The sequence below is a fragment of the Mesorhizobium sp. M1423 genome (assembly GCF_040317575.1).
Taxonomy (GTDB): domain Bacteria; phylum Pseudomonadota; class Alphaproteobacteria; order Rhizobiales; family Rhizobiaceae; genus Mesorhizobium.
On the sequence record NZ_JAMYKU010000019.1, the window covers coordinates 56,710 to 153,216 of the forward strand.

The window sequence follows — 96,507 nt, forward strand, 5'->3', positions numbered from 1 at the left end:
ACGGTAGCGGTCGCTACGAAGCGCGCAGCACTTTGTCATCGGTACATTCCCTCCCATGCCTGAAATGAGCAGTGCAGCCATGTCGCCTCCTCCGCAGTCACCGTGGCGAAAGCAATCCTTCCGCTGCCACACGGACCTAATGTCGCCTGGCACTAGCTTGCTTCAGCAAACCACTTAGCGCAATTCTCAGGAGCTACCGTGCCCGCACCGCAGGCGAGGTCCGGGGAGGCTTGCTCACTCAGTTTGCCATTCTGGAAAGTCGCGTTCTTGCCAACGCGCATATTCGAGATATTCTCTCGCAATCGCCTCTACAAGATCTTGTTGGAGCTCTTTGCGAAGGCACGGCATTTCGCTGATTGCCAAGCTGTGCTCTCTCGCAAAACGAATGGCGCAACGATATCCGTCAACGTCTTCCAAAGTGGGACGGACTGCATCTTCCTTCCACTGATCCGCAAGTTCCTGCAGCAACGAAGGTTGTCCTTCTCTTGTGACAAACATGTCTGTGACCCGACGCTTGGCTCTCTCCAGAAAGGCGTCCGAGTTGCCGAGCCGCAACCGCCTTACATGCCACCGAAAAGCGCCATCCCAATGCTGACTTCGCGCCATTAAATTGAGAAGGGAGATCGAACCGCCTTCGAGGATGAGCCCCGGCTGGGAACTACGCTCATCCACTTGCATTATCAGCTTACGATGGGCGGTCTCGGCGTCGATTATGCCCGCGGTTAGCGGGCGCGAATCCAAGTAGATCCGCTGGGTAGATTGCAGTTCGGAATCCGAGGGACGCCCGCTGCCGGTGGCGATTTGAGGACAGCATTGTACACGATCCAGCGCAATGACCGGCCATCCGGTCTCTCGTGCAATTTGGATTGCCGCGTCTGTTTTGCCGCTGCAGGTCGGCCCGTAAATCAAATAGATTAGCATGTGTATGCCGCTTAGTTTATCGGAACTAACCGCCCCCCAAGCACAAGATACTCGGTAGGCTTTCACCGGACTTGTCGCAAACATTTTGACAAGCGGCGATTATGCCCTGAAACGACGCCATTTTCGAACTTTGTGAAGTCCGAAAGGGCGCAAGCAGCCCGTTCTGGTCGTTCAGTCCAGTCACCAACGCCTCTGTTTGACGTTTGACGACGGTCCACTTTGCACATCTCATGCCGACTGTGACGCAACGCGGCACCGCAGGATGGTGACCTCGTTGTCTCCGGCAAAAGATCCTTGCGCGTCTTGGGTTAATCGAGGCGGCGGCGCACGGGCGCCTTATTGTCTCGGAACATGGCCAGGAAGGCGGCTGATCAACAAAAGTGGAAGACGGTGTCCCGACGACCTCACCGATTTGTGAGGCGACCGAGGATCTGCCCGACATCGTCGATCTCGTCCTCGAGGTGGGCCGTGTGCCGGCCGCGCCGCCAAAGCCTCCTCCCCTGCCGGTCCGGCTGGAAGCCTCGTCGAAACGGCACAGGAGTACACCAAAGCCGCCAGCGCGCAAACACACAGACCGCCGGCGGAAGGATTTGGCGCTTTTTGCGTGGCGTCCGCTCCGATTCCCCGGAAGGGCAGCTGGCTGCTGTTTTCTGGGCACTCGCTGCGCATCGCCGCTGCGCAACGCCGAACTGGACATCGAGCGGCTACGCGATGAACCGCATGGTCTGCCATTGTGAGGCTCTTGCTCGACACTAATGGCCTCTCCGAGGTGACGAGGCCGACCCCTGACGCGCGCGTGCTGGAATGGATGACGGGCTCGATGAAGACCGCTCATTTATCAGGTTGTGTCGATCGCCGAGATCCGGCGCGGCGCTGCCCTCATAGACAAAGGTCGGAAACGTGACGCACTGGCCGGATGGCTCGCCCGGGACCTGCCGCAGCGCTTCGAGCCGAGAGTCCTGCCCGTGGACGAACTGGTTGCCCTGGCCTGGGGCGACCTGACGGGCCTCGCGAAGCGGCGTGGCCGCGGTCTGTCATCGATGGACGGGCTGATTGCAGCCACCGCGATTTCCTGACCCATCACATGGCGGGGATATTCATGCGCTGACGGCGAAACACCCAGATGCCCCGCACCTACCACGATCAATATGGAAACGCCTCGGTGGCAGCCACGAGGTCGATGTCATTGAAGATGAGATGAAATAGGCGGATCAGCTCTGCTTTTCGCATCCTTGACGCGCGCTTCATGACAGGCCTCTGCCAAGGGCGTCGAGTTTAGCTTCCGGTTGGATGCTTGCCCTCACCTGTGGCTATGCTTACGGCCATCCCGATCGAGAAAAGCATCGAACGCGGCAGCGACAGCGCGAATTACAAAGCGATGCTCCCGCCGTACGCGGACAAAACCGTTTTCGAAGTCCACTATCCCGTCCTCGGCCAGCATCGCCAAGCGTTCAGCTGAATCGAGAAGACGGATCGGATCAGATCCGTGGGCGGCACAGATTGCCTGCACATCGGCCTCGAGATCGCACATTAGTCGCTCGATAATTGCGGCTCGCACGCGGTCGTCGTCGGTGAGGCGATAGCCCTTTGACGTCGCCAGACGGCCAGCTGCGATGTGCTGGATGTAGGAATCCCGTGTAACTTCGTTTTGGACGTACCCCTCGCCGACGCGGCCGATAGCCGACGCGCCGAAACCGATCAGGGTTCTGCAGGTGGTGGCCGAGTAGCCCAGCGAGTTACGCCGCAGGCGACCCGTTTTCTGTGCCAGCGCGAGCTCGTCGTCCGGCAAGGCGAAATGGTCGAGCCCGATCTCGCGGTAGCCGGCGGCAATCAGCGTCGCGGCCACGGCCGCATACTGTTCGGCGCGGGCAGCGCTGCCCGGAAGAACTGCCTCCTCGATGAGGCGCTGATTCTTTACAAGCGACGGGATGTGCGCATAGCCGAACACCGCAAGCCGGTCGGGGCGCATTGCGACCGCCGCCCTCGCGGTCTCGACGCAGGACTGCACCGTTTGATGCGGGAGACCGAAGATGAGGTCGAAGTTGATGCGGCTTACTCCATGCCGGCGCAGCATTTCCACGGCAGCCGACGTCTGCGCCTCACTCTGAACCCGGTTGATTGCTTTTTGAACAATGGGATCGAAGCTCTGCACGCCGAGACTCACACGGTTCACGCCGGCTGCTCCTAAGGCCTCGGCCATCTCGGCCGTGAACGTGCGCGGATCAATCTCGACGGCAACCGTAGCTGTTTTCGTGAGAGCGAAGCGGCGTCGCAGGAACTCCATCAGAGCCAGGAACTCGGCTGGTCCTATGAGAGACGGCGTTCCGCCGCCGAAATGCATGTCGCTCACGGGCAGCGTCTGCGGCGCTCGCTCCGAGACCAAACGGATCTCGTCACGCAGGGCGGCCAGATAGTTGAGGATCGGCGCATCATGGCGGGTGATGGTGGTGGGGAAGCCACAATACCAGCAAGCTGATCGGCAGAACGGAACGTGGAAATAGAGCGACACCGGATCGTCAGCCGGCAGGTTCCTGAGCCATTCCTCATAAGCCTCGGCGCCGACCGCCCCAGAGAACTCCGACACAGTCGGATAGATAGTGTACCAAGGCAGGCCGGCCTCGCGATATTTTGTGGTCTGCAACAGTTACCGTCCCATGCTGATAACCACCAACCTTACCGCTGCGCTCGCCTGTGTCTTTGCGCTATGTCAGTCCGTTCCGCTTTGGTCTCGAAACTTGTATTTCTCAGCAATAGCGGCCGTTCAGTCTTGGCTGGACGGTCAGCGACTGGCCATGGCTGTTCCCGCCGCGACCCTCACGCGCACCGTTTGGTTCCACCATCCCTTCCCTTCAGCCTGCGCCTGGTCGAGTAGATTCTGCTGAGCGCGGCTGCCGCATCCAACGAGATAACACGGCGTTGGGACCAGACTTTGCTCGCCAGCTAGCGCAGCCCCATAGTGATCTCTGGCATCTCGATGAGCTCGTTGTGTGAATTGCTGGCAAGAAGCATTAGCTGTGGCGCGCCGTCTATCAGGACGAGAGGCTGCTCGACGCGACCGTCAGGTCGGCCGCAATGCCAAGGCCGGCGCGCCTACTGACTCCGTGGTGGAGGCAAGGCTGCGCGTTCAGCGCGTGATTACCGATCATCGCGCTCGCCAAAATGACGGCGTCGTACCGAGCGGTGCCGCCGCATGATGTCTCAACGTCGGGGCTCACAGCAAACAAAGCTGTCGCCATTGAACGAAACTGTCGCGAAGCGAACAGACGAACCGTAGCCGAAACGTTTGCCGTCGTGCTTGGGTTGATCCGCAAGGCAAAAAGGAAGGAAGAGCGAACCAAGGTCCGCCGGCACACTTGAGCTTCAAGCCGCGCCTGCGTCGTCAGGATGGCACGTCATTTGCAGTAGAAGCCTTTGTGACGGCCGCCCACAACTAGCGGAGATGACGGGGATGATTTGTACAGAAATGTTGGATGGCGTCGTTTCGGCGATTATTATATTTGTAATAACAATCGCATATTTGTAACAATAACACCCAATCATATTCTCAATTTCTGATGAATATCTGGCGTGACGAGCGCACCAAAACTGCTCAAATTCAACTCAATGCGCATCGTTATCGACTGTTTCCTTAGCAAGAGTTCATCACTGACGTCCATTCCTTTTACTCTTTGAACGGAGATCAACAATGAACATTAGGAGCCTCCTCCTCGGCTCAACTGCGGCACTGATTGCCGTTTCCGACGCTCGCGCCGTGACCGCCGTTGCCGAGCCTGACCCGACTGAGTACGTTAAAGTCTGCGACGTCTACGGCTCGGGCTACGTCTACATTTCAGGCACTGAGACCTGCGTGCGCATCGGCGGCTATGTCCGTTACGACGTCGGCTTGGGCCATGTCGGATTGGTTGATCACGCCAGAACCTCGGATGTGAGGACTGGTGAGCATCAGGGCACATGGCAAAACAACACGCGCTTCACATTGAAAACTTGGACCGGCCAGGAGACCGAACTCGGCACGTTGAAGACCTACACCGAAACCCGCATGAACTTCGGCAACCGCCACACTTCGGTTTCGGACAGTTCTCGGTCCTATGCCTTCAACGGAGACAGCACCTTGACTTTTGCCTGGATTCAGCTTGGTGGCCTCCGAGTTGGTAAGGACTGGTCGGCCTTCGACATGTTTATTGGCGGCGCGGGTGACGTACTCAACCAGACGCCGGTTCCGTACGGCGCTTTCGATACCAATGTGGTTCAGTACTACTTCGACGCCGGGAACGGCTTTTCGGCCGTGGTTTCGCTCGAAGAAGGCTCGGGCGTGGTCGGCACAATCGACAGCTACGCACCGCACGTAGTCGGCGGCTTGAAATACACACATGGCTGGGGCGCGATCACCGGCGTTGCCGCTTATGATAGCAACTACGAATCGGTGGCCGCCAAGGTCCGTGTCGACATCAATGTCACCAACGAACTGTTGCTGTTCGGAATGCTCGGCTACGGTTCCAACGGCAAGCTCAACGACGACTCCACGAACGCCATCGACGCTCATGGTCGCGGCTTCTATAAGAGTTGGGGCGGGAACTGGGCTTTCTGGGCTGGCGCCACTTACAAGCTCAACGAGACAACTTCGTTCAACCTTCAGCTCTCCGGTGATCAGCTCAAGAACCATAGTGTCGCTGCAAACGTCGCCTATGCGTTTCTTCCAGATTTCACAGTTACGGCGGAACTCGACTATGGCCGCTACGGCAACTTCGCCGTCGGCAAGGTGGACGCTTCCAACGTGAACTGGACCCACGCCAACAAGAAGAGCAGTGTCGGCGGAATCCTGCGTTTCGAACGCTCATTCTAACGGATGAAAGGGAGCTGAGGCAGGCATCGCATGTACTTGTCGTCGGCGGATCGGACTCCAGTGGGGGTGCCGGAATCGCGCGCGATATCGAGACGCTCTCCTCCATGGGCGTGCGCAGCTGCCTTGCCGTCACTGCGGTGACGGTGCAAACACACGACAGCGTCACGGACATCCTTCATCTGCAACCCGGTCTGGTGGCCGATCAGATGCGTGCAGCGATCTCGCGGGCGTCGCGGCGTAGTGAGCGCGGGCGCGGCCGTGATGATCGTGGCGGGAGGGAGAGGTAAGGAGCGTCTTTCCTTTGAGAATTCGCGTTTACGGGTACCCACGATGCACAACGGGCGAGTTTTTCAAAGAGGCGCGTCCTCCTTCGAAGCGCTTCGGAGGGCCAGGCTCCAGGCTCGCCCCGAGCCCCTGCGTAGCCTGCGGGGGAGCTGGGTCTCGGCCCATCCGGGTAACGATCCTTCGCGCGGCTATGGAAACGATCGCATTTGCCGATTATCGCATAAAAAACTTGTTATCGCACGGCTTAAAAAACTTGCAACTCCACAGCATCATTGACTTGTCGCCTATCAGCACTATATACTTGTAATCGCACAGCTCTAAAAAAGTTGCAAAGGCACGGCCATGGCCAAGCCCCATGAAAAGCTCGCTGTATCACTGGCCGTCCTCAAAGAGCTGCAGGAGGGTGGGCGGCGCATATTCAAATCAGATGAGCTGACCCGCGTCCACCGGGAGCGGCTGCTGCAGAACGGGTTCCTGCGCGATGTTATCAAAGGCTGGCTCATGTCGACCGGCCCGCAGGCACGGCAGCAAGACACCACCCCTTGGTACGCGAGCTTCTGGGAGTTCTGCTCCCTTTACTGCAATGACCGGTTCGGCAAGGACTGGTTCCTCTCACCGGAGCAGTCGCTGCTTCTGCACGCGGAAGCGCCCACTATTCCGCCTCAGGTGGTGGTGAACGCCCCCAAAGGCACGAATAACAAAATCGACCTGCTGTTCGGCACTTCGCTCTATGACCTCAAGGTCAAGGAGATGCCGGCCGAACTGACAGAGAAAAACGGCCAGCGCGTGTTCACTGTCGAGGCCGCCCTTACCCGGGTGCCGGAAGCGTTCTTCCAGCGCGCCCCTATCGAGATGCAGATCGCCATGGCGTCGGTGCGCGACGTATCAACCGTTCTGGCCCTGCTGCTTGATGGCGGCCATTCCGCCGTGGCGGGACGGCTTGCGGGGGCCTTCCGTCGCGTAGGACGCGACTCCTTTGCCGATGAAATCGTGGCCGCCTTCAAAGCCGCCGGCTATGACGTGCGCGAATCCGATCCGTTCGCGGGACAAATTGGAGTGACAACTATTGCGGCGGGCGTACCGCCGTTGGTCGCCCGCCTGCGCGCGATCTGGCAATCGCAGCGCGAAGCCATCATCGAGATATTCCCGAAGGCACCCGGACTGCCGTCCGACAAAGACGCCTATATGAAGTTCGTCGAGGATATCTACGAAAGCGACGCCTACCATTCGCTGTCGATAGAAGGGTACAGCGTCACCCCGGAACTCATCGACCGGGTGCGCGAGGGGAGCTGGAATCCGGAGATTGATGAAGAGGACCGCAAGAACCGAGATGCGCTTGCCGCGCGTGGCTACTACCTCGCATTCCAGAAGGTCAAAGACTCTGTTGCCGCGATCATCAACGGCAAGCCAGCCGGCGCGTTGACGCGGGACACTCACCGGGAGTGGTACCGGGAGCTGTTCGCGCCGTCAGTGACCGCCGGCATCCTCAAAGCCGGCGCGCTTGCGGGAAATCGCAATCACCCTGTGTACCTGCGCGGCTCGCAGCACGTGCCGCCGCGTACCGAAGCGGTGGCCGATGGTATGAATGAGCTGTTCGATCTGCTGGAGGCGGAGAAGGAGGCCTCCGTGCGTGCCGTGCTGGGGCATTGGCTTGTGGGCTATGTGCACCCCTATCCGGACGGCAACGGACGAATGGCGCGGTTCCTCATGAACGCGATGCTGGCTTCAGGCGGTTACCCCTGGACAGTCGTCAGAGTCGATGACCGGAAGGCCTACCTCGCAGGGCTGGAGGAGGCGAGCGGCAATATGAATGTGAAAACGTTCGCCGCCTTTCTCGCCGAACGGGTGAAGTGGTCTATGGAGAAGGCGGCGTGAGGTCGGTGGTGTGCCATGTTTAACTTGCTTGTCTCGGGCCACGGCGAGTGGTGGGAAACGCCGCCGTTCACGACAACCATTGACCGGTTCAAGGAATCTAGCGGCGCCGAGGCCGAGGCTATCGACCTCGCGCCCTGAAACATTGCGCCGGCTGGAGGAAATCCCGGCGCTTTTGATGTACGAAGTCGGGGCGGGAGGCCCGCACGCGCGCGTGGTCCGGCACAGCCGCATACGCAATGTCGTTCGGCGCGGACACGAACTGGCCTTCACCTTCGAGCCCGATCCGAAACATGCCTTTCTGGACCGGTCAGCGGTGTTGAGAATTGCGGACCGGCTGGGCATTCAACAGTTCGAACAGCACCGTACGCACTGGGCGATCAAGGATGGTGACATTCCGGCCGAGCTGATTGCCACCAGCACCGCTGAACGGGCGCAGCGCACCGTTGCTGTGGTTGCGGCAGAATATGTAGAAGCGCGCCGCGAGGGACGAAGGAGAGAAGCTGCCGAACTGGCCGAAGAACTGGAGGATTTTCCTCCCTCGCTGGAGAAAGCACTGTCGCTCGTGCCGGCGCGTATCCTTCAGCAGCCGACACCCGAATTATACCCGATCCTTGGGATAGAGCCCCGCACGCCCGAAGGCCGCAACGCCGTCGTGGCCGTCGTCGCAAGGGATCACAATGGGGAGGACTTGCCTGCCGACTGGTCTTATTCGCTGGCGTGGTTCCTGGACCTTTACGGCAGCGCGACGGAAGCGGGGCGCCTTGACGGCGCGCTGGCCGAATGCGCAACGCATATGATCGCGCTCGGCACTGGCGAGGGAGAAGCTGCCGCCCCGGTGGCGTCAGACCTTAAAGAGCGCGAACCTCAGCGCGCGGCCCTGTACAAGGCAACCGCAGGGCTGCTGCGGGCGTATGCTAATATCGCGGATGAAATGGATGCCGCAGGCTACAACAACGCCCACGTTGCCCGCATCAAGAAACAGGTCGAGCATTACCTGAATGCGCGGGACACTGTGCGTCTGGCCAGCAACGAAAGCCTCGATCTGAAGGCCTACGAGGCTGATATGCGGCACTTGATCGACACATATTTCAAAGCCGATGAGCCCCGCAAAATCTCACCATTCGACGGCATGAGCCTCCTTGAGCTCAGCTCGTTTGGGAGGACCTGCTGGACGATAGGGTCACCATTCCCCGCAAAATCAAGCAGTCCAGCGAGCGTAAAATCCAGGATCAAGCTGACCGCACATGGAATCTTCTCACTACGCTTTACTACACGGGAACAGGCCGTATCCCTTGGCGCCGGAAGAAGATCGGATTGAAAGGGAACCTCCTTTGTCATCTTTGCATCACGGTCAGTCTGCTCGAGATTGACCGCTGCAAACCGGGAGCACGAGCGGGCTGGGCAAACGTTGCAACAGATCCTTCAAGGAAATTCATAGACTCTTAGCAACTCCGGTTCGCTGTGAATGGTAGGCTTATTGCAACGTCTGAGGTCAGTGGGGTCCAAACCGTGGCGCCGCTTATTCTCCGACCCGCCGAACTGCGTGCAATTTCGGCTAAAGGCAATGGCAAGAAGAGCGCCCATCTTGTTTGTTCGACACAGTCATATCGGCTCAAAACCGTATCTTCACGGCCACCGAGATTGTCCGGTCGATGGACAATCAACCATATAATTGGGTTCGAAAGCCGCAACATCTGTGGAGAACGCGAAATGACAAATTCAGTAGGACGAGTGCCCAGGCTTTCCAAGTGGCTTGGTCCTGACCAATGCTGACACTGGTCAGTCGCCTACGGACGGCAGCGCATTTAGATCGCCTTCGAATCCTAGGTCTTTGCGCGCACGCGGACCTAACTGTCTGCCAGCTAGCGGAGATTCTGGGTCTGCGTCGTGAGCACGTTGTACGACACGTCCGGCTGCTGGCCAGAGCCGACTTTCTTTACTGCAACGAACAACGCCCGTGGTCCTCGTACCATCTCAAAGCAGCAGGTAAGGACGGCGGGCTGGTTCAGTTGTTGGTTGATCTCCTGCCGCACGGCGATGGCTATCACAAACGAGACCTTCAACGGCTCGAAGCGACACAAGACGCGCCGTCGAAGGGGATCGCATGCTTGACCGTGAAATAGATCCAATTGGAGCGCGAAACCACCATGGACAACTCCGCCGACGGCGCCATCGCGCCGCGCGACACTTGCGGACGGTCTCGCTTGGCGACCTCTGGCCCACGCGCTTCTGGACCGAGGTTATGACCTGGTCACCGGGGGCACTGACAATCACATGCTGATCCTTGATCTTCGCGATCGACCACTATCAGGCAAGGCCTATGCCGACCGGTTAGCGAAGGCAGGCATCATTACGAACTTTAAATGGTGCCTGGCGACCCGCGGGATCCGGCGGTCACAAGCGGAATTCGCTTGGGTCGCCAGCAGTGACGTCCATGGGCATGCGCGATGTGGAAATGGTGCAAATTGCTGGCTTCATTGACTGCGTCCTCCGGCGGCCTGATGACGAAGATCTCCATGCCTGCGTGCGAAGAGACGTTGCCGATTTGTGCGCTGCGTTCGAGGTCCCGGGCATCACCAACAGGTAAGGTGGGCTAAGCAAAATGCCCCATACAACTCCAACACCCGAAACGAGGCATTTCATGGCTAGGCAGTTCGTGTTCTCTTCCGAATCGGTTGGCGCGGGACACCCGGATAAGTTGGCCGACAACATCTCGGATGCCATCCTCGATGCCATCCTCCGCACCGATCCCAAGGCACGCGTCGCCTGTGAAGCGTTGGTAAAATCAGGGATAGTCGTTCTGGCTGGCGAGATTACCAGCGATGCGCGGGTGGATTATAGCCAAGTTGCGCGCGATACGATTCTCGATATTGGATACGACGATGAGGCGGTCGGCTTTGACGGCCGGCGTTGCTCCGTCGTTCATGCACTCACCGAGCAATCGCCCGACATTAGCCAGGGCGTTGACGAGGGACGAGGGCAGGACCTCCAGCAGGGAGCGGGAGATCAGGGCCTCATGTTCGGCTACGCATGCCGCGAAACCGATACCTTGATGCCTTTGCCGATCCAGCTCGCTCATCGCTTGACGAAACGACAGGCAGATGTCCGGAAAGCACGACAGCTTGGCTGGTTGCGTCCTGACATGAAATCCCAAGTCTCAGTGCGCTATGAGGGGTTGCGCCCCGTCTCCCTGGATACCATCGTCGTATCGACCCAACATGACGAGCAGGTCTCGCAAGAGACGGTCCGCGAGGGCGTCATTGAGGAAATCATAAAGCCTGTCCTGCCGACCCACCTGGAGACGGAAGGCATCAGAATTCTGGTCAACCCGACGGGGAGGTTCGTAGTCGGCGGGCCGCGCGGCGACTGCGGTCTCACTGGACGCAAGATCATCGTCGATTCGTATGGTGGGATGGGTCGTCACGGCGGCGGCGCTTTTTCGGGCAAGGACCCGTCCAAGGTTGACCGCTCAGCTGCCTATGCGGCCCGGTATGTCGCAAAGAATATCGTCGCTAGCGGACTAGCGGACGTCTGCGAGGTGCAGCTTGCTTACGCAATCGGCGTGGCCAGTCCGGTTTCTGTCATGGTCAACACGTTCGGGACAGCGAGGGTTGAGGAAAGAAGGATCGAGCGCCTCATTCTGGAGTTGTTTGATCTCAGACCGAAGGGCATTATCAAGATGCTTGATCTCTTACGCCCTATATACCGCAAGACCGCGACCTATGGCCATTTCGGCCGTGAAGAGCCTGACTTCACCTGGGAGAAGACAGACAGGGCCGACGAATTGCGTCGCGAGGCAGGACTTGCCGCCCCGTGAGGGGCTGGCGCCGAACGGATTGGCAAGCGGAAAGCCCATTCCCACTGGCCAGACCCGCCCGCGGCCGGCATGCCAGAAAGCCGGTGGGCTTTTGGCGGAGACATGAATTGATGCCGGACTATGACGTGCTTTGTATCGGGAATGCCATCGTCGACATCATCGCCCAGTGCGACGAGGCGTTCCTGGAGACGAACGGCATCATCAAGGGCGCGATGAATTTGATCGACACGAGGCGCGCCGAACTGCTCTACAGCCGCATGGGCCCGGCCATCGAAGCCTCGGGCGGCAGCGCCGGCAACACGGCGGCGGGCGTCGCCTCCTTCGGCGGCCGCGCCGCCTTCTTCGGCAAGGTCTCGAACGACGCGCTCGGCGAAATCTACGCGCACGACATCCATGCCCAGGGCGTCGCCTTCGACACCAGGCCGCTCAGCGGCGAGCCACCGACGGCGCGCTCGATGATCTTCGTCACGCCGGACGGCGAGCGCTCGATGAACACCTATCTCGGCGCCTGCGTCGAACTCGGCCCGGAGGACGTCGAGGCCGACAAGGCGTCGGGCGCGGCCGTCACTTATTTCGAGGGCTATCTGTGGGACCCGCCGCGCGCCAAGGAGGCGATCCGGCAGACGGCGAAGCTCGCCCATGCCGCCGGGCGCGAAGTGTCGATGACATTGTCGGACTCGTTCTGCGTCGACCGCTACCGCGACGAGTTCCTCGATCTCATGCGCTCCGGCACCGTCGACATCATCTTTGCCAACAGCCACGAGATCAAGTCGCTCTACCAGACCGCTTCATTCGACGAAGCGCTGGCGCGGATCCGCAAGGACTGCAAGATCGCCGCCGTCACCCGCTCGGAAAAGGGCTCGGTCATCGTGCGCGGCGACGAGACCGTGACCATCAATGCGACCAGGATCCGCGAGCTGGTCGACACCACCGGCGCCGGCGACCTCTACGCCGCCGGCTTCCTCTACGGCTACACGCAAGGCCGCAGCCTCAAGGATTGCGGCGATCTCGGCTCGCTGGCAGCCGGGCTGGTCATCCAGCAGATCGGCCCAAGGCCACGCCAGAATTTGCGCAGAGAGGCGGAGCAGGCGGGATTGCTGTAGGTGGCGAGCCAAGAACCAGCTGCCCACCCTCCTTAATCCAGCCCGAGCCTTTTCTTCAGTTCCGCATTCTCCTTGCGGAGACGATCGGCAAGCAGGCTCTTTAGCCGCTTGTTTTCTTCCTCGAGCGCGACGAGATCCTTCAGCCCGTCACTGTCCGCCGCCGGCGCCGCCGCCTTCTTCCAAAGATAATATGTCTGTTCCGAGATGCCGGCTTGCTTCACCGCGCTCTTGAGAGTAGCGCCGCCGCCGATCGAGGTCTCGATCTGCGCCAGCTTCTGGGCACGATCCTTCGCGGAGTAGCTCTTTCGGCCTGTTCGCGCTGACGGCGGTGCTTCAGTGGTCGCGGATATCGGCTTGGCGCCCTCCTTGCGGGCAGGCGCGCTCGCCTCAGCTTCTGGCTTCCTCGACCGCCGCGCTCTCGTCTTCGGTTTTGGCGTTTCCGCTTTGTCTGCCGGTTCGCTATGAACTACTGCTGACTCGGTTTCCAGGGGATTGGCCATGAAATGCTCCACTCGAGGTTTGTGCAAAGGTTCAGCATCAAGGGCCACTACAGTAGAGTCAACAAGCTGACGATTTAACGGCTCGACTTCGTTTGTTGTTTCGGCCATCGCCGCGGCGATGTCGAAATTGCCCCAGATGGAACGTGCGGATTTTTCATAATTGCGCTTTTGTTTGACTTCCACGGTGAATGGTCGCGTCTGCCGCCTCATAGTTCCTTCCTGAATAGGAGAATGAAGTCGCCGCTCGAATTTTTGGCGCTTCCTGCTTAGCGCGGAGCATTATCGTATAGCCGCTCAACGGGCAAGTGATGCCGGTCTTCGATGGCTGACCCATCTGGGGAGATTTGAGCGGCTTCGCGCGTCCTGCGCATGCCTGTAAGGCCGCCAAGTTTTCTGGGTTAGCAGGCGCGCACTGTGGCAGCTTGGCTTGTACGGCGAGGCCATGGTTGAGTGAGGCGAAACAAATCCAGCCCCGCGGTCAATCCCGAGGCTTCCCACAATGGCGAAGAGAACATCTTCACTCGTTCCTTTTGAGCACAAGACCTTCCGTTCGCTATGGTCGGCTGCACTCATTTCGAACCTTGGCACCCTAGTGGAAGGTGCGGCGGCAGCTTGGCTGATGACGAGCATCGCAGCAGTAATTTTTGATCGCCCATTCGTGCTGTGTACCAGCCCTGTGTCTTGCGCAAGTGGTCACGAACGGCTGCCGGAGCCTCGAAGACGCCCTAAAAACACATGTTGCGATTTTTGAACACGCTTGACGTGTTAGATTAATTCATCCACAATGCGTGTGTTGAACACGCGAGGTGAGTTATGAACATGAAAGAGCTTAGGGTTCGACTGGGCATGACTCAAAAAGATTTGGCAGAGCAGATGGCAACGACGCAACAGACTGTGGCCCGTTGGGAAACAGGCAAAACGCAGTTGAACGTCGAGCAGATCAAGGACCTTTGTCTCACGTTGAAATGCACGGTCGAGGAGCTGCTGGGCTGGAAGATTGATGTCGAGGAGTGGCGCACGAGCCCGTTTGCAATTGCCGATGCCGAAACGCGATACGGCACGCTCAGAATCAAGACGACTCTTGGCAGCCGCCAATATCCTATCGATGAAAAGGCGCGTGAATCGATTTTACGTCAGTTGAAGGAACTTCATAATCTGCGTAGAAATAACACAAGCAGGCCATGGCTGTATTGTTGGAGCCTTGACAACAAAATACTCTTGATAAATCCGCAATATGTCCGCACCATTGAGCTTATCGGTGACGATGTAGAGGAGATGCCAGAGTATTATCATCCAGAAATCTATCGGGCTTTGGATGACTGGGATAAGGGTGAGGTTTCAGGAAAGCTGAAGAAAGAATGCGATGCCATCATCGCAGAGATGGGTGATCAGGAAGCCGTGCGCATGGCCTCCTATGTTCGCGTCACATATGACGACGGAGAAGATGAGTGGAACTTCTTGGATGAGGAAACCGCTACGACTTTCTTCGGATTGGAAGCTGCGACCTTTGACGTTCCCCAGTGTAGTTTCGCCGAAGTGGAGGAAGAAGGTTACTACCGAGCGCGATACGCCAACCTTGATCGCGTCGCGGTGATGGAGGTTCCAAGCGACCGTTATCACAGATTGACCGCGCCCGAGGAAGCTTAGAACCATCCACGAAGGGCGCATGTTACATCTCGACCTTGCGTGGTGCGTTTTCAGTACGAGATGACGTTAAGCGTAGGTAGTGGCAGGTAAGAGTGCTCGACCAGAAGCTCAACTGCCTCCTCAATATCGCTGCCGATGTGCCGCAGGACACGTCCACGGGAGCGTGGATAGGCGTGAAGTTCCTGCACTCCACGGTCCGCTCTCCCATCGCCGGTGTGTGCCCGACGCCATCTTGTGGACGAGGTTGGCCGCCTGCACCCGGTTGTATTCCGGCTTGCGGTCCGCCTGGGCGGTCCGCCGCGATGGCTATCTCCATGTCAATCGGCGCCGAACTTTGACTGCCCGCTGCTTTTGATGAATTTGGCGAGGTCCCGCGCATAATCACTCTTGGTCTTCTCCTTGAGGCCCTGTGTCGCGAACTTGTGGTCCAGCAGGGCAAACAGGTCCAAGTCCCCTTCCGCCTGTGGCGCTGGCTTGCCCTCACCGCCCTCGGTTTCCCAATTGGGGACCGCTTCTGCGCGCTGCACCGTGGCGATTGTCCGCCCAAGACGCATCACAAGATCGAACGCCAAACCGTGCGCGTGCACGACGATTTGCCGCTCAGGCCTCATTTGGACAGGACTTGAGCTGGCCCGGTGGTTTGAGCCGGGTTACCTTGAGCCGGTGGGCTGCGAACAAGCAGTTCGAGACATTGGCCTCGATCACTTCGCAACACGCCGCTGCGCCTGGCCTCGGTGTGCTCCCCCCGAAATCGTTGTGTCATATCACCGAGGGCATCACGGCCAACAGCTTCCACATGGGCAACAGCCTCGCCATTGAGCCGAATATGGTCGCGAGCAGATCACCAACGAAGCGGTCGGAACCTCGGAGCCGAAGTTCGACGCCGAGGTGGTTCGCATGATGCGCTAAGCAGCACCACGGCGCTTGCCGGTATGTTTGCTGCCGGCAGCCGACGAACTCCTATCCTCCTGGACAAGGGCGCCGTGCGTCATTGCTTTGATTTACCGGCCGCTCAAGGCTTCCACAGTTTTCGCTTTCGAGGCGACCTTTGGAACATGCCAACGGAAATTTAACATAACGACATAAACATTTCTTTATGCGGCGTTGACAAAGAAGCGAACTGCTGTAATTGTCTCCCGCGTCGTGGTTCTCCGTACGGCGCTGCCGCAGCGGAGCTAAGAGGGAAGCCGGTGCGATGCCGGCGCTGCCCCCGCAACTGTTAGCGGCGAGCCAACCCCACTCATGTCACTGAGGCGAATAGCCTTGGGAAGACGGGTAGAGGCTATGACCCCGCGAGCCAGGAGACCTGCCACGGCGAATTACGTCCACGGGCGGGGTGTCTCGGTGGCCGCTGCAGCCTGGCGTTCGTGCCGGCCTGCTAGCGCCTTCCTTGTCACCGACGCCCCAACCATCGGGGTCTGGCATGAGTGTCTCTCAGCAAATTCCTGTAGCAACGCTCGGCGTGCCCCGCTTCGGTCGTCGGCGAGAACTGAAATTCGCGCTTGAAAGCTACTGGTCCGGAAAATCGTCCGCTGCCGACCTTCTCACGACCGCGAAGGCGCTCCGTGCCGCTAGCTGGGAGGAGCAGCACGATCGCGGCGTGTCGAAAATCCCGTCGAACGACTTCTCGCTCTACGACCATGTGCTCGACACCGCAGCCATGGTCGGCGCCGTTCCATCCCGTTACGGCTGGAATAGCGGCGAGGTTCCACTTGACATCTACTTCGCAATGGCGCGGGGCAACCAGGGTCAGACGGAGGATTGTCGACACGCTGGTCACCAGCAGGCGGCTCATCGGTCTGATGTAACCGCGATGGAAATGACCAAGTGGTTTGACACCAACTATCACTACATTGTGCCGGAACTCAACGATGATCAGACGTTCGCCCTCTCGTCGACGAAACCGGTCGATTACTTCATCGAGGCTAAAGCTCTCGGCGTTCACACACGCCCAGTCATCCTTGGACCGATCACCTTCCTCAAGCTGGCGAAATCGCCTGCCGAAGGATTCGATCCCATCGCGCTCCTGCCGCGGCTGCTGCCCGTCTACGAGCAACTCCTGCAGAGGCTGAAGCTGTCTGGAGCCGACTGGGTGCAGATCGATGAGCCAGCGCTTGTCCTCGATCTGAACCCGAATGAACGAGCTGCGTTCGAATTCGCCTATGGCCAGCTGTCAAAAGCCGCGCCCGAGCTGAAGATCATGCTGGCTACCTATTTCGGGCCGCTGGGAGACAATCTCGAAACCGCGGTTTCTCTGCCCCTGGCCGGGCTGCATATTGATCTCGTGCGCGCTCCCGAGCAGCTGGAAACGGTGGGTCGGCTCGCACCGAAGGATCTGGTGCTCTCGCTTGGCTTGATCGATGGCCGCAACGTCTGGCGTGCGAACCTGCCCGCCATTCTCGACCGCATCAAACCGATCGTCGCCGGCTGGCCCTTGGACCGCGTCGAGATCGCGCCTTCTTGCTCGATGCTGCATGTGCCGATCGACCTCCGCATGGAGACGGAACTCGACGCGGACATCAGGTCGTGGCTCGCCTTCGCGGCCCAGAAGACCGACGAGTTGGTGTTGCTTGCCCGGGCCCTGTCCCAAGGCAGGGATGCGGTGGCAGGCGCGTTGAAAGCGTCTGCCGAGGCTGCCGCCACTCGCGTGACATCCACGAAGATCCATGACCCGCTGGTTGAGGGGCGGATCGCCAGCATTGACGACAGCATGAAGCGACGAGAGAGCGCTTTTGCCGAGCGCTCCAGAGTCCAGGCCGGCACGCTCGGGCTGCCGCCGTTCCCGACGACGACCATCGGGTCCTTCCCGCAGACGCCGCAGGTACGCAGGGCGCGGGCCGCTCATGCGAAGGACCAGCTGAGCTATGTCGACTACGAGACCTTCCTGAAGAAGGAGATCGAGGCTGCAATTCGCTGGCAGGAAGAGATCGGGCTGGACGTGCTGGTGCACGGTGAGTTCGAACGAAACGACATGGTACAGCATTTCGGCGAGCAGCTGTCCGGCTTCGCCTTCACCCAGCATGCCTGGGTGCAGAGCTATGGGTCGCGTTACGTGCGCCCCCCCATCATCTTCGGCGACGTATCGAGGCCCAATCCGATGACGCTGCGCTGGTGGCAGTTCGCCCAGTCGCTTACGGAAAACCCTGTGAAGGGAATGCTCACAGGCCCAGTGACCATTCTCAACTGGTCATTTGTTCGCGACGACGTACCCCGCTCCGAAGCATGCCGCCAGATCGCGCTCGCCATCCGCGACGAAGTGACGGATCTCGAATGGTCCGGCGCAAGGATGATCCAGATCGATGAGGCCGCGTTTCGCGAAGGATTGCCACTGCGCCAGTCTGATTGGAACGACTATCTCGACTGGGCTGTCGAATGCTTCCGGATCGCTTCAACGGGTGTAAAGGACGCGACTCAAATCCATACCCACATGTGCTATTCGGAGTTCAACGAGATCATCGACGCGATCGCTGAAATGGATGCGGATGTCATTTCGATTGAGACGTCGCGCTCGAAAATGGAACTGCTGGACGCCTTCACGAGCTCCAAATATCCGAATGAAATCGGGCCCGGAGTCTACGACATTCACTCACCACGGGTCCCGGAAGTCGGCGAGATTTCGGATCTCGTCATGCTTGCCCGCGAGCGACTGTCCGATGCCCAACTGTGGGTAAACCCGGACTGTGGCCTCAAAACCCGCAAGTGGGAGGAGGTCCGCCCTGCCCTCATGAACATGGTTGCTGCAGCACGCGCGCTCCGGGAGAAAGTGTAGGCCGGAAGGTTTCCTGGTTGCTCACCATGTGGTGAGTTAGCGGCTGCCGCATGTGGGCCGTGAATGTGCCAAAACGCGATCACATCCTTTGAAATAAGTCACTCGAGCGAGAAAGTGCACTTTCCTTCGGCACGTGTACTAATCGCGCAGGAATAAAGGGAACCGTTTTCTCCCTGTGACGTGTCGAGTTCGAAGGGGATGTGATTGGCGTCGAGACCGCTCCGGCCATGGGTTATCAGCATGCCAAGTGCGCTGTTCTCGATCAGTTCGTAAAGGACTTCTCGGCTCGGTTCATCGAAATGCGCGGGTACATACATGACAGGTTCCTTCACTGGCCGCCGGGTTCGCTGTTCACCGGTTGACATCCGATGGCAAGCGTTCCAACGCGGCGGCGATCTGGCGCTTCGCTGCTGAGGGCAGAGGCAGGATGGGACGCGGGGGGTCGGCACGGCAAATGTCGAGCAATTCGGCAAGTGCATAGACGACGCGAAGGCTCGAGAACTCCTTGAAGAGGCTCCAGAGCGGCGCAAGCGCGGCATCGATCCGTCGCGCTTCGGCCGCATCGCCCTGCTGCGCCGCTGTGACGATCTTTGTGCAGACCTCGGGCAGGATGCCCGCGAGGACGCTGTACCATGTGTCAGCGCCAGCGATCATGGCCTCTGCAGCGTTCCAGTCGCCGCTGTAGCCGATCGAGAACCCTTCCGGCACAGTGCGCCTCTGGTCGGCCAGATGGCTCTTGATCGCATCGCCCTTTTCTGTCGGATTCTTGATAGCGACGATCCCCCGCACCTTTGCCAGGCGGCTGACGAGTGCTGGGGTGAAACGGAAATGCGTCGTTCCTGGATTGTCGTAGATGACGATCGGAAGGCCACTTTCGCGCGCCACCGTGGAGAAATGTTCGAACACCTCGTCATCAGTGAGCGGGGTGTAAGAGGCGGCGGCAAGCAACCCCGCGGCAGCCCCAAGGGCCTTACCGTCCTGCGCGAGCCTCACTGCTTCGTCGGTGCGCAGCGCGCCCACACCCACCACGACCGGCATTTGTCCCCCGGTTTCGTCCAAGGTCTCGGCGAGCGCCCGTCGCCGTTCCTCGCGCGTCAGATACATGTATGTGCCGGTGCTGCCGAGAAGACCGATGGAATCGACCTGAGCGGCGCAAAGCCTGGCAATCAGCTTGCGCAGAGCAACGGTATCGACGCGGCCGTCCCGATCGGTCGGCGTGATGGGAAACGCGGAAAGGCCGCTCAGGAATGCCATGGCAAGGCTCCGGGTTTGTACGCGAGCGCAGGACTGGCCGGACCACAGGTCATCACAGGGCGTCCAGAGCCCGCCGCAGGTCGGCGATTAGGTCATCGGCGTCTTCAAGACCCACCGAGAGACGCATGAGGTCCTCGCCGACTCCATCGGCCAGATGCGCATCCTTGCGGATCGGCTGACGAGCACGGGTCAGGCTTGCCGGATGATAGATGAGGCTGTCGGCATCGCCGAGGCTGACAGCCCGGGTGATCAGGTTGAGCCGGTCCATCATCCGCCGCGCGCCCTCGAACCCAGCGTGGAGGCCAAAGGCCAACATGCCCGATCCTTGGGACATCTGCTTTCGCGCCGTCACCTGATCAGGGTGCGAGTCGAGGAAGGGATAACTCACCCATGCCACCGCCGGGTGCGCCTCGAGCGCCTGAGCCACCGCAAGGGCCGTGGCGCTGTGGCGTTCCATGCGCAGCGTGAGCGTCTTCAGACCGCGCAGGATCAGGAAGGCTGACATGGGCGAGAGCGCTGCGCCGGTGATGTAGCGCAGGCCCGTTTCGTGCAGCGTGCGGAGCGTTGGCGCGTCGCCCAGAAGCGCGCCCCCAAGGGCATCGCCGTGCCCATTGATGTACTTGGTCAGCGAGTGGAGCACGAGGTCTGCCCCATGTTCGAGCGGCCGCTGGAGCGCGGGGGAAGCGAAGGTGCTGTCGACTGCAACCTTTACACCGCGCGCGTGGGCGCGCTCGGCAATGGCAGCGATGTCGAGGATGCGGCTCAGCGGATTCACCGGCGTCTCGAAGAAAACAAGCCGGGTCCGCTCGGTGATCGCGGCATCGAGATTTTGGGGATCGGACAGGTCGACCGCGACGACCTTGATGCCGAAGCGGGGGACCGCCTGTTCGACCATGGCAAGCGTGTTCGCATAAAGTGTCTTGTGGACGATGAGTTCATCGCCTTGGGACAGGAGCGACAAGATCAGTGTGCCGAAAGCCGCCATCCCCGAGGCAACGACCAAACCTGCCTCGGCTCCTTCCAGATTGGCGAGCCGTTGCTCGAGGATCTCCGTCGTGGGATTGTATTCGCGCGCATAGAGCCTTCCGCCAAGGGCGGCGGCGGCCTCGTTCGCTGCCACGCTTTCGAATCCATAGGTCGAGGTCAAGAAGACTGGCGGCTGAACGGCATTGGAAAAGCCGGCGGGATCGTAGCCATGATGGATCGCCCGAGTGGCGAATCCGGGACCGGTGTCGTGGAGCGACCGCGTGAGAGCATCGGTTTCCGATTGATAGCAACGGGTCATTCGGCCTCTAGATCTTTCTTGGGTTTCCGAAAGATTGACGGCAAACTGGCCAATGTGAAATATCCAGTTAGCAATGAATGAAATGGTCCAGTCTTCAAGTGCCGGCTCTGCAGGTCGCTCGCACGCGATGGGTGCACGCCAGATCTACGAGGCTCTTCGCGAGCAAATCCTCGGCGGCGTCTATGAAACCGGTAGTCAGCTGCCGTCCTCCCGCGGCCTGGCAAATGGCCTTGGGGTTTCGCGAACGACGGTGACGGTCGCCTATGACCAACTGACCGCGGAAGGTTTCATCGAAGTCCGTCAAGGCGCACGACCTCGCGTTGCATCCTCGCTGATCGGTCCTGAGACGAGCCGCACTGTCGCGAAACGAGTCGGCCCGGTTCATCTGTCCGCCTATGGCGAACGACTGCGCGTTACGCCGCCCTGGCCGGATTATCTGCCGACTGGACTGAAGGTCGATTTCCGCTATGGCGACCTGGCGCCGTCAGACTTCCCCGCATTGGTCTGGAAACGTGCGATGAACGAGGCGATGGGGCAGCGCCCGTTGCGTCTTGCCTATGACGATCCTCGCGGCTGGCGTGGGCTGCGCCAGGCGCTCCAGGGCTATCTCTGGCGCGCCCGAACTCTGAGTTGCGACCTCGAGCAGATCATCATCGTCAACGGTTCGCAGCAGGGCCTAGATCTATGCGCTCGCCTGCTTCTCGATCCCGCCGACCGCTTCGTCATCGAGGACCCGTGCTATAGGATGGCGCGTCAGGTCTTTGCCAGTACGGTGCCTCGCCCGTCCCCGTCACCGTCGACGAGGACGGGATGAAGACGGAGTTGCTGGCGGGGATCGGGGCACGACTGGCCTATGTCACGCCATCGCATCAGTTTCCGCTGGGCGGCGTCATGCCGATCGCGCGCCGCCATCAGCTTCTGGAATGGGCGCGGCACAACAACGCCTATGTGATCGAGGACGACTACGACAGCGAATATCGCTACGACATCAATCCGGTCCCTCCGCTGCACAGTCTTGAGGACCACGGGGCTGTCATCTACCTCGGCACGATCTCCAAAACGCTCTCGCCGATGCTGCGTATCGGCTACCTCGTCGTCCCGACGGAATTGCAGGAGGTCTTCGCAACCGCCAAACAATTCGCGGACCGGCATTCGCCGGTGGCTGAACAGGAGGCTCTGGCTTGTTTGATCGAAAGTGGCGGCTACGAAAGCCATGTGCGGCGCGTGCGCAGGCTGAACGGCGAGCGTCGGGAGACGTTGTTGGGCGCCTTGCGGCACAGCTTCGGCGATCGCATCGCTGTCAAGGGAGCAGAGGCCGGACTGCACGTCGCCGTCTGGTTCAACGACCTGCCACGATCGCAGGAAACGGCACTGGTCGAAGCCGCCCGACGTGCGGGTTTGGGGCTACACCTGATCTCGCCCCTTTACGAGCGGCAGTCGGACGAAGGCCACATCGATCGCGTGGGGCTTGTCATGGGCTATGCCGCTTTGAGCATTCGGCAGATCGAGAAGGGCGTTGAGGTCCTGCGAGCGGTTGTCAAGCAGGTGCAAGACGCGTTGCCGGGACACGGTGGCTAAAACGGCGGGGACGTGGCGTGCTGGCGAGGATACCGACCCCTTGGGTTGAACCGCATTTCGTTGCAAAGCCAACTGGACTGGGAAAACGCCATACCATGCTGTTGATCAGGCCAGTTTGGCGGTAGATTTTCGTGCGAGACGAATTTCCGAAAGCGATGCATGACCCGGCAAGGAAAGCTGCTTCACATCCATATCGCGCCCGCTGCCTCCTATGAAATGGAGGATCTGGAGGAGGCGTAGCTTGTTGCCGGCCGAGGTGGGCTCGAGCACCCGCAAGACATAATCGACGATCTCTATCACTTGTCCACCGCCGAATGATGGAATTATCCAGCGCATGGTGCGGCATGCACCATGGCGACGCCAGAAGATCTGGACGCTCGACAAGCACCTTTCTTGAAACATTTCCCGAACCACCCGCAGCGCAAAGCCTCCCCATGAGAAAAGAGCATCCCATGTCTTTCACGCCATTGATTGCCCCGAGATCAAGGCCCGCTACCGGGATTTTCATCTGATCAGCATTGTGGTGCGGAACGCTGGAATCGACGTGCCGGATGCACAGGCGTTGAACGACACGATTGCGGCGGCGGAACAGGCGGCGCTTCGCGATGACGCCCAAAGGGACGCGCGTCTTGCGGCGTGGGCCGTTGCCTATGAGGCTTTCGGCACAAAGGCCAATCGAACGCCGTGCTCGGCCGCCGCGCTTCTCAAGCGGGTGCGGAAAGATGGCTCTCTCCCGCGGATTTCCCCACTGATTGATGCCTACAATGCCGTCAGCGTGTTGTATGGCGTTCCGATTGGCGGGGAAGATCTCGATCTCTACCAGGGGTCCCGAGACTTTTAATTGCGAAGGGAGCGGAGCCATTCGACACGATCGAGCAAGGTGAAATGGTAACCGAGCATCCCGAACCGGGCGAAGTCATCTGGTGCGATGATTCCGGTGTCACGTGCCGCCGCTGGAACTGGCGGCAGGGGCGGCGCACCATGGGTCACGGTCGATACCCGCGCCATGTGGCTCGTGCTGGAAGCCCTCGGCCCAATGTCAGCTATACAGATGACGGGCACCGGAGAGCATTTGATGGAACTTATCCAAGCGTTGTGCCCGGGTGCGCGAATCGAAATCGCGCGGATCGACGAGTCCACTACATCTCGTGTCCCTTAGGGCATGGTCCACCTTTCGGAGAAACACCCCACTCAGCCCTGTCCGGATCTGGCGCTCCTTGCTCGCTCCGCTGGCCTACACAGTTGATCGCGAACGACCCAGAACGGCTCTCGAAAACGAGCGTCGAACGAAATCAGATCACTGCTTGTTCTCCCTTAGCGTTGTTTGGCGTACTTTTATCGCGATGCCTCCAGTGGGGATGGTCCAAATTGCGCAAGCTCGGTCGAGTGATCGCGGAGAAGCTTAATGTCGACTAAATCGAAATTCATGGAGCGGTACGGACAACGGGTGCGAACCCGGGACGTCGTCCCGGTGTCGTCAGGCTCTCCCGTCCGACTGAGCCTCAGTTTTCTTCACGGCGCGAATACTCCTGAGGCCGCCCGGATTCTCGTTAAGAGACAGCTGCCGCTCAGGACGGCCCACGCGATACTCACGGAGATGGTCGATCACGGCAAGGCGTTCGTGACGGTTCCTTGCGTCGACGATCTATTGGCACTGAAGAATGAACTGTCGTCCGCAGGCGTGATCGCGAAGGTTCATGCGCCGCGGCCGATAAGTGTTCGCGAAGTCCGGGATCGCACGAAGCTCTCTCAGGAGGCATTCTCCGTGAGGTATGGCCTCGATCTGGCAACGCTTCGAAACTGGGAGCAAGGTCGCTCGAAACCGGATGCAGCGGCGAATACTCTCCTTTGGACCATCGCCCGGAATCCGGAAGCAGTCGAAGAATCGCTGGACATGGAGGACGGAGTGGCTGCCCCTTCGCCCTAAGGGTGCCGATCACTTCGGCGCGCGGCAATTCGGCCGCCAGCGCGATGACCGGCCGCCGCGCGGTATCGACAGCGCGCGAGCCTCATGCGTCAGACGCCTTCCTTGGCATGTCGCACGCCAGATCCCAAACATGATTCCATCGCAACGAGCTGGTGACGGAAGCAGTGCCTGCACTTTGGAAACGAGCCATTTGCGTTCTCATGGACGTCGCGACTCGTCTCGTCCAGTAAAAGTCGCACTCATTGTCAATTGCGATGTTCCGCAGTCAGCTGGCCGTTTATTTTCCTAAGATCTGCGTTATAGGCCGGGGTGTTGTCGCCGTTTCGGCGGGTAAGATGGGATAGGCGACCTCGGGTGCCTTTCCGGTCAGCGAGTTGAGGAAGGCAACAAGCAGGTCGACTTCTTCGTCCGCCAGTACCACGCCAAGCTGGGTGGTTCCCATGATGGCAACGGCCTGTTTCAGATCCCAAACCTTGCCCGAATGAAAGTATGGCGCGGTGAGTGCAACGTTGCGCAGCGGCGCCACGCGGAAAACATAGGAATCGTCGGCTGCATTGGTGACCGCAAATCGGCCCTTGTCTTTTTCCGGCAGGACCTCGGCGCTGGGCTGTTCCACGAGGCCGAATGGGTAATAGGCTTGCCCACCAACGTTGATACCGCCATGGCAGGACGAGCAGCCTTTGTCCATGAAAAGCGCCAGGCCCTGTTTCTGTTCGGAAGTCATGGCGGCGTCATCGCCATTCAGGAAACTGTCGAAGGGGGCCGGCGTGACCAGTGTCGCCTCGAAGGCTTCGATTGCCTTGGCGAGGTTGTCGAAGGTGACCCGATCGGCTTCAGCCGGAAAAGCTGCATCGAACCACTCGACATATTGCGGCATGGACTTGAGCGTGGTGATGACTTGGCCCGGTGTATTGGCCATTTCGATCCCGGCTTGGACCGGTCCCTTCGCCTGAGCCTTCAGGTCTTCGGCACGACCATCCCAGAACTGGGCGATGTTGAAGACAGCGTTCAGTACAGTCGGCGCGTTGCGCTGTCCCTTCTGCCAACCATGGCCGATCGAGGTTTCGTGATTGTCGTCGCCGCCGGTGGCCAGGTTGTGGCACGAGTTGCACGACAAGACGCCTGACGCAGAGACGCGTGGATCGAAGAACAGTGCCTTGCCGAGAGCGATCTTTTCCGGGGTGATCGGGTTGTTGGCGACTGCCGGCGTGGTGGGTGGCAAAGCCTTGAAAGTGGCCATTGCCGTTTCTCTGAGGTCTGCGGGGATCGAATCCGCAGCAAAGGCGGTGGCCGTCAGCAAGGGGACAGCCATCGTACTGAATAGGATTTTCATAAATGATCTCGCTGCGTCGTGCACGCAGCCACTCTGGGATATGCGGCTCATGAACGCCCTGCGCTAGATCAGTTGCGGGAGAGGACCGGGGGTCTGACACCTGTTTTCGCGGCAGAGCTTGGACCGTCCCGGAATTGAACGCTCTTCTCGATTGGATTTCAGGGAGCCGGAGGATCGCTGCTCGGCAAGCGGCGGCGCCGGAGCCGTGCTCCGGTTCTCTCTGCGCCTTCTACCATGAAGAAATCGGGTCCGCCGCTGTCTCAGATTTCGGTTCGGGTTATCTGTTCCGCTGCAGGTCCGGCTCGATTTCCGGCGTGCCTTCGCCAGATCGACGTTGGCCCAAATCGATCCGGGATCGCGTCTTGTAGCACGCTTTGCGGGACAATCTTACTTTCGACGTGGAGGGCCGTTTGGGCTGAGCGAAATTAACGAATTTCAAAGGGCGCCCAAGTAGCTGTTTTGATTGGCTTGTGAGGCCTATAGCCTCGATCGAGCGAATATTGGCAGACGACGGAGCACAATTTTGGCCTCGTTTATCAGCTTCATGGGACAACTGCTTTGCGATAATTACAGGGCAATTTACCGTCATGAATTTGAGAGAACCAAGTCCCACGCAGTGATTTTCACACCGGAAGCGTTGCAGTCCTGTCGCGAGAAGCTGATTTACAATAACAACAAGATGATACATCGTCATAGCGCGCAAGGCTATAGTACGCTCGAGATGCCGGCGAAATCTCGATACAATAACCCCATCGGCGTACCCGCTCCAGCCTCACACCGACTGACGACGCCTATACTTGCGCTTTTCCACTGTCCGACATGCAGGCAGCGAGCCATTGCATCGCGGAGGTTGCATCTTCCAATATGACGACCTGTTTCGCAAAGCGGAAAACAGTCTTGCGCGCTGCGCTCGCAGGTTTTCGTCCGTTGTATGCATCAAAGCACGCCCTGAGGGCGGCTTGGTAGATCCGGTCTCTGCGATCTTCTGGCCATTCGTTGAGAAAATCGATAGCATCCGCAGGACTGGCAATCTCTTGCACGATGTGCGCTGCACGCCTTACGAAAAGTGGGCTGCTGAAAGTCCCCTGAGCTCATGCGTTCCTCCCGACCTGCTGAACCGCTTGTTTGCGTAAGGCGCCTCCTCTACACCCGCCCACCATTGCGGAATGTGTTGTCACAGCGATAGCGGTTCAATAGCAAAGCAGCGGCGTGAGGTCCTCGGTTTACCAGCGGTCCAATCCCTAACATCCTGCTGCGAGAGCGGCTCACCGGATGAATCTACATCGTTTCGACCATTGCGAATCCACGCTTGATAGTTCCTCCACGCGCCACCAGGAAGCGGCCACTGCTCTGCCACCGATTTCACAGCCAAAGAGAGGATGGCGAACAGAAACAGCCTGCTTCGTTTCGAGATTACTGGTCGTTTTGGCACAAAGCTTACGGCCGAGACGCGCCTGAAAATGCGCAAGCACCGCGGCAGGTCGCCAACAACGGAACGCATCAACGGTCATGACGGCGCGATACCGCGCTATAGATCTCGCTGCTGGACGAGCATCGCAATAATCCTGTCGAGACCTTGGTTGCTTTCAGCGGCGACCGCCACTATGAAGCGACGCTTCGCCGACTGTGTTTCACGCCGCCTGGAGAGTTTCATGACAGAAGAAGCCGAAAAAAACATCGACACCCTCATCGAGCTCACGGCCGATGTCGTCTCAGCCTATGTCTCCAACAATCCGATCCCGGTGGGGGATCTCCCTGCCCTCATCGGCCAAGTGCACGCGGCTCTGAAAGGGACGGCCGGAGGTGTCTCTGCAGAAAAGCCGGTTGCCCTTACGCCTGCAGTCCCGATCAGGAAGTCGGTCACACCGGACTACATCATCTCCCTTGAGGACGGGAAGAAATTCAAATCGCTAAAGCGCCATCTGTCGACCCACTATGGGCTGACGCCGGATGGATATCGGGCCAAATGGGGCCTGCCGGCGGATTATCCCATGGTCGCGCCGAACTACGCCGCCGCACGCTCGTCATTGGCCAAGACGATGGGGCTCGGCCGCAAACCGAAAGCGCCGGAAGCGCCGGAGCCGGCGTCGACGAAGCGAACCCGCAAGAAGGTCGCGGCTTGATTTCGGCAATCGAGATTCGTTCTGGAGCGTTGCAGCCATCGGCTTAATCTGCGCGTCATATAAAAAGGCGGGGCCAACCCCGCCTTCCTTTCAAACAACTTTGTTTCATGAGGAATTCGCGACGCCTGCAGCAATCTGCTGCCCTCAGTTTTTGCTCGCTCCTATCGAGCGGCCGTGAGGACCTCCGGACCTACGCGCCCACTCTTGCCAAGACGCAGGAGAAAATTTCAACCAGCTTTGCTGAGGCTGCCAGCGGAGGACTTGCCGGTGCGGCGATCCTGCTCGATCTCATAGTTGATCTTCTGGCCGTCAGCGAGGGTCGAGAGGCCCGCGCGTTCGACAGCGGAAATGTGGACGAAAACATCCGGACCGCCATTGTCGGGCTGGATAAATCCAAACCCCTTGGTGCTGTTGAACCACTTTACCGTTCCAGTAGGCATATACGTATTTCCTCCTTAACAATTGCAACCTGGGCAGGCCATTAGGCCTGCCCCGACTCATAGCCGAGACTTGGGCACAGCAAAAAGCGAAAAATTGTTAAGTCCCGATCAGCTGGCGCACTCCATTTTGGCCGTAGTCGCCAGCAAGCAGTGTCCTACACTACCGCTCGAGCATGGCCGGAAGCGCCCGATCCTTCCAACGCTCCTCAGCGCCACGTCTATGGCTGGTGCTTGGAGGCAGGGGACGTAAGGCCGACCGCTGCTCGTGCCGCCAGGTCAAAGGGCCGGGTAGTTCACGGAGCTACCTTCGTGCATAACGGCTTGGCAAGCGCTTGAAGGAGTTTCGAATTGGGTTGTTTCAAGAGGGTCGAGGGGTTAATCGATGCGACCAACATCTCCATTCTCACCGTCAGTGCAGCGGCCATTCGAAGCGCATCCTATACCCTCCCCGGCAGCGCGCCCAATCGTCTTCCGAACGAAGAAGATATTCTCAGCCGCGCGCGCGTCGCGTTCGGCCCTGTCCGATGTCCGACAATGTCGGATGCGCAACATGGCAGAGCCCGATTTGTCCACTGCCTCGAACGGTTTTCTGATCTGGCACGGTGCATGCTTGGTCATCGGCAAGGCGTCGCGGACCAAGGAGAATCCGTCCCATGATCACCTCACCAAGAAATACCGCCGCAGGTCTCCTGGCTCCATCCAAAGATGAGGCTCGAGTAAGGCCTGGCACCATGAAGAGCTTATTCATCTGCCTCGGCGCTGCCCGCCGATCCTCCCACGGGGAGAGACGGGGACGCAGCGCCTTCATCAAAATGAGGAACAAATCACTTTGCCTTGAACCTTGCCTTTCGACCAGCCCCCACAACCGCAGCCATCGATCGTCCCCCTGGCTGCGCAGGGCGTTCATTGCCACCGCGCTGGCCCTGGTGACGACCGCTCCGGCTCTGGCCGCCACCGCCGGCGGCAAGGTGACGGATTTCCTGCTCGACAACGGCATGGAAGTGGTCGTCATCCCCGATCACCGCGCGCCGATCGTCACTCATATGGTCTGGTACAAGATCGGCAGCGCCGACGAGCCACCCGGCAAATCAGGCCTTGCCCATTTCCTCAAGCATCTGATGTTCAAGGCGACGACCAACCACGCCGCCGGCGAGTTCGACCGAGCCGTCTCAGCCATCGGCGGCTACAATAACGCCTTCACCGCCTATGACTACACCACCTTCCTCGAGACGGTGGCGCCCTCGGCGTTGGGTGAGATGATGGGCTTCGAGGCCGATCGCATGTTCAACCTCATCCTCAACGACGATGATATCAAGACCGAGCGCGACGTGATCCTGGAGGAGCGCCGTTGGCGCAGAGAGACGAACCCCCATGCTCTGCTGGACGAGGAGGTCAACGCGACGTTGCGGCAGAACCAGCCCTACCGCATTCCGGTCATCGGCTGGATGCAGGAGATGGAGAAGCTGAACGGCACCGACGCATTCACCATCTACAACAAATACTACCGACCGAACAACGCCGTGCTGGTGGTGGCCGGCGACGTAGAGCCTGAGGCGGTGAAGGCGCTGGCCGAGAAGACCTATGGCAAGGTTGTGCGCGGGCCGGACCTGCCCCCGCGCAACCGCCCGGTCGAGCCGGAGCAGAACACCAGGCGCACAGTGACGCTGACCGATGCGCGCGTTTCGGTGCCGAGCTTTTCCACTCAATGGGTGGTGCCGTCCTATCATACGGCAGAGCCCGGCGAGGCCGAGGCGCTCGACCTGCTGGCCGAGATCCTCGGCGGCGGTAACCGCAGCCGGCTATATCAGGAGCTTGTCGTCAAGCAAGGCACAGCCTCGGCGGCCGGCGCCTCCTTCCAGGGCACCATGCTAGACGACACCAATTTCACTATCTCCGGCTCGCCGCGCGGCGATGCAAAGCTCGTCGATCTCGAAGCGGCGGCCGTTGCCGAAGTCGCCCGGATCGCCAAGGATGGCGTCACCAGCGACGAGCTGGACAAGGCCAAAGACCGCTATATCCGCTCGGTGATTTTTGCGCATGACGAGCTGGACCACATCGCCAACATTTATGGCAAGACGCTCACCACCGGTGGCAATGTGAAGGACGTGCTCGAGAGGCCGGACCGCGTCCGCAAGGTCACCATCGACGAGGTCAAGGCCGTCGCCGCGCGTTATCTGGTGCTCGACCATTCGACCACAGGCTATCTTTTGCCGCAGCAACAGGCGGGGAATTGATCATGAGCTCCATCCCCATGCAAATGCGCCGGCCGGTCTTCCCTCGGCGCGCCTTCGCCACCCTGTTCCTCTCCATCCTCTTTCTCATCTTGCGGGCGCTCGCCCGCTAAACGGGATCTGTTTAAAGCCGCGAGGATCGGTTTTCGCGGGCCTTGCCAGGCATTTGCCGGTTCAGGCGTCATTATTGGGGTGCGCTCCTCCTCAGGCCAGCCTCTCTTCGAGTCGATAGAGTCGCCGATTCGTGGTCCGCAGATTGTAGGCGCAGGCCACCAGCATCCACTCCGCGCGGCTGGCGAAGCCGATGTCCGTTGTTCAATCGTTCGACTAGTAGAACCGCGAGGCATCTTCTAGCGTATTCAGGTATTCTCCTTTTCCAGTTGGGTACCGTGGTCTACCAGCTGTCTGGCCGAGGCCCTATAAGGAACCCGGACCTCGCGGAGTACACACCGCACCTGCTATATATACCTGCTGCGTTGAGGAGGAATCCGGTATTGCCCCTGTGCCTGCCGATGATCCGTCACCTGAGATCCCCTGACCTGTTTGGACCCATTGATCGCCTGCCGGCACTTGGCACGCGGACTAGCGAGCGGACATTCGAGGTCCTCAACCCGTCGACTGGCGAAGTGCTGGCAGAACTACCCGACATGGGTGTCGCGCCGAGGAGGCCAATCGCGTCTATGGCGAGACGATCTCCGCACCATCGATGGACCGCCGAATGCTGGTAATCAAGCAGCCCATCGGAGTTGTTGGCACGATAACGCCATGGAATTTCCCGGCCTCGATGGTGGCGCGCAAAATCTCGCCAGCCTTGGCGGCGGGCTGCACGATCGTCCTCAAGCCCGCTGAACAGACGCCGCTCGTGGCGGGAGCAATGTTCGCCCTCGCCCATCAGGCTGGCTTTCCCGAGGGCGTCGTCAACCTGATCTATGCGTCCGAAGGTGACGCGGTCGGCCGCGAACTTTGTACCAATCCCAAGGTCCGCAAGATCAGCTTCACCGGGTCGACTGAGATCGGGCGCCTTCTCATGCGCCAGTGCTCGGACCAGATCAAAAAAGTCAGCCTTGAGCTCGGCGGCAATGCACCTTTCATCGTCTTCGATGATGCCGATATCGATGCCGCGGTTGACGGTGCGATCCAGGCGAAGTTCCGCAATGCCGGCCAGACCTGCGTTTCGGCGAACCGCCTTTACGTCCAGTCGGGCGTTCACGACGAGTTCGTCGAGAAATTCGTGCAACGGGCTCGCCAACTTCAAGTTGGTGACGGTTTCGCTCCCGGAGTGGACTTCGGACCGCTCATCGACAAGCGCGCTTTGGCCAAGATCGAATCCCATATTGCCGATGCCGTCGCCAAAGGCGGCGCAATTTGATGCGGGGGCAAACGCATCGGCACGAATGGCACGTTTTTCCAACCGACAGTCCTGACCGGTGTCTCCAGCGAGATGACCGTCGCGCAAGAAGAGACATTCGGGCCGCTGGCCCCGATTATTCGCTTCAAAGATGCGGATCAGGTCGTGCGTGAGGCCAACGACACGATCTACGGCCTCGCGGCCTACTTTTATGCCTCCAACCTGAAGCGTGTCTGGCGTGTGGCCGAGGCCTTGGAATATGGAATGGTCGGGGTAAATACCGGCCGGATGTCTTCAGAAGCGGCGCCGTTCGGTGGGATAAAACAGTCCGGCATCGGGCGGGAGGGATCCCGCCATGGCCTCGAGGACTACCTCGAAATGAAATATCTCTGCATGGGCGGCATCTGAATTTTCGGCTTGCAGGGTTCACAGACCGGGTAACCTAGCGAGCGATCTCCACATATGTGAATTGTAGGATCGCTCCTCGATTGGGAACTGAGGGGCGGCTCCGTACCCGAGCAAACACGCAATCCTGAAGGAGGATCCTGGCTGGACTTATCTCTCGACGAGACAAGCGTCTGCATTGTCGGCGAAGACGGCGTGCATGTGACGGAGGATACGCTTGCGAGGGATTTGGCGGCCCTCGCCGAGTATCTTCAGGCGACGGGCTGTCGTTGCGCGGGTATGGTTGGAAGCTTGTGCACCATCGCGATCGTGAACGCTGGTTGTGCGCAATATCCGGTTTCTGGGGCAGAATTTTGAACCTGCTACCTTCCGATTGTCAGTAGCTCAGTTGTTCTTCGGCCGACTGCCGCGCCAGTACAGGCTCGGACAGAATCGAAGATACCATCAGGCAGGCATTCGCATTCGACATTTCCGGTGATCGGCGCACGATCCAGGGCGCGCCAGGTTGACCAAGCGCCTCGAACCGCATGACAGTCTTGACCGGCTGGAGGACGGAAATCCCGCGATGCCGAAGAGGTTGGTCAGCGCAGTCGAGCCCACACGGCATTTGCGGCACGAAACAGCAAGGGCTGGGAAGCGATCGGCCGAGCGGTCCTCGAAGGCGCGGGCCAGGGTGTCGACGATGCGTTGGTTCAGGTCCGCCAATCTGGTCTCTACCGTCTGATAGCGGCTTCGGTCGCCAGTGACAGCGAGTAAAGATATTTGGCATCATCGGCTTTGATTGCCGCGCAGATCTGGTCGAGATTGGGATAGCTCACTGGTGCACCTTTGGGCTCATAGTGCTTCCTCCTCATCGAGATGAGGATTGCCGGATTTGGCGTAGAACACCAACACGGGTCCGAGATCAAAGCGCGTCCCGGGCGCAAGGCGCTGGACGGACCGGGGCCATGTTTCGTCTGAGACGCCATCGATGCCTCGCGCCAGCGTTCTGGCGAATCGGGGCATCAGCGGAGCGAGTGTCGGTGCCAGGATCGCAGCGGCCGTCGTCTGAAGGGCTAGCGAAGTCCGATTGCGGGCGGGATAGAAACGTCGCGCCGCCGCATAGTCTTGCGCCCGACGGTAGATCACGCAATCGCGCACGAAATCGCAGACCTGAGCGGCCGCGCGCCGGAGCGAGAAGCCTTCGTCCGAATAGGCGCGTTCCATCGCCGCGCGATAGATCTCTATCCGAGCAAAGAAGGCGCGGTCGGCCGGGCTCCAGTCGCCTGCATCGGGTACATGGCCGCCAAAATCCTGCTGGATTTCCTGGTTCAACGCATCAAGCCAGTTCAGCCAAATCCCTTGGAACACCTCGTTCTCGGTGCGGCGCAGCGCGGCCAGCGTGAAATCCGTCCGCTCACCTTCCGGGCGTGTCAGGCCCAAATGGAGGCGCACGACGTCGACTGTCTTTGGGCTCAGAACCTCCTTGCCCCAGACCGCATGGCGGCAGCTGGTTGAGAACTTCTTGCCGTCGAGCAGGTAGAACTCGTTGACGTGATAGTGGATGCGTGGCGTCCAGTGGGAGAAGACCTCGGCGTAAAGAGCGGGGTAGAGTAGCGCGTGGTAGAAGGAATTGTCGAAGCCGAAGAAATGGACAATCTGCCAGTCGTTGCCGGGCATCTCCGCCTTCCAGTCGCGACCCAGCAAGCGGCCGAGCGCCTGGATGTTGTAAAGAAAACCGAAGGCCATTTCCGGCCAGACCCAGATCACTTGCCCCGGGAACCCTTCGGCCGGCAGGCCCCAGTCCGAGGGGTGGGTAATGGGCACTGAAAAGTTGCCGCGTCGGCGTAGGCGCGCGAAGAGATCCAAGATCCGTAGCGGGACGCCCGACGCCCTTAGATGCCGGTCGATATTGTCGTAGCATCGGTCCAAGGCAAGTTCCGGGCGGCGGACGGAGCCGACCAGCGGCGCCTCGGCAGACTGCCGTGACCGGGCTGCACCCAAGTCGTGGCAAAGGTTTGGGGCGCCGCATTCCTCGCAGATGTTGCCACCAGCGGAGCCGCCGCAATCGGGGCAGAGGCCGCTAACATCCGGCTCGTAAAGATAGTGGCCTGTCACAGCATCGAAAAGCGCAGGGCTCTGGCGCAGATCTACCGCCGTACTGCTCAGAAGACTGCGGAAACACGCGGCTTGAAACTCGCCGTAACCGTCATCGCCCATTGTGGGTTGGAAGCTGTGGACGTCACAATCGAGAAGTGCAAGCGCGGCGCGAATCTCGTCGGCGTAGTAGCGCGCCACGTTTGCAGGCGTCGATTGATCGGCATCGGCGCGTATAGTGACATAGCTCTGGTAATCGTCGCTTCCTGTCAGGTGGTAGGCCTCTACCCCTTTCATGCGCAGGAAACGAGTATAGACGTCGGCGCCGAAATAGGGGCCAGAAAGATGCCCCAGATGCAGATCGCCATTTGGCGTTGGCGGCGTGGAGAAGACGAAGATCGGCCCGCGTGGAGCCGTGATCTTTGCAGCGGCATCAAGGGCGGCCTCGCCGTCTCGCCAGTAGACATCGACGAAGTCTAGGTCTTCGTTTCCGTCGTTGCGCAGCACATGCGCTTCAAAAGGGTGGAACAGAACGACATCGCCCGCCTCGACCGAGATTTCCCCACGGTCGGTAGTGACCTTGCCCGCGCCAGACAGGACCACGAAGGCCTCGATTTCGTCGTGCCGATGGGGCTCGGATGTAGCGCCCGGTGCCAGCCTACCGAACGAAAAACCCGTCCCGACGCTTCCCGTTCCGAGCGTGGCCATGTCGATACCGAACGCCCGCGACAGCTCCGTTCGAGAAAACGTGTATTTGCGCATGACAACGAACCTGAGCTGTTGAAGCAGTGGGATCTTCGGCTGCCAACGCAACAGCCTCTTGTGCAAGTTGCGCAGAGAAGCGGCAGCCCAACCCGTTGGCGGCCCCGGCCAGGATAATGCGACTCTGGGCCGCCAGGCGGGCGACGAGGGGGGCGCCAGTCGGGCTGTAGGCGTCATAGAAGACCGGCCTGCGACCACCTCCACAATCCACGTGCCGAAGCGTCGTAACGGGCTGCGGTCGATGCTCCGCGAGCCCGCAAATCAGAACGCCATACTCTCCGCGCATTTTTGAGCGGTCGATCAGTTTCGTGTGCATGCCTCCGCCTGGCTGCGTGAGCTCAATAGCGATAGAAAATTCCATTTGGGGGCTTGAGTTTGTCGAGATCGGCCACTTTGCCCTCGGGCGGGTTAAGGGCGCGCTTAAGCACGTTATATTCAGCGCGGGTCGGTCCACCGGTTGAAGCACGCTGGAACACCAAGTAGAGTGTCCGCCGCGAACGATTGCTTTTGTTCGGTCGTGAGTAGTGCGGTGCGTAATCGTCGAAGATGAAGATGTCGCCAGCCTTCCATGCTATGGGTTCCCAGGAGAACATTTCGGCGACTTGAGGATCGATCACCCCACCGGCATCCATGGGAAACACCCCCTTCTTGTGGTTGCCGGGGCTGAAGAAAAGCCCGCCGTTTTCCGGGTCGGAGTCGTCGATGCCTATGGCAACCACCGCATGGACCATCCGGCCGGGGAGTTTGTGTGGAATGTGATAAATGTCCTGATGCGGGAGATAGCCGCCGCTGTCGGGGTAGTGAAAAATCAGCAACTCCTTGAGCCTGCGCGAATCTTCACCAAGCAAATCCTCGACCGCTGACTTTATGCGCTGATCTTCTAAGAGCAAACAACGCAATGGATCATGGAAGTCGAGAAAATTCTCGATCTTGGAGATGATCTTTCGATTGTCCGTCGTCTTCTCGAACCACATGAGCCATTTATCATCGCTGACATCCCAGCGTGACATATCTTCGACAAAAGTAGAGATATCTTCCTGAGCCGCTGGAGCGAAGAACCTTTCGAGCCTGACGTATCCGTCTTTCTGCCACTTTTCTCTTTGTGCATCAGTCAACATGCGAAAAGCCTCCTGTTGGAAAGACTGGTTGGTCGGACATCCCAATTAGGGCAGTCGGGCGCTGGTCAAGTTGCGGGTCCACGGAGACGGACTCACGTCATGTGGGACGGCGATGCTAAGTGCGTTCCGCTCCGGCGGATATTGTCCGCAGAAGCTCGGCGCGAGACTGCCTATGTCAGGCTCAGCCGGGTCCAGGGGTTCCGTAAGCTGGGCCGGATCAATCGCTTCACCCGGTCCAGCTACGACACGCATCGCTAAAGGCCGGCACCATCCGCTGACCGCCGACCCAACCATGGCCATCAAGACCACGGCGCTCTTTCGAGTGAGCGACCTGGTATGGTCTTGACAACCGTAGGGGAAATGCACGCCCCCAGAATAATGCGATGCGCCGCTTGGTCCAAGGGCTTGTTCGGTCACGATGATTTCGGAGAAGCCGGAGAAGCCTCCGGCCTTCGCCGCAGCGGAGGCGGACATCATTCCTAGGATGCCACCGCCGATGACCAAAAGTCTACGAGTCATATCCCGCTGCCCATTTCTTCGGCCACGGGGTCGGGCCAGCTCTCGATCGAGGTATGGCTGATGAAGCCAGGATGCTCGGGCTTCGCGCATGGCGCGCGCCCAAGAAGGCTATCGAGGATGCGGCGCGCGCGCCAGGCTAGCAGGCTTAGGTTCGGATCGGCCAGGCCGCGCTGACCGAGGCTCGCGTTTTGTACGAAGATGCGTCTGTCATGCGGTCCGTCCCAGCTCACCGAAAAATCCTCGCGAATAGCTAATTCATTGTCGATCTGCTCCAGCCGGTGCGCGATGGGTTCCAAGAAGTCTGGCACCGCGTTCTCGTAACCGGTGGCCAGGATGACGATGTCAGCCGTGACTTCTTCGACCTCGACCATGCCGTGCTGCAGGGTCAGCCTGTTACCCGCGCCGGCGTTGATGCAGTGCGAGACGGTGCAGCCCGGCCGCAGTGTGATGTCGGATCGGTTTGGCTCGAAAAATGCGTGGCGGTACAGCGCCTGATAGATCGCGCGCAACGTGCTTTCCGAAATGCCGTCCGAGGCAAGCACGAAACGCCGCAGGAGCAGCTTACGCTGCGACTCGCTCATCGCCGCGAAACGATCCGAAAAGCAGGGCATGAACAACTCGTTTGTGAACGGGCTGTTGTCCAGAGGCAGATAGTTTTCGCGCTGCGAGACCCAAGTGATCGAGGCAGGCCGCCGTTCTTTCGGCAGGCCGATAAGATGCAACATCACCTCGGCTCCCGACTGGCCTCCGCCGACCACGCAGACATGCTTTCTCCGCACCTCAGGGTGGATGTGCAGTAAAACAGATGAGTGGAACAGGTTGCGTCCAATCCAGCCCTGAAACTGAGGCGGAATTTGCGCCTGCTTGCCAATGCCGACCACGACGTTTCTGGCGCCGAGAACCGCGTTATCGGTCCGCACCCGAAACTCGCCGTCAAAGCGGATTTCGTGCACGGTCTCGCCGCCACGGACAAGTGGGTTCCTGTGGAAGGCCCAGTTCAGGTACTGCTCAAACTCAGCTCTGAACACAGCCTCGAACTGTGCGTTCAGGAAGTGGTACAGACGCCCGTTCTCGTACAGGTAGTTTACGAAAGTGTAGGCTGATCGCGGATTCACCAGCGTGACCAGATCCTTGAAGTGGCTGACCTGGAGCTCTGAGGAATCGAATGCGATACCTGGATGCCAGCGGAAGTCGACCTGCCGATCCAGGAACAGTGCCCCTTGCCCAACTTGCTCGTGTATCTGACACGCAAGGCTCAAATTGGACGGCCCAGCACCCACTCCAACGCAAGATAACTCCACTTGCTTTCCTCCTATAGAATCTTCCCACTAGGCGGCTTGTTCGCGGCTTGTTCGCGGCTAGTTTCGGCCATAGCCATTGGGCCCCTCGCGGACGTTTTCGAGCCCCGGTCCCGACCGGGATTTGCGAGAATTTGTCCAGCGCGTTCGGGTATTCGAATGTAGACCCGAGCATTCCAGCGCGGTGACAATCGACGGGTCATGCCGGCGACGTGGGGCAACGACGTATGTCCTTTCCGCCCGTCTGGATGCCCGCGTCGCCGTCACGCGAGGAGCTTTCCAGGCCCATTAAGGTGTTTGAAGCCGGCGCAATCGCCCGCCTCGACCATGACGCGCCGGCCTTTCGGCGGCTTGATGGCAGGCGAGAGCGCGGTTTTCACTGCGGCGACGGCATTTTCGGTGCGCATGATCATGGACGACGTCTCGCTGATGCGTTCGCAGAGTCCCATGCATGGGCCGTGCCAGAGAAGGAAATTTTATTAAACAATGGGTTGGCGGATTTACGATCCTGTCGGAAATCCGACATTGAGGGGGAACGCCTCACGGCGACGCCCGATTTGCACGTCCCTGTCGTCTTCCGAATAGCTAGTCGGGCACCTTCTGCACCAGAATACTTCTCTCATGGAGACCAGCACGAAGTCTTCATGGCCCGACAGTGCAGAACCTGGTGTCTCTGCCGGACAGATCGCGATATGCCTTCTCCCATCGAGGTCGACAGTTGCAAGAGCTGCCAGATCCTTCGCCCTATCGTGCCGTTGCGCTGGCTCGATCCCGACATCCTCGGAGGTTGTCAAACGGCTTCCAAAACTGACCCCCGATTGGAGTGCGCCCCTCGGGCCGGACAGGATGAACAAGCAGAATTGACTTGGAAGCCGGGCTTTCGAAGGATGGAAGCCCATGGTGACTTATCGCACGCACAGCATCGAGTTCAAACGTCAGGTAGCACAGGAGTTCCTGTCCGGCGAGACGCTGCATGGTCTCGCCAAGCGGCACGAACTGCCGCGTAACCTGATCCGCATCTGGGTTCAGAAATACGAGGCCGGCTCCTTCGACGAAGACGTGGCGGCGGCCGACACGATGCAGACCTATGAGGCGCGGATCGCAGCGCTGGAGCGGCTGGTAGGCCGGCAAGCCTTGGAAATTGAGTTTCTAAAGGGGGCTCTGAAAAGCGCACCACGTCCGAGAAGCGGGACTACATCCGTGATCACCGGCCCGGCGATGTCTCCATCGCTGAAGGATGCCGGCTGATGGGGATCGCGCGATCAACCTACTACGATCAGCCCGAAACCGCCGTGGATGACACAGCGCTCGTCGAGACGATGGGTGAGATCTCCGACAGCTTCGAAGCTTACGGCTATCGCCGCATGCAGGCGGCGCTGCGGCAGCGCGGCATCGTCGTCAACCACAAGAAGGTCAGACGGTTGATGCGCGAGCACGATCTGCAGCCCAGGATCAGGCGGCGCTTCATCGCCACTACGGACAGCGATCACGAGTTGCCGATCTTCCCGAACTTGGCGAAGAACGTGACACCCGACGGCCCGAACCAGCTCTGGGTGAGCGACATAACATACGTGACGATTGCGGTGGGCTTCGTCTACGTCGCGGTCATTTTGGATGCCTGGTCACGCAAGGTCGTTGGTTACGCCATCGGTCGGTCGATCGACGCGCGCTTGACCGTTGCAGCATTGAAGGCGGCAATCGAACGACGAAAACCCCCGCCGGGCTGCGTCCATCACTCGGACCGAGGCTCGCAATATGCCGCACTCCTCTACCGCAACGTTCTCGCCGAGCACGATCTTATTGGATCGATGGGCCGGCGCGGCAATCCCTACGATAATGCGAAAGCGGAAAGCTTCATGAAGACGATGAAGGTCGAAGCCGTCTATCCGATGGCCTACGAAAACCTTCGCCGACGTCGCTGAGGACCTTCCCCGCTTCATTGATGAGGTTTACAACACCCGCCGATTGCACTCAGCGCTCGGCTATCTCAGCCCGCAACAGTTCGAGGACCAACACGCCCGGCAGATGGTCAAAACTGCGGCTAGATCTGGGACCTTCACCAACTGGATTATCGAATCTCTGTAAAGATAGCCGGAAGACAATTGCGTTATGACCACTCTGCCGGTTCAAAAAGCACGTGCGCCATTCGGTCCCTGCGACTCAATCCAGGCGGAGGGATGAGGCCGCAAAGCAGTCTTTTGCGCGCCGACCGGTGGCCCACGATGAGCCATCGTAAACGCAGTTATTCGATGATCACCGCCGCGGAGTCCTCAGGCTGTGCCGCGCCCGACACCGGCGACGTATTGGTCGTCGATCGCCCCGTCGCCGATGTCGGTCCGAAGCTCGGCCAGTTTCGGGGTGAGCTTCACTGCCTATTCCGCAGTGCCCACCGAGCTCGCACAGGAGGTTCTATCAGGCGGTCACGTCTGCACTCGTTGTCGGGTCTTCGACAAAGTCAGACATGAGACACACCGCAATTAGAGCCATGTCATTGTTGTGAAACGATTTTATCGTTTGGCACGACACGTGCAAGGCTATCCGCAAACGCGCTGCGGCAAGGACTGAGGAGAAATCATGCCATGATCAAGCTCGCCGAACATGCGGTCGCAGCCGCGAAAACTGGGCCTTTCCGAGCCGACAGGACGTTGCGGCTGTTTTCCAGTCGACATCATTCTTCACGTTATCCGGACATGACCGTATTCGATTTCCGCCAAACGCTGAATGCCCCGGACGATGATCCCTATCTTTGGCTCGAAGATGTAGAAGGAGAACCGACACTTGCCTGGGCCGCCAGCCAGTCGGCCAGGACCCTGGGGCACCTCGGTGGAACACAGTTCGATCGCGAGCACGACGCCCTGACAGCGATCTTCGACCGTCCTGACAAGGTTCCCCTGATCACGCGCCGCGGTCAGTACCTCTACAATTTCTGGCAGGATGCCGGAATTCCGCGCGCACTGTGGCGCCGGGACCACTCTTGCCGCTATCCGCCGATCCTGCTCTCCACCACGAAGCGGGCGTGCGTTCACCCGGGCCACGCGCGTAAGACGGCCGCAAAGCTGCAGGCCTTTGGTTAGCCCGCCTACTTCTAAGTGAGTACAGGTCGGTGATTGCGAGCACGGCGCAAATGATGTGTGCGCGGTGCCCGCAAACTGCGCATGAGCGCCGCGGCAATCCCAAGCAATTCGAGCAAGACTTTTCGTAGTTCAGTCCACATTTCTGAAGAGCAAGGAGAGAGTATCATGGCGAGAAACCAAATGCGCGCGGCGCGGGGAGTAACAGCGGCCGTTGTCCTCATCGTGATGGGACAGCAGGCCGTCGCGGCGGACCTTGCGCAAGCGGCGAGCGTCCCGCAGGCAGGAGCCTCCGTCACGGAAGCGCCAAGCCCTTGGCAGATCCGGCTGCGTGCGTTGGGGGTCATTACTGAGGATTCGGGTTACGTCAATGCGGTGCCCGGCTCTGGTCTTTCCTATTCGGACACGGTGACGCCGGAACTCGATATCTCCTATTTCTTCACGGACAACATCGCCGCCGAGCTTATACTCGGCACCACCTATGCGAACATCGAGGGGCAAGGAACGATCCGCGGGCTGGGCAATATCGGCAAGGTTTGGCTGCTGCCGCCTACGCTCACATTGCAGTATCATTTTACCGATCTCGGCGCTTTCAAGCCCTATGTCGGCGCCGGCGTGAACTACACGATATTCTATAACCAGGATGCCGGCAGCGCCGATGCTCTCAAGGTTAAGAACACGTTCGGCACCGCGCTGCAGGTCGGGTTCGACTACATGGTGGATCAGCACTGGGGCGTCAACTTCGACGTGAAGAAGCTTTTCCTCAAGCCAGACTTCGACGTCACGGTGGACGGCGCGAAGCTGACGGGAAAGGCGGAGCTCGATCCCTGGTTGATAGGCGCAGGTGTCACCTACCGCTTCTAACAACGAAAGGTGAAGGCGGCTGCTGATAGCTGATCGGAAATGAAGGGCGCCTCGTGCGCCCTTTCCACGCTGCACGGGCGAGTCGACCCGGATCATTAGAGGGGTGGGGCCTTGTGACCCCCAGGCGGGGCTGGGCGGGAGGTGTCCGAATCGGAGGAACGTTCTGATCAACTTTATGCGATTACCATCCAACGCACAGCAGCCGATTGTCGGGAATACTTGAAGAAGCCGTTGTTAAGAGTGGGCGTCCCCGCCTGCGCCCGACCAGGTACTTGCCAGTAGCAGCCGACAGGCTGCCCCGCGCCGGGGGCGCGAAGCCGAACGGCGCAAGATCGCTGAAGCCTGCCGAAGAAGACCGGGGGTTCACGAGCAGCCGGCGCGCGCTGGGAGGCGCGTGGGCCCGTAGCAATTAAGGAAGTCGGGTGGGTCAGGCCTGTTTGTCGGGCCGAACCAGATCCGTGTGGCTGACGTCGAGGGCCAATGCCAGTTCATAGATCGTGATGATCGTCGGATTTCTTCGTCCTTTCTCCAAGCCGCTGATGTACTGCTGGCTGAACCCGGAAATCTCGGCAAGCTGCTCCTGCGTCAGACGCTTCCTTAGCCTGATCCTCTGCACATTCCGTCCGACCAATCTGCGCATATCCATGCACGATAGCCAGCGGATTAGGCAGCTTGAGTTTATCAACTAAAATATGTAATCCACATTGAGTATCCCAATCCGCTGGCGGAGGGCTTCGCGGAGGCCGTTTTGCGGAGGTATAATCAGCGATGTTACAGCCCAAATCGATCACGCCGATTGCCGACGAAGTCCCATGGTCGGAGACCCTGACGGCCTACGACAGGCAGCATTTCACGATCTATCTGCGTATCCTGGATGCCTGTGCCGACAATGCCAGCGAGGAGGAGATGGCCAATCGCATTCTCGGCATTGACCCGTCCATTGAACCGGTCCGCGCCAAAAAGGCCCTCCGCAGCCATATCGACCGTGCTAATTGGATGGTGACGACCGGCTACAAGGAACTGTTCGCCGGCTGACGCACAGCGCGGATCTCATGCTCTTCAAAGAAGGAAATTCAGATATTCGCCGTTCATTAGCGCACGGCCACGTGAGACGGCGCGCCGGATACGATCGCGCAGGTGATCTTGAGGATCCTTCCAGTCGGACCGCACGCGCGCTTGGCCGACCAGCGCTTCGGCGATTTCGCGATGTGATGCTCCGGCAAGCGCGCCATCGAGCGCGCGGAGGACGAAGTTCAATCGGGGCCCGCGTCTTTCTGGCGGAAACAAGCGCGCGGGCAGTTTTCCGTAGGCACAAAGGGCATTGAGGCACTCCAGCGCTAACAGACGATGCTTCGAAAGTGCTGCCGGCCAGATCGCCTCGGTGCGGAGGTAAACAGGGTGCAGGACATCCGCTCCCGAAACAGCAAGCTGGAGGCTGCGCTCCGCATCGCGAAGAAGAACCTCCTGGCTCTCGTCGGGCATCAGCAGGACTGCAGCACGACATGGCAATGCCGCCAGCTCGAACGACGATATCGTCGATGACGCAAATCGCCGTTCCGCAATGACAGGCAGCACGCTTGGACACCGGCGGGGACACCAAAACACAGTCGCACTGCGCCCGTAAGATTCAGCGAAACGAAACACCCCAGCGCGACAGGTTGCCGGCCGACGCGATCACCTCGACGGTGGTTCCATGCGGCAAACTGTTGGCCTGCCGGCGCGCAGCAAGCACATCATGCTGAAATACCGGATTGCGCCGCAAAAACTCCCAAGCCCAGCCACGCAGCGTCAGCTGAGCGGCATAGTCGTATGACCTATCATTCCACCAGTCGGGCAGATCGGCGTCCGTCGCAAGAGACGTGGACATGACTGTGCTCTCCTGCCGGGCGTCACATTCACGCCACCCGGCGAAGCACCGGCGCCCATAGCACCGGACTGTCGATACCGCTGTTTTGTCGCACCGCATGAAGTGTCGCTTTCGACACTTCGAGGTAGCCCGCCAGTGCGCGTGTCGCGCCGATCGTGTGCGGGTTGCCGATCCGCTCGAGGGGCCAGCCGGCGCGACGAAGAATGCGCTCCATGCGCAAGTCGGTGACCGTGACGACGTGGCTGAGCCGGCGTGAGAGGCCGAACTCGATCATGCCGGCGAAGAGCTCATATGTGCCGAGAGCGATACCGCCCGCCCCCTTTTGCCCAGATGAAGCTATGTCGAGCGCAAAACGGCTGCTTTCCCACACGCTCGGATCCTCAGGTGCAGCCCTTCCTTCCAACAGCATCGGAAAGGTATCGCGAATCATGGTCGGGCCCGCTGAGGGCAGAAGGCGAACGCAACCCTCCACCCGGCCCTCGAAACCGCGCAACAACAGGTAGTGCGGTCTGAGCGCGTCAAAGGAATCGATTTCATAGCCGCCATTATCCTGCACGTCCCAGCCTAGGCGTTCCTTGAAGACGCGAAATCGAAGCCGATGCATTGCATGCAGTCCGTCAGCAAAGTCGTCGTAGCACTCAGGCGCAATAAGCTGGATCATCAAAGGCCTCCAATGGCGGGAAACATTTCCTCGCCATTGGAAACGATCCTTCAAGAAAGCGCAGCCTGTGCAGTTCCGGAGGTCAAGCCGACTTATCAGGAAGCGAAAAGCCTGAAGCCGCCAGACGCGTAATCGCCTGTCGGGTGGTTGTCACGCCAAGCTTCTTGCGGACGTTTGCCAGATGGAACTCAGCCGTGTACCGCGAGATCTCCAGGATGCCGCCTGTATCTCGGGCGGACTTGCCGCGCGCCGCCCACTGCAGGCACTCGTATTCACGCGGCGTCAACAACACACCGCCAATTCTTCGATCACCCGACAGTCTGCAGCGGACGAACGTATGAAAACAGCTCGCGAAAAACGGAAGACCTTGCTCGTAGCGATCGGCCACGCGAAAGTATGCAGGATCGGGCTTGTCAGCGGCAAAGGTCATAGCCGCAAAATTGTCGCGGCCATCAATGATCGGGATCGTCACGCCGCAGCGGATGCCGAACTGCGCTGCTTCCTCGAAAAACCTAAGCTGAGGCGCGGACAGATCAAAACTCTTTAGGTCAAATCCCCATCGAAATGTGGATTCGCCATAGCTTGCACGTAAAATGACCGGGTCGACATTCTGATACCGGTTCTCAAGATAGCGCGCTGTCCAGAGCGCCGGATAATTCGAGATCAGCATGGGCTTGCCATTAGACCACGGCGGTAAGGAGAAGTAGGCAAAGGTGAATAGATCCAGACCTGAGGCGACATCGGCCAAGGCTCCGCGAAAATCACCCTCATCGACACTTACCGACAACTTTTCCAGGAATGTCTCGAAGACAATTCGCATGTCCTTCCTCATTGTTCTTCCTCATTGTTCTGACTCACTCCCTTCATCTCTCTGCTGTGCGCCACCCGGCCTGTAGACCCCATCGTAAGCCGACCTCTCAAACTGGCCGGGCTAACCTTCTTTACAAATGCCGCGACGGTCGCGCATATTATTAGCTCGCCAGCGGTAGCTACGCGGCGATCTCGGACGTTTTTGTCCGAAATGCTACGGCAGCCTCCCAACACAAGAAGGTGCTGATGGAGCAGTTCGAGAGTGCGAAGCGCATTGGTGGAGAGCAGCGGGCGGGCCGAAATCGGGTCACCGAACCCAACAAAATGACGGGCCGTGCGAGTGTTCGCCTTTGACAATTTCGACCGGTGATCGGCAACGCGACCATTGTATTCCTATGCAGCTATAACCGACGCGATCAGGTCGGAAATCGTCAGGCGTGTTGGTAGGAGTGCTTTAGGCGACTTATGCCAGGTGGGTAGAAGCTGTTGCTCCCGTTTGACAGACCGAGCGGCGATTCCGTCGAGTTCGTAGTACGTCCAGCCTTTCGAACGGCTCTGACAAAGCGACCACGCCGAAATGGCTGTTCGCTAATCCCTGATCGATCCGCCTGAGGCTGTTACCGATCCGAAGCTCCAATCCGTCAGACCAGACTGCGAGTCCATCATTCAGCGCCAGTGGACGGACGACATCATCCTTATCTTTCGGAAGCATGGGAGATGAACACCTCGTACTGGCGATTCCCGTCTGTGGATGTTCCCGGCGGCGAACTATCCCTGACCAGGGACGGAACAGAACACAGAGCTTCGCGCAATTCGGGTAGAGGCCCGGGCAATTTCCTGATGCTGGAACAAGTGCTGCCTTCAAGCCCCTGCATATCGACGGCTACATGCCAATGCACCGACTTGGGAACCTGCAGGCGGACTGGCTGCTTCGCAAGCCGGCCAATATACTGAGGTCGTTCTCCGCGCCCGTAATTGCTGCAGCTCGTCAAATCCAGCAAGCTTAGATTGGCTCCCGACGTGAACGTGATCTCGGCCCTCTGACCGCGAGAACACTGCCCCAAATCGCAATGCGTAAAATTCATCTCCCCCTCATCCTGTGTCGGCCAGAATCTTGATTAAGCTCTTACGATCTCCTCGCCTGTTTCAGAAGAGGGGCTCGTGTAGGCTTCGATAGTCGCTTCTCTCTCATCCAGAAATTCAAAGAGAAATAACTTGGTCCGCAGTTGGCAGAACCAAGAGTGCAAAGACCACTCACCCGGTTTGCCGCACATGAGCATCATGACGGGCCTTTGATTTCGCGCCGTCGGGGTTTTTATGATCGTTTTCAGGCATACTCGATCCGTCCAGCTCAGGCGGTTCGAAACGGCATCGGGGTGGCTGTGCCAGTCCCCGAGATACGTGTCCAACCTCCCGGAACGCTCATAGTGCTTCGCAATCTCCGCCTGTTGCCAGCTTTGATCAGGGAGAAAGCTGCTTCGCTCGTGAGATGCTCGGGGCCCGGCCGGGATCATTGCTGTTACGACGGCAACGTTGCTTTCGGCCCAGTATCCCATGAAGGTCCCACCCGTTTCCCGATCATACCAGAGGTCGGCATCGATATGCATGTCCTGCATGATCGCCCGAGGCACCCACACTATGGGTTGCATCCGCATTCCTTCATGGGAGGCAACCCATCCACCCGCCAAGACGGCGGCACCCGCTTGATGCCGTCATGCAATGTGAGGGTGTGGACCAAGGATTCCTTGAAGTCGGCTGGCTGCGAGAGAATGTCCACGGTCAACCGGACAGCTTCCAGCGACAATTCATGAAGATCGAATGAAGCCCCAATGAAGGTCAACTCGGCGCATCCAGCCGGCTGATTTAGCGCGGAGATTTCTCCTGACCCAGGAGCTTTCTCGATCAAACCTTTCGCATAGGCAAATTCGCGGCAGGTTGGACAGCCGGATTTCGGCTGATAGGCCGCAACGACGCCCCCCTTCAAAGAGAGCGTCCCGAAAAGAGAGATCATCGGCTTGCCGGCGGACTTGCAGTGATCGGCCAGCAAACGTGAGATTCCGGAAGAGGCCGTTGCATCGATGACGATGTCCGCCTTCCCAAAAATCGGCGGTAGAACTGAATGGTCTCCTCCGTTCCCGTCGGCGGCCGTGGCTATGCCTACGGTGTGATGGATCGCCTCGACCTCGACGCTCGGGTATTCGGATTCCACGTGGTGCTTGACGGCGGTCGTCTTTCGCATTCCCCAGGCCGTCGCACCAAGCGGCCATCGGATCGAGTTTCCTGGTTCGACGATATCATGGTCGATGACGGTGAGATGGGAACAGCCGTTGCGGGCAAGCTCGATCGCAACTGGGGCACCAATAGCTCCCATCCCGAAGATGGCAATCACCTTCTCCTTCAAGATGCCGACCGATGGAACTCGGGCGCCGATGTCTGAGGCCCCGGCGCGGAGCGTGGGAACTATGATCATGGAGGGGCTGGTCCCTCTCCGTCCTTGCTTTACAGCCCGGAACGACTTTGCTGGTCCGTAACGCAGTGGAAATAGCCAGGTGTCGCCGTCAACACGGTGGCTGAGTGCCGTCGATTGGACCGTGACGGACATCGAAATAGCGGGCGAGCCACTATTGATCACGTCCCCTCCAAAGGTAAGCTGGCCCTGCGCCTTCCGCCAACCCTCGGGCGATGGCGGCGCGAAACGACCTACGCGCCTCCACGGAAATATGCCCGTTACCTTCTTCAATTGAAGTCCGGGAGGAAGCGGAAATTTCCGGGCAGCTAGAACGGACCCGTCCTTCGCCTTGATTTCCTCGACCACACCCTGGAATCTAATTTTGTCGTCCATCTTTTGAAGGGAGTAAGACGACCGCAACGTGCCCTCCGTTTCAGCTCCTACATTCCAGGCAGTGTCGATCAACATATAGCTGCCGTCGACATAGCCATCGAATGCCGGGGCGAAGGCGTTCCACCAGAATTCCATCGGTTCGCCCTGTGGATCTTCCATGCCCGTACCATTCAGAGCGTTGGCGAGTTGCTTCTCCAGAAGTTTCGCCAATGTCCACTCGATGGACCACAGTCCTGTGTCACGGCCCAACAGGCAAAGGTTGCCGTCGGTCGGTGAGCAATGCTTGTGCGGAAAAGTTTCCGGGTTTCCTCGAAGGGCGACTTGCGGGCGCACGAAGGGATAGCTGTCGGGGAAAACTGCGCGAAGCTGGCAGACTTCCCCGGATGCCAGCGGCCATTCGAACTCGATGCTGAGCACCCCCTGTTTCAGTCGGTCTTCGTCGATTCGCAGCGAGTCTCGGGCGAAGAGTGCCAGGTCACGGAGTTCGAAATCCAGCCGTCCGACGCAGGTATGCTCCCAGTGGGGGAGCATACCTGTTTTCAGATCGCCGTAGCCTATCCAGGTCATCCTACTGGACGATCCGGGGGCTGAGGTGGGTCCTTGGGGCCAGGCGGAACGCCGGGCGGACGACCCGGAACGCCATCTGGCGGGCCTGGGACCCAGTCGGGGGGGCCCGGTGGGGTATGGCCTGGATTGCCGGGGATTGGGGGCCGTGCCATGTCGATTCTCCTTTGTGATTGGTCGAAGATATAGATTTTCACATCGCGGCGTTCTCCGCTAAGCCGAGAATACGATTGCTTTATTCCCGTTGAGCATAATCCGCCTCTCCAGATGCAGCTTGACGGCCCGTGCAAGGACCCGGCTTTCGATGTCGCGGCCGGTCGCCACGAAATCCTCCGCGCTCATCGCATGCGTTACGCGCTCAGTCTCCTGATCTATGATTGGACCTTCGTCGAGGTCGGGCGTCACGTAATGCGCGGTCGCTCCGATAAGTTTCACTCCGCGCTCATACGCCTGATGATAGGGTTTTGCGCCCTTGAAGGAGGGCAGAAAGGAATGATGAATGTTGATCATCTTGCCGAAGAGGCGAGTTGACAGGTCATCAGACAGGACTTGCATGTATCGGGCCAGGATTACGAGATCCGCGCCAGTTTCATGTACGAGACCTAGCAGCCTTTGTTCCTGCTCGGTCTTGTTGTCCTTGCATACCGGCCAGTAATGATAGGCGAGGCCCTCCCGCTCGGCGACCCCACGGCTGTCTTCGTGGTTAGAGACGATCGCGACCACGTCCGCGTTCAGCCAACCGACCTTGATTTGGTAAAGCAGATGAAGCATTGCATGGTCGAATTTCGACACCATTATGATGATCTTCGGCCTACGGCGCGCATCGACGGTGTGAACACACAAACCGAAGCGGTCGATTGCCCGTTTGAGCGCACGCTCGATTGATGCGGTCGAAAGCGAATCGTCTCCTTCAACGGCCAGACGCATGAAGAAGCGATTGCTGGTGCGGTCCCAGAATTGGCTGCTCTCAGCAAGGTTGGCACCGAGCACAGCCAGTTCGGTTGCGACGGCCGCGACGATGCCGGGCCGGTCTTCGCAGGTTAGAGTGAGAATCTGAAGTTGAGACATTGTACTTCGGGTCAAATCGATCTGGAGAGCTCGGGCAGGATAACGAAACGATCGCCGACGAGGCCGTAGTCGGCGACCAGGAAGATCGGCGCTTCCTCATCCTTGTTGATGGCGACAATGACCTTCGAATCCTTCATGCCGGCGAGGTGCTGGATGGCGCCGGAGATGCCGAGGGCAATGTAGAGATCAGGGGCCACGACCTTGCCGGTCTGGCCGACCTGCCAGTCGTTCGGCGCATAGCCGGCATCGAACGCTGCACAGGAAGCGCCGACGGGGGCACCGAGCTTGTCGGCGACGGGCTGGATGACCTCCTGCAATTTCTCCGAGGAGCCCAGCGCGCGTCCACCGGAGATGATGATCTTGGCCGAGGTCAACTCCGGAGGGTCAGTTTCGGAGAGCTGATTTTCAATGAAAATGAATAGACGCGGGTCGGCTGCCGCCGAGATATTCTCGACGGCAGCCGCATTGCCTTGGGAGGCGCTTGGAAACGAAGCGGTGCGCACGGTGATCACCTTCTTGGCGTCGGTCGACTGCACCGTCTGGATGGCGTTACCGGCATAGTTCGGCCGCTCGAAGGTGTCGGGAGAGATGACTTCGATGATCTCGGAGACCTGCGCGACATCGAGTAGTGCGGCCACGCGCGGCGAGACGTTCTTGCCCGACGAGGTCGCCGGCGCAATGATGTGTCATAGGCGCGGGCTATGCTGACGACTAGCGTCGCCAGTGGTTCGGCAAGGCGTTCGGTCAGTTCGTCGGCTTCGGCGAGCAGCACCTTGCTGACGCCCTTGGGCATGGCGGCGGCATAGGCAGCTCCCTTGGCGCCCTTGCCGGCAACCAGCGCATGCACGTCCGAACCGATCTGCAGCGCCGCCGAAAGCGCCTTGGCGGTCTGGTCGGAAAGCGTCGCGTTGTCGTGTTCGGCAATCAGAAGAATAGCCATGTTCTTGTCTCCGTTCCCATTTTCCAGCACGCCGGCTGTTCTCCCGTTGAGATACGGCCCACTCATGGGGTCGCGAAGCGAAGTCAGCCTTCAGAGGACCTATTCGCGTCCCGCGCGCCATTCTCTGAATTTTAGGTTCAATCGTGCGCCCACGTCGGTGAACGGTCGCGGGGGCAATGCTTGGGGCTTCTCAAACGAGCGGAATATTTCGCCGAGTTTGGACCGATGCCCAACCAAGAGTTCGGCCGTCGCGATGCCCGCGGCGGTGGACTTGGTCCCGCCTATGCCGTTGCACGCGCATGCCGCGAAGATGCCGTCTGCCACCTGGCCGAACAGCGGCACCGAATTCCGCGTGAGCGCCATTGCGCCGGCCCAGCGATACTGCATCTTCAAGTGACGATGATCAGGAAAGCGGTCCGCGAACTTGCGGTCATGGAGGTCGCCCGCACTCTTGATCGAGGCGGCGCCGACTTCGATCTTCGGGTGGTAGGTGTAGCGGGAGCGTATAAGAATTCGGTCACCATCGGCCCCATTGATACGCCGTACAGTCGTGCCCATCGGCGCCGCCGGTGTCGCTCCCCATTTGCGGTATCCGCCCAGCGCGGAGGAAGTGAACGGCTCGGTGAGCGACGCGTAAGTGAAGACGTGGAGAAGTTCACCGCTTCCAAACCCGAAGCTCTCCGCGTGGCCGTTTGTCGCCAGGATCACCCGCCCTGCCCTGACTTCCCCCTTGGGAGTCTTCACAGTGCAGCCGCTTGACGAGGCTTTTATGGACAGCGCGGCCGTCCGCTCAAACAGCCTGACGGGCTCCTGAAACAAATCTGCAATGGCCCTCACCAGCGCTGTAGGTTGCACTATGACCGCACCGGGCGTGAAGAGCCCGGACTTGAAGCATCGCGTGCCCGTGACTTCCGCGATGTCCGTAGCACCTAGAACCTGGTTCGGTTCGCCCAACGACTTGAGCGTCAAGGAGTATGCTGCAAGGTGCTCGGTGCCGGCATCGGTCATGGCCACGCTGTATTTGCCGCTCGGATCGAAGACGTCCTCGTCCCAGCCATGCTCTTCCGCCAGGCGGGCGTAATGTTGGATGGCCGTCCGCGCTACCAGGATATCGTTGTGGCTTTTGGCAACAGCGTTCACCCCGAAATTGCCCGACGAGATGTCATGGGGCAAATCAATGAGGAAGCCGGAGTTCCGACCACTGGCCCCGTTTCCGACCACGTCGGCATCAATGACGGCGACGGAAAGGTTCCGGTCGAGATCGGCCAGCCGAACAGCGGCGGCCAACCCTGCGAAGCCCGCGCCGATGACGACGACATCGACGGTGATGGCCTGATCCAGCTCGGGCGTTGGCGTCCTCGAAGGGAGCAACGCCGCCCAGCCGGACTCCACGCCATGGGCGGGAAGGCGACGCGCACGAAAGGTCTTACTGGTCATCATACCGCTTCTTGTTCAACCAGTGCGCCTAGCGCCGTCCGAAGCGCCGCAATGCGGTCCGTCGAAAGGGGACGGAACGGTTTTCTCGCGTTGCCGCAGCCATACCCTGTGAGTCCAGCGGCTGCATACACGCTTGGAACATACTCGCCGTCCCAAAGGAGGGACATGATTGGCTCCAGCAGCAGCCAGAGCGACTGCACATCGTCCCATCTCTTTTCCCGAGCGGCCCTGACGATCGCCACGCTGGTGCGTGGCGCAATGTTCGCGCCGCCCCAGATCAGACCAGAGCAACCGGCGAATAGGGAGAACGGGACGAGCGGATCGGCGCCGTTGATGACATCCAGGCCGGTGCCGATCAGCCTGATCTGCGCGACCAAGTCTCCGCTGCTGTCCTTGACGGCGCGGAATTCGGGCAGTTCGCAGAGTCTGCGGAGCAGGTCCGGCGTTATGCGTACACCGACCGCCTGGGGCACATTGTATCCAATGATGGGCAATCCGACCTTGGCAACCTCGGCGTAGAAGTCGAAGACGCTGTTGTCGTCCGACGGACCTTCGAAGAAGGGCGGGAGGATCATGACGCCGTTCGCACCGGAATCCTTTGCAAACCGCGTCCTTTCGACGACGTCGGCCGTGAGCAATGCCGAGGCCTGGGCAATCACCTTGGCCCTTCCGGCAACGATGCGCGCGCCACGTTCGATGAGGGACCTCGATTCATCTGGCGACAGGTAAACATGCATGCCTGTGCCGGAGCTGAATACGATTCCGTCGACGCCCGCGGCCAAATACCGCTCGATGAGTTCCTGGAAGCGGTCGAAGTCGATGCGCCCCTTCGAGTCGAACGGAGCCGTGATCGCGAGATTGAGACCGGAGAAAGCAAATGATGACATTTCAGAAACCTTCATTTGAGCTGCTCAGGTCGATCCAGAGCGTTTTGGTCTGGGTATACTGATCATGAGCGTGCAGGGACTTGTCGCGGCCGCCGAAGCCCGACTGCTTGTAGCCGCCAAATGGGGTTGCAGCGTCCCCCTCCCCGTAGCAGTTCACAGTGACGGTCCCGGCTTTGATCGCCCGTGCGGCCCGGAGCGCTCGTGTTCCGTCAGCCGTAAAAACTGACGCTGCGAGGCCATATTCAGTTTCATTGGCGAGGGAGACCGCTTCCGAGAGGGACTGCACCCCAATCACAGAGACGATTGGCCCAAAGATCTCTTCCCGGACGTGCTTGCTACGGTGGCGGTCGAATTCAATGATCGTGGGTTCGACCGTGGTCCCATTGAAGACCTTGCCGCCAGCCACAACCTTTCCCTCGCCTCCCAGATAGCCACTAACTTTCCCGAAATGGGTGGCAGAGATCAGCGGGCCGATGCGCGTGTCGGGATCAAGCGGGTCGCCTACAGTCCAGGATCTGGCGACTTCCGCCAGTTTTTCGATGAGGCGGTCCTTCACGTCATTGTGGACGAAGACTCGCGAGATGGCCGAGCAATTCTGGCCCATGTTCCAGAATGCGCCGTTGCCGATATGAGCGGCCACCGCGTCGAGATCGGGAACATCTTCCATGACAATGCAAGGATTCTTACCGCCCATTTCTAGTACGACTTCCTTCAAATTGCTCTCGGAGGAATACTTGAGGAAGCGGCGACCGGTCTCGGTGGAGCCGGTGAATGAAACAGCGTCGATATCGGGATGCCGGCCAATCGGTTCACCAACGTCCGGGCCGTCACCCGTCAGGACGTTAAACACGCCAGCCGGCAGGCCCGCGTCCAGAGCGAGTTCAGCGACGCGCAATGTGGTAAGCGAGGTCTCCTCAGCCGGCTTGACCACAATCGTGCACCCCGCGGCAAGTGCTGGCCCAATCTTCCATGCGAGCATGAGAAGAGGAAAATTCCATGGAAGAACGAGGCCAACGACACCGATCGGCTCGCGCACAATAAGGCCGAGCGACGCATCATTCGCTGGCGAAACCTGATCGTATATCTTGTCCACGGCCTCGGCATGCCATCTGAGGCTATTGATCGCCTCGGGCACATCAATGTTGATGCAGTCGCTAATGGTTTTGCCGCTATCCAGGCTTTCCATCAGCGCCAGATCGAGCGTGTTATCCTCGATAACGGACGCCAGCTTAACAAGCACCTTTTTCCTGGTCGCCGGAGGCAACTTAGACCAACGGCCGTCCTCAAACGCTAGCCGGGCGGCAGCGACCGCCTTGTCGACATCCGCCGCCGAAGCCGCCGGAAGCTCCGCCAGGACCTTGCCCGTCGCCGGGTTTATCGTCGGAAATGTTTTGCCGGACAGGGCGGCCGTTTGCTCTCCGTCCACGATCATCCTGTTCGGCAATTTGAGAGCGGCCGCCTGCGTCTTGTAGTCGACTTTGTTCAGCATTTCTGTTCTCCCACGTGTCCCACTGACACTAGCAGATGATTATCCCTCGAGTTCGCCCTGCATGCCGTTGGGCACGGCGTAGAGCGCTACGTCGTTTCGGAAAACTTCAAGATGGGCGCGCACCAGTTCGCCGGCCCGCTCTGCGTCCCTGGCTTCGATGGCCTCGATCATCTGGTCATGTTGCCGCGCAGCGGTTTCCTGGTCCGCCTGGATCCGCGGGCCGCCGTTTTGGCGATAGAAGATCTTTCCGATCCGGGCGTGATCGATGAGAAGCTTCTTGAGGCTGGGAAGCAGATAGGGGTTGTGTGCCATCTTTCCGATGTTGAGATGGAACTGGTGATTGAAGATCACCCTGTTCTCGACGTGGCCATCGGCAATGGACTGCCGGAATTTCTGCTGGGTGTGCTTGAGGACTTCGAGGTCCCCAGGCTTGTGGTTGACAGCGGCGAGCTTCGTCGTTCCGACGTAGATCATCGGAGCAACGATCAGAAAATCCCGAAGCGTCTGGTAAGACATTACGGATACGCGCGCAGCGCGGTTTGCCTCAAGATCGACGTAACCCTCGCCCGCCATCTGCCGCATGAGTTCGCGGACCGGCGGACGGGACAGGCCGAATTCCTCGCTGAGAGCGACTTCGTCGAGAACCGCCCCCGGCTCGAGCTGCATCGTCAGGATACGATGCACCAGCGTTTCGGCAAGAATGCCCTTTCGGTCCGAGGCGGCAGGTTCAACCAAGCTCATTGCGGCTCCTCAATTTTCATAATAGACATATTGTAGACAAGCATCATGAGTCAAGATAGGAAACGCCATAAGCGTTGACGCCTGAGGCATTTCCCAGGGTCTTCCAACGGATGGAGCCAGACACGGTGTTTCAATCCTCACCCCGGCGCAGACAGACAACGTCTGTCCGACTGAAGGTCGGGTTTGTCCTGGCCCGCTCCTTCACGTTGACCGCCTTCGCCATGTTTATCGACACGCTGAGACTCGCTAGCGATGAAACAGATAAATCGGGCCGCATCAACGCCGATTGGGAGGTCCTGTCCAACACCCGGCAGCCTGTGATGTCGAGCTGCGGCGTTCAGGTCTCGCCGACCTCGCCATTCCTTGATCCAATCGAGTTTGATTACATTGTCGTCGTCGGGGGACGGTTGACCCACGGGGTGGCGGTTGACAAGGAAACCTTGCAATATCTTCGTGATGCTGGGTCCAAAGGCGCGCGACTGATCGGAATCTGCACCGGGACGTTCATTCTGGCCGAGTCAGGTCTTATGGCCGCCCATGAGACCTGTGTGAGTTGGCTTCATTACGTCGACTTTCGAGAGCGCTTTCCGGGGTTAAAGGTTCGAGCAGACAGAATTTATAACCTGGACACGACCCGCGGGTCATGCGCAGGCGGCAGCAGCGCAGCCGATCTAGCGGCAGAGTTGGTGCGACAGCACATTGGCTATGCGGCCGAGCGAAACGCTCTGGAAGTGCTGCAGATCGACAAAGTTCGGAATGCGGAGAGCCTGCAATCGCGTCGGCCTCTGGCAATAGAGACAGATGACCCGAGGCTTCGAGCTGCTCTGTTTTTGATGGAGCAAAACATCGAGAACACCATGTCTGTTTCCAAGCTCGCTATGACATTGGGAATTTCTCGACGACAACTCGAACGGCTGTTTTTCAAACAGGTGAACAGCTCTCCTGCGCTTATCTACCGACGCTTGCGGCTGGAGCGCGCAAAGCAACTTCTTAGGAGGATCGATACTCCTTTGATCGAGGTCGCTCTGGGGGCAGGTTTTGAGAATGCCTCTCATTTCTCCAGGGTCTTCCGAAGGGCCTACGGCCAACCACCCAGCGTCTGGAGGCGGTCGGAACTTACGTCTGAGAGTGTTGGACCGTGAGCGTTGGAACAGCATGACTGGAGCCGACCCGCGTGTGCAACTCGGTGGGGCAGTTGTCCGTCATACCGTCTCACAAGAATTAGGAGCATCTCATGCAGAATACTGACAGTTTGGAACAGCGCTCCTCGATAGAGGCGCCTTCATTTGACGTGATCATTGTGGGTGCCGGCTTTGCCGGAATGTACATGCTTCATCTCGCGAGGGAACTTGGCCTCACAGCCACTATTCTGGAAACTGCGCCGGGCGTGGGTGGGACCTGGTTCTGGAACCGATATCCCGGGGCGCGGTGTGACGTCGAGAGCATGCAATACTCCTACTCGTTCTGCGAGGAGCTGCAGCAAGAGTGGAGCTGGAGCGAACGATACGCATCGCAGCCTGAGATTTTGAAGTATGCAAACCATGTCGCGAACAAATTCGATCTTCTCCGTGACATCAGATTCAACTCCCGAGTAGCAAGCGCAATTTTCCACGAAGGGGAGGATGTCTGGCAGGTTTCCACCGCTGGTGGAGAGCATTATCGTGCGAAATGGTGCGTTATGGCGACCGGCTGTTTGTCCGCTGCCCAGCGCCCGAACATCCCAGGCTTGGGTACATTCAAAGGCGAAATTTATCACACGGGAAATTGGCCCCAAGAGCCGGTAGATCTGGCCAGCCGGAAAATCGGCGCCATTGGTACCGGATCGTCGGGGATCCAGGTGGTTCCGGAACTCGCGAAACTGGCAAAACACCTTTACGTTTTCCAACGGACCCCGAATTTCAGTATCCCGGCGCGCAATCAGCCCATGGATAGCGCCTATGAAGCCGAGTGGAAGCAAAGCTATGCGGAACGGCGCATGGCGGCCCGCACGATGCCGGCAGGGATTTTGTCTGACATAGGTACCAAATCTGCGCTGGCCGTATCTCCGGAAGACCGCCTGCAAGAATATGAAAGACGTTGGGCTGCAGGGGGCACCGGATTCACCGGCGCATATTCCGATTTGCTCAAGAATGAGGACGCCAACAGCACAGCTGCTGAGTTCGTCCGGAAAAAAATTCGCGAGGTTGTCACAGATCCCGCTGTCGCTAACCTGCTGGCGCCGGTCCATCCGATCGGTAGCAAGCGCATCTGCGCTGATACAAACTACTTTGCAACGTTCAACCGGCAAAACTTGACCCTGGTTGACCTGCGCTCTAATCCTCTACAGGAGGTCTCGGAAAACGGCCTGACCGCGGGCTCCCAATTCTATGAGCTCGATACGTTGGTGCTCGCTACAGGGTTCGACGCCATTACCGGCGCGCTGAGCAAGATCGATATCGTCGGCCGCCAAGCCCTTACGCTAAAAGAGAAATGGCGGGACGGCCCGAACACATACCTGGGCCTGATGACATCGGGATTTCCCAACCTGTTCATCGTCACCGGGCCGGGAAGCCCGTCGGTGTTGACTAATGTGATCGTAGCCATCGAAGATAATGTCAAATGGATCGCTGATTGCCTGGCCTACCTCAAAACGCGAGGCGCAGAGACTATCGAAGCAACGGCCTCGGCCGAAGAAGGTTGGATGGAGCATGTCGGGCAGGCGGCTGAAGGCACGTTGTACACCAAGGCGAAGTCCTGGTACCTCGGCGTTAACGTGCCCGGGAAACCCGCCGTGTTTATGCCTTATGTCGGCGGGGTGCCGACCTACCAGAAGATCTGCGAGGAAGTAGCGACCGACGGCTACAGGGGCTTTGTTATCGAAGGGCGCTCGGAAAGCCTGCGTGCGCGCCAGGCGGTCGGATGAGCGGCGAGGTCGCAGGGAACGTTTGCGTCGATACCGGAGGCAGCCGAGGGATCGGTGCCGCGATCTGTGCGCTCTTTGCCGACCACGGCGGTAAGGTAATCAACCTCGATCTCGATCCGCCAGCAATTGAAGCCGGCATTCATTCTATCGTGTTGATGTGACGAGTGAACAGGAAGTCGTAGCTGTCGCACAAATGATCGCCCGCGATCACGGCGGCGTAGACATCCTTGTCAACAATGCGGGTATTGCCCGTATTGGGCCTAGCATGAGCTTCCTTCTCAAGGATTGGGAAGCGTCCTTCGCCGTTATGACCACCGGCGTATTTCTCTGCAGCCGTGAATTTGGGAAGATTATGCGCGGGCGCGGTGGCGCAGGCATTGTCAACATTTCGCCGATTAATGGGTTCTCCAATGTCCCAATGCGGCTCGCTTATAACGCGGCCAAGGCCGCCGTCATCTCAATGACCAAGGTGCTAGCCATCGAATGGGCCGGCTACGCGATCCGGGTCAACGCAGTGGCCCCAGGCATGATTGAAACAGAGATGCTCAGGAAGGCTATCGATGACGGCCATATGGATGTCGATGCCTACATGGACCAGTTGCCAATGCGCCGATTTGGCCAGCCCCGTGATGTTGCTGAAGCTGCTCTCTTCCTTGCGTCTGACCGGTCCAGTTACGTGACCGGGCAAGTCATCGTACCTGATGGCGGGTGGACAGCCTTCAACTGGATTCCATGGAGCGGCGACCCGGAAGTCCCACGTCAAGAGCGAAGAGACTGCCAAGGCCCATTCGGCACTCAGCGCCCGCGGCCGCATGCGACGCCTGGCGCGGCAAAAACTGAGGCCTGAATTTACTTCCATGTAGCCCTGGAGTAACAGTTATCTATGTCCAATTACCGACGGCTTCCGTTAAGCGCATTACGCGCATTTGAAGCTGCCGCACGGCATATGAGTTTTACCAAGGCTGCTAACGAGCTTTCGGTTACTCAAGCGGCGGTCAGTCGCCATATTCTGACGTTGGAGGACCATCTCGACATCCAGCTGTTTAACCGCGGGAACCAAAAGGTGTCGTTGTCGCCCGCTGGCGAGGAGTTATTTGAAGCTGCGACCTTGAGCCTCGCCCATATTGCAGCAGCCTTCGACAGTGTGAAGCGACGCGAGAAAGCCCGACGCTTGACGGTCGGCATGCCAATGTCGTTCGCAACCCTGTTCATGAGCCATCGAATTGGTGATTTCGTAGCGAACAACCCGGATGTCGACCTACACCTGGTTTCGCTTGAACGGAGCCCGGCCCCCGCGACGGACGGTTTCGATGTGTCCGTGGTTATGGGGTATCTGGCGCGCCCAGGCTTCACCGCAACGGAACTGTTTGGAGAGGAAGTCTTCCCAGTTTGCAGCAAGTCTTATCAGACCCATTCTGCGGGAATCCGTACTCCGGAGGACTTGGTAAACGAGGTCCTCCTTGTTATGGATGACCAGCATTGGTCCGCCTACCCATGGTCCCCTTTTGATTGGGTGCATTGGCTCGGACAGTTCGGGATCTCGTCAGACTTCAAGCGTATTATCACGTTCAACAACTACCCAACGATGATGCAGTCGGTGATCAGAGGCCATGGCATAGGGCTTGGCTGGCGTCATCTGGTCAGCGATTTCCTCAAAGAGGGGACGCTGATCCGGCCTTTGACTGAGAGCTGCCTCACCGGGCGAAAACATCATCTCGTCATCCCAGACACAGCCATCGAGCGGGAAGACGTTCAGATATTCCGCAACTGGTTGATTGCACAGGTCGAAGACCTTAATCCGCCGGCAGCGGCTGCAGACTCGATGGTGATTGGTCAGACCGAGGCAACTTCAAGCCAACAAGGCCTGCCGCCGCAGGATTAGCCATCGTCTGAGCAAATGCGGCAATGCGGTACCTACCGGGCGGTGAGGGTGAATTCACAACAAGGTGCAGCAATCACCTCCTCCATCTGCTCCTGGCGGCCTCGGACACATGCCTGCGAATTGAGAAAATGCCACCGTCGCGCAGCAGGAGCAAGGCCGTCCTGAGCTAATTTAGCCCATGTAATATCCGCCATTCACGTGGATGGCTTCGCCCACGATATAGCTAGACGCGCTGCTGCACAGAAACGCTACGACATTAGCAACTTCCTCGGCGGATCCGACACGACCGGCAGGCGTCGCGTCCAGGAACTTATCCCCGTTCTGGCGCAGCAAATCCTCGACCATCGGGGTGTTAATGGTGCCCGGAGAAACCGTATTGACCCTTATAGCCGGAGCAAGTTCCTTGGCTAGAGATCTACTGAGAGCAAGGACCGCTCCTTTTGATGCAGCGTAGTGGCCGCCCGGCGAGCAGCCTTGATGCGCGGCGCCTGACGCGATGGTCACAATTGTCCCCCCTGGCCTCATATGGGGAATGGCCCGTCGACAGATATAGAACACTCCGTCAAGGTTGATCGACATGGTTCGGCGCCAATCTGCGTCCGTCAAGGTCGACACGGGCTTTTCGTCGTAAATTCCAGCTGCGGGTACGACGTGATCAATACATTGAAATTGAGCCAGGCAAGCCGAGACGACCGCATCAGCATCAGACGGGTTGCTAGCGTCATATCTGATAGCGATCACGCGCTCCGCTGACGGGTCTAGCGATGTGGCCAACCTGGAAACGCTGTGATGATCGTAATCGGCTAGCACCATGCGTGCCCCTGACTGGTGAAACACCCGAGCAATTGCGCTCCCGATGCCACCGGCGGCGCCTGTTACGATGACAACCTGATCCAAGAGGCTGTTATTGGGCAAATGTTTCCCCCGGAGCTATCATGGCAAGCCCACCCTAGGGCGGCCTCTTATGGAAGATCTATAAACAGCCGCTTACCCCGCTTCAAATGAGTTTTCATGAAGGGAGGGATAACCAGGGATCATGCTGGTGGGTAGCTCATCAAACGCACGGGGAGGCAATCGGAAACGAAGCTTGCCTGTCCCCAGCCCCGGCTCTCGGCGGGTACATGCCCACCCCTTATCTAGGGCTATCGTCCTGATAACATTTATTCCTTGGCGGCATAACTTTTTATACGGTTGTTTTGTAGCCACCGCGTCGGTAGCGTCCTTAGAACAGTCAGAAGAACAGTCAGACGGAACGCCTTCAAGCCCTGCTGAAGCTCCGGTACCGACCGGGCTGACGGTGCAGGGCCAGGACACCCATACCCCAAGTCCGGGTATGCCGCGCTAGCTCAGCTTTAAGCGCTCCCAGCCGTAAAGTTGACGTGGTTTAGCGGCGGCCGCAGGCTAGCTACCGGAATCCTGAGCGCTTGCACCACCGCAGCTTCGGATCTTGGCTGAAAGGACGATTTGTGAACGCTGAAGATGTACTAGACCCGTTCAAGAAGTGGCACATCCCGTTTGGTGACTGGGTAGATTCCGGCCTGGGGTGGATTGTCCAAGAGTACCGTCCGTTCTTTCAAACCTTGAAGTGGCCCATCGACAAGCTTCTGACCGCATTTGATCTTGCACTCAATGGCATTCCACCCGTGGTCACGATTGTTTGCTTCGGTCTGGTCGCGTGGCAACTGGCTGGATGGCGGCTTGCTGCCCAGATCGTAGGCTTGCTGGTAATTATCGGCTTCCTCGGCATCTGGGGTGAAACAATGACAACATTGTCGCTGGTGTTCACGGCGGTGCTCGTATGCACGGTCATCGGCATACCGCTAGGCGTGCTCGCCGCTCGAAGTGACCGCGCAGCTGCGATCTGCCGACCGATCCTCGACACAATGCAAACGATCCCCTCGTTCGTCTACCTGGTGCCAGTGGTCATGTTGTTCGGTATCGGCAACGTCCCCGGTGTCATCGTGACGATCATCTTCGCGCTTCCGCCCGTTATCAGGCTGACAACACTGGGTATCCAGCAGGTGTCTGAGGAAGTGGTCGAAGCTATGCGTGCTTTCGGAGCAACCAACCGGCAGCTTCTTTTCAAAGCCCAATTGCCTCTGGCTCTTCCGAGCATCGTCGCCGGTGTGAACCAGACATTGATGATGTCGCTTTCGATGGTTGTCGTAGCTTCCATGATCGCCGTCGGCGGCCTTGGGCAGATGGTCCTCCGCGGCATTGGACGCCTGGACATTGGTTTGGCCGCAACCGGGGGGATCGGCATTGTCTTCCTGGCGGTTATTCTAGATCGCTTGGCCCAATCTGCGATGTCACGGCGGCGAAGCTTTGCGGGCGTTGCGTGGCACAGGCGGGGCCCAGCCGCGCTCTTCACCGCCTTCTTCAGGAACTTCCAAACCTCGCCGGCGGGACATGGGGGATTAAACAACGGCCGGCAGAAATTAGCGACGAACAACGACTAGCAACAATGGGAGCGACTTATGAGCAATCGGCTTAAAATTGAGAAGCGTTTTCGGGGATTCACCGCAGCCTTGACGGTGCTGGGCACTCTCGCCTTATCTGCGGGGTACGCTTCTGCTGAGGATCTTCCGGGCAAAGGCGTTACAGTAAAGCCTCTGGTCAATGGCATTGCCGAGGAAATGTTCGAGGCATACATCGTCAAAATCGGCCTTGAAGATCTGGGCTATACCGTCCAGGAGCCATCATCGGCGCAGATTCCCCTCGCCCACCTGGCCGTAGCTAGCGGTGATGCCGATTACTACACGCCGCACTGGTATCCCCTACACATAACGTTCGCCGAAAAGGCCGGCGGGGACGCCAAGGCTCATCGGGTTGGGACTCTGGCGAAGAACTCAATCCAAGGATACTCGATCGACAAGGCCACTGCCGACGAATACGGCATCAAGACGATCGATCAGCTCAAAGACCCCAAACTCGCCAAACTGTTCGATGTCGATGGGGATGGCAAAGCCGACCTTTATGGGTGTGATCCGGGCTGGGGCTGCGAACGTATCATCGAACACCACCTTGATGCGTACGGCCTGCGGGATACGGTGACGCACAAGCAGGGGGAATATTTCGCGCTCCTGGCGGATGTCATCCAGAGAATTCAGTCTGGTAAACCAACGTTGTATTATGGCTGGGTCCCAATGTGGGTGAACGGGGTTCTTCGGCATGGCCAGGAAGTGGTCTGGCTGACGGTACCGTTTACGGCGTTGCCTGATGAGCAGACTGGGGCTGACACGGTAGTCCCGGGCATCGGAAACATGGGTTTCTCCGTGAACAGCCATCATGTATTTGCGAACACCGCTTTTCTGGAGAAAAATGCAGCCGCTAACAAGTGGTTCGAACAGGTCACGATACAGATTCAGGACATAGATGATGAGAACCTGCTTATCCACAAAGGTGAAAAGACGAACGACGCGATCCATGGTCATGCCGAGGCCTGGAAGAAGGCCCATCTCGACCAGTGGAATGCCTGGATAGCGCAGGCGAAACATGCAGACGCTAAGTAAGCTGAACTGCGAGGCCCGGGATCCTATGCGGTACCGGGCGACACCTCTCAACCTTGGGAGCTTAACTTGAAAGCGCATGCAATAGAATTCAAAGGCGTATGGAAGGTCTTCGGGACAAGCCCGAAATTCAACCTTGCGAGCGTGCAAGGCGACAATCTTTCGAAAGCTGAGCTGCTTGAGAAACATGGTTGCGTGGTCGCCGTGGCCGGAGTCTCGTTCAAGGTCGAGGCTGGCGAGATCTTCTGTGTGATGGGTCTATCCGGAAGCGGCAAGTCGACATTGGTTCGGCATGTCAACCGATTGATCAAACCCAGTGCCGGGCAGGTTATTGTCGGCGGAGAAGACATCAATCTGAAGTCAGAAGACGAGATGCGACAACTCCGTGCCCGTTCAATGGGAATGGTTTTTCAAAATGTCGCGCTGCTCCCTCATCGCACTGTCCGCGACAATGTTGCCCTGAGTCTGGAGCTTCGGAAAATTAATGCTCGGCAGCGCTATGAAATTGCTGAGGAAAAGCTTGAGCTGGTGCAGTTGGCCGGCTGGGGCAACAGGTATCCAGATGAGCTCTCGGGAGGAATGAAGCAGCGTATAGGACTGGCCCGGGCACTGGCAGCCGATCCAGCCATATTGTTGATGGATGAGCCATTTTCAGCGCTCGACCCCCTTATCCGGCGTGAGCTCCAGGATCAGTTCAGGGAACTGTCGACGAAGCTGAACAAAACGACACTCTTCATCACGCACGATTTGGACGAGGCGGTGCGGCTCGGCCACCATATCGGGGTCATGAAGGACGGCAAAATGCTTCAAATTGGGTCTGCTGAAGACATCCTCGGCAACCCGAAAGATCCGTACGTCGAGAAATTCGTTCAAGGCAGTAGCCGCTTAAAGCTCCTGAAAGCCGAGTCGGTCATCCTCCCCATTGGCGACTATGAGAATTCCGGCGATGCCATCGCGCTGGCAGACGCTCCAAGGATCAAGCTGAACGTTCCCATCAAGGAACTGGTCGGGTTGTCAAACCGAAATCGAAATATGCCACTTGTTGTAATCGATGACGCCGGAGATGAAGTTGGAATTGTGACCGCATCCTCCCTGTTGCGTGGAATCCAGGAAAGACTTTAGGCCGTCAGACGCCCTATGCGCATAACCCAACTTTATAGGTATGATGATTTTTTATTGTTAGTGGTCGGCAGATTTGTGCACTATATTCTAACATCAAATAGGGATCAAAAGTATGTCTGCACGATCAGGTGGCCGAGACGCTCGCCAAAAGATGCGTTCAGAGAGAGCTGTAACATTTATGCCCCCAATGGACCGGGGTATTCCGTATATGGATTTGCTCAGCGCGGATGAATTGCAGCGGCTGCATGATTATTCGATGCAGATACTTGAAGAGATTGGGATCGAATTCCGCGATGACGAGGCCATTGCGCTCTGGCAAGCGGCTGGGGCCGATGTGACAGGCCAGCGCGTTAGGATCAATCGAAATCTTCTACTGGAACTGGTCGCAAAGGCTCCAGAAACCATCACAGTCCACGCGCGAAACCCTGCCAAGACGGTCACTCTCGGCGGTCGGAGAACCATCTTTACGCCAGCATACGGATCTCCGAACGTGCTGGACCTCGAAGGCAAGCGGCGCAACTCGACGATCGCCGATTTCGTGAATTTTGCAAAGCTCGCTTATCAAGCGCCTGCAATGCATATGACGGGCGGTGTCCTATGCGAGCCGATGGACATTGCAGTCCCCAAGCGCCATCTGCATATGAACTACAGCCTAATCAAATACTCTGACAAAGCATTCATGGGCGCCGTGACGTCGCGCGAGCGGGCGGAAGATACCGTATCGATGGCCAAAATCGTCTTCGGTGACGAGTTTATCCACAACAACACTGTCACCGTGTCGATTGCGAACTGCAATTCGCCGTTGGTGTGGGACTCGACGATGCTCGATGCGGTCAAGGTCTATGCCGCGAGTAATCAGGCGATCCTGTTTACGCCCTTCGTGTTGGCAGGCGCCAGCACACCGGCAAGCACTCTGGCGGCCGTCGCGCAGCTCAATGCCGAGGCCTTGGCCGGCGTAGCCTTCGCGCAGCTCGTCCGGGCTGGAGCCCCTGCCATCTATGGCCAGTGGTTGGCGACCGTTTCAATGAAGAGCGGCGCACCGATGGCAGGAACGCCGGAAATCGACCACATGAACATGTTGGTTGGCCAGCTCGCGAGACACTACAAGCTCCCCTGGCGTTGCAGCGGGATGTGCACGAGCTCGAAGCTGGTCGACGCACAGGCCGGATATGAGGCAGCCCGCAATATGTACGGCGTACTGATCGCCGGGGCGAACTTCGTTCTTTCCACCACTGGTTACCTTGAGGGCGCCCTCACCCAAAGCTACAGCAAATTCATGCTTGATGCAGAGCAGATGGTGATGTTCTACAAGCTTGGGCAGGGCTTGGTGATGAGCGAACTGGATGAGACGCTCGATGCGATCCGACAGAGTGAGCCGGGAAGCCATTATCTCGGAACCGCGCATACGCTGAAGAATTTCGAGCAGGCGTTTTTTGTGCCTGACCTTATGAACCACGACAGTTATGAGCAGTGGACCTTTGCAGGTTCAAGGGACGCAGACACGCGCGGGCGCGACGCCGCTGAAAAGGCACTGAGGGAATACGAGGCCCCGCCGCTCGACGAAGCCATCGATGAAGAGCTTCTCGACTTCATGAAACGCAAGGAACTTCAGATCGGCGACGCTGTCCTTTAGACGGGGCAGCTCGGAGACACGTAGGGACGTATTACAGGCACCGAGAACGATCATCCGCCGCAGGCGGCGATTGGCTGCCTCCGCCCGCCGATCAACCGCCTGCTCTAGACTTAGCCGAAATAGCACCAGGCTTGCCGGAGAAATGCTCGGCGAGTCCTTCCCAAAGGTATGGAAGAAGCTGATGAACGCACCTCCCGACATGAATGCAATGAAGCCGCTGTTCAGGCTTGACGATCAGTTGCACGGTGGCCACCCGGTGGAGCTGGTTGTTTTGGTGGTGCCAGGGTTTTCGCAGCTGGCACTCCACGCGTTTCTTGAGCCGTTTCGCATTGCTAATATGCTTGCGAGGGCAAAGCTGTTCCGCTGGCGAATAGCTGGACTTGACTCGCGCCCGGTCGAGGGTGCCAGCGGCATCGCGGTGGCCGTCGATATGACGATCGACGAATTGGACACATGTATCGGCGGTCGGGGACCCCATCATCTTGCAATCATCGCCGGCGAGCCGGTGGTGCGGAGGCTACCGGCGCAGATCAATAACGTCCTGCGGACATTTGCACGGCGCGGAATTGCAATCTCCGCAGTTGGAACGGCCACCTGGCTTCTGGCGCAGACAGGCTTGCTGGTAGGCAGGCGCTGCACGATTCACTGGTCGCGACTAGCCGCATTTTCGGAGATGTTCAGTCAAACCCAGATCCGTGATGCACTATTTGTGAAAGACGGTCAGTTTTCGACATGTGCTGGTGAACTTGCGGCCTTCGACTTGGCCGTTGATCTGATTGCGGGTCAGGTCGGTGGGTTAGCCGCCCGCGAGGTTTGCCGGTACGCAACGGTTGAAGGTCAACGTTCAGGTACGAACCGCCAGACCGGTCCGTCAGGTTTGGCGTTTGCGGGTGCAAGCGATAAGCTTCTGATGGCCATGCGGCTTATGGAAGAGCACGTAGAATATCCCCTGCGCATGAGCGAGGTTGCGCGTAGAGTCGGAATATCGCGACGTCAGCTGGAGCGTTTGTTTGCACACCACGTGCATATGCCCCCCGTGCGTCATTACCTTCGTATCCGGGTCGAGCACGCCAAGCGCCTGATTGAAGGTACAAGCTTGCCAATAATTGATATCGCAATGGCCTGTGGGTTCATTTCTCCTTCGCACTTTGCAAAGTGTTTCAGGACCTTCCACGGTGTGTCGCCCCAGCAATGCCGTATCGCGCTACCAGCTTGGGTCGGGCCTGGCCTCGGCTGATTGAAAAGGCACCTGTGTCTCGCAGCCCGCGTGGTCCAATCGGCGTCGGCTGCGTAGGTGACAGCCCAGCTCACTCAGACGAAACCGTACGAACGCGCGGCGGGTATCCTTCTACCGTTTGCATTACCAGTCGGCGTACTGCGGTCTGTAAGAGCGCGCTCGAGCCTTAAAGGGCCTGCAGTTGTGCGCAACCAACAGGCTACACCGCGATCCTAGGGCGCCCCGAGGCGACCGCAACCACATGCGCCTCGATAAAGAGGCGCTGACCTTCCACGGTCGAGACCCGATATTCGGTGGTGACGTCGATCTCAGCGCTGTCGGTGCCTGCATCCCTTGCGGTGTGTGCGACAATAGCGCGGACATCGGCTTGGGCAGCCGCGATCGCTACCGGTTCGTCGAGGAAATCGCGTACCCTTCCCCCCGAGGCGAGGCGGAACAGGCCTTCCTTGGGCTGACTGACGCGGGCTTCGGCCGAGACGCGGACCTGGCCGACGACGGCGCCGAGCGCGTTGGCGACATCGGTATCTTCCGGCACCACGCACTCATTGCCGACCAGCTCGGCCAAGCCGGCATAATGCAGCGGCGCCGAGGCGCCGAGGCCGATGACCGGGCGGTCGAGCGCGACGCTGAGCCTTGCGATGCCGGGATGCGAATCGACGGCGCGCTGCACCAGCGCATGCGCGACGGTGGCGGCGCCATCCAGCCCGTCCTCGGCAAAGGCGGTCTCGAGGATGTATTCGGCCGACCAGCGCGTCAGCGTCAGCAGCACGCGTTCGGAAATCACCTCGGGCGAGGCGGCAATGTATTGGCCGCGCCCGTCACGCTTGCGGGCAAACAGTTCGGCGCCGAGCCGGGCCGCAACCGGGTCCCAGTTGGCCTGCGTGCCGAGCACATGGGCGGCGTCCGAGGGGGTGAAGCCCGAGATATGCACCAGCCCACGCGAGACCAGCCGGTTCAGCGTGGCGTTCTGGGCGTTCGAGGTGAGCAGCCTGTCGATGGCTAGCGGCACAGCGCCGATCTGCTCGTAGAGTTTGGCCTCGGGCGCGGTCAGGCCGGCGGCGAGCCTGTCCGGCACGCCGGTGCGCAGCGCAAAGCGGCCATCCATGCGGCCGGGATTGGGCGCGCGCAGCTGGCGTTCGAGTTCCGATGTCACTGAAGCACCATGCATCATGCCGGCCAGCGCCAGCGGCACCAGGCGGCGCGGGCCGAGCAGGATTTTCGGATTGAGCGCGCCGTCTTCCAGCGCCACTTCGGAATCGCCGCCGAGGCCGAAGGTGCGCATGGCGACCGCCTCGACCATAGTGCGGAAGCCGCCGACGGTGGCGCCTTCGGCATCGAGCCGGGGCCGGCCGCCATCGAGCACGGCGACGTCCGTTGTGGTGCCGCCAATGTCGGACACCATGGCGTTGTCGAGCCCGGTCATGTGGCGGGCGCCGACCAGGCTGGCGGCGGGGCCGGACAAAATGGTCTCGATCGGCCGCTGGCGGGCAGACGCTGCCGAGACCAGCGCGCCGTCGCCGCGCACCACCATCACGGGAGCGGCGATGTTGCGGGCGTCCAGAAAGCCTTCGGTCGCCGCCACCAGCCGGTCGATCATCGAGATCAGCCGGGCGTTGAGCAATGTGGTCAGCGCCCGGCGCGGGCCTCCGAGCTTGGCCGACAATTCGTGGCTGGCGGTGACCGGCAGGCCGGTCCTTTCGCGGATGAGGTCGCGGGCGGCAAGCTCATGCGCCGGGTTGCGGGTGGCGAAATAGGCGCAGATGGCAAAGCCGGATACGGAGGCGCCGAGCTCCGGCAGCGCCGCTTCGAGACCGGAAAGGTCGAGCTTCACCGCGTTTCCGTGGACATCGTGGCCGCCCGGGCAAAACACCACCGGGTCGGTGCCGAGCGCCGTCTTCAGCCCGTCGCGGGCAAGGTCGCCCTCGGAAAAGCCGATCATGATCAGCGCCACGCGCCCGCCCTGGCCCTCTACCAGCGCGTTGGTGGCGAGCGTCGTCGACATCGACACGAGTTTTATGGCCGCCGGATCGGTGGCGGATTTCTCCAGCACCGCATCGACCGCGCCGGAAATGCCGACGGCGAGATCATGCCGCGTGGTCAGCGCCTTGGCCTTGGCCAGCACCTTGCCCTTGTTGGGCCCGTGCTGCGGGCCTTCCGTTTCGGACCACAGCACGGCATCGGTGTAGGTGCCGCCGGTGTCGATCCCGAGGAACACCGGCTTGACTTTGATCTCTCTCCTCATCGCCGACAGCCGATCGGCGAGAGTTCGTTGGACCCGTGCTGCAGCCCCAGCGCGGCAACCTTGCTCCCTTCAAAAGCGCACATTGGGTCGGTGACCGTCCACGCTTTTTCCAGCGCGCTACGCGTTCGAGGCCGCCGGCGCACCGTTATGCCTTTGCTTTCGTCAGCTTGGCCCGATACTCTTCATCCAAAATCGCTGGCAAGGAAATCTTTTTGGTGCGCGCGCCGTCGACGGATATCATTTCACCGCTCACAAAACTGGAATCGTCACTGGCCAGCCAGAGGACCGCATTAGCTATCTCCTTGGGAGCGCCAATCCTTCCCACCGGGTGAAGCTGCCCCAGTTCCCGCTCAATCAAGCTTCGATCTGGATGCATCTCTACGTATGCACGATTAAGATCAGTGTCGATCCAGCCCGGACAAACCGTGTTGACACGGATGCCGTCGGGCCCGAGGTCAATGGCCAGCCCGAGCGTAAGACCGTGCACGCCGGCCTTCGAGGCCGCGTAGGCGGTATGCCATGGGTTGACCATGTACCCTTCGACCGACCCAATGTTGACGATGGCACCGGTGCCCTGACGCCTCATTTCCGGGACCACATATTTTGCCATCAGGAAAGGGCCGCGAAGATTGACCGCCATGAGCCGGTCCCACTCTTCGGCTGTCTGGTCATCAATGGACTTGTGCATGACCAGACCCGCATTATTGACCAGAATATCGATCCTGCCGAACTTCTGAAGGACCTCATCGACGAACGTGCGGATCGAAACCTCCTTGGTGACATCGAGGCAGAGAGAGGTAATCTCCTCGCCGCCATGGGAATCCGAAGAACGGTCGTCGCGCAGGTCTCCGACGACAACGATGGCGCCTTCCTCGGCAAGCTTCTCCGCTATCGCACGCCCTATGCCTTGGTTGCCGCCCGTGACGATGGCAACCTTGCCTGATACCCGATTAACCAAAATATCCTCCTATCCTGCCGTGAAGCCGCCATCGATGGGAATAGCTACCCCGGTGATGTGCCTGGCGTCCTCGCTCGCGAGGAAAAGCGTCAAATTGGCAATTTCCTTGGGCGTCGCCACACGGCCCTGGGGTATTGAATCGACGTTTCTCTGCAGGATTTCTGCTGCTGTAACAGGCTTGCTATGGGCCGAGACGAGCATTGGTGTATCGACGGCGCCGGGGCAGACCGCGTTAATGGTGATTTGCTCCTTGGCGTGATCAAGAGCCATGGCCTGTGTCATAAGAACGACCGCGCCTTTTGAAGCACAATATGCCACCAGCCCAGGGCAGCCAACCAACCCAACATTCGAAGCTATGTTGACGATGCTTCCGCCGCCGGTCGTGCGCATGGATTTCACGGCGGCGCGGCTGAAATAAAACACGCCGGTTACATTCGCGTCGAACGTCTGCCGCCAGTCGTCATCCGTGGTATCGACGGCACTTCCCCGCCGGATAATCCCGGCGCTATTAACCAAAACGTCTACCCTTCCGAACTTCTCGACAGTGGACCTGATCACCTGGTCGGCAAATGAAGAGTCAGCCACATCACCCAGCATCAACAATGCCGTGCAACCCAGATTTTCAACCGCCTCCAAGGCTCGTCGACCCCGGTCCCGATCACGACCAACCAGTACCAGCGACGCCCCCGCTGTGCCGAAGGCCTCTGAGACCGCTTCGCCTATCCCTGACGTTGCGCCCGTGACAATCACTATCTTCTTGGAATGCGTCATATGCCGATTGCCCGTAAAACGATTAGGCCCTGGCGGGCAGCGCCGCCGAGCAGACTTCGTGATCTAGGGCCCCGCACCGGTCCTCCGCAAGCGACCAAAAAGTCATGCGCCGGACAAGCTGAAGTCATGACGCCTCCCAGCGGCAACTAGACCTAATCCCAGACCTGGGGCGAAGTCATGACTCCTGGTTGTCCGGCCCCGCAGTAATACTCATTTGAATAAAGGTCAGCCGCTGCCTATAGCTCAATATCGTGGCGTTCTGCGTGGCCGCGGATGCTGCCTGGCTCGTGCTGGGATCCGCGAAAGTGGCCCTGACAAGCTATGATCAAGCTTATCCGCAGACCAATGAAGGAGCGGGCTATGCCGGTTATCCACATCGAAACGTTTAAAGCTGACGACGACAAGAAGGCAGAAATTGCGGCCGAGATCACCAAGTTGTTCTGCGAGAAGTCCGACCTGAAACCAGAACAGGTTCATGTGGTTTTTGATGAGTATGCGCCGAATAACTGGGCTACCGGCGGCAAGCTCTGGTCGCGGATGTAGATTGTTCAGCGCCTGCAACTCCCAATAAAAAGCCCGCAACGTTGGCAATCCGAGTATGGCTGCATATCGGGATTTGCCACGCTGGGCTGGAACGTCGAAGAGAGATCCATGACCGATTTTAAAGTGCTTTCACCAGATCCCGACGGGTTCCTTCTCCGGGACAACTGGAGCGATTTGCGACAGTTCCGGCAAATGCCGGAGATCGACTTCCAACGGCTCGACACCTACCGCAAGGACCGCCTGAAAGCTGCAATGCGCGACTCCGGTGTCGCCATGTGTGTGTTGGTGAGCCCCATCACAATCCGTTACGCGATCGACTACAATACCTTCCCCTTGTTCCAATCGCATATCCCGGTCACCTATCTCTTTTTGCCGTTGGAGGGGCCGATCACCCTTCATCAGGGTTACAGCCGCGGCTCATCCGCAGACCGGGTTAGAGCTGGCAGGCCCCTCTCGTTTTTCGAGGGCGGTTACGAACTGCCTGAAGCCGCGCGGCTCTTCGCCGACGACATTGTGGAATTCCTCAGTGAAATCGGCACCACCAACCGCAAGGTGGCGGTGGAATATGTCAACCCGAGCATTACCCAGGCGCTTATGCAGCGCGGGTTGGAAATCATTGACGCCGTCGACATCGTCGAAGGGGCTCGCGTCATCAAGTCGGATGATGAAATCGCTTGCATCAGGTGGGCGTGTGCCGTTGCCGAGCACGGTATCGCGCGGATGCAGGAAAGCATGGGCACGGGCGTCACGGAAGTGCAGCTCTGGGGCATCCTTAATTACACCAACCTGGCTAACCAGGGCGGCTGGCATGAAGGGCGTATGCTCGCGTCCGGACCGCGTATCAATCCGTGGCTTCAGGAAGCCACCCAGCGCGTCATTGAGCCCGGAGACCTGGTTGGGTTCGACACCGACATGGTCGGCCCATTCGGCTACTTCTGCGATGTTTCCAGGACGTTTTATTACGGAAAAGATCGGCCTAGCGCGCGGCAGCGCCAGCTTTATCGCTACGCCTATGATGAACTGCAGACCAACATGAAACTCATCCGCCCAGGCCTCAGTATGAGGGACTTGCAAGCGTTGGCTTGGCCGGTGCCCGAAGAATTCCACGAGCAGGCTTACACATGCGTGATCCACGGCGTCGGACTGTGTGATGAATATCCGCAGGTTAAACCAATCTTCAGAGGTCCCATCGCGTACGATGCGACACTCGAAGCCGGCATGGTCATTTGCGTTGAATCTTACATTGGCGCTGTGGGGGAATGTGATGGGGTAAAGCTGGAGGAGCAGGTGCTTGTGACGGCCGACGGCTATGAGTTGTTGTCAACCTATCCATTCGAAGAACGTCTGCTGGACTAGGTCCCGCGGAACAAATGGGCTTGGTCTGAATAGCTAGCATGGCAGCACACGCGCCCCCTACGGTCGTCTTCTGCGGCGTGCGGCAAGTCAGGGAAGTACAATGGGGGAATTGGAGCTACGAAATTGCAGTATATTAGTAGCAGAAGACGACCATGTACTTGCCTTCGATGTGCGCAATGCCTTTGTCAAGGCAGGCGCGAACGTCAGTTATTCAGTCGACACAATTGAGGACAGACTTGATGTTCGTTATGCCCTCGTCAACCATCGACGGTGCTGTCCTTAGCGTGAATCTACAAGGCGAAGAGACGTTTGCTGCGGCCGAGCATCTGCTGCGACGCCAAATACCGTTCGTATTTCTGGTTGGTCACAACGCTTCCGATATTCCAACGTGCCGGCATTGACCCCGGGCAGGCAGATGAGTCTGATATTCGAACCCACAGGCTGGAGGGATGAGCAAGTAAAGCGGGCGAGGCCTTGCTGACGCTCGCCCAAATCCTCGCAGGCCACCGGTCTGGTCGTCGAGGAGCTTGATGATGACCGCCGTGTTGTGCCTAGACGCATCGGCGCTCGCACGCAACGGGCGGGACTGGCATATGGCCGAGTTGTGTGGAATTGTCTAAACCGGCATCATCGACCATGCCTGCCTGCGCGCTTCGCAAAAGCTGGACAGCGATTCCGCTAATTCCCGGACAGCGTGTCCGGAGATTACCGGAAAGCCTGTCCGGACTTTCCGAAACCCGCACCTGCCTAGTGATCGTGTGCTCTTGGGTATGAAGGGAAGCATCAGCGAGTTCGAACAGGGCGTGCTGAAGGCACAGATGCTCAAGGCCGCCAGATCGAAGGCGCGCCGGAGGAGTTGCGCCTGTCGGTACTGTTCGGTTAAATCTGGCATCGCGAAGCCGGGCATGTTGAGGATTCTATACGGGTCGCTCAGAAGGGCGTGGTTTTCAGCTGTAAAGAGCCGCGGCACCAGCCGAGTGGCAATAAATGAAGTTAGCGCTTCCGGATCGCGGAACATCGTGTCGTGCACGCCAATCCAGGCGCGCATAGGATAGAGATCACCGTTTCCGCATAACCACAGGCGCGTCGAAACTCAGGAAGCCCGTCAACTCCCTCAGCTGCGTCAACCACCTCTTCAGAATTCATTTCATACCAGTAACCCGTCTCGCGCTATGAAAGATCAAAATCGATCGCGAACTATCAGACGCGGCGTCGGCCGGTTGGCGGAGTAATCTTCAAGCGTCAGAAGGCTAAAGGCTCCGGCTCAGAACGATCGCGAATAAAGCATGCGAAAGCATGCGGTTGAACGGCCGAGATTGATGACGGTCCTGTTTGCGTTGGCTTCGTTCATGCGACGGCTCCCAGTGCGACGAATTGTTCAGACGGTTGCACTCAGCCCGCCATCGATGACGATCAAGGCGCCGCTGACATAGGCCGCGCGGGCGCTGGCCAAGAATGCAGCAACTGCTGCGAATTCCGAGGGATCGCCAAGGCGTCGGGCTGGGGTCCTATCCTCGAGCGCTCGGATGGCTTTGGCATGGTCGCCGATTCGATTGGCTTCATGAATCGCGGTGCTGTGTGCTCCAGGAGCGAGCACGTTTACTGTGATGCTCTCCCCTGACAATTCTTGTACGAGCGTGTGGCAGTAGGGCACTAGCCCTGCTCGTGCGACACCCGACAGCGCGAAATGTACCGGGGTCCGGACAATAGCCTCGGAAGCGACCATCAATATTCGCCCCGCCCGCGAGCGCCGAAGATATGGCAAGGCAGCCGTAATTAGATTTATCGAAGGTAAAAGCACTCGGTCAAACGCATCGCCGAAATCCTTAGGCGCCATGGCCGACGGTGGCCCGGCAGAAACGCCGCCGCAATTCGTCACCAAGATATCGATACACCGAAAATGCTCTGCTGTTTCGGTAACCCAAGCTGCTGCATCCGCACAGTCAGTTACATCGGTCGCGCGCGCCAGCACTTCGGCGCCTTTGCTGCGCAACCGATCCACTGCTCTTTCTAGGCGCCCCGGATCCCGCCCGCAGATGGACAGGCGGCAGCCTTCATTGGCTAACTCCTCCGCTGTGGCCAAACCTAAGCCGCTGGAGGCGGCCGCGACCATTGCCATCTTGCCGTCAAGCCCTAAATCCATTCTTGCCTCCGACTTAATATCACGCTTCTTAGCACCGTTGCAGACAGCTAAGCATATGCCGTGCCAAACGAAAAACTCCGCTCAAACAGTGGGATAGCTCTGCTGATAAAACTTCGGTTTGCTATAGCCATGCATGATAACGACACAAATGTACGGAATCGACGTTATTCCGACGTCCTTCCGATAGGTGATCGGTCACCTTACGGTTCTGAAGACAGCGCTGGGTAAGCAACTTAAAGGTTTTGCCGCAGGCGAATTAGTCGTGCACAATATCGGTCGCAGCGTCCCCCGTGGGCAGATATTGTCACGGCACAACACGATTTTCTGCCGAAGGAACCGGCGGCAAGATCGTTGTGCTCGTGCCCTGACGTCCAAACCGACACTTCTCTTAAAAAGCGAGATAACCATGAAGATCACGGAAATCCACGTCTACGCACATGACCTGCCGGTCAAGAACGGCCCCTATGTTATGGCCAATGCCAAAGTCTGGGCACTGGACACCACGCTGGTCAAGCTGGTCACCGACACAGGCCTCGTCGGCTGGGGCGAAACGTGCCCCGTCGGCCCAACCTATCAGCCGCACCACGCCAGGGGTGCCCGCGCCGCGCTGGCCGAGATGGTCCCGGCGTTGATCGGCGCCAACCCACTTCAACCTTTGCTACTGCGGCGGCAGATGGATGGCCTGTTGAACGGCCATCGCTATGCCAAGGCGGCCATTGATATCGCGGCCTATGACCTGACGGGCAAGGCTTATGGAGTGCGCGTGGCCGACCTTCTGGGTGGGGCTATCACCGAAAACGTGCCCTCCTACTATGCCACCGGCGTGGGCGAGCCCGACGACATCGCCCGAATCGCAGCTGAGAAGGTGGCCGAGGGCTATCCGCGCCTGCAAATCAAGATCGGCGGCCGTCCGGTGGAGGCGGACATCGCCGTCCTCCGCAAGGTCTGGGAGGTGATCCGCGGCAAGGGGGTGCGTCTGGCCGCCGATGCCAATCGCGGCCTTACGACTCGTGACGCGCTGCGGCTTTCCCGGGAATGCCCGGACATTCCCTTCATCATGGAACAGCCCTGTAACACTCTGGAAGAGATCGCCGCGATCCGGGGGAAGGTCCATCACGGCATCTATATCGACGAGAATGGCGAGGATCTGGCCATCGTCATCCGTGCCGCGGGGACGGGCCTTTGCGACGGATTCGGCATGAAGGTCACGCGGATTGGCGGGTTGCATGCCATGGCCACCTTCCGTGACATCTGCGAGGCGCGCAGCATGCCCCATACCTGCGACGACGCTTGGGGTGGGGATATCATCGCCGCCGCCTGCACCCATATCGGCTCCACGGTCCAACCCCAACTGCTGGAAGGCGTTTGGCTGGCCGAGCCCTATATCGAGGGAACGTATGACCGCGAGGGCGTAAAGGTCGTGGGCGGCCACATCAAACTGCCCGAAGGGCCGGGCCTTGGGGTCGTGCCGGAAGATGGCATGTTCGGAGAGCCCGAATTTTCCGTCGGCTGAGTTTCTCAACGTTTCAAAATGAAGCTTGGCAGCTCCCGACAGTCCAACCCCCTTTTGTGAAAAGCCCTGCCATAAGATGGCGATGATCGTGCTGCCATCGCCATACTCCGGGCTGGCCGCTCATGCAGTCAACAGCCTGCTGCGCCTTGCTGGCGGCGGTGCAGACGGCCTGGAGTAATCTCCTTGAGGACCTTGAGCCACGGGGCGGAGACAGGCGGCATGATCGGGGCGCGGATTGTGGGCGATGCGCAGATTAGCCAGGACAAGCCCGCTGAGAATCTCCACTCACCATTCTTCGACGGCGTAAGCAGCCGATCCAAAGCGAACAGTGAGACCACGGTCGAGTCGATGCTTGTCGTCGCTGGCATCACGCGAAAACGGCGGGCTGATCCGAAGCCCGCTGCGAAGCGCTGGTTCAGATATCGAAAGGCCTGCTCGACACAAAACGCAGTTTTCCGGCACCCATGCGGCATATTGTCGGCAGCTATTGTGGGTCGACAGATGGCGCTTTAGTGATTCGAATTCTTTCCGTCCTCAAGGGAAATAATGTAGTCCGGTGTCACTGACTTCCTGATCTGACAACAGGCTTCACAGCGCGCCTACTCTTCTGCGGAGACGCCTCCGGCAGTGCCTTTCAAAGCGCGTGCACATGGCAGATCAAGTCAGCGAGATCCCGGCCAGAACTGGAGTTTTGGAAACATGGACTGAGACGACATGGGCGGGGAGCTCGATTAAGGTGTCGATGTTATTGGCGCCTTCTTCTGTCGGGAATCTTTCTAGGTGCGGCAGAATTCAAGCAGCGTGTCGCGTCATGTTACAAAAACGAAATCAGTTTTAAACACATCGTACAATCCATTAATATTATGCCAATCGAAATATAAAAAGGCATTTTTTTGCGTGCTGATTTAACTGCTATACCTGAATTGCTCAAGCGCCTGCGGAGCGTGTCGCTACATGACTGCCGGCGGCTCCTGGTCATTGCGAGCGCGATGCTATCGCGCCGGAGTGAGGGTCACCTACTAACCTAGCGAGTCGATTGCTGCAGTAAGGACATCGCGGAGGGCAGAGGCAACAGGAAGAAAACGACTACAATATCGAAGGGATCCTGACATGACCGAAGTTTACAACGTTTCCGATCGCCTGGACCGGTGAGATCGAAACCCCGCTTGTGCTCTTTCGCACGAAGATCCGTCCAGACTGGATCGACGAGTTCGAGCATGTCAATTTGGTCGATTATCTAACGATCAGCGATCATGCCAACTGGGCCCTTTGGAACTGAACCGCCCCGGGTTGATCGGAGGCTCCAACTCCTGAGAAGGTGGAGCCATGACAAGCAAGACGACCAACAAGTTCTCTCCCGAGGTCCGAGCCCGTGCGGTGCGGCTGGTTCTGGATCACGAAGGCGAGCATGCCTCGCGGTGGGCGGCGGTCTCGTCGATCGCCGCCAAGATCGGCTGCACGGCGCAGACGCTGCATGAGTGGGTGAAGAAGGCCGAGCGCGACAGTGGCGTGCGAGCCGGTGTGCCTACGGATGTGGCGACGAAACTCAAGGCTTTGGAACGCGAGAACCGCGAGCTTCGCCAGGCCAACGAGATCCTTCGCAAGGCTTCCGCGTTTTTTGCCCAGGCGGAGCTCGACCGCCGGTTCAAGCCATGATCGCGTTCATCGACGATCACCGCGAGGCGCATGGGGTCGAGCCGATCTGCAAGGTGCTGCCGATCGCCCCGTCGACCTACCACGACCATGTCGCCAAGCGCATCGATCCCTCCCGGCTGTCGGCTCGGGTGAAGCGGGATGAGGCTTTGAAGGATGAGGTCCGACGCGTGTTCGAGGCTAACTTCCGCGTCTACGGCGTTCGCAAGATCTGGCGGCAGTTGCAACGCGAGGGCTTCGATGTCGCCCGCTGCACGATTGCCCGCCTGATGAAGGCCATGGGCCTCGAAGGCATCATCCGCGGCAAGCCGATCCGCACCACGGTGAGCGACAAAGCGGCACCATGCCCTCTCGATCACGTCAATCGCCAGTTCCATGCGCCGGCGCCGAACATGCTGTGGGTCTCCGACTTCACCTACGTCGCGACCTGGACGGGCTTCGTCTATGTCGCCTTTGTCATCGACACCTATGCGCGAAGGATCGTCGGCTGGCGGGTGAGCCGGACGGCGCATGCCAGCTTCGTTCTGGACGCTCTGGAACAGGCTCTCCATGATCGGCGGCCCGTGCAGGGAGGCGGGCTCATCCATCACAGCGATAGAGGCAGCCAATACGTCTCTATCAGATACACCGAGCGCCTGGTGGAGGCCGGCGTCGAACCTTCGGTGGGCAGTGTCGGCGACTCTTACGACAATGCTCTCGCCGAAACGATCAACGGTCTTTACAAGGCCGAGGTGATCCATCGGCGCGGACCCTGGCGCTCATTCGAGGCCGTCAAGTTCGCCACGCTCGAATGGGTCGACTGGTTCAACAATCGCCGGCTGCTGGAGCCCATCGGCAACATCCCGCCGGCCGAAGCCGAAAAACGCTACTACGCCATGTTGGATGAACCAGCCATAGCCGCGTGACTCAAACGAAACGGCCTCCGGAAAACCCGGGGCGGTTCATCACTGGGTTTACCTGCGGTCTCCAGCCGCATTGCGCTCAGGGGAAATGTAAAGAGGCGCGTCATGATAGTGGGAATGGGCCTATTTGTTTAGTCCACTGGTCTAGCGCGGCGCGACAATGAAACTGCGAGGTGCATCATCAGAATTGTCGCGCCACTCCTATGATAAGGATCGGCTCGACCCGCCCGAGCAACCCTCGCACGCGCATGTGTAGAGCGAGCCACCTCACCGACAGAGGCGGACATACGGTCCTATGTATGGCAGCATTGGCAAGCGGCCACACCGAGTAGGTAAAGTCGCGTTGGGGTGAAGGTTTTTGGAGTTGTGTGCGTCAAGTTCTGCAAAAATGGCGTGGCAGTAGCTGTGACGTCGGCGTGTCCGCCGCGCAGCCCCCGTGTTTAGCGGAGCGGCGGACACACGGCGGTGCTCAGGCGGCCAATGCTCTCAGGCTCTCCTTCTTGTGCTCGCGCAGATGATCCATGTTGAGATAGCGGGTCGCCTCGAGCCAGTTCTCGTGGATCTCGACCGCCAATGCCCGAACCAGCCGCAGGCAGCTCCGCGGGTTGGGGAAGATGCGAACGACCAGGGTGCGCCGCTTGATCTCCTGGTTCAGCCGCTCCAGCATGTTCGTCGACTTCATGTGCTTGTGGTGGGCAAGCGGCAGCCGATAGAAGCTCAGCGTCTCCTCGATGTTGTCTTCCACCCAGTTGACCAGCTTCGGGTATTTGGCCTGCCATTTGGCGATCCACTGCGCCAGGTCGCGTTTGACCTCGGCAAGGTCGCGCCGGTCGTAGAACCATCTGAGCTCCATCAGGCAATCGTCGTCGACCTTGCGCGGCACGTAGTCGAGCGCGTTTCTGAGGAAGTGCACGTAGCAGCGCTGCCAGACCGCTTCGGGCAGCACTTCGCGGATTGCCGCCCTGAGCCCCGGATGGTCGTCGGAGACGACGAACTCGACGCCGGCGAGCCCGCGATTCTTGAGCCCCGTCACGAACTCGCGCCAGCTCGAATGGCTCTCCCGGTTGGCCAGCTCCACGCCCAGGACCTGGCGCCCTCCCAATCCACGCCGATCGCCACCAGCACCGCCTGGCTGGCGATCACGCCCGCCTCGCGAGCCCGTTCATAGCGCGCGTCCAAGATGAGATACGGATAGCTTTCCTCGAGCCGCTGCGTGAAGAACGCCTTGAGCGCCTCATCCAGCCGCATCGTCGCCTCGCTCACCGTCGAGGCCGAGAAAGAGTGGCCGCACAATTCCTCCGTCACCGCCTTCACCTTGCGGGTCGAAACGCCTTGTACGTACATCTCGACCAGCGCCGACACCAAGGCCTTCTCCGAACGCTGATAGCGCTCAAACAACTCCGTCGAGAACCGGCCCGTCCGATCCTGCGGAACGCGAAGTTCCAGCACCCCAACCCGCGTCACCAGCTTGCGCTCGTAATACCCGGACCGGTAACTCACCCGCTCCGCCGTCCGCTCGCCTTTCTCGGCCCCGATCGCCTCCGTCATCTCGGCTTCCAGAGCCTCCTGCACGACAGTCTGCAATACCTGGCGAAAGCCGTCCTCATCCGACAGCAGCAACGCTTTCAACTCGCCCCTGCTCAGTTTAACTTCTCGATTGGTCATGGCACTTCCCCTTCCACGGGAATCGGTGATTGCAACGTCACCACCGTGCCATGGCCGCTCGCCCTTCAGAGCAAGCGCCGTTCTCTCTCCAAAACTTTTTGCAGAACCTTCAGGACACTATCGTTTTTGGGCTGAGCTGCTATGGCTTGGTCAGCTTGGCTCGATACGCCTCGTCCAAGATGGAGGGCAGGGATATCTTCCTGGTTCGGGCGCCATCGACAGTGATCATTTCACCGCTAACGAAACTGGATTCGTCGCTGGCCAACCAAAGGACCGTATTTGCTACCTCTTTTGGGGATCCGATCCTTCCCACTGGGTGCATTTGCGCCAATTCCCGCTCGACCAAGTTTCGGTCCGGGTGGAGCTCGACATAGGTGCGGTTCAAGTCGGTCTCGATCCAACCGGGGCAAACGGTATTGCAACGTATTCCTTCGGGCCCTAGGTCGACTGCAAGTCCAAGCGTGAGACCGTGTACGCCGGCCTTGGTGGCCGCATATGCTGTATGCCAAGGGTTGACCATAAAGCCCTCGACGGACCCAATGTTCACGATCGTGCCCAAACCAATTCGTCTCATTTCTGGCGCCACATACTTAGCCATCAGAAATGGACCACGGAGATTGACCGCCATGAGTCGGTCCCAATCATCGACCGTCTGTTCGTCGATGGACTTATTCACGATGACACCGGCGTTGTTGACCAGTACATCGATCCTGCCAAACCTCTCAAGCACCTCGTCAACGAATGCACGAACCGACGCCTCGTTTGTGACGTCAAGATACAAAAACGAGAGCCTCTCGACGCTGCTGACAGGAGGGCAGGGCTCGTCAAACAAACAACCGACGACAACCATCGCCTCTTCATCAGCAAGCCTCTCGGCAATCGCCCGCCCTATGCCTCGATTGCCACCGGTAACGACGGCAACTTTGCCTGATAGCCGATTATTCAAGAACTCCTCCTATCCTGCTGTGAAGCCGCCATCTATCGGAACAGCAACCCCGGTAATGTGCTTGGCTTCCTCGCTCGCGAGGTACGCCGTCAAGCCGATTTCTTTCGGTGTAGCCACGCGAGCGAAGGGTGGGTCATCAGTGCCGCCGGCGACCGTCTTGCCGCCGGCCGATCGGCACGGTGATGTCGTCGTCGTGCCCCCCTCTGGCGGCCAGCACATTGGCTCGATCAAGGGCGTGAAGAGGTTGGAGAACAGCCGTGCAGGTGCCGCTTTGGTCGGCCAACGTGTACGTTAAGACGGATGCCTTCGCGCGCATAGCGTTCGCTCTTTGGTTCGATAGAGCGGCTGATGCTGACCGATCTGCTCGAACAGGATCATCGCCAACAGGTTCAGACCGGCAAGGCGGCGCCGGCAGTTGGCTGATCGTCTTGCACTGCCGGCACGGGAACGTCTCGTGCATCGCCTTGGTCACCTTCGACCGGCGCCGGATCACCATCAGCGTCTCGGTCACGTCCTCGGCCAGCTTCAACAGCTTTGCCGAACAGCAGCAGGGGCCGTTCTCCCGCGCGGCGATGACCACACGCTCGCGCGGCAGATGCTCGGGGGCGGCTTGCGCTCGAATATTTGACATCTCTCGTCTTTGCCACCGCTTTCTCGCCGCCAGTTCGTCCTCGGTGGTCGACGCCTCTAGATTCTTCAGCTGGAGCTCTAGTTGCTCGAGCGCGGCAAAGGGTCGGAGCATGAGCTCGCCTGCATTACCGTGTGAGCCACTCGGACTTGACGAAAGCTGGGCGCTTCAACGCTATCGACCGGCTCGTTGACAGCGGACCGTCTTGCTCGGTGCGAGCCGCGATTTCTTTCCATTCCGGCGCTTCGATAAACTGCTGCCAACCAATGCTCGCAGCCTTCCCGTCAGGCCACTCGACGACATACCAGATTTCGCCGCTCTCCGGCGCTTCCCAAAAGTCGATAAGTGCAATTCCTCTCTTCTTGAAGAGCGGCAAGCTATCGCGAGCAAACCGCTCTCGCATCTTATCCTTCATCCCAATGGTCGGTACGTAATGCCGCAATTCATAGATCATGGATCAACCTTGGCCATTTACAGGTCTGCTGACGACGGTAATACTTCTAGTTCAAATGGATCACTAGACTAGTAGACGTTCGTCAAGAGGAGTCTTTTTTCTTAAAATCACCCTTCAACTCGTTTGACGTCGCGACGGGTCCGACGTGCCGCTTCTCTACCGAACGCTCAGCAGGCCGTTTCACTTTCGGTTGCACCCGATTCGGTCAAGGGATCAAAGGTGCGCTCCATCCTTGAGCTTGGGGCGTCCTATCGCTATACAAAATCTCCTCGGCCAAGGCAGCGCGCGCGAATAGCGGATCTGACGAGTTGCGATTTTGACGAATTGCGGGAAAACAGCGCCAAGCAATCCTGCAGTTTTCGCTGCGGTCTTAAAATCAACGAGTTGAGAATGTCAGAGCAGCCGCCGTACGGCGGCGATGATGTGATCTTTCGTTGGGAAGAAATCCTTCTCGAGGGCCGGACTGAAGGGTACGTGAATATCTGGAGCGCTCACCCGCAGGATCGGGCGCTTCAACAGATCGAACGCCTCCTCCGCCATCACCGCGGCGATTTCACTTCCGACATTGCAGACGCGGTGCGCGTTCTCAACGATCACAAGCCGTCCGGTCTTGGCGACTGACGTTTTGATGGCCTCATGATCGAGCGGCTTCAACGTACGTGGATCGATCACTTCGACCGAAATGCCTTCCTCGGCGAGTGTGTCGACAGCTTCCATCGTCGGCCGAATGACACCGGCAACAGCGATAAGGGTTACGTCTTCTCCTTCGCGCTTCACATCCGCTTTGCCAATCGGGATTAGATAGTCCGGGTCTGTGGTCACATTGCCCTTGACCGGCCACAGGCGGGTGTCTTCGAAAACCATTACCGGGTCGCCGTCGCGAATGGCCGATTTCATCAGCCCCTTGATGTCGGCGGCGCTTGTCGGGCTGATGATCTTGAGGCCAGGCACATTCATAAAGAACGGATAAGGCCGGTCGGTATGCTGCGCCGCTAAGGACCCCAGCGAGTACATGCAGCAACGAAACACGATCGGGATGTCGATCTGACCTCCGGTCATATACCGCAATTTCGAGGCCTGGTTGATGATTTGGTCCGAGGCGAGATAGACGAAGCTGGAAACCGAGAGGTCTACGATCGGCCGCAATCCGTTGATGGCAGCCCCGATTCCGAGGCCGGTGAAACTGCCTTCTGAAATCGGCATGTTCCAAATCCGGTTCTTGCCAAACCGCTCAATAAGTTTGGCAGCGCCATGAACCGAGAGCTCCTCTCCCATCAGGACGACGCGCTCATCACGCTCCATTTCCTCCATCTGCGCCTGCACCAGGGCTTCAAAATAGGTCATCTGAATATGGGCGCCGGGGGTCGAGGCAAGCTTGTGGGCATCAGTTTCCATGTGGAATTAATTCCTCTCCAGCCCCGCCACAGAGCCGTGATGGCCTGCAAGGGGCGAGTTGAACATGTAATTAGGTAAGGTTTCGGGCAGAGGCGGGGGGCTGTCTAGACCAAATTGTACAGCCTGCTTCACGGCTTCGACGACTTCATCCTCGATTGCTCTCAGAGTATTCTTATTTATGCCTTCACCGAGGAGCACAGTGCGATATAGCAAAATCGGATCGCGGTTGCGTTTGTGAGCCTCGACTTCTTCAACCGATCGATAAGGCTCTCCCGGAATCACCATGCCGAAATCGTGCTCATCGAACCGATAGGTGTTAGCCACTATTAAAGTGGGCCCCTCGCCCGCGCGTGCTCGCGTGACGGCCTCTGCCACAGCTTCATAGACGGCGCCCACACTCTGCCCGTCAACCGTTACCCCTGGCATCCCGTAGCCCGCTGCCCGCAGCGCGATGTCCGGCTGCCCGTGGCTTTGCGCCACCGATGTGGTCATTGCATAGCCGTTGTTCTCGCAATGATAGATGACCGGAAGCTTCCATAGCGACGCCATGTTGAGACTCTCATGGAAGGTGCCCTGGTTCACCGCCCCATCGCCGAAGAAACAAAGGGTAACCTGATCGACGCCCCGCACGTTGGCGCTGAACGCACATCCTGTGGCAAGAGGGATGCCTCCTCCGACGATCCCCGATTCGCTGATGATCCCCACCGAATTGTCTGCAACGTGCATTGAACCGCCGCGTCCCTTGCAAATGCCGCCAGCCTTTCCCATCAGCTCGGCCATGAGCGTGTTCAGATCCGCACCCTTCCCGATCGGATGGCCGTGCGAACGATGGGTGCCGGTCATGGCGTCATCGTCCCGAAGGGCGAGACATGCCCCTACGGTAGCGGCTTCCTGACCCACGCTCGAGTGAAACCAACCAGCGATCTTGTCACCTTTGCACTGCCGCATACCCTCTTCTTCAAATCGACGTATGCGAAGCATCCGTCGGTAAGCTTCCAGTCTCTGATCACCATTTAATTTCATAATCCAAACGCTGCTCCAATATAGAATTAGAAGATGTCCTCCTGGGATGGCATAGCGCAGATCCTAATTTCCGGTATTCCTGAGCTTCGCTATCCGAACGAACAGTTGGTATGGGTGATCTGGGTGCCTTCGGGCAGCTCGGACAGGCCCTCTACGCCGATGGCCCTGAAAAGACATCGGCGATCCGCTTCTCGTCCTCGACGAAAAAGGTGATTGTGATCAGAAGTGCCCGCGTCGAAATAGGCGTGTGATGTGTCAACTCCGAGAATGCGTAAAGGCCCTGGTTCGCGGAACTGGTTCAGCGCGTTGTAAAAGGTTGCGAGTGAGACGCCGACCTTGCCCAGGGTGGCCCTTTGATTGATTTCTTGCGCAAGCACAAGCGGATGAAGATCGGTCACCCGCAAATCGGCCAGCGCCACGCGTTGGCCCGTCGGCCTCAGACCAATCACGCGCAATACAGCTACCGCGCACGGATCTCTGGAGTTGACCATGTCCTGATATTCAGAGGGAACAGAGACGGTCTTCTCAGACGCTTGTATGGGGCTTCGCGGTGTCAGCAATAGCCTTGTTCCTGTTTTCTACGTGCTTTCTGTGCTATAGAACCTGGAGCAAGCGCCGCGCCAATTGAATTAAGGCTCTGCAATCACATTGCTTTTGCAGCGACGAGACGTCGCCGGAACAATTCCGCGAACCTTCGTTTGTTCGAAGTTGGACACAATGTCGGAAGCCCAAACAAGCGTGTGGCATGAGCATGCGCGAGATCCGCAGCCATCTGGAGGAGCATTGAGGTCTCGCCGGAATTGATCCGGGCCGTCACCGACGCCGTCCTGGTGGAGGAGGCCGAATGACGGAATAGATCGCTCGATGCGGTCTATACACTCTTCTTCTTCGACAATCAGGGACGAAGGCATCGTGCGCAAGAAAGCCGTCTACATCGAGCTCAGCATTCCTGGCCGACGGGCTCGGCAGATACTCGGCATCATCGCCGACCGAGGTCGCCAAGCTCTCGTTGCTTGTCATAAACGAGCTGAAACCGTGGCGTCTCCGATATCCTGATCGCGGTCGTCGACGGCCTCAAGGGTTTCCCTGAGGCGATCGGCACCGTCTTTCCGCAGAGGCCGTCCAGACTGGTTGGAGTGGACGGCCTCCCACGGGATCGATGGGCCAGAATGAAGTCGTTGAAAACCTCAAGCAAAGGAGACGACGGGCTTGCCGGCGAGCGAAGGGGCGACGGGAAAGAAGCGCGGCCGCAAGGCCTTGCCGGAAAACCTGCCGCGCGAGCGCGTTGAGTATGACCTTCCTGACGACCAGAAGGCTTGTCCTTGCTGCCGTCATCAGATGCATCGCATGGGCGAGGCCGTTACCGAGCAACTTCATATCGAGGTGAAGGCGAAGGTCCTGCAGAATGTGCGGTTCAAGTATGCTTGCCGTCATTGTGAGCGTACCGGCATCAACACGCCGGTCGTGACCGCGCCGATGCCCGCCCCTTGCCGGGCAGCATCGCCACGGCTTCGACGCTGGCCTTCGCGCTCGTTCACAAATACGTCGACGGCACACCGCTCTGCCGCCTGGCCCAGGCCTTCGAGCGCGCGGGTGTTCCTGTCAGCCGTGGCGCTCTGGGTCACTGGGTGATCGGCTCGAGCGAAAAGCATCTCTCCCGCATCTATGGCGCGCTGAAGCTGCGGCTCAGATCGCAGCCCCTCATCCATGGTGACGAGACCACGGTCCAGGTGCTGAAGGAAATGGACAGAGCGGCCGCCAGCACCTCGTACGTGTGGGCATACCGGAGCGGCCACGACAGTGACGAGCCGATCGTGCTGCTCGATTAGAGGCCATCCGTCGAAAGCGCCCGCGTCAACGTGCAGGGAAAATAGCGCTCACCGTCAAAGCACGTCTTTCAGTTGCATGGTGTGAATGCAGCCGAAGATGTGGTGGTGCGCAAAAAGCTGCGGCGCAAGGAGATGTGACTTTCTTCGAGAAGGCGCCGCCAACGGTAGTCGCAATCGAAGCGTGCGGAGGATCGCACCATTGGGCCCGCCTGCTGCAGGCGCTTGGCCATGAGGTTAAACTGATCCCGCCGCAATATGCGAAACCGTACGTCAAAAAGATGGTCAGGTGAGCATATTTTTACTAATCGTGAGGTCGCAAGAATGTGAGGGAACGCGTGAAATCCGCACAATTCTGCCGTTGTCGAGGGATTTTGCTCCACATTATTCCGACGAACCTCTGCGGTCGTTTTGACCAGCAGAGGAGCCATTGATGTCGAAATCCGATTGCGAACTGATTACCGAGCTCAAAGCCGAACTGATGAGCCAACAGTACAGCCCGATGGTGGTAGGAAACTATTGTGCTTATGCGCGCGGGTTCCTCGACCATGTTGCCGGCGAAAATATCGTGGTCACGGATGTGACCGAAGCCCAGGTGGAGCGATATCTGCGCGATTCGGTCGCCCTGTTTCGGCAGCGTCGTGGTCGACGTCCCGGTCCGCGCTGGCACCAGATTCCGTGCGCGGGCATTCACGCACTGCTTCGGCTTGTGCAGGGGCAGTGGCCACCCGCCCCGAAAGCGACCTGCGCCGCCGATGCACTGCGATTTACAATCTGCAACGAATACGAGACCTGGCTTCACGAGGAGCGTGGCTTTGCCCGGCCCAGCATCGACGCGTTCTTGTGGGAGGCTCGACACTTCCTTGGCTGGCAACTCGAACGATGCGGTGTCGAAGGCCCCATTGACCCGAGCCTCGGCGACATCGACCGCTATATGGACCTGCGTGCGTTGAAGCTGACGCGCTGCTCGCTGAAATCTGTATCGGAGCGGCTTGGGACGACCCACGACCGATGCCAAGGAAAATCTTCATCCGTACGCGCGCGTACTATCGCAAGCTCGGAAAGTTATACAGCCTGGTCCGGCGGCGGCTTCGCGATGCCGGCGTCAACCTCCAGGCAAATGTGGACCACACATCTTCCGTCATGCGCGTGCGGTCGAGATGTTGCGCGCATCAGGTCCGCAGAAGGTCATCGGCGATTTGTTGGGGCATCGCCGCGTCGACGGCGCCCTATCTCAAGCTTGCCACCGAGGATCTCAGGGCCATCGCGCTCGATGTGCCGGGCGCGGAGGTGCTGGCATGACCGCTCGTTGGCCCGATCCCGATCGCACGACCATTGGCCGCTATCTCGCGCGCCTTGATCTGCGCAGCATGAAGAGCCGAGCCTGCTACCGCCAAGTCTTGCATGGCTTCCAAGATGTCGTCGAGCGCCACGGCGAACTCGGTCAGGACGTGCTGATGGCGTTGGCTGGAGGTTTCGGCCGAATGCCGGGCAGCGACGACGCTGTTACACCGTACCCGCATCATTGACCGGTTCCTCGATCACCTTCTGAAAGCCGACGCGATCGATCGCAATCCCATCACCACCCTGCGCGAAGCGTGCAATATCACGCAGTGTATGCCGGTCTGGCGCGCTCTGGCGTCGCGCAATCCGGAAAAGGCCTTTGCTCAATTGGCCACCACAGCCCTTCGGCAGCGTACTGGGAGAAGTCATGGCTGAGCACGTCACTCTGATGCGCAATCGGGGTACAAATACACCTCGCAGTCTGCGCGGTTGTTGAGGTTCGACCACTTCCTGCAGTTGAACCCGGCGCTCCAGGATCGACCTAAACCGTATCCTGGAATGGTACCGGGCGGGCATCAAATCCGCAGGGTCGTCTACCGTTCCTCGCCACTTACCTCGGTCATAGGATCATCCGACATCTCTTCCAGTTTGCCCCAGGGCTCGAAAGTGTATCAGAGGTCGACGCGCAAGGACCCGACTTACGCCACCTTCCAACGCCTCACCGAGGCTAACCTCCTGCGGGCTCCTCCCTTGCGAATTAGTTCCAATACAACGTTATCGCACGGGCGGGTTATTACAATGTTTTTACCCATATGTGTCAGTACATTCGAAATATCAAATTGTAACGTAACGTAACGTAAAATTCTCAAAAATAACCTTCTTGCTCCTGCATGCCTCTGGTACAGTCGCTCTTGAGAATACCAAATCGTCTTTCTGCTACCCGTCTTGGGAGTGTCGATGGCTTGTCGTGGAGACGTCGATCAGGACCGGCAGCAGCCAGGTCAGGAATTGCTGACCAACTCCGCCGGGCGGATCAAGCCGAGAGGGTGGACATATGTTTCCGCTAGAGGACGTTGACGTGATTACCTTCTGTCTAGACGCCTTCGCATGGTCAAACATCCATGCCCCGCATAGTGGCAAAAAGCAGTTCGTGGCTTCAGCCGCGGCCATAGCGCGCCCATGAATGCAGTGCCGCACCCCATCTACCCTTACACGGAGGAACTGTTGTGAACACCCTGGATCAGCAGACAGCAACGGAGCAAGCCGCACGAGAGCGCATGAAGGCATCCCATGCCCTTGATGGCGACGCCGGTCGCTTGGCCGACTTATATTGCGGATGGGCGAACTCCTTCGATCGGGATCAGGGCCACGTCGGGTACCGCGGGCCGGTGATCGTGGCGGAACTGGCAGGCGCCGTGCAGACGGCCTATTTGGACGGGCAGCGAAACGCCATCGCAATCCTGGACGCTGGCTGCGGAACAGGGCTCGTCGGCGTGGAACTGGAACGCCTCGGCTTTCGGTTGATTGACGGGTTCGATCTCTCCGAAGAGATGGCCGAAAAGGCCCGGCAAACCGGCGTCTACCGCCATGCCCGAGGCGATGTCGACCTTAACGGGCAGCTCTCCGACTATTCCAGCGCGAGCTATGACCTGACCGTCTGCTCCGGCGTCCTCACGCTCGGACACGTCCGACCGGATGGGTTGCGCGAGCTGGCTCGCGTCACCCGCCCGAACGGCTTCGTCATTGCAAGCACCCGCAAGAGCTACGCGGAGACGACATCCTTTGAAGGCGAGGTACGGCGCCTGCAGGATGAGGGCGTCCTTATACCGGCACAGTGTCTGAGGAACGGCAGATACGTCGCCGAGGAGGACGCACACTATTGGGTCTTCCGGGTGCCTGCGGAATGAGCTCTTGAAGGAAAGCCTGTTCTTGGGCCTCGATCACGCCTGCAGCGCCTTCGCCGAATGGGCGGAAGACTACAACCCCGGGGCTTCGCCGAGGTCTTCACCGCAGTCGGGCTCCGACGCTGCCTCAACGACGCTTCGCGCCTCTGCCCGCTGCTCAACCTGAGCCCTATAGCGTGACAAAAACGGCCGAGCCTCTAATCGCTTCTGGATCGAAGAGTGGCAGGTCACCGTCTTTGAGTCCTCGTATCTCGTGCCTGCGATACTGCGAACTAGTCAGCAGAAATTTTACGGCAACGGCTCACCGCACTTCAAAATGAATATTTGTGGCGGGAGCACTAGGATTTGTGATCGTGTCCAAGGATCAATCACTACATGACGCATTTCAAGAAGGTAGTTATCATTACTGGCGCAACGTCGGGGATAGGAGAGGCCATTGTCCAGGCCTTCGCCGCGACAAAGGCCTCACTCGTATTGGTCGGCCGCGATCGGGAGAGGGGCCAACGAGCCTTCGAGACGGTTGAGAAGCTGGGTTGTCCGGTCGAATTAGTGCTGGGCGATGTGGCTGACTCCGCCTTCGCCGATCAGGTGATCAAGTCCACCGTAGCGCGGTTCGGAAAAGTCGGCGTCTTGGTCAACAGCGCCGGGATCATCGGGCGTGGAAGCGCCGTCGATACCACGGATGACGATTGGCGCCAAACATTCGACGCCAATGTCAACAGTGTGTTCTACTTCAGCCGCGCCGCAGTGAAGTCTATGAGGAGGACCGGAGGCGGCAGCATTGTGAACATAGCCTCGAATGTGGGGCTGGTTGGCTGTTCCGGGCTGGCGGCCTATTATGCCGCCAAGGGCGCGGTCGTTCTGCTGACACGCGCCATGGCCCTTGATCACGCCAAAGAGCAAATCAGCATCAATGCCGTCTGCCCTGACGCCGTTAATATGCCCATGCTTGTGTCTGCCCACAGCGAGCCAGTTAGCGTGGATGAGGTCCTGCAAAGGCATGTTGATTCAATACCCCAGGGCAGCGTGGCGAGTCCGAAAGAAATTGCGCGCTTGACGGTGTTCCTCGCGAGCGAGGAAGCCAGGCACATCACGGGCGTTGCCGTTCCAATAGATGGCGGCTTCACGGCAGGATAGCAGGAATTTTTGAGGAATCGGCTATCAGGCAAAGTCGCCGTCGTTACCTGTGGCAATCGAGCGCCTGGCTGGGACGTGGCGCCCGCTCGTCAAGGACTTCGAGGCTACCATCCAGCGCCGAGGCGTGCATCTTCAGCGTGTCGATCCGCCTCATGCTTCGCCGCATAGCAGCTTCGCGTCGTGCGAAACCGAGTTTCGAATCAGGCTCACATTCCACTGGAGGGTAGAATGAAGTCCATTCTGTCGGAGACTTGAGATGTCAGAGCAGCCGCCGTCCGGCGGCGATGGTGTGATCCTTCGTTGGCAAGAAATCCTTCTCGAGGGCCGGACTGAAGGGTACGTGAATATCTGGAGCGCTCACCCGCAGGATCGGGCGCTTCAACAGATCGAACGCCTCCTCCGCCATCACCGCGGCGATTTCACTTCCGACATTGCAGACGCGGTGCGCGTTCTCAACGATCACAAGCCGTCCGGTCTTGGCGACTGACGTTTTGATGGCCTCATGATCGAGCGGCTTCAACGTACGTGGATCGATCACTTCGACCGAAATGCCTTCCTCGGCGAGTGTGTCGACAGCTTCCATCGTCGGCCGAATGACACCGGCAATGGCGATAAGGTTACGTCTTCTCCTTCGCGCTTCGCATCCGCTTTGCCAATCGGATATTAGATGGTCACGTCCAGCAAACATCGTCCGAACCCATAATGGCTGGCGATAGCCGCACCCTATACTTCGGGCGACGCAAAGGCGCGCGGGGCGACGGCATGCGCGGTATCAGCCAGATCCACGCGAACGCATCGGTGGAGGCAATTGTGACATCCGGGAACGACCGCCACGTTTAATGGTCTTGACCGCATCAGACGCCTTGGAAAAAATGCTTGCCAGCTCGGTGTAGAGGTCTTTGCCAGCGCTGGTAAGCACCACGCCGGTTCCTGGCCTCACGAACAGCGGAACACCGAGCTCGTCCTCAATGACTTTGATCTGCCGACGAATCTCTACCGCTGTCAGGTTCAGCTCGGAAGCTGCAAGCTCGATCGAAAGATGACGTGCCGATGCCTCGAATACCTCAAGGGCAGTTAGGACCGCGAGGGACGGGAGATTATAATAGCGATGGGCCATTGAACAATCCAATCAGATCGGCTGTTCGCGAACCGAACGACCGGATATCCACGTCGTCCTCTGGCCCATGAAGAACTGCCGCCAGTCTACTCGCGTTAAAAGCGAGACTGATGAGCCGCCACTAGGCTCCGCGACGGAGCTGCAGCCATCGGCCGTGACCCACGCAACTTACGTGCCGGCTGGCGCACCGTTGGGAGTTGCACTAAGCGTCCACATCACCACCCGGCCCGCCCGACCGTTTAGTCGGGTTTCCGATATTCTTGTCCGGCTTCGGACAAAAGGTTTGTGGGATATCGTTGACGTTGACGGGGTGGGATCCGGTCACTGTATGGACGGCATGACGAATCCGGTTTCGCGGTTGAATGGCGCCCGTGTGCCTGCCGAGGTGGTCGGCGCGGGAGGTCCGGCACGAAACGTGGTGGCGACGCTGGCGGCGCTGGTGCGCGAGACGATGGGGCTGTTCGGGCAAGGCGGACTGACCGGATCAACCTGCTTTTAGGGAACCGCACCGGCCTCTGCGTCTCCCCTATCTTTGGCTCGAAGATGTAGAAGGCGAACGGGCACTTGCCTGGGCCGCCAGCCAGTCGGCCAGAACCCTGGGGCACTTCGGTGTAACGCAGTTCGATCGCGACCGTGACGCCCTGACAGCAATCTTCGACCGTCCTGACAAGATTCCCCTTGATCACCCGCCGCGGCCCGTACCTCTACAATTCTGGCAAGATGCCGGGAATCCGCGCGGACTGTGGCTCCGGACCACCCTTGCCGCCTACATGAAAGTGGATTCCCATTGGGAGCTACTGCTCGATCTGGACGCCCTCGCCGCTACCGAGGACTGGATCTGGCGCGGCGCGTCCCTTGAGCCGGAGAGACGGGAAAGAGCCGTTCTGGGCCTGTCGCGCGGCGGCAGCGAGGCGGTCGTGAATCGCGAATTCGATCTGGAGTCTCTTAGCTTCGTCGCCGACGGTTTCAACCTCGCGGAGGCCAAGGGCGGGGTTAATTGGCTCGACCCTGACAAGCTTCTGCTTTCTAGTGCGTTTGGTGATGGCATGGCCACCCGCTCCGGCTACGCGCGCACCGTACGGCTGTGGAAGCGTGGCGCGGATCCGCTCACCGCGCCGGTAATCTTCGAGACCGGTTCCGAATCCCTCGGCGTGTCCGGCCATTTGGACCGCACCGCTGAGAGCGAGCGCCTCTGGTTCATCGAGCAGTCGACCTTCTTGGAGAAGATCGGCCGAATCGGTGACAGGAGCGGGCCGAAGATGCGGATCGATCTTCCTCGGGACGGCTCGTGGAGCGGCTTCGGCGACTGGCTGGCGGTAAAGCCGCGCAAGCCATGGACAGTGGGAGGGATGACCCATGCCGCGGACGCGCTGATCGGTATCTCGCTTTCCTCTTTCATCGCCGGCGACCGCAGTTTTGCCATCCTCTTTGAACCAGGCGACGGGCGCTCCCTGCAGTCATTCTCCTGGAATAACGGGAAGCTCATTATCTCCTACCTCGTCAACCTCGATCCGCGTTTCGAGATGTTCACCCTCGACCGCCAGGAATGGACGCGCCGAGCGCTGGACACCGTGCCCGCCGAAGGGACTGTTCACCTTCGGTCGCTCGATGCGGAACGTCACGAGGTCAATGGAGAGGTCCTCATTTCGGCTCAGCACCCAATCACGCCGCGGAAGCTTCTCCTACTAGACCTCAATGCCGCGCCTCCTCTTGGCGCTCCAGTAATCCTGAAGCGCGACCCGGAGAATTTCGACGCATTCGGGTTGGTGGTGACGCGCCACGAGGCAGTCTCGACCGATGGTGAGATGATCCCCTATACGCAGGTCGGTCCGGCGAATGGGAACGGGGATGCCCCGGTTCACCTCACCGCCTACGGCGGGTACGGCAAATCGGTCCTGCCCCACTACAACTCCTCGCTCGGCCAGCTGTGGCTCGAACGCGGCGGCACGTGCGTGGTGGCGAACATCCGGGGCGGCGGCGAGTTCGGCACCCGTTGGCATGAGGCGGGGCGCAGGGCGGGCAAGCGTCTCGCCCATGACGATTTCGCCGCCGTTGCCGCCGACCTCGTGCGGAGGGGCATTACGCTACCGAGGCGGACTGCCGCCGAGGGCGGCTCAAATGGCGGCCTTCTGATCGCCAATATGCTTATCCGCTATCCTGAGCGTTTCGGCGCGCTGTTCTGCACAGTCCCGCTATCGATATGCGCCGCTACACCAAGCTTTTGGCGGGCGCGAGCTGGATTGACGAATATGGCGATCCCGACAAGCCGGAGGGATGGGTTTCCTAAAGGAAAATCTCCGCCTATCACGCCGCAACGCCGGGACAACCCTATCCGCCGATCCTGCTTGCCACCACGAAGCGGGACGACCGGGTCCACCCGGGCCACGCGCGTAAGATGGCGGCAAAGCTGCAGGCTCTTGGCTATCCCGCTTACTTCTACGAGGCCGGCGCGGGCGGGCACGGCTACGGCAAGAACAATCGGGAGCGGGCCGCATTCATTGCATTGGGCACCAATTTCCTTCGCAGTGCGATCGGCTGGCAAGCCGATGGCGTTCGATAGGTGGGCGGGACCCAGACAAAGAGCAACGTTTCAATAGGTGAGTACAGGTCGATGATTGCGAGCACGGCGCCAATAATATGTGCGCGGTCCCACGCAAACTGCGCATGAGCGCTCTGCCAATCTCACGCAATTCGAGCAAGACTTTTCGTTCTGAAGAGCAAGGAAACCAATATCATGGCGAGAAAGCGAATGCGCGCGGCACGGGGACTAACAGCGGCCGTTGTCCTCATCGTGATGGGACACCAGGCCGTCGCGGCGGACCTTGCGCAAGCCGCGAGCGTCCCGCAGGCAGGAGCCTCGGTCACGGAAGCGCCAAGCCCTTGACAGATCCGCCTGCGTGCGTTGGGGGTCGTCACTGAGGATTCGGGCTACGTCAAAGCAGTGCCCGGCTCCGATCTTTCCTATTCGAACACGGTGACATGGTCGACCTCTACTGCGCCTCCTTCTGGCAGATTCCGAAGCGGATCGTGCTCGACATCGACGACACGTTTGACGCCGTGCACG

General features: G+C 59.1%; 80 protein-coding genes, 12 pseudogenes, 1 riboswitch and 1 other annotated feature (1 of these 94 only partly in view). Of the genes and pseudogenes, 49 read left to right on the forward strand and 43 right to left on the reverse strand.

What is annotated here, in order from left to right; genetic code table 11:
• On the forward strand, positions 1–68 hold the 3' end of the coding sequence (locus NKG95_RS22600) for a hypothetical protein (protein WP_352690235.1). Its footprint begins 217 nt before the window's first position; the window shows 68 of its 285 coding nt (coding positions 218–285); the start codon falls outside the window, past its left edge; it ends in the stop codon at positions 66–68.
• A gap of 166 nt (positions 69–234) precedes the next feature.
• Here NKG95_RS22600 and NKG95_RS22605 read toward each other — a convergent pair whose 3' ends face one another.
• On the reverse strand, positions 235–921 hold the full coding sequence (locus NKG95_RS22605; protein ID WP_352515927.1) for an isopentenyl transferase family protein: 687 nt from the start codon (positions 919–921) through the stop codon (positions 235–237).
• A 733-nt stretch (positions 922–1,654) separates the two neighbouring features.
• Here NKG95_RS22605 and NKG95_RS22610 point away from each other — a divergent pair.
• Positions 1,655–1,994, forward strand: a pseudogene (locus NKG95_RS22610) (PIN domain-containing protein); the annotation flags it as partial.
• 227 nt (positions 1,995–2,221) lie between these two features.
• On the opposite strand, the gene hemN reads toward NKG95_RS22610, so the two are convergent.
• On the reverse strand, positions 2,222–3,562 hold the full coding sequence (gene hemN, locus NKG95_RS22615) for an oxygen-independent coproporphyrinogen III oxidase (RefSeq protein WP_352452631.1): 1,341 nt from the start codon (positions 3,560–3,562) through the stop codon (positions 2,222–2,224).
• A 1,044-nt stretch (positions 3,563–4,606) separates the two neighbouring features.
• On the opposite strand from hemN, the gene NKG95_RS22620 reads away from it, so the two are divergent.
• The 8 genes and pseudogenes from NKG95_RS22620 to NKG95_RS22655 all read left to right on the forward strand — a co-directional run bounded on the left by NKG95_RS22620 (position 4,607) and on the right by NKG95_RS22655 (position 12,844).
• Complete coding sequence (locus NKG95_RS22620) at positions 4,607–5,764, forward strand: porin (protein WP_352452630.1); 1,158 nt, start codon at positions 4,607–4,609, stop codon at positions 5,762–5,764.
• 14 nt (positions 5,765–5,778) lie between these two features.
• Positions 5,779–5,988: pseudogene (locus NKG95_RS22625) on the forward strand (bifunctional hydroxymethylpyrimidine kinase/phosphomethylpyrimidine kinase); the annotation flags it as partial.
• A gap of 403 nt (positions 5,989–6,391) precedes the next feature.
• Entirely contained in the window at positions 6,392–7,924 is a 1,533-nt protein-coding gene (locus NKG95_RS22630; RefSeq protein WP_353042597.1) for a Fic family protein, read from the forward strand.
• A 15-nt stretch (positions 7,925–7,939) separates the two neighbouring features.
• On the forward strand, positions 7,940–8,062 hold the full coding sequence (locus NKG95_RS22635) for a hypothetical protein (RefSeq protein ID WP_352452628.1): 123 nt from the start codon (positions 7,940–7,942) through the stop codon (positions 8,060–8,062).
• A gap of 37 nt (positions 8,063–8,099) precedes the next feature.
• Positions 8,100–9,242, forward strand: a complete 1,143-nt coding sequence (locus tag NKG95_RS22640) for a hypothetical protein (RefSeq protein WP_353042598.1) — start codon at positions 8,100–8,102, stop codon at positions 9,240–9,242.
• Positions 9,243–10,132: 890 nt separating this feature from the next.
• Positions 10,133–10,511: pseudogene (gene glyA / locus NKG95_RS22645) on the forward strand (serine hydroxymethyltransferase); the annotation flags it as partial.
• A 54-nt stretch (positions 10,512–10,565) separates the two neighbouring features.
• The gene (gene metK / locus NKG95_RS22650) at positions 10,566–11,741 is read left to right on the forward strand and encodes a methionine adenosyltransferase (protein ID WP_353042599.1); all 1,176 of its coding nucleotides are present in this window, start codon (positions 10,566–10,568) and stop codon (positions 11,739–11,741) included.
• Between the two features lie 110 nt (positions 11,742–11,851).
• On the forward strand, positions 11,852–12,844 hold the full coding sequence (locus NKG95_RS22655; RefSeq protein ID WP_353042600.1) for an adenosine kinase: 993 nt from the start codon (positions 11,852–11,854) through the stop codon (positions 12,842–12,844).
• A 32-nt stretch (positions 12,845–12,876) separates the two neighbouring features.
• On the opposite strand, the gene NKG95_RS22660 is transcribed toward NKG95_RS22655, so the two are convergent.
• Entirely contained in the window at positions 12,877–13,554 is a 678-nt protein-coding gene (locus NKG95_RS22660; RefSeq protein ID WP_352458262.1) for a transposase, read from the reverse strand.
• A gap of 289 nt (positions 13,555–13,843) precedes the next feature.
• Here NKG95_RS22660 and NKG95_RS22665 point away from each other — a divergent pair, with 289 nt between their 5' ends.
• Together NKG95_RS22665 and NKG95_RS22670 are read left to right on the forward strand one after the other, a co-directional pair.
• Positions 13,844–14,095 (forward strand): MFS transporter, encoded by a 252-nt coding sequence (locus NKG95_RS22665; RefSeq protein WP_352458261.1) that lies wholly within the window; start codon positions 13,844–13,846, stop codon positions 14,093–14,095.
• 62 nt (positions 14,096–14,157) lie between these two features.
• Complete coding sequence (locus NKG95_RS22670) at positions 14,158–14,991, forward strand: helix-turn-helix transcriptional regulator (protein ID WP_352458260.1); 834 nt, start codon at positions 14,158–14,160, stop codon at positions 14,989–14,991.
• A 317-nt stretch (positions 14,992–15,308) separates the two neighbouring features.
• Here NKG95_RS22670 and NKG95_RS22675 read toward each other — a convergent pair whose 3' ends face one another.
• Positions 15,309–15,563 carry a hypothetical protein gene (locus NKG95_RS22675; RefSeq protein WP_352577982.1) on the reverse strand — a complete coding sequence of 85 codons (255 nt, stop codon included), beginning with the start codon at positions 15,561–15,563 and terminating at the stop codon, positions 15,309–15,311.
• Between the two features lie 555 nt (positions 15,564–16,118).
• Positions 16,119–16,319: riboswitch (cobalamin riboswitch) on the forward strand.
• A 95-nt stretch (positions 16,320–16,414) separates the two neighbouring features.
• On the opposite strand from NKG95_RS22675, the gene metE reads away from it, so the two are divergent.
• Positions 16,415–18,760, forward strand: a complete 2,346-nt coding sequence (gene metE, locus NKG95_RS22680; protein WP_353042601.1) for a 5-methyltetrahydropteroyltriglutamate--homocysteine S-methyltransferase — start codon at positions 16,415–16,417, stop codon at positions 18,758–18,760.
• 98 nt (positions 18,761–18,858) lie between these two features.
• Here the strand turns inward: metE and NKG95_RS22685 are convergent, their stop codons facing one another.
• The 3 genes from NKG95_RS22685 to NKG95_RS22695 are packed head-to-tail and all read right to left on the reverse strand — an operon-like array spanning position 18,859 to position 21,299.
• Positions 18,859–19,077, reverse strand: coding sequence for an FMN-binding negative transcriptional regulator (locus NKG95_RS22685; protein ID WP_352452617.1), 219 nt, complete (start codon positions 19,075–19,077; stop codon positions 18,859–18,861).
• A gap of 34 nt (positions 19,078–19,111) precedes the next feature.
• Positions 19,112–20,014, reverse strand: a complete 903-nt coding sequence (locus tag NKG95_RS22690) for a dihydrodipicolinate synthase family protein (RefSeq protein ID WP_353042602.1) — start codon at positions 20,012–20,014, stop codon at positions 19,112–19,114.
• 52 nt (positions 20,015–20,066) lie between these two features.
• Positions 20,067–21,299: a trans-sulfuration enzyme family protein gene (locus tag NKG95_RS22695; RefSeq protein WP_353042603.1), complete on the reverse strand. Its 1,233-nt coding sequence runs from the start codon at positions 21,297–21,299 to the stop codon at positions 20,067–20,069.
• Positions 21,300–21,381: 82 nt separating this feature from the next.
• On the opposite strand from NKG95_RS22695, the pseudogene pdxR reads away from it, so the two are divergent.
• Positions 21,382–22,877 (forward strand): annotated as a pseudogene (gene pdxR / locus NKG95_RS22700) (MocR-like pyridoxine biosynthesis transcription factor PdxR).
• A 105-nt stretch (positions 22,878–22,982) separates the two neighbouring features.
• On the opposite strand, the gene NKG95_RS34345 reads toward pdxR, so the two are convergent.
• Positions 22,983–23,261: a hypothetical protein gene (locus NKG95_RS34345; protein WP_502913980.1), complete on the reverse strand. Its 279-nt coding sequence runs from the start codon at positions 23,259–23,261 to the stop codon at positions 22,983–22,985.
• Between the two features lie 178 nt (positions 23,262–23,439).
• Between NKG95_RS34345 and NKG95_RS22710 the strand changes: the two genes are divergently transcribed.
• Both NKG95_RS22710 and NKG95_RS22715 read left to right on the forward strand, forming a co-directional pair.
• Complete coding sequence (locus NKG95_RS22710) at positions 23,440–23,718, forward strand: phenylalanine--tRNA ligase beta subunit-related protein (RefSeq protein WP_352748649.1); 279 nt, start codon at positions 23,440–23,442, stop codon at positions 23,716–23,718.
• 564 nt (positions 23,719–24,282) lie between these two features.
• Complete coding sequence (locus NKG95_RS22715) at positions 24,283–24,804, forward strand: helix-turn-helix domain-containing protein (protein WP_352468280.1); 522 nt, start codon at positions 24,283–24,285, stop codon at positions 24,802–24,804.
• Between the two features lie 277 nt (positions 24,805–25,081).
• On the opposite strand, the gene NKG95_RS22720 is transcribed toward NKG95_RS22715, so the two are convergent.
• Positions 25,082–26,137, reverse strand: a complete 1,056-nt coding sequence (locus NKG95_RS22720) for a cytochrome-c peroxidase (RefSeq protein ID WP_023679673.1) — start codon at positions 26,135–26,137, stop codon at positions 25,082–25,084.
• A gap of 791 nt (positions 26,138–26,928) precedes the next feature.
• On the reverse strand, positions 26,929–27,177 hold the full coding sequence (locus NKG95_RS22725) for a DUF982 domain-containing protein (protein ID WP_353042604.1): 249 nt from the start codon (positions 27,175–27,177) through the stop codon (positions 26,929–26,931).
• 612 nt (positions 27,178–27,789) lie between these two features.
• Here NKG95_RS22725 and NKG95_RS22730 point away from each other — a divergent pair.
• Positions 27,790–28,260, forward strand: coding sequence for a Ros/MucR family transcriptional regulator (locus tag NKG95_RS22730; protein WP_352835687.1), 471 nt, complete (start codon positions 27,790–27,792; stop codon positions 28,258–28,260).
• Between the two features lie 227 nt (positions 28,261–28,487).
• Here the strand turns inward: NKG95_RS22730 and NKG95_RS22735 are convergent, their stop codons facing one another.
• Positions 28,488–28,700, reverse strand: a complete 213-nt coding sequence (locus NKG95_RS22735) for a cold-shock protein (RefSeq protein ID WP_023679670.1) — start codon at positions 28,698–28,700, stop codon at positions 28,488–28,490.
• A gap of 812 nt (positions 28,701–29,512) precedes the next feature.
• Between NKG95_RS22735 and NKG95_RS22740 the strand changes: the two genes are divergently transcribed.
• Together NKG95_RS22740 and NKG95_RS22745 are read left to right on the forward strand one after the other, a co-directional pair.
• Positions 29,513–30,934 carry a M16 family metallopeptidase gene (locus tag NKG95_RS22740; protein WP_353042605.1) on the forward strand — a complete coding sequence of 474 codons (1,422 nt, stop codon included), beginning with the start codon at positions 29,513–29,515 and terminating at the stop codon, positions 30,932–30,934.
• 491 nt (positions 30,935–31,425) lie between these two features.
• Positions 31,426–32,687, forward strand: a pseudogene (locus NKG95_RS22745) (NAD-dependent succinate-semialdehyde dehydrogenase).
• Positions 32,688–33,518: 831 nt separating this feature from the next.
• On the opposite strand, the gene NKG95_RS22750 reads toward NKG95_RS22745, so the two are convergent.
• The 4 genes from NKG95_RS22750 to NKG95_RS22765 all read right to left on the reverse strand — a co-directional run bounded on the left by NKG95_RS22750 (position 33,519) and on the right by NKG95_RS22765 (position 38,870).
• Positions 33,519–35,522 (reverse strand): class I tRNA ligase family protein, encoded by a 2,004-nt coding sequence (locus tag NKG95_RS22750; RefSeq protein ID WP_353042606.1) that lies wholly within the window; start codon positions 35,520–35,522, stop codon positions 33,519–33,521.
• A gap of 338 nt (positions 35,523–35,860) precedes the next feature.
• On the reverse strand, positions 35,861–36,640 hold the full coding sequence (locus NKG95_RS22755; RefSeq protein ID WP_353042607.1) for a phytanoyl-CoA dioxygenase family protein: 780 nt from the start codon (positions 36,638–36,640) through the stop codon (positions 35,861–35,863).
• A 515-nt stretch (positions 36,641–37,155) separates the two neighbouring features.
• Positions 37,156–38,460, reverse strand: coding sequence for a lysine N(6)-hydroxylase/L-ornithine N(5)-oxygenase family protein (locus NKG95_RS22760; RefSeq protein WP_353042608.1), 1,305 nt, complete (start codon positions 38,458–38,460; stop codon positions 37,156–37,158).
• A gap of 260 nt (positions 38,461–38,720) precedes the next feature.
• Complete coding sequence (locus tag NKG95_RS22765; protein WP_352672529.1) at positions 38,721–38,870, reverse strand: iron-sulfur cluster assembly accessory protein; 150 nt, start codon at positions 38,868–38,870, stop codon at positions 38,721–38,723.
• Positions 38,871–39,354: 484 nt separating this feature from the next.
• Between NKG95_RS22765 and NKG95_RS22770 the strand changes: the two genes are divergently transcribed.
• The 4 genes from NKG95_RS22770 to NKG95_RS22790 all read left to right on the forward strand — a co-directional run bounded on the left by NKG95_RS22770 (position 39,355) and on the right by NKG95_RS22790 (position 42,392).
• Positions 39,355–39,705 carry a transposase gene (locus NKG95_RS22770; RefSeq protein WP_352612007.1) on the forward strand — a complete coding sequence of 117 codons (351 nt, stop codon included), beginning with the start codon at positions 39,355–39,357 and terminating at the stop codon, positions 39,703–39,705.
• Positions 39,684–40,379 carry an IS3 family transposase gene (locus tag NKG95_RS22775; protein ID WP_353042651.1) on the forward strand — a complete coding sequence of 232 codons (696 nt, stop codon included), beginning with the start codon at positions 39,684–39,686 and terminating at the stop codon, positions 40,377–40,379. Before NKG95_RS22770 ends, NKG95_RS22775 begins: the two co-directional genes overlap by 22 nt.
• A gap of 657 nt (positions 40,380–41,036) precedes the next feature.
• Positions 41,037–41,531 carry a hypothetical protein gene (locus NKG95_RS34350; RefSeq protein WP_502913974.1) on the forward strand — a complete coding sequence of 165 codons (495 nt, stop codon included), beginning with the start codon at positions 41,037–41,039 and terminating at the stop codon, positions 41,529–41,531.
• A gap of 180 nt (positions 41,532–41,711) precedes the next feature.
• Entirely contained in the window at positions 41,712–42,392 is a 681-nt protein-coding gene (locus NKG95_RS22790; protein WP_353042653.1) for an OmpW/AlkL family protein, read from the forward strand.
• Between the two features lie 427 nt (positions 42,393–42,819).
• Here NKG95_RS22790 and NKG95_RS22795 read toward each other — a convergent pair whose 3' ends face one another.
• The gene (locus NKG95_RS22795) at positions 42,820–43,038 is read right to left on the reverse strand and encodes a helix-turn-helix transcriptional regulator (protein WP_023755980.1); all 219 of its coding nucleotides are present in this window, start codon (positions 43,036–43,038) and stop codon (positions 42,820–42,822) included.
• Positions 43,039–43,160: 122 nt separating this feature from the next.
• On the opposite strand from NKG95_RS22795, the gene NKG95_RS22800 reads away from it, so the two are divergent.
• On the forward strand, positions 43,161–43,427 hold the full coding sequence (locus tag NKG95_RS22800; protein WP_353042609.1) for a DNA -binding domain-containing protein: 267 nt from the start codon (positions 43,161–43,163) through the stop codon (positions 43,425–43,427).
• 24 nt (positions 43,428–43,451) lie between these two features.
• Here the strand turns inward: NKG95_RS22800 and NKG95_RS22805 are convergent, their stop codons facing one another.
• The 13 genes and pseudogenes from NKG95_RS22805 to NKG95_RS22865 form a co-directional block, all read right to left on the reverse strand.
• A complete protein-coding gene (locus tag NKG95_RS22805; protein WP_352876318.1) occupies positions 43,452–43,967 on the reverse strand; it encodes a DUF2285 domain-containing protein in 516 nt (171 codons plus the stop codon).
• Between the two features lie 52 nt (positions 43,968–44,019).
• Positions 44,020–44,259, reverse strand: a complete 240-nt coding sequence (locus NKG95_RS22810) for a transcriptional regulator domain-containing protein (protein WP_352876321.1) — start codon at positions 44,257–44,259, stop codon at positions 44,020–44,022.
• Between the two features lie 28 nt (positions 44,260–44,287).
• On the reverse strand, positions 44,288–44,920 hold the full coding sequence (locus NKG95_RS22815; protein WP_352567485.1) for an acyl-homoserine-lactone synthase: 633 nt from the start codon (positions 44,918–44,920) through the stop codon (positions 44,288–44,290).
• A gap of 82 nt (positions 44,921–45,002) precedes the next feature.
• Entirely contained in the window at positions 45,003–45,740 is a 738-nt protein-coding gene (locus NKG95_RS22820) for a helix-turn-helix transcriptional regulator (protein ID WP_502913978.1), read from the reverse strand.
• Between the two features lie 685 nt (positions 45,741–46,425).
• The gene (locus NKG95_RS22825) at positions 46,426–46,815 is read right to left on the reverse strand and encodes a DUF1883 domain-containing protein (protein WP_353042611.1); all 390 of its coding nucleotides are present in this window, start codon (positions 46,813–46,815) and stop codon (positions 46,426–46,428) included.
• A gap of 33 nt (positions 46,816–46,848) precedes the next feature.
• Positions 46,849–47,379: a Mov34/MPN/PAD-1 family protein gene (locus NKG95_RS22830; protein ID WP_353042612.1), complete on the reverse strand. Its 531-nt coding sequence runs from the start codon at positions 47,377–47,379 to the stop codon at positions 46,849–46,851.
• Positions 47,367–49,139 (reverse strand): ThiF family adenylyltransferase, encoded by a 1,773-nt coding sequence (locus NKG95_RS22835; protein ID WP_353042613.1) that lies wholly within the window; start codon positions 49,137–49,139, stop codon positions 47,367–47,369. Before NKG95_RS22835 ends, NKG95_RS22830 begins: the two co-directional genes overlap by 13 nt.
• Positions 49,140–49,349: 210 nt before the next feature.
• Positions 49,350–50,204 carry a formyltetrahydrofolate deformylase gene (gene purU, locus NKG95_RS22840; RefSeq protein WP_353042614.1) on the reverse strand — a complete coding sequence of 285 codons (855 nt, stop codon included), beginning with the start codon at positions 50,202–50,204 and terminating at the stop codon, positions 49,350–49,352.
• Positions 50,205–50,215: 11 nt separating this feature from the next.
• A pseudogene (locus tag NKG95_RS22845) lies at positions 50,216–51,144 on the reverse strand (electron transfer flavoprotein subunit alpha/FixB family protein).
• A gap of 99 nt (positions 51,145–51,243) precedes the next feature.
• Positions 51,244–52,581 carry an NAD(P)/FAD-dependent oxidoreductase gene (locus NKG95_RS22850; RefSeq protein ID WP_502913975.1) on the reverse strand — a complete coding sequence of 446 codons (1,338 nt, stop codon included), beginning with the start codon at positions 52,579–52,581 and terminating at the stop codon, positions 51,244–51,246.
• The gene (locus tag NKG95_RS22855) at positions 52,581–53,468 is read right to left on the reverse strand and encodes a dihydrodipicolinate synthase family protein (protein WP_353042654.1); all 888 of its coding nucleotides are present in this window, start codon (positions 53,466–53,468) and stop codon (positions 52,581–52,583) included. Before NKG95_RS22855 ends, NKG95_RS22850 begins: the two co-directional genes overlap by 1 nt.
• A gap of 1 nt (position 53,469) precedes the next feature.
• Positions 53,470–54,957, reverse strand: a complete 1,488-nt coding sequence (locus tag NKG95_RS22860) for an aldehyde dehydrogenase (protein WP_353042616.1) — start codon at positions 54,955–54,957, stop codon at positions 53,470–53,472.
• A gap of 39 nt (positions 54,958–54,996) precedes the next feature.
• Positions 54,997–55,698, reverse strand: a complete 702-nt coding sequence (locus NKG95_RS22865; protein WP_353042617.1) for a GntR family transcriptional regulator — start codon at positions 55,696–55,698, stop codon at positions 54,997–54,999.
• A gap of 110 nt (positions 55,699–55,808) precedes the next feature.
• On the opposite strand from NKG95_RS22865, the gene NKG95_RS22870 reads away from it, so the two are divergent.
• From NKG95_RS22870 to NKG95_RS22890, 5 genes are all read left to right on the forward strand, one after another.
• Entirely contained in the window at positions 55,809–56,840 is a 1,032-nt protein-coding gene (locus NKG95_RS22870; protein WP_502913976.1) for a GlxA family transcriptional regulator, read from the forward strand.
• 92 nt (positions 56,841–56,932) lie between these two features.
• A complete protein-coding gene (locus NKG95_RS22875) occupies positions 56,933–58,600 on the forward strand; it encodes a flavin-containing monooxygenase (protein WP_353042618.1) in 1,668 nt (555 codons plus the stop codon).
• Positions 58,597–58,761 (forward strand): hypothetical protein, encoded by a 165-nt coding sequence (locus NKG95_RS22880; protein WP_353042619.1) that lies wholly within the window; start codon positions 58,597–58,599, stop codon positions 58,759–58,761. Before NKG95_RS22875 ends, NKG95_RS22880 begins: the two co-directional genes overlap by 4 nt.
• 32 nt (positions 58,762–58,793) lie before the next feature.
• On the forward strand, positions 58,794–59,447 hold the full coding sequence (locus NKG95_RS22885) for an SDR family NAD(P)-dependent oxidoreductase (protein WP_353042620.1): 654 nt from the start codon (positions 58,794–58,796) through the stop codon (positions 59,445–59,447).
• 36 nt (positions 59,448–59,483) lie between these two features.
• Positions 59,484–60,482, forward strand: coding sequence for a LysR substrate-binding domain-containing protein (locus NKG95_RS22890; protein WP_353042621.1), 999 nt, complete (start codon positions 59,484–59,486; stop codon positions 60,480–60,482).
• Between the two features lie 171 nt (positions 60,483–60,653).
• On the opposite strand, the gene NKG95_RS22895 is transcribed toward NKG95_RS22890, so the two are convergent.
• Entirely contained in the window at positions 60,654–61,397 is a 744-nt protein-coding gene (locus NKG95_RS22895; RefSeq protein ID WP_353042622.1) for an SDR family NAD(P)-dependent oxidoreductase, read from the reverse strand.
• Positions 61,398–61,948: 551 nt separating this feature from the next.
• On the opposite strand from NKG95_RS22895, the gene NKG95_RS22900 reads away from it, so the two are divergent.
• The 5 genes from NKG95_RS22900 to NKG95_RS22920 all read left to right on the forward strand — a co-directional run bounded on the left by NKG95_RS22900 (position 61,949) and on the right by NKG95_RS22920 (position 67,983).
• A complete protein-coding gene (locus tag NKG95_RS22900) occupies positions 61,949–62,941 on the forward strand; it encodes an ABC transporter permease (protein WP_353042623.1) in 993 nt (330 codons plus the stop codon).
• Between the two features lie 18 nt (positions 62,942–62,959).
• Positions 62,960–63,994: a glycine betaine/L-proline ABC transporter substrate-binding protein ProX gene (gene proX / locus NKG95_RS22905; RefSeq protein WP_353042624.1), complete on the forward strand. Its 1,035-nt coding sequence runs from the start codon at positions 62,960–62,962 to the stop codon at positions 63,992–63,994.
• Between the two features lie 66 nt (positions 63,995–64,060).
• Positions 64,061–65,113 carry a quaternary amine ABC transporter ATP-binding protein gene (locus NKG95_RS22910; RefSeq protein ID WP_353042625.1) on the forward strand — a complete coding sequence of 351 codons (1,053 nt, stop codon included), beginning with the start codon at positions 64,061–64,063 and terminating at the stop codon, positions 65,111–65,113.
• A 112-nt stretch (positions 65,114–65,225) separates the two neighbouring features.
• Positions 65,226–66,746: a trimethylamine methyltransferase family protein gene (locus NKG95_RS22915; RefSeq protein WP_353042626.1), complete on the forward strand. Its 1,521-nt coding sequence runs from the start codon at positions 65,226–65,228 to the stop codon at positions 66,744–66,746.
• Positions 66,747–66,927: 181 nt separating this feature from the next.
• On the forward strand, positions 66,928–67,983 hold the full coding sequence (locus NKG95_RS22920; RefSeq protein ID WP_353042627.1) for a GlxA family transcriptional regulator: 1,056 nt from the start codon (positions 66,928–66,930) through the stop codon (positions 67,981–67,983).
• 199 nt (positions 67,984–68,182) lie between these two features.
• Here the strand turns inward: NKG95_RS22920 and NKG95_RS22925 are convergent, their stop codons facing one another.
• The 3 genes from NKG95_RS22925 to NKG95_RS22935 form a co-directional block, all read right to left on the reverse strand.
• A complete protein-coding gene (locus tag NKG95_RS22925; protein ID WP_353042628.1) occupies positions 68,183–70,225 on the reverse strand; it encodes a hydantoinase/oxoprolinase N-terminal domain-containing protein in 2,043 nt (680 codons plus the stop codon).
• Positions 70,226–70,370: 145 nt separating this feature from the next.
• Positions 70,371–71,183, reverse strand: a complete 813-nt coding sequence (locus NKG95_RS22930) for an SDR family NAD(P)-dependent oxidoreductase (protein ID WP_353042629.1) — start codon at positions 71,181–71,183, stop codon at positions 70,371–70,373.
• Between the two features lie 9 nt (positions 71,184–71,192).
• The gene (locus tag NKG95_RS22935; protein ID WP_353042630.1) at positions 71,193–71,954 is read right to left on the reverse strand and encodes an SDR family NAD(P)-dependent oxidoreductase; all 762 of its coding nucleotides are present in this window, start codon (positions 71,952–71,954) and stop codon (positions 71,193–71,195) included.
• Between the two features lie 360 nt (positions 71,955–72,314).
• Between NKG95_RS22935 and NKG95_RS22940 the strand changes: the two genes are divergently transcribed.
• From NKG95_RS22940 to NKG95_RS22950, 3 genes and pseudogenes are all read left to right on the forward strand, one after another.
• On the forward strand, positions 72,315–72,497 hold the full coding sequence (locus NKG95_RS22940) for a tautomerase family protein (protein ID WP_353042631.1): 183 nt from the start codon (positions 72,315–72,317) through the stop codon (positions 72,495–72,497).
• A 108-nt stretch (positions 72,498–72,605) separates the two neighbouring features.
• Entirely contained in the window at positions 72,606–73,853 is a 1,248-nt protein-coding gene (locus NKG95_RS22945) for a M24 family metallopeptidase (protein WP_353042632.1), read from the forward strand.
• Positions 73,854–74,392: 539 nt separating this feature from the next.
• Positions 74,393–74,733: pseudogene (locus NKG95_RS22950) on the forward strand (hypothetical protein); the annotation flags it as partial.
• 498 nt (positions 74,734–75,231) lie between these two features.
• Here the strand turns inward: NKG95_RS22950 and NKG95_RS22955 are convergent.
• On the reverse strand, positions 75,232–75,996 hold the full coding sequence (locus NKG95_RS22955) for an SDR family oxidoreductase (protein WP_353042633.1): 765 nt from the start codon (positions 75,994–75,996) through the stop codon (positions 75,232–75,234).
• Positions 75,997–76,402: 406 nt separating this feature from the next.
• On the opposite strand from NKG95_RS22955, the gene NKG95_RS22960 reads away from it, so the two are divergent.
• On the forward strand, positions 76,403–77,509 hold the full coding sequence (locus tag NKG95_RS22960) for a mandelate racemase/muconate lactonizing enzyme family protein (protein WP_353042634.1): 1,107 nt from the start codon (positions 76,403–76,405) through the stop codon (positions 77,507–77,509).
• A 1,326-nt stretch (positions 77,510–78,835) separates the two neighbouring features.
• Positions 78,836–80,067 (forward strand): IS3 family transposase gene (locus tag NKG95_RS22965; protein WP_353042635.1). Its coding sequence is split into 2 segments (ribosomal slippage): positions 78,836–79,124 and positions 79,124–80,067, totalling 1,233 coding nucleotides; the frame shifts between segments, so codons are not numbered across the junction.
• Positions 79,120–79,236, forward strand: a sequence feature (AL1L pseudoknot). Its footprint overlaps the gene before it by 117 nt.
• Before the next feature lie 466 nt (positions 80,068–80,533).
• Here the strand turns inward: NKG95_RS22965 and NKG95_RS22970 are convergent.
• From NKG95_RS22970 to NKG95_RS23000, 7 genes and pseudogenes are all read right to left on the reverse strand, one after another.
• A pseudogene (locus tag NKG95_RS22970) lies at positions 80,534–81,729 on the reverse strand (IS256 family transposase).
• A gap of 139 nt (positions 81,730–81,868) precedes the next feature.
• Complete coding sequence (locus NKG95_RS22975; RefSeq protein ID WP_353042636.1) at positions 81,869–82,675, reverse strand: SDR family NAD(P)-dependent oxidoreductase; 807 nt, start codon at positions 82,673–82,675, stop codon at positions 81,869–81,871.
• A gap of 136 nt (positions 82,676–82,811) precedes the next feature.
• A complete protein-coding gene (locus NKG95_RS22980; RefSeq protein WP_502913977.1) occupies positions 82,812–83,417 on the reverse strand; it encodes an IS66 family transposase in 606 nt (201 codons plus the stop codon).
• A 13-nt stretch (positions 83,418–83,430) separates the two neighbouring features.
• Entirely contained in the window at positions 83,431–83,757 is a 327-nt protein-coding gene (locus NKG95_RS22985; protein WP_353042637.1) for an NIPSNAP family protein, read from the reverse strand.
• Positions 83,758–84,150: 393 nt separating this feature from the next.
• Complete coding sequence (locus tag NKG95_RS22990; RefSeq protein ID WP_353042638.1) at positions 84,151–85,152, reverse strand: alpha-ketoacid dehydrogenase subunit beta; 1,002 nt, start codon at positions 85,150–85,152, stop codon at positions 84,151–84,153.
• Between the two features lie 6 nt (positions 85,153–85,158).
• Positions 85,159–86,175 carry a thiamine pyrophosphate-dependent dehydrogenase E1 component subunit alpha gene (locus tag NKG95_RS22995; RefSeq protein ID WP_353042639.1) on the reverse strand — a complete coding sequence of 339 codons (1,017 nt, stop codon included), beginning with the start codon at positions 86,173–86,175 and terminating at the stop codon, positions 85,159–85,161.
• An 89-nt stretch (positions 86,176–86,264) separates the two neighbouring features.
• Positions 86,265–86,666 carry a transcriptional repressor gene (locus tag NKG95_RS23000; protein WP_353042640.1) on the reverse strand — a complete coding sequence of 134 codons (402 nt, stop codon included), beginning with the start codon at positions 86,664–86,666 and terminating at the stop codon, positions 86,265–86,267.
• Between the two features lie 245 nt (positions 86,667–86,911).
• Here NKG95_RS23000 and NKG95_RS34355 point away from each other — a divergent pair.
• The 7 genes and pseudogenes from NKG95_RS34355 to NKG95_RS23040 form a co-directional block, all read left to right on the forward strand.
• Positions 86,912–87,290: pseudogene (locus NKG95_RS34355) on the forward strand (transposase); the annotation flags it as partial.
• A gap of 88 nt (positions 87,291–87,378) precedes the next feature.
• Positions 87,379–88,001: pseudogene (locus NKG95_RS23010) on the forward strand (transposase); the annotation flags it as partial.
• Between the two features lie 75 nt (positions 88,002–88,076).
• Positions 88,077–88,282: pseudogene (locus NKG95_RS23015) on the forward strand (IS110 family transposase); the annotation flags it as partial.
• A gap of 730 nt (positions 88,283–89,012) precedes the next feature.
• Complete coding sequence (locus NKG95_RS23020) at positions 89,013–89,303, forward strand: site-specific integrase (RefSeq protein ID WP_353042641.1); 291 nt, start codon at positions 89,013–89,015, stop codon at positions 89,301–89,303.
• On the forward strand, positions 89,300–89,530 hold the full coding sequence (locus tag NKG95_RS23025; RefSeq protein WP_353042642.1) for a hypothetical protein: 231 nt from the start codon (positions 89,300–89,302) through the stop codon (positions 89,528–89,530). The genes NKG95_RS23020 and NKG95_RS23025 overlap by 4 nt, the downstream gene beginning before the upstream one ends.
• A gap of 981 nt (positions 89,531–90,511) precedes the next feature.
• Positions 90,512–91,192, forward strand: coding sequence for a class I SAM-dependent DNA methyltransferase (locus tag NKG95_RS23030; RefSeq protein WP_353042643.1), 681 nt, complete (start codon positions 90,512–90,514; stop codon positions 91,190–91,192).
• Positions 91,193–91,564: 372 nt separating this feature from the next.
• A complete protein-coding gene (locus NKG95_RS23040; protein WP_353042644.1) occupies positions 91,565–92,326 on the forward strand; it encodes an SDR family NAD(P)-dependent oxidoreductase in 762 nt (253 codons plus the stop codon).
• A gap of 259 nt (positions 92,327–92,585) precedes the next feature.
• On the opposite strand, the gene NKG95_RS23045 is transcribed toward NKG95_RS23040, so the two are convergent.
• Positions 92,586–93,014 (reverse strand): transketolase C-terminal domain-containing protein, encoded by a 429-nt coding sequence (locus tag NKG95_RS23045; protein WP_353042645.1) that lies wholly within the window; start codon positions 93,012–93,014, stop codon positions 92,586–92,588.
• Between the two features lie 84 nt (positions 93,015–93,098).
• A complete protein-coding gene (locus tag NKG95_RS23050; protein WP_353042646.1) occupies positions 93,099–93,443 on the reverse strand; it encodes a LysR family transcriptional regulator in 345 nt (114 codons plus the stop codon).
• A gap of 328 nt (positions 93,444–93,771) precedes the next feature.
• Here NKG95_RS23050 and NKG95_RS23055 point away from each other — a divergent pair, with 328 nt between their 5' ends.
• From NKG95_RS23055 to NKG95_RS23065, 3 genes and pseudogenes are all read left to right on the forward strand, one after another.
• Positions 93,772–93,942 carry a hypothetical protein gene (locus NKG95_RS23055; protein ID WP_353042647.1) on the forward strand — a complete coding sequence of 57 codons (171 nt, stop codon included), beginning with the start codon at positions 93,772–93,774 and terminating at the stop codon, positions 93,940–93,942.
• Positions 93,943–93,958: 16 nt separating this feature from the next.
• The gene (locus tag NKG95_RS23060) at positions 93,959–96,040 is read left to right on the forward strand and encodes a prolyl oligopeptidase family serine peptidase (protein ID WP_502913979.1); all 2,082 of its coding nucleotides are present in this window, start codon (positions 93,959–93,961) and stop codon (positions 96,038–96,040) included.
• A 137-nt stretch (positions 96,041–96,177) separates the two neighbouring features.
• Positions 96,178–96,423: pseudogene (locus NKG95_RS23065) on the forward strand (OmpW/AlkL family protein); the annotation flags it as partial.
• Between the last annotated feature and the right edge of the window lie 84 nt (positions 96,424–96,507).

Bases quoted from the DNA above. Each gene is read 5' to 3' on its own strand.
- NKG95_RS22670 (WP_352458260.1), top strand. From the start codon at position 14,158: ATGAACATGAAAGAGCTTAGGGTTCGACTGGGCATGACTCAAAAAGAT.
- NKG95_RS22620 (WP_352452630.1), top strand. From the start codon at position 4,607: ATGAACATTAGGAGCCTCCTCCTCGGCTCAACTGCGGCACTGATTGCC.
- NKG95_RS22890 (WP_353042621.1), top strand. From the start codon at position 59,484: ATGTCCAATTACCGACGGCTTCCGTTAAGCGCATTACGCGCATTTGAA.
- NKG95_RS23040 (WP_353042644.1), top strand. From the start codon at position 91,565: ATGACGCATTTCAAGAAGGTAGTTATCATTACTGGCGCAACGTCGGGG.
- NKG95_RS22980 (WP_502913977.1), bottom strand. From the start codon at position 83,417: ATGCTCCGACCCTTTGCCGCGCTCGAGCAACTAGAGCTCCAGCTGAAG.
- NKG95_RS22940 (WP_353042631.1), top strand. From the start codon at position 72,315: ATGCCGGTTATCCACATCGAAACGTTTAAAGCTGACGACGACAAGAAG.
- purU (WP_353042614.1), bottom strand. From the start codon at position 50,204: ATGTCTCAACTTCAGATTCTCACTCTAACCTGCGAAGACCGGCCCGGC.
- NKG95_RS22795 (WP_023755980.1), bottom strand. From the start codon at position 43,038: ATGGATATGCGCAGATTGGTCGGACGGAATGTGCAGAGGATCAGGCTA.
- NKG95_RS22835 (WP_353042613.1), bottom strand. From the start codon at position 49,139: ATGACCTGGATAGGCTACGGCGATCTGAAAACAGGTATGCTCCCCCAC.
- NKG95_RS22825 (WP_353042611.1), bottom strand. From the start codon at position 46,815: ATGAATTTTACGCATTGCGATTTGGGGCAGTGTTCTCGCGGTCAGAGG.
- NKG95_RS22800 (WP_353042609.1), top strand. From the start codon at position 43,161: ATGTTACAGCCCAAATCGATCACGCCGATTGCCGACGAAGTCCCATGG.
- NKG95_RS22655 (WP_353042600.1), top strand. From the start codon at position 11,852: ATGCCGGACTATGACGTGCTTTGTATCGGGAATGCCATCGTCGACATC.
- NKG95_RS22730 (WP_352835687.1), top strand. From the start codon at position 27,790: ATGACAGAAGAAGCCGAAAAAAACATCGACACCCTCATCGAGCTCACG.
- NKG95_RS22685 (WP_352452617.1), bottom strand. From the start codon at position 19,077: ATGTATGTACCCGCGCATTTCGATGAACCGAGCCGAGAAGTCCTTTAC.
- NKG95_RS22960 (WP_353042634.1), top strand. From the start codon at position 76,403: ATGAAGATCACGGAAATCCACGTCTACGCACATGACCTGCCGGTCAAG.
- NKG95_RS22715 (WP_352468280.1), top strand. From the start codon at position 24,283: ATGTCGACTAAATCGAAATTCATGGAGCGGTACGGACAACGGGTGCGA.
- NKG95_RS22990 (WP_353042638.1), bottom strand. From the start codon at position 85,152: ATGGAAACTGATGCCCACAAGCTTGCCTCGACCCCCGGCGCCCATATT.
- NKG95_RS22850 (WP_502913975.1), bottom strand. From the start codon at position 52,581: ATGACCAGTAAGACCTTTCGTGCGCGTCGCCTTCCCGCCCATGGCGTG.
- NKG95_RS22740 (WP_353042605.1), top strand. From the start codon at position 29,513: ATGAGGAACAAATCACTTTGCCTTGAACCTTGCCTTTCGACCAGCCCC.
- NKG95_RS22880 (WP_353042619.1), top strand. From the start codon at position 58,597: ATGAGCGGCGAGGTCGCAGGGAACGTTTGCGTCGATACCGGAGGCAGC.
- NKG95_RS22815 (WP_352567485.1), bottom strand. From the start codon at position 44,920: ATGATCCAGCTTATTGCGCCTGAGTGCTACGACGACTTTGCTGACGGA.
- NKG95_RS23020 (WP_353042641.1), top strand. From the start codon at position 89,013: ATGCCAAGGAAAATCTTCATCCGTACGCGCGCGTACTATCGCAAGCTC.
- NKG95_RS22765 (WP_352672529.1), bottom strand. From the start codon at position 38,870: ATGATCATGCGCACCGAAAATGCCGTCGCCGCAGTGAAAACCGCGCTC.
- NKG95_RS22750 (WP_353042606.1), bottom strand. From the start codon at position 35,522: ATGCGCAAATACACGTTTTCTCGAACGGAGCTGTCGCGGGCGTTCGGT.
- NKG95_RS23000 (WP_353042640.1), bottom strand. From the start codon at position 86,666: ATGGTCAACTCCAGAGATCCGTGCGCGGTAGCTGTATTGCGCGTGATT.
- NKG95_RS22690 (WP_353042602.1), bottom strand. From the start codon at position 20,014: ATGGCATTCCTGAGCGGCCTTTCCGCGTTTCCCATCACGCCGACCGAT.
- metE (WP_353042601.1), top strand. From the start codon at position 16,415: ATGAGTGTCTCTCAGCAAATTCCTGTAGCAACGCTCGGCGTGCCCCGC.
- NKG95_RS23050 (WP_353042646.1), bottom strand. From the start codon at position 93,443: ATGGCCCATCGCTATTATAATCTCCCGTCCCTCGCGGTCCTAACTGCC.
- NKG95_RS22985 (WP_353042637.1), bottom strand. From the start codon at position 83,757: ATGATCTATGAATTGCGGCATTACGTACCGACCATTGGGATGAAGGAT.
- NKG95_RS22605 (WP_352515927.1), bottom strand. From the start codon at position 921: ATGCTAATCTATTTGATTTACGGGCCGACCTGCAGCGGCAAAACAGAC.
- NKG95_RS22635 (WP_352452628.1), top strand. From the start codon at position 7,940: ATGTTTAACTTGCTTGTCTCGGGCCACGGCGAGTGGTGGGAAACGCCG.
- NKG95_RS22735 (WP_023679670.1), bottom strand. From the start codon at position 28,700: ATGCCTACTGGAACGGTAAAGTGGTTCAACAGCACCAAGGGGTTTGGA.
- NKG95_RS22695 (WP_353042603.1), bottom strand. From the start codon at position 21,299: ATGACCCGTTGCTATCAATCGGAAACCGATGCTCTCACGCGGTCGCTC.
- NKG95_RS22925 (WP_353042628.1), bottom strand. From the start codon at position 70,225: ATGAGGAGAGAGATCAAAGTCAAGCCGGTGTTCCTCGGGATCGACACC.
- NKG95_RS22660 (WP_352458262.1), bottom strand. From the start codon at position 13,554: ATGAGGCGGCAGACGCGACCATTCACCGTGGAAGTCAAACAAAAGCGC.
- NKG95_RS22915 (WP_353042626.1), top strand. From the start codon at position 65,226: ATGTCTGCACGATCAGGTGGCCGAGACGCTCGCCAAAAGATGCGTTCA.
- NKG95_RS22820 (WP_502913978.1), bottom strand. From the start codon at position 45,740: ATGCGAATTGTCTTCGAGACATTCCTGGAAAAGTTGTCGGTAAGTGTC.
- NKG95_RS22995 (WP_353042639.1), bottom strand. From the start codon at position 86,175: ATGAAATTAAATGGTGATCAGAGACTGGAAGCTTACCGACGGATGCTT.
- NKG95_RS22920 (WP_353042627.1), top strand. From the start codon at position 66,928: ATGAACGCACCTCCCGACATGAATGCAATGAAGCCGCTGTTCAGGCTT.
- NKG95_RS22790 (WP_353042653.1), top strand. From the start codon at position 41,712: ATGCGCGCGGCGCGGGGAGTAACAGCGGCCGTTGTCCTCATCGTGATG.
- NKG95_RS22630 (WP_353042597.1), top strand. From the start codon at position 6,392: ATGGCCAAGCCCCATGAAAAGCTCGCTGTATCACTGGCCGTCCTCAAA.
- NKG95_RS22770 (WP_352612007.1), top strand. From the start codon at position 39,355: ATGGTGACTTATCGCACGCACAGCATCGAGTTCAAACGTCAGGTAGCA.
- metK (WP_353042599.1), top strand. From the start codon at position 10,566: ATGGCTAGGCAGTTCGTGTTCTCTTCCGAATCGGTTGGCGCGGGACAC.
- NKG95_RS34350 (WP_502913974.1), top strand. From the start codon at position 41,037: ATGATCAAGCTCGCCGAACATGCGGTCGCAGCCGCGAAAACTGGGCCT.
- NKG95_RS22955 (WP_353042633.1), bottom strand. From the start codon at position 75,996: ATGGATTTAGGGCTTGACGGCAAGATGGCAATGGTCGCGGCCGCCTCC.
- NKG95_RS22755 (WP_353042607.1), bottom strand. From the start codon at position 36,640: ATGTTGACTGATGCACAAAGAGAAAAGTGGCAGAAAGACGGATACGTC.
- NKG95_RS22885 (WP_353042620.1), top strand. From the start codon at position 58,794: ATGATCGCCCGCGATCACGGCGGCGTAGACATCCTTGTCAACAATGCG.
- NKG95_RS22875 (WP_353042618.1), top strand. From the start codon at position 56,933: ATGCAGAATACTGACAGTTTGGAACAGCGCTCCTCGATAGAGGCGCCT.
- proX (WP_353042624.1), top strand. From the start codon at position 62,960: ATGAGCAATCGGCTTAAAATTGAGAAGCGTTTTCGGGGATTCACCGCA.
- NKG95_RS22935 (WP_353042630.1), bottom strand. From the start codon at position 71,954: ATGACGCATTCCAAGAAGATAGTGATTGTCACGGGCGCAACGTCAGGG.
- NKG95_RS22810 (WP_352876321.1), bottom strand. From the start codon at position 44,259: ATGTCCACGTCTCTTGCGACGGACGCCGATCTGCCCGACTGGTGGAAT.
- NKG95_RS22665 (WP_352458261.1), top strand. From the start codon at position 13,844: ATGGCGAAGAGAACATCTTCACTCGTTCCTTTTGAGCACAAGACCTTC.
- NKG95_RS23025 (WP_353042642.1), top strand. From the start codon at position 89,300: ATGACCGCTCGTTGGCCCGATCCCGATCGCACGACCATTGGCCGCTAT.
- NKG95_RS22860 (WP_353042616.1), bottom strand. From the start codon at position 54,957: ATGCTGAACAAAGTCGACTACAAGACGCAGGCGGCCGCTCTCAAATTG.
- NKG95_RS22945 (WP_353042632.1), top strand. From the start codon at position 72,606: ATGACCGATTTTAAAGTGCTTTCACCAGATCCCGACGGGTTCCTTCTC.
- NKG95_RS22865 (WP_353042617.1), bottom strand. From the start codon at position 55,698: ATGAGCTTGGTTGAACCTGCCGCCTCGGACCGAAAGGGCATTCTTGCC.
- NKG95_RS23055 (WP_353042647.1), top strand. From the start codon at position 93,772: ATGGACGGCATGACGAATCCGGTTTCGCGGTTGAATGGCGCCCGTGTG.
- NKG95_RS22640 (WP_353042598.1), top strand. From the start codon at position 8,100: ATGTACGAAGTCGGGGCGGGAGGCCCGCACGCGCGCGTGGTCCGGCAC.
- NKG95_RS22720 (WP_023679673.1), bottom strand. From the start codon at position 26,137: ATGAAAATCCTATTCAGTACGATGGCTGTCCCCTTGCTGACGGCCACC.
- NKG95_RS22870 (WP_502913976.1), top strand. From the start codon at position 55,809: ATGGAGCCAGACACGGTGTTTCAATCCTCACCCCGGCGCAGACAGACA.
- NKG95_RS23045 (WP_353042645.1), bottom strand. From the start codon at position 93,014: ATGTTTGCTGGACGTGACCATCTAATATCCGATTGGCAAAGCGGATGC.
- NKG95_RS22830 (WP_353042612.1), bottom strand. From the start codon at position 47,379: ATGCAACCCATAGTGTGGGTGCCTCGGGCGATCATGCAGGACATGCAT.
- NKG95_RS22855 (WP_353042654.1), bottom strand. From the start codon at position 53,468: ATGTCATCATTTGCTTTCTCCGGTCTCAATCTCGCGATCACGGCTCCG.